The sequence below is a fragment of the Streptomyces sp. NPDC058663 genome (assembly GCF_042716745.1).
Lineage (GTDB): Bacteria > Actinomycetota > Actinomycetes > Streptomycetales > Streptomycetaceae > Streptomyces.
Genome location: NZ_JBHXRV010000005.1, coordinates 1 through 114533, shown reverse-complemented (window position 1 = coordinate 114533; position 114533 = coordinate 1). Strand labels below are relative to the sequence as shown.

Sequence of the window (114533 nt, the reverse complement as noted above, 5' to 3'; positions counted from 1 at the left end):
GGTGGTCGGCAGGGCTTTCGGTGGGGCGCTCGGGCGGTCGGCAGGGCCTTCGGAGGGGCGGTCGGGCGGAGAGTTTTTCGCGGGGGCGGTCACACTTTCCGGGCGGCGCGAGTCATAGGGGTGACGGGCCCGGAAGGGGCCTGCCGGAGCGGGCCTCACCCGTTCCGGGACACGCCTGATGAGGAGTTCCGCCATGTCGACCAGCTATGTCGTCGTCACCGCTGTCGCCGCCGCCATGACCGCCTTCTCGGCCGGTTCGGCACTGCTGGGTGCCTCGTGGGCGGTCGAGCCGATGAGGGACTACGGCGTCCCCCAGGCCTGGACGCCGTGGCTCGGCACCGCGAAGGCGCTGGGGGCGCTGGGGCTGCTGGCCGGGCTGTTCCTGCCGGTGGTCGGGACCGTGGCGGCCGTCGCCCTGGTGCTGTACTTCACCGGCGCGGTGATCACCGTGGCGCGGGCCCGCTGGTACGCGCACCTCCCCTTCCCGCTGGTGTACGCGGCACCGGTGGCCGGGGCCCTGGTGCTCGGCCTCGCGGCTTGAGAGGGGCGCGACCGGTGGTGGTACGGGCCGGGGGTGCCGGGGCCGTACCACCGCTTCACAGGACCTCACTGGTCAGGACGTCAGCGCTGTCATCGCTGTCAGGACGTCATCGCTGTCAGGACGTCAGGACGTGAGCGCCTCGTCGTGGCCGTGGTGGCCGCCGGAGCCACTGTCGCCGCCGGTGGTCGGCTTCGAGACGACCGGCTTGGTCAGCGAGCTGAGGTCGTGCGCGTAGATGCCGACCGCGTTCGCGATGACGTCGACGTTGATGTCGAGCGCCTGCTTGTTGACGTTGGAGAGGTCGTCGCACTTCGCGTGGTAGCACTTGTCGTACGCGACGCCCGCCGTGCCGCCGAACTTCGCGGCCTGAGCCGGGGTCTTGATGCCCTCGGCACCGGTGAACGTACCGCCGGAGGGGACGCCCACCGCGATGAACGGGCCGTAGTCCGAGCGGCCGCTGAAGTCGGTGCCCTCGTGCGGGAGCCCGCGGCTGTCGAGGAAGTCGTTGATCCCCTTCTCCAGCTGGGCGGAGCCCTCGGGGCCTGCGCCCTCGCCGACGCCGTCGGAGTTGTCGCCGTCGTACACGAACTGCCCGAAGTTCGGCGAGGCGATCATGTCGAAGTTCAGGTAGAGCTTGATCTTCTTGAGCTGCTCGGGGGTGAGCTTGGCGACGTAGTCCTCGGCGCCGAGCAGGCCGACCTCCTCGGCCGACCACCAGGCGAAGCGGACCTTGTTGGCGGGCTGCTTGCCCTCCTTGGTCGCCTTCGCCAGCTTGAGCGCGACCTCGATCAGACCGGCCGAGCCCGACGCGTTGTCGTTGATGCCGGGCCCCTCGGCCACCGAGTCGAGGTGGGCGCCGAGCATGACCGTGTTGTCGGCGTTGCCGCCCTTGGTCTCCGCGATGACGTTGCGGGTGGTCTTCGTCTGCTGGAGCTGGCGGATGTCCAGGTTGATGGTCACCGGGCCCTTGGCCAGGTCGGCGGCCAGCGCCTCACCGTCGGCCTGGGAGACGCCGCCAGTGGGGATCTTGCCGTCCTCGGGGCTGCCGAGAGTGCCGTTGAGTGCGCCGGCCTCGTTGTTGTAGATCACCGCTCCGGTGGCCCCCGCGGCGGCGGCGGTCGCCTGCTTCTGGGCGAAGGAGCAGCCGCCGCGCTTGATCAGGGCGATCTTTCCGGCGAACCCGGCCGCGTAGTCGGTGGCCTCGCAGCCCGTGGTGGCGTCCACCGGGACGGCCGCCAGGGGTGCTTTCAGGCCACCGACGGGGGTGGATTTCGTGTAGGACATCGCGATGATGTTCACGTCGCGCGGGGCGGGCGAGACCACCGAGAGCTTCTCGGCCTCGGTCTTGATGGACATGAACTCGAACGTCTCGTAGTGGACGTCGTAGCCCGCCTTCTTCAGCAGGCTGAAGACGTACGCGCCGGACGCATCGTGGCCCAGCGAGCCCGCGGCGCGGTGGCCGCCGGCCGAGTCCGCTATCGCCTGGAACTGCTTCAGGTGCTGGTACGCGCCCTCCCCGGACGAGTCCTTCACCAGCTTCTTCGCCAGCTTGGCGGCCTCCTTCGCCGGGTCCGCGCCGGCCCGCTGGGCGGTGGCCGGAGAGGCCGCGGCGAGCAGGAGCGGGGTGGCGATGGCCAGGGACGCGACGGCGGCCATGGCTCTGCGACTGCGGGATGAAGCGTTCACAGGGATCCTCTCGGTGCGAACAAACGTGAGGGGAAGCTAGCGACTCGGGAGGCTTCTGGGAATGCCTGTGCCATAACTCACACGGTCGAGTGTGCGGAAGTCTGTGCGGGTGGGCGCTCCGTGGAGGCCGAATGGCGCTCTTGCGTCCCCCGACGGGGGTGTGCTGCGGATCCGGTGGCGGGCCGCTTGAGGCCGAAGGCTCCGACGACCGTCGCCAGCAGCACGGCCACCAGCGGCACCCACAGGGCCGCCCGGTACCCCTCCAGCAGCGCGGCCGGTGAAGTGCCGTGCGTGGCAGCCGTGTTGACCGCGCTCGCCGTCGAAAGGCCCAGGGCCGCGCCGAACTGGGAGCAGGTGTAGAGCAGTCCGCCGGCCAGCCCCTGCTCCTTGGCAGCGATGCCCTCCGTGGCGGTGATGGTCAGCGGCCCGTATGCCAGCGCGAAGGCGATCCCGACCAGCACCAGGCTCGGCAGCATCGCCAGGTACGCCCAGTCGGCGCCGACCGGCAGGAACAGCGCGTACGCGACAACCGCCGACAGCAGTCCGCCGAAGATCACCCGCGCATTGCCGAACCTGGCCACCAGGACGGGGGTCAGCGTCGGTGCCAGGAGTACGTCGAGTCCGGTGGCGAGCATGGCGAGGCTGGTGGCGAGGGTGGACCACTCGCGCATCTCCTGGAGATAGAGCACGACCAGGAACTGGAAGGCGAAGAACCCGCCCACGAACAGCATCGCGGCCACGTTCGCCCTGACCAGCGAGGCGGAGCGAAGGATTCCGAGCCGTACCAGAGGCATCGCCCCACGGCGCTCGGCGCGGCGTTCGATCACGGTGAAGGCGGCCAGCAGGGCGAGGGCGCCGCCGATCGTGGCCACCGTCGTCACGGCGCCCGCGTGCGGTGCCCGTTCGACGCCGAGCACCAGAGCCACGATCGCGGCGGTGAGCACGGCGCTGCCCGCGAAGTCCATCCGGTGCCCGCCGCGGTCGGGGCGTGCGGTCCTCGGTACGACGGTGAGCGCCGCGACCAGGATCACCGTGGCCAGCACGACCGGCGCGAAGAACACCCAGCGCCAGCCGAACGAGGTGAGCAGTCCGCCCGCCACCAGGCCGACCGTGAAGCCGGCGGCACCGGTGCCCGAGTAGAAGAGCAGCGCCCGGGTGCGCTGCGGGCCTTCGGGGAACCCCGTGGTGATGATCGACAGTCCCGCCGGGGTCATGAAGGCGGCGGAGACTCCGGTCACGAAGCGCGAGAGAAGCAGCATCCAGCTCTCGGTGGCGAACCCGCCGAGCCCGGAGAAGCCGATGAAGACGGTGAGCGCGAGCACGAACATCCGGCGCCGCCCCAGGAGGTCGGCGGCCCGCCCGCCGAGCAGCATGAAGCCGCCGTAGCCGAGCACGTACGCGCTCACCACCCATTGCAACTCGCCAATTTCCAAACCGAGTTCGTTGCGAATGGTGGGCAGGGCGACATTGAGCATGCCGATGTCGATGCCTTCGAGGAAGATCGCGCCGCACAGGACGAGGAGCACGCCCCACTGGCGTGCGGACATGCCGGACAGGGCGGGTACGGGGGGTGTGGAGGTCATGCCGCAACCCTCGGCCAGGGCACGGGGCGGAACAACGGCGAAGAACGCAACGTTAGTTCAGTCAGGCTTACCGATCCGGCCGGGCTAACCGGCCCGGCCGGGCCGACCGATCCGGCCGGGCTTACCGATCCGGCCGGGCCGACCTGGGCCGCCTTACCGGACCCGACGCCGCACCGGACCCTCCGCCACCGCCGTACCGGTCCCACCGCCGTACCAGTCCCACCGCCGTACCGGACCCGACGCATCCGAGGTGCACGCGCAATGGAACGCGACGAACTGGAATGCTTCCTGCTGCTCGCCGAGGAGCTGCACTTCGGCCGCACCGCCGACCGCATGCGGCTGTCCCGCGCCCGGGTCAGCCAGCTGGTGCAGCGCCTGGAGCGCCGGGTCGGCGCCCCGCTGTTCGTGCGGACGAGCCGCAGGGTCGCGCTCACCGCTCTCGGCAAGCAGCTCCGCACCGACCTGGAGCCGCACCACCGCGCCATCGACGCGGCGCTGGCCAGGGCCGTGGAGAGCGCGCGCGGTGTCGGCTCGACCCTTTTCGTCGGGTTCTCCAGCCCGCTCGGTGGGGAGATCGTCCTGAAAGCGGCGGATGTGCTGCGGGAACGTCATCCGGAAATGGTGGTGGAAATCTGCGAAATTCCGTTTTCGGATCCGTACGGTTCGCTGCGCAGCGGGCAATTCGACCTCCAGCTCACCGAATTCCCGGCCCGCGAAAGCGATTTGAGGACGAGCAGCGAGCCGCTCCTCACCGAGGAACGCGTCCTTGCCGTGTCGGCCGGGCACCCGTTCGCCGCTCGGGCCGCCCTGTCGGTGGAGGACCTGGCGGAGGTCGCGCTGATGCCGGGCCTGGGCGCGCTGCCCGACTACTGGCAGGAGTTCCTGGCGCCGACGCGTACCCCCGGCGGCCGGGAGATCCCGCGCGCTCCCGCGGTGACCCACATGCAGGAGGCGCTGGTGCTGGTGGCGGCCGGGAAGGGCGCGCTGCTCGCTCCCGCGCACGCGGCGACGTACTACCGCAGGCCGGGCATCGCCTATGTGCCCTTCGTGGACGCGGCGCCGGTCGGGCACGGTCTGGTGTGGCGGACGGGCGACGAGACGCAGGCGCTGCGCGCCTTCGCGCGCACGGCCGCCGAGGTCGCCCGGAGCCGGCCCGAGGGGCGGGTGGCGGCCTTCGTGGGGGCCGCGCAGTGAATTAGATCACAGAGGAATCGACTGCCCCGCGGGCAACTGCCCGCAATTGGTCCCCTTTGTTCCGAGGATGGTTCTGGCGCCGCTTCCTCCGGTGCCAATTCTTTCTTTTCCGTGGCGCGTTCCGGTCTTACGATCTCGGAGCAGTCGCCCGCGTGGGAGCAGGGCTCCGCGGCGGCTCGCCCTCTGTCTTTTGCTTCTTCTTTCGTTTCTCCCAGATAAGGGCTCGCGTGAAAATTCGCCGCATGCTCGCGACGGCCGTGGCCGCCGCCGTCACCACGCCCGTGCTGTTCCTCTCGGCCGGTACCGCCTTCGCGGCCGGCCCGGCCCCCGCCGCTCAGGCGCAGGACCAGAAGGCCAAGCCCACCCCGGCAGAGCTGGAGGCCCTCGAGAAGGCCGCCGCCGACGCGAAGAAGGCGTACGACGAGGCCGTGGCCGCCCAGGTGGCCGCCACCCAGGCGGTCGACGAGGTGATGTCGGACGACACGCCGGCCGCCGTGAAGGCCGCCGAGGCGCAGAAGACCGCGGACGCCGCGAGCGCCGCGAAGAAGGCCGCGGACAAGGCGCTCGCCGACGCGAACGCCGCCCTCCTGGCGCTGCCGGAAGGGGCGGACACGACCGCCGCCGAGAAGGCCGTCGCCGACGCGGAGAAGGACGTCGTCGCCAAGGGAGCGGCCAAGACCGAGGCCGACGAGGCGCTCAAGGCCGCCTACAAGGTGCGGGACGACGCCCGCGTCGATGCGCTCCGCAAGCTCGGTTCCGCGAACGCCGCGCTCGACAACGCCAAGGTGAGCAAGGACGCCGCCGACAAGGCGCTCAAGGCCGCCCAGGACGAGGCCGCCAAGCCCGACCCGACCAAGCCGCCCGTCGACCCGACCAAGCCCCCGATCGACCCCACCAAGCCCCCGGTGGACCCGACCGTGCCGCCGGTCGACCCGACCGTGCCGCCGGTCGACGACGAGTGCAGGATGGACGAGGCGCTCTCCACCACGCTGAACGGCCTGCCGTCCAAGGTCGTCGCGGGCACCACGGTCGACTTCACGCTGCGGGTCACCAACGGCACCGGCAAGGAGATCGACGAGGTCAAGCCGTTCGCCACCGTCTACGGCAACGCCTCATCCCACTACGACGACATCAGCAAGCTGCTCCGCCTCCAGTCCGCCCCGGCCGGCTCCAACGCCTTCAAGGACGTCAAGGAGGCCCAGTACGCGGGCACCGTCACCCACCTGAAGGCCGGCGCCTCCGCCGACCTGAAGATGCGGCTGATCGTCGACAAGAAGGCCCCGGCCGCCGAGGGCATCGCGTTCGTCGCCGGTGACTACTGGAACGACAACGGCTCCTGCGGCAGCAACGACCTCAAGGAGTACGGCTTCGAGATCCTCGCCGCGGGCAGCAAGCCCGGCAAGGTCGAGGACTCCACGCCCACCGAGGTGAAGGACGCGACCCGGGTCCCGGTACCGCAGGGCGGCGCGGGCACCACCCCCGTCGGCACCGGTACCGGCGGCAGCCTCGCGGCGACCGGTTCGTCCGGCACCCCGCAGCTCGGCCTCGCGGCCGGTGCGACGGTCCTCCTCGGCGCGGGCGCGGTGTTCGTCGCCCGCCGCCGCAAGGCGGGCGCACGGGGCTGATCCAGCCAACAGGAGGGGCCCGCAGCGGAGTTCATCCGGTGCGGGCCCCTCCTGCTTGGCCCGAACCGGAGTGCACCCGGTGCGGGCCCCTTCCGTGTGGGCGCCTGCGCTCGCGTACGGTGCGCCGGCGCGCGTGCGTTCACCGGCCCAGCAGCCCCCGCACCGCCGCGCGGTCCACCTGGGTCAGGGCGTGGACCAGCTTCGGGGTGAGGAAGACGAGGAGGAGTCCGACCAGCGACACCGCGGCGAGCTGGGTGGGCGTGGTGAGGTCGTAGACGTGGCGGATGCCGCCCGAGGTGTAGTCGTAGATCCGGTAGCCGGTCCAGCCGTCGACGTACCTGGCGAACACCCAGTTGTAGGCGGGCAGCAGGGCGACCGCCCAGCCCACGGTCAGGAACGTCACCGTGAGCACGAAGCTCAGCATCCGCCACGGCAGCATCAGCACCTGGAACAGCAGCGCCTTCCATCCGGCCGCGTCCTTGAGCCGCCGCGCCGTCGCCGCCCAGAACCCGGCCCGCCCGTCCCCGGCCACCGGCTCCGGCCCCGCCACGTCCAGCCCGAGGCCGTGCCGGGCCCGCCCGCGCTCGGCGGCCCCCAGACCGCGCGCCGCCACCAGGGTCGCGGCCAGCACCGGCAGCCCCAGGACGGTCACCACGAGCCCGGTGCCCAGCGTGAACATCGTCACCGCGAAGGCGAACCCGGCGACCGCCACCGGCAGGGAGGTGAGCGTGTACCCGATCTCCCGGTACGTCGCCGCGGCGAACGGCCCGCGCAGGAAGCCCACGGCCGGGACCGGGGGTACCGGGGCCGAAACCGGGGGTGCGGGTGCCGGTGCGGGGAAGGTTCCGGTGGTCATGGCGGTCATGGCGGGCCTCGAATCGTCGCGGTGGGGCCGTCTCGTCGCGGCGGGGTCGTCGCAAGGGAAACGATCCCGGAACCGGGGCCGGAAGAGGATGGTGCGAGCCTGCCGAACGGAGGGGTGGGAGCCTGCCGGACAAGAGGGGGGACAGCCCCCCTCCGGGCTGCCAAGCAGTGCTCCCGGTAAGCCACTTGACCCCCTCCTGTCTCGTCCTTTCGTAGGGTGCGGCGCACGCCGGGCGGTGGAAGGATGCCGGTACGAGGGATGACGGACCACACGGGGAGAGGCGATGGGGAGTCCGGTTCAGAACAGTTCCACCGCAGGCATCCAGGACAACCAGGACCACGGGAAATGCGGGGACTGCCGGGACCGCCGGGGCAGCAAGGACCGCCGGGGCTACAAGGACTGCGGGGGCCGTGAGGACGGCTGGGTCGCCGGGGGACGGCAGGGCCATGGGAGCTGCCGCTCCCGTCAGTCGTGACCGCGGTGTCGACGCCGGTGCCGGATCCGTCCTGCGGGAGGCCGGCCACGCCCCGGAGCCCGTCGTCGCCGAGACGCTGGAGCGGCTGCGCAGGACCCGTCCCTGCAGCTCGACCCGGCCGGTCGGAACATCCTTCGCTGGAGGGAGGCCCGGGTCATCTCCCCCGAGGAATGGAGCCGGTTCATCGACAGACTCCCGCCCCACCAGTCCCACTTGCTAGTGGAGGTAGCAAGGAAGAACGCCGCCTGTGGCGGGAGTTCGCCGAGCAGCTGCGGGTGAGACAGGGCCCGGTGGAGAGCCCGGCCCCGTCCGACTGAGGCCGCCGCCCGATGTCACCGCTCCGCCCGCCGGGTCAGGCACCGGCGGGCGGGCCAGGCACCGGCCACCGGGTCAGGCGTCGGCGGCGGGCCGGGGCGCGGCGAGTTCCGGGCGCCGGGGCAACGAGGCGGCGGGGTGGGCCGGTTAGAGCCCGGCCCGGCCGCTGGTTGAGGCCCGAAGCGGACCAGTCGAGGTCCAGCAGGCTGTCCGTCGGGAAGGTGACGAGCGACAGGACGTAAAAACCGCGGGCCACCGGTGTGCCGTACGGACCCTCGGCCGCCCGGTCCGGGTCCACCTGGATGTCCTGCCAGTCGCGGGTGACGTCGGCGAACGCGTGGACGTCCGGCTGGGCGATCTCGAACCAAATTTGCTGTAACCGCATTGCTGGTCGGCCCTTCCCAGATACCACTCTGCTTCACATTGTCCGAGGCCTGTCGAAGAAGTGTTTTGTCGAATCATTCCCGTGCTTACAGTCTTTGGCGCGGCCACGTTCTTTGTGGTGTGGTGACGAAGGCCGAGAGCGGGAAGAGAAGGGTGCACAATGAATTCAGGAACGAAAGCAGTGCTCGCCGGCGCAGTCACCTTCGTCATCGGAGTGGTGCTCTGGAGGTTCACCGGCACTATCGAAACGCCGGTCGTCACGCTGACCAAGCTCGGCGTCGTCCTCATGGTGCTGGGGGCGCTGGAGGTCGTCTACGGGCTGTACAAGTCCGTCGCCCGCAAGTAGCGAACCCCTCCGGCTCCCAGCCCTCAGAACGAGGTCCCGGGAGCCGGACCGGTGCTTTCCGGGGTCGTAATGAGGGTGCTGCGACCGGTTCAGGGGCTGTACGTGAGCAGGCCCCGCCCTGTTACGCGGCCGTACGCAGCAGGATGCGGCGGCCGGTGGCCCTTCGTACTTTTCTGATCCGGTTATTCCGGTGTGCTTAAGATTCATCACGGGGGACAAATCAGGATGCAGGGCCGATTCATCAGTCAGCCACCGGTCGTACGAGATAGCGATCACCGCCGACGAGCAGGACCGCGGAAAGAGCTCCTACGGCGGCGAGGCGGTCATCCGGCTGACTTCCTCTTCATGACCTACGACGCCCGGCGGGTCCAGCTGACCGCCGGCGCGTTCAACGTCCACACCCTGCCCGCGCTGATCCGGGCAGCTTTGTACCTGCCGGCGGCCCACTTCGACGCGACGCCGCGCACGACGGGGCTGCCAGCAGCGGGGAGGAGGGCGGATGGGAGCACGCGGGCCACACGCCTCGACGACGTCGGCCCCGCCAGCCGCACCGGCGAAATGCGCCTCGGCCAGCCGCTCCGGCGAAAGCGACCCGGCCACCCGCTCCGGCGAAAGCGACCCGGACGCACTCCTCGCGTCCCTGGCCGCCTGGCTCTCCGTGATGGCCGGTCCCGGCAGGACCGACCGCCTCTTCCCCGGCGACCCGGACCAGTACCTGAACAGGGCGGGGCCCGCGAGCCTGGCGGGCGCACGGCGCTGCGGGTGCCCTGTGGGCGCTCCAGCAGGCTTCGATGGAGTTACCTTCGGAGCAGGCGGCTGCGCGCCAATTCCGTTGGCCGGTTGTGATTTTATGAATTCATGGTGGGTCTGGGAGTCCTGCGGGACCGGAGCTTTCACCCCGACCGGAAGGACGTCCTGCCGGCCGTGGCCCTGTTCTTGCTGGGGGCCTTCCTCTACCTGGTCGGCTGGTATCCCTTCTTCCGGGACGTGCACACACTGGCGCTGTGGAACCTGTCGATCGCCTGGCGGCTGATCCCGCTCGCCTGCGCGTGCGTGGCCGTACTGGTGCGCAGACACCTGCCGCTGCCCGCGCTGGGGGCCGGCCTGGTCTGCTGTGTGGCCGACGTCCTGATGGGCTTCAGCATCTCGATGCTGCTGGTGGTCTCGGAACTGCTGTACAGCGCCACCCTGCACGGCTCCCGCCGCCAGAGCCGCACCCTCATCCGCGGTGTCATCGCCCTGGTCGTGGCGGTCACCACGGTCCTGCTGTGGACCGTGGGCGACTGGCAAGTGGCGGTGCTGCTCATCCTGTTGATGCTGACGATCGTCTTCGTGCCGGTCTGGTGGGCGATGACGGTACGCCAGGAACGCGAGGAGGCCGAGGCCGCCCGCACCCGTGCCAGGCAGCAGGCCAGGATCGCCGAACTCGACCGGCGGACGGCCGTGTCGGAGGAGCGGGCGCGGATGGCCAGGAACCTGCACGACGTGATCGCGGGGCACCTGTCCGCGATCGCCATCCAGTCGGACGCGGTGGGCACGATGGCGAGCGACGGCCAGGCTGTCAACGCGGTGCTGCGGTCCATCCGGAAGAACAGCGTCGAGGCGCTCACCGAGATGCGCGCGATGATCGAGCTGCTGCGCGGCCAGAACGCGGACGAGCAGCAGATGCCCCAGGCCTCCCCGCCCCGCCTCGCCGACCTGGACGTCCTCCTGGACTCGGCCCGCGCCACGGGCCTGGACGTGTCCCTGACCACGCCGGAGGCCACTCCGAAGACGCCTTGGGAGGCCACTCCGGATGCGCCTGGGGAGGCCAACGCTGAACCCGCCGCAGTGGCCGCTCCGGCCCTCCCCCCGGCCATCCCCACCACGGTGGACCTCGCCGCCTACCGCATCGTGCAGGAGGCACTCACCAACGCGGCCAAGCACGCCGCGGGGTCCCGGGCCTGGGTCGCGGTGCACGCGCGGGACGGTGACCTCCACGTGGAGGTCACCAGCAAGCTGACCGACGCCAAGGAACCCGCGCTCCCCGGCGCGGGCACCGGCCTGCTCAACATGCGCGAGCGGGCCGCGGCGATCGGCGGAACGGTCTCGGCAGCCCCCGCCGACGGCTGCTGGCGGGTCCACGCGGTACTCCCGCTGGGACCGGAAAGGGAACACGAACACTCATGAGCATCAAGGTCCTGGTGGCCGACGACCACGCCGCGGTACGGGCGGGTCTGGTCCTCGTACTGGAACAGGCCGGCGGCATCACGGTGGTCGGCGAAGCCGTCGACGGCACGAGCGCGGTGCGCCTCGCCCGCGAACTGCGCCCCGACATCGTCCTGATGGACGTACGGATGCCGGGCGGCGGCGGCATCGTGGCCACCCGCACGCTGGTCCAGGAGAACGTGTGCCAGGTGCTGGTCCTGACCACGTTCGACCTGGACGAATACGTCTACGCCGCCCTCCAGGCCGGCGCCGCGGGCTTCCTCATCAAATCGGTCGAGGCGCTGCGCCTGATCGAGGCGATCCACCTGGTCGCCCAGGGCGACGGCGTACTGGCCCCCCAGGTCACCCGCCGCGTGATGGCCCACTTCGCCGGCACGAGCAACACCCTCCAGTCCCACCCCGAGGGCCTCGACCAGCTCACCGACCGCGAACGCGACGTCCTGGACTGCCTGGGCGAAGGCCTCTCCAACCAGGAGATCGCCCACCGTCTGTACATCACCGAGGCCACGGTCAAGTCCCACGTCTCCCACATCCTCTCCAAACTCGGCCTCCGCTCCCGCGTCCAGGCCGCCATCCTGGTCCAGGACCACGGCAGAACGGAGCGGTGAGGTCTCGCCCGTTCACGGCGGCGCCCTGGAACACCTGGGCGGCGTGCCGGGAGCGGTGTGCCGGGGCGGCCGGCGGGGTACCCGGCCGGGGCCGCTCGCTCGGGGGGACTGCACCGTGTGGAGGACTCCGTCCGTCTGATCCTCGGGCTGCAGCGCCGGCCTTGTGTGCGCGGCCTCGCCTAGACCGGCATGACACCGTGGATGCGGGAGAGCGTGAAGACACGTTCGGCTTCGCGCAGGTGGCACCAGGCTTCGAGGTAGGGCGGGTCGAGTTCGAGGCGGCTGAGGGTGCGTACGGTGCGGCTGCCCGAGACGGCGACGTATTCGACCGTGATGTCCGTACCGGTGTCGAGGGCGTGGCCCAGTTGGCGGACGTCGGTGTAGGTCAGCTGCTTCGCGTACCCGGCGACGATCTCCTCGGTGTCCGTACCGAAGGGGCCTCCGCCGCCGAAGGGGTCGGGGTCCGGGACGGTCGGCGGGGCCGCCAGCAGTCGGGCAGCCACAGCGCGTGAGCCGATGCCCCCCGACACCTCCGCTGCTTTGCGTGCCGCGAGTCGTCCGCCGTTCTTCACGGACGGCTTTCGTGGGGTCGGAAGAGCGGCAGCCCGCCGGGGTGGGACCCTCTCGATGCGTACCGTCCCGTCCGGGGCCTCGGCCACGGGGGCATAGCCCTGGACCCGGAGCGCGGCAAGGGTCTGGTCAGGTGTGCCGGCGCTGACGAGCACCGTCGGGGCGAGCAGCCGCAGCCCGAGCGGGGCGAGTCCTCGGTGGGCGGCGATTTCGGTCAGGAGGGACGGTTCGTCGCCGTGTACGACGCAGGAGGCAGGGGCGACGCGCACACGGCCATGACGGCGTGCGGCATCGGCGATGAGGTGGGACAGGGGCTGCGGCAGAGCGGCGGCACGGACCCCCTCGGCGATGGCGGCCAGCTCGGCGGAGACCTTGTCCGCAGTGCGGCCGGCGTCCAGGGCGCGTCGGATGCTTTCGGCGCTGAACCGCCATACAGAGGCCGTGCCACTGGTCTCCCGGTCCGCGGTGGCGTCCAGGAGCTGGGCGAGGCTCGCCGTGGGCGTGCCGCTGACGACGGCCGTGAGGTCGCTGCCGAGCCGTGCCGTGCCGGTGGCCTCGGGCAGCAGTCGTCGGCACTGGGCGGCCAGTTCCTCCGCGTTGCCGGCCAGCAGACCCGCACCGAGCGGGGAGAGAGCGCCCCGGGCGATGACGCCCAACATCTCGGCCTCGCGGACAGCGGTGGCGAAGGGTGCCTCGTCCTGGAATGAGAGGTGGGCGAGCGGACGGTGCCAGGCCACGAGCGGGCCCAGGTCCGTGGTGACCTGTATGCCCATCCCCTCCGGGAGTCGTGCTGCAGCGGTGAGGAGCCCCTCGCGAGCCTGTAGGCAGCCGTCACAGGGAGATGTTCCGGCCAGGGCGGGGAGCACCTTGTCGTCCTCGTTACGGGCCTGGGACGGGGTGAGCGCCAAGTTCCACCATGCCTGAAGCAGTACGGCGAACTGCGCCGCGGGTTCCTGCGCCGCCCAGGCGTCGTACATCCTGGTGGGTGCGACGCGGTGGCCGTCCGTGGCCAGGAGCCCGACCGAGTACGCGGCCTCCGTGACGATGCGCACCACGGCGTCATCGGCCTGTGCGGCCTTGCCGATCCGTCCCAGTTCACGTGCGCCCACCCCACCGGACTTCAACTGGGCCGGGGGAGCCGACGAGCAGACCGACAGGACGGAGGCGGCGTGGGCCGCGAAGCGCGTAGCCGCTGCCGCGGCCTCCCGTTCCACCTCGGCAGCGCCGATGGACACCATCTCTGCGGCAGGCGGTGCAGGATCGAACGAGGCACGCCAGTCGGGGCCGCGGAGTGCGAGCGCCACTTCGACGGGCATGCGTGGCGGCCCGTACCCGCGACGGTCCCGGATCAGCAAGCCGCGGTCGAGGGCCCATCGCTCACCCGGCCGGCAATCGGGCTCGGGAGCCCCTGACACGAGGAACTCCGTGTGCCGCGGTGCGGACCTCGCTCGGTGCTCGAGCAGCTCGCGGGCGGAGGGGGGAGCCTTCGCGACCACGGAAGCGATGCGTTCCGGATCGCCATGGTGGTGCAGGACGGCGGCCGTGCGCAGCTGCCTGGTGCCGGGCGGCTTGATGCCCAGCGTGACGAGCATGCCGCGCAGTTCCTCGGAGGTCATTGCCTCCAGGAGCTCCTCCAACGGAGCGTCAAGGCCCAAGGGGAATTCCCAGGCTTGCCGCAATGGCGCGGCCATGCGAAGAAATTCGTCGCCATCAGGCCAGACCAGCGCGCGATCGGCCAGTGTCCCCAGTACGGCGTCGAGTTCCCGAGCGGCGGTGGGTGTCGTCGCTCCCAGGGCCTTCGCCAGAGCGCAGCGCGACATGGGCCTCGCCGAGGCGGCCAGGGCCTCGGCCACCTGGAGGCACGGCAGTGGGAGTTGTGGCAGGGCGAGCGCCACCGAGCCCGGCCGCAGAAGACGTTCCGCCAGTTCGTCCAGCGAGCGCGGCTCCGGCGGAGCCGAGGCGTCCTTCCGCAGGGCGAGCACACGCCCCAGTCGCGGGGCGTCGAGGCCGGCCAACCAGGCCGTCAGCGTGGACCGGGACGTCACAGGAACACCTCGCGAGGTCGGGATCGCACGGGCGGACCGGAAGTGGCCCGTGCACAGATAGAGCATGGTGCATCCGATGGCCGCCGCAGGTGGCGTTCGTGAGGTTTCACCCCCTGCGGTCCGGGGTGTTCGTTTCGCCTGTTCAGGCGGGTGCGGAGGATGCGAGATCCGAACTCGTGAGGGGGTTGTCCGCAATGCGCTTTCCACATGTTCGTACGCCCGTCCGGCGGGGGTCGTGCCTGCCCTGACCTGCTAGCGGCCGGGATCGGTCAGGCAGGTGAGGGATCCGCTCCTCGGAGTGCTCGCTCGGCGATGCCAGCGATGCGTTCTACTTGCTCACGCAGCCGGGTGAGCTCTGTGGCCCGCTGCTGGCTTGCCGCAGTCCTCCCGTACCTGAACTCCGCCCAGGCCGCAGACCCTCGCGTACGGGGAAAGCCTGAAGCGGCTTCGTGAGGTGGGCGTGCTGGTCGGGTCGCACGAACCACATGAGCCGAAGGCGGGCGGAGGTGTGGAGACCTACCGCCGGGAGGAAGCGCCTGACCTGCTCACGCCCAGGCTGGCCACGGGGGCCTGACCACTGCTGTCGGTCTTGGGATTTGTGGGATCGGGGCAGTTCGCGGGGGCGGTCACGGGCGTGCCGACCTGAGGCGGAGCCGACGATTTACAGGCTCGCCGAACTGGGGCGTACGTCTGCGGACGAGACCGGAACTGAGACCGGGCACGCGTTCATTTACCGGCCTCCGGGCCGTACCACTGCATGGCTTGGCCAGTGAGGGTGGCGATGCATTCGAAGTCGGGGTCGCGGTGCAGGAGGGTCAGTCCCTGGAGTTCCGCGGTGGCGGCGACGACGAGGTCAACAGCTCCCGCACCACGGTGCTGACCACGCTGGGTCAGCAGCTCCTGGACCTGCCAGGCGCGGTCGTACGCGCGGTCATCGACGGGCACCCAGCCGAACAGCAGCCGCATGTCCTCAATGCCGCGCGCACGGTCTGCAGCGGAGCGGGCGCTGTAGAAGAACTCCAGCTCGGTAACAGGGCAGGTTGCGATGAGCCCCGCGGCGGCGGCCTGATCCCAGCCGTACTGTTCGGCGTCGTGGCGGAAGAATCGGGCGAGCGCGCTGGTGTCGATCAGGAACTGTGCCGCGCTCACCGCCGGTAGTCCCTCTTGTTCTCGAAGACATCCAGATCGAGTCCACCCTCGCCCGCTGCAGCCCGCAGCCGAGTGAGAGCGAGAGCCCGTCGGCGGTTGTCGAGTACCTCGCGCAGAGCGGTGTTGACCGTCTCCTTCTTGGTGCCGGTCCCCAGCGCCTGAGCCACGTCGGCCAGCAGTTCGTCGTCGAGGTCGATCACTGTGCGACTCATCGAGCACCTCCGGTGATATCAGCTCGTACCGCAAGTACATCTCACTGGAGATATCCAGCATTCTCCCTGAACGCGATGCCGTCAGCCTGCGGACGGAGATCACAAAATGCCTCTTCTTTGCCGCAGACAGGAGGGCTTCGCGCGGTGAGTATGACGATGCGGGAGTCCGCACCAGCCGCCGGTGCGGCCATGCCGAACGTGACCGGTGAGGAGGGGCGCAGTGTGGTGGTTCACCGTTGTGGCCTGGGTCGTGGCTGTCGTGGTGTCCGTCAGGTGCTTGCTCGCTCAGGACCGGGCACTGCTCACCGGGCTCAGGGACGTGCTCTGCGTGTGGCAGGAAGTCCGAGTGCTTCTGGCGGAGTGGCGACCGGCGTCGGCGGTCCAGCACCGGCAGGTGGCGGGCGGCGTCCTCGTACGATGCTCTGCGCAGAGCCGGTCGGATGTGGCACAGGACGCCGAGGGGAAACGGACCGGAGTTCCCGGAGGACTCCGAGGAACCCTGCTGAGGCTGCTGGCGGGACAAAGCAGAAGGCTCGGACCGCCTGAGCAGTCCGAGCCTTGCAGCTGCGGAGGATACGAGATTCGAACTCGTGAGGGGTTGCCCCCAACACGCTTTCCAACTGTGGTGGTGGGGTGTTGGCGTGTGTGCGGGGGCGTTCACCTGCGTTCATGCTCGGCCGGACGCGGGAGCGGTCACCGCCTTCGGTCTCGTCTGAACGGCCGTGAACGGAGCTGAATGAGACGGAAACTGAGACGGGCCTCGCTGTGTTGACCTTGAGCGAGGCCAATGGCCTACAGACCGCGCAGCGCCTCGTATAGGTCGCCGTAAGCGCTCCAGCAGTCGACACTGCCATCGTCGTTCAGACTGCCCATGTACCAGTCCTCATCGCTGACCGGCTTCACCAGACATAGCCCGTGGAACCCCAAGATAATCTCAGGGTGGAGCAATTCGTCTTCACCCGGCCGGCCCACCCATGTCACGACGCGATCGGTGTCGAGAGCCACAGACTGCTGATCGCCGGAGACCCTTCGGATCTCCCCCAGAGTCCACCCTGTCGGTAGCTGCCCGTCTGCCATCCCACGATGATGACAGCCACCGCGACAGCCGAGTCGAGGCAAACTCTCAAGATCCTCAAACCTGGCCAGCGGTGGGAGCATCAAGGGCCGCACGAGCCACGACCTTGAAGGACAGCACGGACTGACTGACCTGGCGGTGCATAGTGTCGCTACTTGGGATATCGCTGCGAGGTGGGACGCCTCGGGCGGCGCGGAGCTCAGAGACGATGACGGACGCTTGCCAGTCAGCGATCGAGCGCATGACGGTGTCGGCTTGTGCGGCCACTTCAGCGGGCCCCTCCAACTCCACGAGGAACAGCGCCTTTTCGATACTACGGATCAGCCCTCGGAGTCTGTCAGCGGTTCCTTCGGGCAGGCTCTGGCCGAGCAAAGCCGACTCGCGGTAGGAACGTCTCAGCTCGTTGAACTGGGCAACAGAGTCCAGGAAGGCTGCGTAGGCGTCCCGGCGCACTTGGCGGCGCCAGTGGGCGTGCTGGGTTCTTGACTGGAAGCGACCGGTCAAGCGAGCGGCTACCACCGCCCCTCCGGCGCCAACGATTGACGCCACGATGCCCGCTACCGCCCCCACCAATGCGATCTCCCCTGCGTTCATGGCGGCATTATGCCCTCAAACCCGGCCGACCCCATGAAAGATCGCGACGGCAGTCTTCCCACCGTTCCGGCATCGTGATGGCGGTCCCATCGCGACAACCTCAGAGCCATCAGCTTGGGAATCACCGATGATCTAGCCCTGAACGGGCCGATGACGTGGGAAGTCCGTAGCGGGCACCCCTTGGTTGATATGGGGCCAGCCTCTGTTGGTGACCGCTGTTTACCGCACCCAATGCCACGGTTCTGCCACGTCGACCTTCTGACCCGTATGCCTAGCCGGATCAGCCACCGGAGTCGTGCCGCTGTGCCGTCTCTGTCGCTCTACGCAGGCACCTAATTTCAAGTTGAACTAGAATTCCGGAATCCGGTCGAGGCGGTGAAGGCGCACTTTGCGATAATTGTAAAAGGGGTCATTTTCCGGAATGTGCATATACCAACGATAGGCGAAACCTATGTAACCGACGGACAGTGTGCTTCCAAACGCCGTGAGGGCTGGCTGTGGGCGGCTTATCCGGCCCGTCATGGGGCCGATCCAGAGACCTAGAGGGTCGCCACTTTGGCCCGAAATTCTTTTCTGTGCCCGGTATATTTCAGGGTGCTTGAACATGTATACGTGAAAATTACTCCGCAGTTCTCCGCCGTCAAGGAAGTTGCCGAATCCCTGAGGTACGGCGAACCCGTCATTAGCGATCCTGCACCCAGCATGCTTGACGATGTATCGAGCAAGATGAAGGGACTCGCTCTGCCATTCCTCACCGTAGACCTTCTGCATGTCTATATGGCGCAAATTCCAGAGTGAGCCTCGCTTCAGCCACACATAATTACTGAATTTCTCGTATGCGTAGTCAAATTTCTGACTGCGCGCGTTGTTACAGTTCGAGCAAAGGTTTGGCGAGAATTTTACGCGATCCGATTTCCTGAGGGACCGAACGTTGGTGAACGTCTTGTCATCCCCCCAAACGAGAGGCTCTGAACTCCCAGCCGACATTTTCTTCAAATCGCTTAGCTTGAACTTGTGTTCGCGTGTATTTGCCTTGCCCCCGCACCACCAGCACGCCCCAGAATTCGGAAGACGAAGAGCGTTCAATTCGTCATCCGAGGCAAATTCTTCCATCACTGTCCCCAACCTCTCAACTTATTGACTACATCGTAGACATCTGTGGCGTTGTCCCGGGTGTGGTTTTCGACTGCGGGCCTGTTGATGGGGTGCGCAACGCCCGTCCCGGCCGCGCACTGCCCGTGCGGCACCGAGCAAGTCTGGTGCTTGGTCGAGGGCGGCCGGGATGAGGGCTGGAGTGAGGAGTGAGTCGAGGTGGTTCTCGCGTAGCGGGGTCCAGCTAGTTGCGGTGATGCCACCAGTAAAACGCCAGCACTCCTACTCCACTCAAAGTTGCCTTCACGCTCGCACGAACGAGTTCGTCCACGGCTGACCTCCAGTAGCGGCGCACGCGCGGCCGAATCGACCACTTTTCGGGGCAGTCACGTTCAACTGCCCGCGGGGACCAGTTGCGAGTGATCTTCGCGGGGTAGCCCCGTCGCGCCTGGCGCTTGCACCTTCGACTACTAGGGCTTGAGCAGCCTTGTGACTCGTTCTGGCTAGTTGTCACTTGAACCTCCAAACGCTGCGAACCCGCCGTGGGCCGCGTGGTTCGAGTAGGCCAGGTCGGCAACTTTTCCTCCCGAGCCAACCTCGCGGGGTTCTAAAATCGAGCCATGGTGAGACGTGGACCGAGTGACGCGGATGCAGAACTGTTGACCTACCTGCGGACCAAACGGCTGACCGTGAGCCTCGCCCAGTTGGAACGTTGGCGGCGCGCCGGCGTGCTCCCGCGTAACCACCGGACGCACCTAGGTAGAGGGAAGGGGTCGGTATCCACTGTCGCCCCAGCGGCTTTCAACCTTGCTGAAGCTATGGCGAGGGTCAGTCGTCGTGGCCGCTCCATCCATGAGGCGGTCTTGCGTATTTTCACGGTGAGTCCGTTGCACCAGGATCTGGCCGCCGAGGTATTGCCCATACCCGAATCGGTTATCCGTGAATCCCTAGTTTGGTTCATTTGGCACGGAGAGCAGACCTTGGACCGCAGGATAGAGAGGGCACTTCGGCGGTCGCAAGGTAGCACGGAGGAAATGATTGAGATCGTGGTTAAGATGTCGGGCCGCCAATCCCGCAGTGCATTCAGTAATCCGCCGCCCACTGCTGATATGCGTCCGTGGCCCAAGCTGGCCAAGCGAGATATAGAAGGAATGAACGCGCTGGCGGTAGCAAAGTTTCTCGGTTGGCAGGAAATTGGCTCCCGGGGTGTCGCAGAGCTGCTTTCGGGTGCTGCGCCATCAACTTCCACGACGGAGGGCATCGGGGATGACACGGACAGACTGGAAAGGCTGTTTCTCCGACGTGAGCTGGCTGGCCAGGGCCTAGTCAACTTCCCCCGGCACGTACCTATGGAGGAAGCGGAGGCGCTAATCAGGAGGGCGGGCAATGGGACGCTGTGGAGTGTGCGGAATAAGCTAGCCAGAATTGCGCAAGTTGGCCACCTCATGTTGCTGCTCAGGGACGAGCGGACAGACATATTCTTAGATTCAGTCTACTCGTCCCACACGAATGTCACGTTACTTTACGGGGCAATCCCAATCGCGGTTACTCTTGAAACGACTGCCTGGCACACTATGGCGGCACTTATGGTGGTGCTGCTTACGGATGAAAATGCCTGTGATTGGTTCGGGGCGCTCGACCAACTTGCAGACGCGACAAGGTCAGATCTGTTCAATTAGAGTATTTGGCTACGTGTGATGGGCAACTGCCCTCAACCCACTACTCGTCCCTGCTCGCATCCCGGAGTCTGAGCGCCCGCGCCGGAGGCATGTCTTGAAGCTGCGAATGTCTTCCTTACTTCCAGCCGCCGGTGGAAGCAACTCCTGGGGGACGCGGGCGTTCGTGACGGGCGCCTGCACGACGCGCGCCACACTGCCGGAACCGTCCTGCTGCTGCTCGGGGTTCCCGATGTGGTGGTGGACGCCATCATGGGATGGGAGCCCGGAGGGTCCGCACGGATGAGGGCTCGGTACATGCACGTCACCGGACCGATGTTGCAGAACGTCGCGCAGCAGGTCGGTGACGCACTCTGGGGCCCGACCCCGGAGGCGAGTGAAGAGGCCGGAGACAGCCCGGACGAGAGCCCCTCAGACCGCAAGTGAGACGGAAACTGAGACGGAGAACGATGAAGGCCCCGACCGGCGAACCGGTCGGGGCCTTCATCTGCCCTGGTAGGGCGGGTGCGGAGGATACGAGATTCGAACTCGTGAGGGGTTGCCCCCAACACGCTTTCCAAGCGTGCGCCCTAGGCCACTAGGCGAATCCTCCGCCGCAAACAATACAAGACGTTGAGGGGTGCTTGCGACCGCGTTCGGTGCGGGCGGGTGCGGGGGAGTGCCGAGGTGGGAGCGGGTCGTATTTGGGGTGGGGGATCGGCTAGGGTGGGGTTCAGCCCCTCACGTGGCGCTATCTGACTGAACTCCCCCAGGGCCGGAAGGCAGCAAGGGTAGGTTGGCTCTGGCGGGTGCGTGGGGGGTCTTTGCGTGCCCGGGGCGGGGTGACGCAGGGGGGCTCGGGTTGTCGGTGGGGTGGCCGGTGGCTCGGGGCGGGGCCGGTTGTCAGTGGGTCCCGATAACCTCGTAGGTGTGTCGTCCCTTGCGCTGTACCGCCGCTATCGCCCCGAGTCGTTCGCCGAGGTCATCGGGCAGGAGCATGTCACTGCCCCGCTGATGCAGGCCCTGCGGAACAACCGGGTCAACCACGCGTACCTGTTCAGCGGGCCGCGCGGTTGTGGAAAGACGACCAGTGCGCGGATCCTGGCGCGCTGTCTCAACTGTGAGCAGGGGCCGACGCCCACCCCCTGCGGGGTGTGCCAGTCCTGCCAGGACCTGGCGCGGAACGGGCGCGGTTCGATCGATGTGATCGAGATCGACGCCGCTTCGCACGGTGGTGTCGACGACGCGCGTGACCTGCGGGAGAAGGCCTTCTTCGGCCCTGCCGCCAGCCGGTACAAGATCTACATCATCGACGAGGCCCACATGGTCACCTCGGCGGGCTTCAATGCCCTGCTGAAGGTGGTCGAGGAGCCGCCGGAGCACCTCAAATTCATCTTCGCGACGACCGAGCCCGAGAAGGTCATCGGGACGATCCGGTCGAGGACCCACCACTACCCGTTCCGGCTGGTGCCGCCCGGGACGCTGCGCGACTACCTCGCGGAGGTGTGCGGCAAGGAGGAGAGCACCGTCGAGGACGGGGTGCTCCCGCTGGTGGTGCGGGCCGGCGCCGGGTCGGTGCGTGACTCGATGTCGGTGATGGACCAGCTGCTGGCCGGAGCCGCCGACGACGGTGTGACGTACGCCATGGCCACGGCCCTGCTCGGTTATACGGACGGGTCCCTGCTCGACTCCGTGGTCGACGCCTTCGCGGCCGGGGACGGGGCCGCGGCCTTCGAGGTCGTGGACCGGGTCATCGAAGGGGGCAACGACCCGCGTCGGTTCGTCGCCGACCTGCTGGAGCGGCTGCGCGACCTGGTGATCCTGGCCGCCGTGCCCGACGCCGGGGAGAAGGGGCTGATCGACGCCCCCGCCGACGTGGTCGAGCGGATGCAGGCGCAGGCGTCGGTGTTCGGGGCCGCCGAGCTGAGCCGGGCCGCCGACCTGGTGAACACCGGACTCACGGAAATGCGCGGGGCCACCTCGCCGCGGCTCCAGCTGGAGCTGATCTGCGCCCGGGTGCTGCTGCCGGCCGCCTTCGACGACGAGCGCTCCGTTCAGGCCCGGCTGGACCGCCTGGAGCGGAACGGTGCGGGCGGCGGCGGTGCGTTCGTCGCCGGCGGGCCCGTGGCGGGCATGCCGCCCATGGGGTACGTACCGGGGGCGCAGGGGCACGCCCATGCGCCGGGGGGTGCCGCTGGAGCTGTCCCCGGGGGCGGTCAGGTGGCTCAGGGGCAAGGGGCTCCGGCCCCCATGGCTCCCGGGGCGATGGCTCCGGGCGCGCCCGTATCCGCCGCTCACGCGCAGGCAGCTCCTGCTCCCGCTGCTCCCTCGCCCGGTCCTGGCGCGGCCCCGGCCGCCGAGGCGCCGGCCGCTCAGGCACCGGCTCCGGCCCCCGCGGCCGCACCTGCCTCCGCCCCGCCCACTGCCGCGCCCGCCCGGCGCCCGGGGGGCTGGCCCACTGCGTCCGCTCCGGGGCAGGGGCGCCCCGAACCCGTCGCCCCGCAGGCCCAGGCGCCGGCCCCGCAGGCTCAGGGCGGCCCGCCGGCCGGCGCCGCTCCCGCACAGGCGGGGCCCAGTGCGGCCGCCGCCCAAGGTGCCGCCCAGGTGCGGAACATGTGGCCCGGCATCCTGGAGGCCGTCAAGAACCGCCGCCGGTTCACCTGGATCCTGCTCAGTCAGAACGCGCAGGTCGTCGGCTTCGACGGGACCACCCTCCAGATCGGTTTCTCCGGCACCGGCGCCCGCGACAACTTCGCGAGCAGCGGCAGCGAGGACGTGCTCAAGCAGGTACTCGCCGAGTCCTTCCAGGTGCAGTGGCGGATCGAAGCCGTCATCGACGCCAGCGGCGGGGGTGGCGGCGGGGGCGGCCAGCCTCCGGCCGGACCTTCCGGCAGTTACGGAGGCGGTGGCGGCGGCTTCGGCGGAGGCAGTGGCGGCGGCGGTGCTGGCGGATACAACGGGGGCGGCGGTGGTGGCTACGGCAGCGCCCCGGCCCCGGCCCCGTCCGCGCCGGCCGCACCGTATCCGCCGCAGGCTTCGGGCCCGCAGGGCGGCGGACCGGTGAGTCAGGCTGCCGCGCAAGCACCTGCGGTGCACCCGGCGCAGGCGCAGCACCAGGCACAGCACCCCGCTCCGGCCCCCGAAGCGCCGAGGCCATCGCCCGCACAGGAGCGGCCGCCGGTTTCCGCCGAGGACGACGTACCCGAGGACGACGATCCGGACCTCGTCGACTCGGCCCTCTCCGGGCACGAGCTGATCGTGCGGGAGCTGGGGGCGACGGTGGTCGAGGAGTTCGTGAACGAGTAGCCCGAGGGGCCTGAGTGGGCTGTGTGGAACGAGTGGGCTGAGTTGCCCGAGTGGGGCGAGCAGCCGGGGCGGCCCTTCGTGGCGGGTCGTACTGTGGCGGGTCATGCCGTGCCACGGCCGGTCGCGCCGGGACTGGTCGTGCCGTCCCCGCGCCGCTGGAGATCACCCCGGCGTTCCCGCCCTCGGCTCGCAGATAGCCGTGCCCGGTACCCCTGGGCCCGCATCCCGGCGGTGTCGCCTCGGCACCCCCACGACGGTGCCGGGCCCCTTGGCGTGCACCCCAGGCGCTCCCGCCCCCGGCTCCCCGGACGGTGCCTGGCGTCCATGGTCTGTGCCCCGGCAGGTCCCCCTCACTTCCGCCCAGCGGGCCCGAGCCCCCGGAGTGCTCCTCGGCGGCGCCCGCCCCCAGCGGCGGAACTCAGGACGGCGAGTCCCCCGCCCAAGCTGCCCCTCGCACCCTCCTTCCAGCGGGCCCCGGAAAGCGCGGTGCCCGCGCACGACTAGGCTGCACCCCGTGAAGGTCCTCGTCATCGGCGGCGGCGCCCGCGAACACGCCCTGTGCCGCTCTCTGTCCCTCGACCCCGACGTCACCGCTCTCTACTGCGCCCCCGGCAACGCCGGCATCGCGGAAGTGGCGGAGCTGCGTCCGGTCGATGCCCTCGACGGGGCCGCCGTGGCGCGCCTCGCCACCGAACTCGGCGCCGGTCTCGTCGTCGTCGGCCCGGAGGCCCCGCTCGTCGCGGGTGTCGCCGACGCCGTACGCGACGCCGGGATTCCGGTCTTCGGACCGTCCAAGGAGGCCGCCGAACTGGAGGGCTCCAAGGCGTTCGCCAAGGACGTGATGGCCGCCGCCGGTGTCCCCACCGCGCGCAGTTACGTGTGTACGACGCCGGAGGAGATCGACTCCGCGCTGGCCTCCTTCGGTGCTCCGTACGTCGTCAAGGACGACGGCCTCGCGGCCGGCAAGGGCGTCGTGGTGACGGACGACGTCGACGAGGCCAGGGCGCACGCGCTGGCCTGCGAGCGGGTCGTCATCGAGGAGTTCCTCGACGGCCCCGAGGTGTCCCTCTTCGCGATCACCGACGGCGTGACCGTCCTCCCGCTGCAGCCCGCCCAGGACTTCAAGCGCGCCCTGAACGGTGACGAAGGCCCCAACACCGGTGGCATGGGCGCCTATTCGCCGCTGCCCTGGGCCGACCCCAAGCTCGTCGACGAGGTCCTGGAGTCCGTGCTCCAGCCGACCGTCGACGAGCTCAGGCGCCGCGGCACCCCGTTCTCCGGACTGCTGTACGCGGGCCTCGCCATGACGAGCCGCGGCGTGCGCGTCATCGAGTTCAACGCCCGTTTCGGCGACCCCGAGACCCAGGTCGTACTGGCGCGGCTCCGCACCCCCCTCGCGGGCGTGCTCCTCGGTGCCGCCAACGGCACCCTGGACGTCCAGCCGCCGCTGAACTGGAGCGACGAGACGGCCGTGACCGTCGTCATCGCCTCGCACAACTACCCCGGCACCCCGCGCACCGGCGACCCCATCGAGGGCCTCGCCGACGTGGCCGCCGAGGACGCGCCCGAGGCGTACGTCCTGCACGCGGGCACCAAGCGGGACGGCGACGCCGTGCTCAGTGCCGGCGGCCGCGTGCTGTCCGTGACCGCGACCGGCGACGACCTGACGCAGGCCCGCGAGCGTGCCTACCGCGCCGTGGCCCGCATCCGGCTCGACGGCTCGCAGCACCGGACGGACATCGCGGAGAAGGCGGCCCGGGACGCCCAGGGCGTCTAGGACGCCCGGAACGCCCAGCGCGCCCGGAACGCCCAGAGCGCCCAGGCCTGAGCCGGGCACGGGAGCAAGGACGGGCGGCCCGGGACGGACTCCCAGGGCCGCCCGCCCCGTTTGCTCGGGGTGACAGGACACCACCCCCGGGCCCCGGGCCCGTCTGCCCCGCGCGGGCGCCCGGGACCGCCCGCCCCTCTGCCTCGCGCGGACTCCCAGGGCCGCCCGCCCCTCTGCCTCGCGCGGACTCCCAGGGCCGGCCGCCCCGTTTCCCGTTGACCCCACCCCGTACGGCGCCCCCGCCCGCGCCCCGCCCCGCCGCCCTCGTGCGTCCGAACCCCCGGCCGGCCCCGCCGCAACCGCTGCGTACACCCGTGTGCGCCGCACGGCCCCCGCGCCGCCCCTCTCCGCCACCCCGCGGACACACCCTCTGCGCAGCCGGTTTCCGCCCCGCCCGGCCGGAATCCCGGGTCTGCCCCGGAAGCCAGCACCTTTACCCAAAGCCATTCCATCGAGTGACGGCTCGCCCATCCGGATGACTGGCGCCGAGCCCCCAACTAGGGTGCCGCGCAAGCGGTTCCGGCACTTGGCCCACCGACATTGCGATGTCAGTGGCGGGTGCCACAGTGGGGGAGTGAACAACCCGTCGCAGGGCAGAGGGGGTGAATCCGGTCGTGTCCGGTGTGTCTGATTCCGGTGCCAGTTCCACTGGCCCCGGTTCTCGTTCCGGGTCTGGTGGTTCCAGTGGTTCTGGTGGTTCCAGCAGTTCTGGTGGTTCCGATGGTGCTGGTCGTTCCGATGATGTGAGTTCGGGTGCGGGGACGCCGCGTACCCCGCAGGAGCTGGGCGCCGAGCAGGGCGCGCAGGCCGCGCGGGAGCGTGCGCTCGCCGTGCTGCGGGTACGCAGCCGGGCGCTGGCCGCTGCCCTGCTGCCCGCCGCCGTGGCGGTTGTGCTCCTGTTCGGCGGTGTGTCGGGTCGGCTCACGGGTCCGGGCTGGGACGTGGCGCGCTGGGCGGTCTCCGGCATCGCCCTGGTGGTGCTGCTGGCCGCTCTGGCGGTCGCCCTGGTGGTCGCGCGGGCACGCCCCGCCGTGACGCCCACCGTGGAGCTGAGCGAGGCCATCGCCCCCGACCTGTACCGCCTGGTCGGGGACCTGGCCGAGCGGCTCGACGTACCCGTGCCGTCCGCGATAGCCCTGACCCCCGACTGCGACAGCTGGCTGGAGGAGCGGGCGGACGGCAGGGACCGCCCGGCGAAGCCCCGCTCACGCCCCGTGCAGGGCCAGTCCTCGAAGGACCACTCCTCGAAGGACCGTCCGGCGAAGGACCGTTCCTCGGAGGACCGCCCCGGCAGGCCTGCCTCCGAGTCCATACGTACCGGGCCCACCGCCCCCGTCCTGGTCATCGGCTCGCCCTTCCTGTGGTGGATGCGCGTCGCCGAGCTGCGGGCCGTCCTCGCGCCCGTGGTCGCGGGCACCGGCCCCGCCGCGCACCCCGACATAGCCGCCGCCCGCCGCTTCGTGCGCGGCCTGGACGCGGCCGTCGCGGTCGCCGCCAGGCCGGGCCGGGGTGCGACGGGTCCGCTGCGCCGGCTCGCGCTGGCCCCCCTCGGCCGGATCTCCCGACTGCTGCTCGGCGCCTGCCGCGAGCACATCACCCAGCTGGAGCGCGGGGTCGCCGCCGCTGCCTCCGAGCGCGCCCAGGCAGTGGATTACGGGCTGCGGATCGCCGCCCAGGAACAGGTCGGCCTCGCCTACGCGGGCTGGGACCGGCTGCTGACCCGGGTCGCGCTGCCCGCCTGGCGGATGGGCCGCTGGCCCTCCCGCCTCGACGTCGGCGTAGTCTCCGCCCTCACCGAGCTCTCCCGGCGCGACCGTCTCGCCGACGGGTTCGCCTCGCGGCTCGGCGAGCGCCCCGCCTGCGACCTCCTCGAAGAGCCTGGCGCGGTGGACGAGGCCGTGTCCCTGCTGGCCGCCCGGCTCTTCCACGGCGGCCCGGCCACGCCCGGCCCCGACTGGTCCCCGGTCGACTGGCAGACGTACCCGGAAGAGGTCGTCGACCGCAAGTGGCGCACCGAGGCCGCCCGGCTGCACCGCGTCCTGGACACCCTGGGCGCCGGAACCAGCGACGGGAACGGCGCCGACAGCGCGGGCCGCGACCGCCGCAGTGGTACGAGCCCCACGCTGGCCCGCGTCATGGACCACCTCGCCGCCGAACCCCTCGCCCTCACCGGCGCGCCCGGCCCCGACGACGGACGCGGTGACGAGGAGCGCACCGACGCCCTGGCCGCAGGCATCACCGCCGAGGCCGCCCGCGAGGAGGCGCTGGCCCCACCGCCCGCACCGGTGCCGGCCGGCGACGGGCAGGACCTGTGGGACGGGGGTACCTGGGACGACGGCCCGCTGCCGGTCTTCCCCATCCAGCCCCCGCGCACCGGCCGTGATCTGCTCGCCGACCACGTCACCGCCATGGTCTGCTGTGCCGCGGTCGACACCGCAGGGGCCGCTCCCGGCCTGGACTGGCTGGACGGCCCGGCCCTGCTCGTCGAGGGCAAGCGCCGCTCCGACCTCACCGGGCCTGTGCTGAGCCTGGTCGAGGACGGCGACCCCGTTCCGCTGCGCGGCTGGCTCGCCTCCGTCGGCGTACGGCCGGAAAAGCCCGTACGGCTGGTATGAGCCGGGCAACCGTACGGGGGCGGGGTGCGAGTTCGTTGTCCGCCTGGGCGGGGCGCGAGTCCGGCCTCCGTACGGGCAGGACGCGAGCCCGGCCCCGCGAGCCCGAGCCCGCCCCCCGCACGGCACGGTCCGCGGACATGCCCGCCCCCGCACGGCACGGTCCGCCGACGTGCGCAGCCAGCCCCCGGGAAGCGGCCACGGCCCCGCGCGCCCCTGCACGGCACGGTCCACGGACGCGCGCAGCCGACCCGCGAGGAACGGCCACGGCCCCGCGCGCCTGCACGCCCCGCACGCCCCGCACGCCCCGCCCCTCCCGTACTCCCCAGCCGACCGTACGGCCCGCAGAACCGCCGAAGCGTCCCACGAACGGACTATCAAGTTCCGTTTCTCGCCAATTCGCGACGAAGGGTGACGGAGTGCGTGCGTTATGTGATGTGCTGGTGCCCTGTAGCTGACAGCGGACGCACCACTGTGCTTCCGGGGCCCGGTGTTGTCCCGGGTATTCGAGGGAGGGAAGTGACGTGGGGGCTGAACAGATTCGCTGGGAATCGGGTGCGCTCGCGCACGCCGTCTCGGACCCCTTCGGCCAGGGCCCGCTGCCCTGGCTGCGCGGCGGCGAGCAGTACCTCGAAGCCGACGGCACCGCCGTCGCCTGGTACGCCGACCTGGACCCGGCCACCGGCGCCAAGGTCCCCCGCCCCCGGCGGCACGAGGGCCCCCGTACGGCGGACGACGTGAACTGCCAGATCAAGGGCTTCACCTCGTCAGGATCGGTCGCCCCCGGCAGCTCCGTCGACTTCCACATCACGGTCAACCCGCCGCAGGAGTTCTCGGGTTACGTCTACCGGATCGGCCACTACAGCGGCGCCGGCGCCCTCCAGGTCGACACCAGCCCGCGCCTCTCCGGCATCGTCCAGCCCGCCCCGCTGACCGCCGACCGCACCGTCTCCTGCCACCACTGGTGGCAGTCCTGGCGGCTGCACATCCCCGAGTACTGGAGCCTCGGCGCGTACGTCGCCGTGCTGACCACCGCCGACGGCCACCGCAGCCACATCCCCTTCACGGTCCGCGACGACCGCCCCGCCGACTTCCTGCTGCTGATGCCGGACATCACCTGGCAGGCGTACAACCTCTTCCCCGAGGACGGCCGCACCGGCGCCAGCCTCTACCACGCCTGGGACGAGGAGGGCCGGCTCCTCGGCGAGGAGGACGCCGCCACCACGGTCTCCTTCGACCGGCCGTACGCGGGCCAGGGCCTGCCGTTGCACGTCGGGCACGCCTACGACTTCATCCGCTGGGCCGAGCGCTACGGCTACGACCTCGCCTACGCGGACGCCCGCGACCTGCACGCCGGCCGCATCGACACCTCCCGCTACCGCGGCCTGGTCTTCCCCGGCCACGACGAGTACTGGTCGGTGCCCATGCGCAAGGCCGCCGAGCGCGCCCGCGACGGCGGCACCTCCCTGGTGTTCCTCTCCGCCAACACCATGTACTGGCAGGTCGAGCTGAGCCCCGCGCCCTCCGGCGTACCCGACCGCTTACTGTCCTGCCGCAAGCGCCGCGGCCCGGGAAAGTCCGCCCTGTGGCGCGAAGCGGGCAAGCCGGAGCAGCAGCTGATGGGGATCCAGTACGCGGGAAGGGTCCCCGAGCCCAGCCCGCTGGTCGTGCGCAACGCGGAGCACTGGCTCTGGGAGGCCACCGGCGCGGGTGAGGGCGACGAGATCGAGGGCCTGGTCGCGGGAGAGGCCGACCGCTACTTCCCGCGTACCGCCCTGCCCGAGCACCGCGGCCGGATCCTGCTCGCGCACTCCCCCTACCGGGACGGCGACGGCGCCCTGCGCCACCAGGAGACCTCGCTCTACCGGGCCCCCAGCGGCGCCCTCGTCTTCGCGTCCGGCACCTTCGCCTGGTCCCCGGCGCTGGACCGCCCCGGCCACGTCGACCGGCGCATCCAGCGGGCCACCGCCAACCTCCTGGACCGCATCGCCAAAGGCACCTGAGAGCCCGCCGGGCGCCCCTCCCCGGCTCCCTCCCCGCGCGCCCGGCCACCCTGACCGGGGGCTTCACCCGCGCATACGGGAGAATCGGAACGATTGGCCATAACCACGGGGAGGAACCGTGTCCGGATTCGTAGTAAAGCCCGAGCCCCAGCAGGTGCCGGGCCTGGTACATCTGCACACCGGCAAGGTGCGCGACCTGTACCGGAACGAGGCGGGCGACCTCGTGATGGTCGCCAGCGACCGCACCAGCGCCTTCGACTGGGTGCTGCCCACCGAGATCCCCGACAAGGGCCGCGTCCTCACCCAGCTCTCGCTGTGGTGGTTCGACCAGCTCGCCGACCTGGTCCCGCACCACGTCCTGTCGACGGAGCTCCCCGCGGGCGCCCCCGCCGACTGGGCGGGCCGCACGCTCGTCTGCAAGTCGCTGCGGATGATCCCCGTGGAGTGCGTGGCCCGCGGCTATCTGACCGGCTCGGGGCTGGCCGAGTACCGCGAGACGCGCACGGTCTGCGGTCTCGCCCTGCCCGAGGGCCTGGTCGACGGCTCGGAGCTGCCCGCACCGATCTTCACCCCCGCCACCAAGGCGGCCGTCGGTGAGCACGACGAGAACGTGAGCTACGAGGAAGTGGCCCGCCAGGTCGGCGCGGAGACCGCCGCCCAGCTGCGGCAGACGACGCTCGCCGTGTACGGCAGGGCGCGGGACATCGCCCGCGAGCGCGGCATCGTCCTCGCGGACACCAAGTTCGAGTTCGGCTACGAGCCGGCCGCCTCGGGCGACGGCGAGCAGCTGGTCATCGCGGACGAGGTCCTCACCCCGGACTCCTCGCGCTTCTGGCCCGCCGACGACTGGGAGCCGGGCCGCACCCAGCGGTCCTTCGACAAGCAGTTCATCCGCGACTGGCTGACCTCGGACACCTCCGGCTGGGACCGCAGGTCCGACGGCCCGCCGCCGGCCCTCCCGCAGGAGGTCGTCGACGCGTCCCGCGCGAAGTACATCGAGGCGTACGAGCGCCTCACCGGCCAGTCCTGGTCGTGACACCGGACGGCCCCGGGGCACGCTCCGGGGCCGCCGTGTTCCGGGACGTGCCCGGGTCTCCGTGCCACGGGGCTGGACCTGTTCCCCGTGCCCGGGACCCCGTACCGGGTCCGGACACGACGAAGGCCCCGGTCGTGATGACCGGGGCCTTCGTCCTCTGAGCGGACGACCAGGTTCGAACTGGCGACCTCAACCTTGGCAAGGTTGCGCTCTACCAACTGAGCTACGTCCGCGTTGCGCCGTGGCGCGAGGACAACTATACCCAACCCCGCTCGCGGGCGAGACGCACGGCCGTGTGCCGGTTCTCCGCCCCCAGTTTGGACGCCGCCGACGACAGGTAGTTCCGTACGGTGCCCTGGCTCAGCGCGGCCCGCTCGGCGATCTCCGCGACGGGTGCGCCGTGCGCCGCCAGCTCCAGCACCTCGGTCTCCCGCACGGTCAGCGGGGAGTCCCCGGCCGCGATGGCGTCGGCCGCCAACTCCGGGTCCACATAACGGTTTCCGGCGTGCACGGTACGGATGATCGCCGCCAGCTGCTGGGCGCTCACGGTCTTCGGAACGAACCCCCGCACGCCCGCCTCCAACGCCCTCTTCAGATGCCCGGGCAGGCCGTGACTGGTCACGATCATGGTCCGGCAAGCAGGTAGCGCGGTCCGCAGGGATGTGGCCACCGCCACACCGTCGAGGCCCGGCATCTGGAGATCGAGCACCGCCACATCGGGCCGGTGCTGGAGCGCCATGGCGAGCGCCTCGGGCCCGGTCGCCGCCTCGGCCACCACTTCGAGGTCGTCCTCCAGGGCGAGCAGCGCGGCCAGCGCACCCCGGATCAGGTGCTCGTCATCCGCGAGCAGCACCCGCACGGCCGTCACGCGACACCTTCCACTGCGGCCGCGCCGCCCGTAACCCGTGCGGCCGCACCACCCGCAGCCCCGGCACCCGCACCACCGGTAACCCCGGCACCCGCACCGCCCGCAGCCCCGGCTGCCGCGTCACCGGTAACCCCGGCGGCCCCGGACCGTACCTCTGCCGTACTCATCCGCTCGACTTCCTCTTCCTCACGCGACTTCTCCACGCCGGGGCCCCCGCCCCGTACGCCCGCCCCCGGGCCGTGGTCCTCACGTACCCCAGCACCCCGTACCCCCGCCCCCGGACCGTCCGTCAGCGGCACCTCGGCCGTCACCCGGAACAGTCCGTCGCCGGCGCCTCCCGCGGACAGCGTGCCGCCCACCGCCGCCAGCCGTTCGCGCAGTCCTGCCAGGCCCGTCCCCGACGTTCCCGAGGGGTCCGCCGTGCCCGGCGCGGGCGCCCCGTCGTTCTCGACGACGAGCACCGCACGCCGTCCGTCCGAGGTCAGCCGCAGCGTGCAGCTCTTCGGGTTGCCGTGCCGCAGCACATTGGTGGCCGCCTCGCGGACGACCCAGCCGAGCGCCGACTGCACCCCGCCGGGCAGCTCCGTACCCGCGCCGTCCGCCACCAGGCAGCTGATCCCGGCGGCGGCGAGCACCCCGCGCGCCCCTTCGATCTCGGCCCGCAGGTCGGCCTGCCGGTAGCCGCGCACGACCTCGCGGACCTCGCGCTGCGACTCCTGCGCGATCCGCTGCACCTCTGCCATCTGCTCGGCCGCCTCGGGCCTGCCACGCCGCGCCAGCTGGACGGCCAGCTCGCTCTTGAGGGCGATGACGGCGAGGTTGCGGCCCATCACGTCGTGCAGGTCGCGCCCGAACCGCAGCCGCTCCTCGGCCACCGCGAGCCGGGCCTGGGTCTCCCGCGCCCGGTCGATCTCCCAGATCATCGACAGGAACCAGAGCGAGGAGCGATGGGTCATCAGACCGAACACGCCGAGCAGCAGGATCGCGACGGCACTGCCCACGGCCAGTGCCGGCCGCTGCGTGCCGAGGCCCGCGGCCGCCGCGACGAGGGCGGCGGCCGCGCAGGTGCCCAGGATCAGCCACCGCGCGGTCGACATGACGTAGACGGACATCATCGTGGGGACCAGTCCGTACCAGAGGAGCATGGTCATGGCGGAGCCGTTGGTGTTCCTGGCGTCGAGCCCGCCGGTGGCCTGCAGGACCACCACCAGCGCCACCACGGTCGCGCCCACGGCGAGGGAGGCCACCACCGGCCGCCAGGGCGCGGGAGCGCCGTGCAGCCGGTGGGCGAAGCCCAGGGAGAGGCAGTGCGTGGCGAGCACGCACTGCACCAGCACCAGCAGTACCAGGCCCTGGGCGAGTGCGACGGGCCCGTCCTCCCGCACCAGGTTGTCGGGGAGCGGGGCCATGACGCCGAGACTGATGATCCACAGGCAGCAGTAGAGCGTGCCCCGCAGATACAGGTCCATCTTCGCGGCCCGGCTGCGCTTCTTCCAGTAGCCCTTCATCCCCGTCCGATCCTCGGGTCTAGCGCCGCGGCTCCCAGCGGAACCACTTCTTGACCGCGAACACCGACACTACGATCCACGCGGCCGCGGTGGCCATCGCACCGAGTGCGCCGAGGCCGCTGAGATTGCCGGACCAGCCGCCCCTGATCAGTTCCACCACGGGGGAGAGCGGCAGCAGTTCACAGACGGAGGCGACGGTGTCGGGGAGGACTTCCAGCGGGAAGAAGAGACCGGAGCCGCCCATGGAGAGCAGGGTGATCGGCATGATCGTCAGCTGGGCACCCTCCACCGACTTGGTGAAGGCCGCCGTCGCCGCCGCGAGGAGTGCCGCCAGCACCAGCCCGACCAGTACGCCGGCCGCCACGAACAGCGCGTTGGACGGCATCTCCACGTCCAGCAGCACGGCCCCGGCCACCACCATCACCAGGCACTGGACCAGCCCGGCCACGAGCGCCGCGACGGACGTGCCGGCCAGGATCTCCACATCGCCGGGTTCGCCCGTCCGCAGCCGTTTGAGCACCAGCTCCTCGCGGCGGGTGACGAAGGTGGCGACCAGGGTGGTGTAGATCCCGAAGAGCAGGACGTACGCCACCGCCGTCGGGATCAGCATCGTGCCGAGCGAGAGTCCGGCCTTCTCCAGGTCCATGCCCTTGGCGACCGACATGGAGGAGAAGGTCAGCGCGATCGGCATCACCAGCAGCATCACCAGCCCCGCCCGGTGCCGCCCCAGCAGGATGAGCTCGCCCCGTGCCAGCGCCTTCATCCGGTTTCCGGCGGTGGCGCGCGGTGCGGTGCCGGCCGCCGGGTGTCCTGTCTGCGTCAGCGTGCCGCTCATCGTGCCGCCACCTCGTTCCTCGTCGTCGTGTGCGTCCGCGGCGCCGGGGCCGGCCGCGTCGAGTCCTTCGCCTCCCGTGCGATGTGCAGGAAGGCCTCCTCCAGCGAGGCCGACCGCACGTCGAGGCCGCGCAGTTCCAGTCCCGCGCCGTCCGCCCAGACCAGCAGCCCGGTGGCTGCCCGTTGCAGCGACGGCGTCGTCAACTGAACTGTCCTTCCGTTCAGTTGGTGCGAGGTGACGCCGAGCTGCCCCAGCGGCGGCAGGTCGCCCAGGTGGTATCCGGACGGCAGTTCGAAGCTGATCCGGGACGGGTGTGCGGCCACCACCTCGTCCACCCGCCCCTCGGCGGCGATCCGGCCCTCGTGCATGATCGCCAGGCGGTCGGCCAGCTCCTCGGCCTCTTCGAGGTAGTGCGTCGTCAGCAGTACGGTCGTGCCCTGCTCGCGCAGCTCCCGCACCAACTCCCAGGTCTCGCGCCGCCCTTCGGCGTCGAGCCCGGTCGTCGGCTCGTCCAGGAACAGGACCTCCGGGCGCCCGAGCACCGCCATGGCCAGGTCGAGCCGCCGCCGCTCACCGCCCGAGAGCTGCTTCACCCGTACGGCATGACGCCCGGCGAGGCCGACCAGCTCCAGCGCCTCCTCGACGGGGCGGGCGCCGCTCGTGCATCCCGCCCACATCCGCGCCGTCTCCAGCACCGTCAACTGCGGCTGGAATCCGCCCTCCTGGAGCATCACCCCGGTCCGCGGGCGCACCTTCGTCCGCTCCCGGTACGGGTCGTGGCCCAGCACCCGTACCGCCCCTCCGGTCGGCCGGGCCAGGCCCTCCAGCAGCTCCAGCGTGGAGGTCTTGCCGGCGCCGTTGGTCCCCAGGAGCGCGAAGAGTTCGCCGCGCGCCACGGAGAAGGACACGGAACGGACGGCCTCGAAGCCCCCGGCGTAGGTCCGCCGGAGCCCTTCGACGTCGATGACAAGCTCTGCGTTGGTGGTCATGCCTCAAGGCTCCCGGCGGCCCGGGGCCGGCGGCAGTGCGTGCTGTCATCACTCCCGATGACAAATGTCATGACGGAGCCGGGGAACGCCGAAGGCCCCAGTCGCGATGACTGGGGCCTTCGATCTCTGAGCGGACGACCAGGTTCGAACTGGCGACCTCAACCTTGGCAAGGTTGCGCTCTACCAACTGAGCTACGTCCGCAAGGTACTGCCGGGTGGTGCGGCATCACCCTACCCGAACCACCGGAGTGACCGGTAACCGGTTGAGCGATGCAGAGCGGGTGACAGGAATTGCACACTGCGCCTTCCCCCTGGAAGAGGGATGTTCTACTACTGAACTACACCCGCACGCTGCGTGGAGCCGGGCCTTTCGGCCTTGCCCTTCGGCGTGCTCCAGACTTTAGCCCAAGTACCGGGGTGTGATGCAAATCGGTTCCCGGCCGGTCTCCGCGGCTGCTCGCCGGCCCCCCGTGGAGGCCGTGCCGCCGGACCGGCCCGGGCACCCTTCGCTCCGTCAGGAAGCCTCCGCGAACGCCTCGTAGACCTTCTTGGGGATCCGTCCCCTGGCCGGCACGTCCATCCGGTGGGACCTGGCCCAGGCGCGGACCGCCGCCGGGTCGGGGGCCACCGCGGTGTGCCGGTACACATTGCCCGACTTCGAGTGCTTTCGGCCTGCGTCGACGTACGGCTTCAGCGCCGCGCGCAGTTTCTTTGCATTGGCGTGATTGAGGTCGATCTCGTACGACTTCCCGTCGAGGCCGAAGGTCACCGTTTCCGCCGCTTCTCCTCCGTCGATGTCGTCGGAGAGCATCACCACTACGCGTTGCGCCACGGATATCGGTCCTTCCCTGCGGGCGGGTGCCGGTGCGACTGTCGTGACCACCGCGCTGACGTGCGGTGATGTCGGTCGACCGGCTCTTTGGAAACACGTATGGGGCAATGTTGCTTTCTCTTGCATTCCTTTGTACAGGGGGAGTCATTGCATTGTGAAGCCCAGTCAATTCCGTCAGCGTGTCCGAGTGCAATGCGAGACACCTGTTTTTTCCCTGATTTTTCCCCGCGTTGCCGCCGCCGATACCGGAACGTGATCGGCCGCCAGCATATCTACCCGCGTAGAATTTCTGGACGGGTACGCTGATGGAACCGCCTTAAGCACCACACCACACCGGGAGTGCCAGTGGCACGCGTCGTAGTCGACGTCATGCTCAAGCCCGAGATTCTCGACCCGCAGGGACAGGCGGTGCAGCGTGCACTGCCCCGTCTCGGCTTCAAGGGAATCGCGGACGTCCGTCAGGGGAAGCGTTTCGAGCTGGAGGTGGAGGGGCCGGTCGACGAGGCCGCCCTCGCCCGCATCCACGAGATGGCCGAAACGTTCCTCGCCAACACCGTCATCGAGGACTTCACCGTGAAGGTGGAGGACGAGAAGTGACTTCCCGCATCGGAGTCGTCACCTTCCCCGGCACGCTCGACGACCAGGACGCGCTGCGCGCCGTCCGGATCGCGGGCGCCGAGCCGGTGCCCCTGTGGCACCGCGACAAGGACCTCCACCAGGTCGACGCGGTGGTCCTCGCCGGAGGGTTCTCCTACGGCGACTACCTGCGGGCCGGCGCCATCTCGCGCTTCTCGCCGGTGATGGACACGATCATCGGGCAGGCGAAGGACGGAATGCCGGTCCTCGGCATCTGCAACGGATTCCAGATCCTCACCGAGGCACATCTGCTGCCCGGCGCGATGCTCAGGAACAACCACCTGCACTTCATCTGCCGCGACCAGAAGCTGCGGGTGGAGAACGCGGAGACCGCCTGGACCGCCGATTACGAGGCCGGCCAGGAGATCTCCGTACCGCTGAAGAACATGGACGGGCGGTACGTCGCCGACGCGCGCACCCTCGACGAGCTGGAGGCGGAGGGCCGTGTCGCCTTCCGCTACCTGGACGGCAACCCCAACGGCTCGCTGCGGGACATCGCCGGCATCACCAACGCGGCGGGCAACGTCGTCGGCCTGATGCCGCACCCCGAGCACGCCGTCGAGCCGCTGGTCGGCACGGGCCGTACCGACGGGCTCGGATTCTTCACCTCGATCCTGAAGAAGTTGGTCGACGCATGATGACCGAGCACAGCGAGGGCACCATCAAGCACAGCCTGGACACCGTCAAGCACGCTGCCGGGACCCCCGAGGTCGAGCAGCCCTGGAAGGAGCTCGGCCTCAAGGAGGACGAGTACGCCCGGATCCGCACGATCCTCGGCCGCCGTCCCACCGGCGCCGAGCTCGCCATGTACTCGGTGATGTGGTCGGAGCACTGCTCGTACAAGAGCAGCAAGGTCCACCTCAGGCAGTTCGGCGAGAAGGTCCCCGCCAACGACGCCATGCTCGTCGGGATCGGCGAGAACGCCGGTGTCGTCGACGTCGGCCAGGGTTACGCGGTCACCTTCAAGGTCGAGTCGCACAACCACCCCTCGTACATCGAGCCCTACCAGGGCGCGGCCACCGGCATCGGCGGCATCGTCCGCGACATCCTCGCCATGGGCGCCCGCCCGGTCGCGGTCGTCGACCCGCTGCGCTTCGGCGCGGCCGACCACCCCGACACCCGGCGCGTGCTGCCGGGCGTGGTCGCCGGTATCGGCGGCTACGGAAACTGCCTGGGCCTGCCGAACATCGGCGGCGAGGTCGTCTTCGACGCCTGCTACCAGGGCAACCCGCTGGTCAACGCCGGCTGCATCGGCGTCATGAAGCACGAGGACATCCACCTCGCCAAGGCTTCCGGCGCGGGCAACAAGGTCATCCTGTACGGCGCCCGCACGGGTGGTGACGGCATCGGCGGCGTCTCGGTTCTCGCGAGTGAGACCTTCGACGACGCGAAGCCCACCAAGCGCCCCGCCGTCCAGGTCGGCGACCCGTTCCAGGAGAAGCTCCTCATCGAGTGCACCCTGGAAATCTTCGCTGAGAAGCTGGTCGACGGCATCCAGGACCTGGGCGGCGCCGGTCTCTCCTGCGCCACCAGCGAGCTGGCGTCGGCCGGTTCCGGCGGCATGCGCGTCGAGCTGGACACCGTGCCGCTGCGCGACTCTTCCCTCTCGCCCGAGGAAATCCTCATGAGCGAGTCGCAGGAGCGCATGTGCGCGATCGTTGAGCCGCAGCACGTCGACCGCTTCATGGAGATCTGCGAGAAGTGGGACGTCATCGCCACCGTCATCGGTGAGGTGACCGAGGGCTCCCAGCTGGAGATCTTCTGGCACGGCGAGCAGATCGTCGACGTACCGCCGCGCACCGTCGCCCACGAGGGCCCGGTGTACGAGCGCCCCTACGCCCGCCCTTCCTGGCAGGACGCGCTCCAGGCGGACGACGCCAACAAGCTGGCCCGCCCGGCAGGCGGCGACGAGCTGCGCGAGCAGGTCCTCAAGCTGGTCGCGTCGCCCAACCAGGCCTCCAAGGCGTGGATCACGGATCAGTACGACCGCTTCGTGCAGGGCAACACCGTCCTCGCGATGCCGGAGGACGCGGGCATGGTCCGCATCGACGCCGAGACCGGTCTGGGCGTCACCATGGCGACCGACGGCAACGGCCGGTACGCCAAGCTGGACCCGTATGCGGGCGCGCAGCTGGCGCTCGCCGAGTCGTACCGCAACGTCGCGACCACGGGTGCCAAGCCCCTCGCGATCTCCAACTGCCTCAACTTCGGCTCCCCCGAGGACCCGGACGTGATGTGGCAGTTCGCGGAGGCGACGCGCGGTCTCGCGGACGGCTGCCTGGAACTGGGAACTCCGGTCACCGGTGGCAACGTTTCTCTGTACAACCAGACCGGTGAGACCGCGATCCACCCGACGCCCGTCGTCGCGGTCCTCGGAGTCATCGACGACGTCGCCCGCCGTACGCCGATGGCCTTCGCCAAAGAGGGGCAGCTGCTGTACCTCCTCGGCGACACGCACGAGGAACTGGGCGGCTCCGCCTGGTCCGAGGTCGTGCACGGCCACCTCGGCGGCCTGCCGCCGAAGGTCGACCTTGGGCGCGAGAAGCTGCTCGGCGAGATCCTGATCTCCGCCTCCCGCGACGGCATGATCGACGCCGCCCACGACCTGAGCGATGGCGGTCTGATCCAGGCGGTCACCGAGTCCTGCCTCCGTGGCGGGAAGGGTGCGCGGCTGGTGGTGCCGGACGGCATCGACCCGTTCGTGTTCCTGTTCTCGGAGTCGGCCGGCCGCGCGGTCGTGTCGATCCCGCGCAGCGAGGAGCTCCGGTTCAACGACATGTGCGGGGCGCGCGGTCTGCCCGTGACTCGCATCGGTGTCGTGGACGGTACGGAGATCGAGGTCCAGGGTCAGTTCAGCATTGCCCTGAGCGAGCTGAAGGACGCGCACGAGGCGACGATTCCGGGCCTGCTGGCCTGAGGCCGGGCGTTGTGTGACGGCCCCGCCCCGGGGAGACCGGGGGCGGGGCCTTCGCGTTGTCCGGGACGCCGTCCTGCCGACCGCTGTCCCTGCCGGCCGCCGGCCTGCCAGCTTTATGTCATGGACATAATGCGCGGGTGAGCGAACAACCCACTTCCCCGGGGCCGGAGCCCGTTCCGCTGCCCGGCGGACGGATACCCGAAGGCACAGCGGCCTGGCGGACGGCGGATGTGCACCGCTGGCTGGCGGCCGTGCCCGCCCGGTGGGCGCACCCGCTGTGGACCGCGCTGGTGCTGGCGGGGGCGGTGGTGTGGGCGGTACTGGCGATGCCGGATCCGAAGCCGGGCGACTTCTCGATGTTCGGCACCTATGGGTCCCTGGAGTCCCCGGACCGCTCGTATGTGTCCGGGCGCGTGGAAGTGACCGCGCCGGGCACCACCGGGACCGCGTACGACACGGCCGCCCCGGCCGGGCAGCTCACCGTCTACGCCGTCTCCACGGCCTCGGGTGGTCTGACGTCGTGGTGGGGGTGGCCCACGGTGTTCCTGGGACTGCTGCTCCTGGAGCTGTACTGGATCTGGCGCCGCCCCGCGCTGGCGCTGGCGGTCCTGGTCCCGCTGGCCACCGGCGCGCTGATCTCCACCGACGCCCTGGGCCGGACGGCGCTGCCCGCGCTGGCCGGGGCCGCGGCCGCCGCGGTGCTGGCCGCCGCGACCCTGCTGCACCGGCGCGGCGTGCGGGTGCGCCAGTGGGAACGGGTGGCGGAGGCAGCGGGGCCCGCCCGCCACCCGCTGCCGGCCGTCCCCGGGGCTCCCGGGCGGCGCCCCCGCCGTCCGTACGTCCGGCTGACGGCCGCCGCGGTCCTGCTCACCGTGGCCGGGTACTGCGCCCTGCGGCCCACCGCGTACGAGGGGAAGTGGGCGCTGCTGATCACTGGCACGCTCGGCACCGCCCTGCTGATCGAGGGCCTCGCAGCGCTCCTGCGGTCCGCCGGACTGCGCCTGCGCCCGCAGCCCGCCCTGCGGGTCCTGGTCAGGGAGGGCGCGGACGGCAGGACCTGGGTGTACGCGGCCGACGACCTGGAGGGCAGGGAGCCGCTGCTCGGCTTCCGCTCGTGGGGCGCGTACGAGGGCGAGGCCGGGGACGGCCGGAGCGGCAGGCGCACGGGACCGCGGCCGCTGCGCGAGGCCGTGCTGTACGGGACCCCCGCCGTCGGTGCCGAACTGGCCTACGTCGCCGCCGAGGCACCCGGCGGACGCGTCGCGGTGGAACACGGCACGACCCCGGCCGCCCGGGCCCGCCGCGGCAGCCGACCGACGAACGATCCGAACGGACATCCCTTGAGCGACCCCAGCTCCTACGACGCGACCTCCCCCGACCCCAGTCCTCACGACGCGACCTCCCCCGACCCCAGTCCTCACGACGCGACCTCCCCCGACCCCGCTCCTCACGACGCGACCTCCCCCGACCCCGCTTCCCACGGGCGCGGGGTGGTACTGAGCTGGTCGGCCGGTCCGGTCAGCCGGACCATGGGATTCCTGTTCCTCCTGGCGGAGGCCGGCGTCGTCCTCTCGTTCCTGGACGGCGAACGCGGCTGGCGGGTGTGGTGCGGTCTGCTCCTGCTGCCGTTCTCGATCGGCTACATCGCCGCGGCACTCAACTGGCGGGTCACCGCCGACCGCGCGGGCGTGTGGGTGGCCGACGGCTGGCGGGTGAAGCGGCTGCTGTGGGCGGAGATCGGGAAGGTCGAGTACGACGACGACAGCATTTCCTTCCGTGGCGCGGACGGAGCGCGGACCGGCGTCCGCCCCACCGGCTGGGCCCGGCTGGACCGCCGCACCGCCAGGGGACACGTCGCGGGGGCGGCCGCGGAGCGCATCCGCGAGATGCTCGCCCGGCCGGAACTGCGCCCCACCGCCGACAGCACCCCGCGCGAACAGGGCATGCCACTGGGCCCGGTGATCGCACTCCTGCTGACGCTCGGCGCGGCGGCGGTACTGCTGCTCGGCTAGGCGCATTGTCAGTGGCGGGCTCTAATCTCGTCTCCATGGCTCCTACGTCAGCGAACTCCGCCGCCCGCGCCAAGAAGAAGCGCCCGCGCACCTACGACTCCGCGAAGATCCGTGCCGCCGTGCTCGCCCAGTTCGGGCACGTACGGGAGGTCGTCGAGGGGCTGTCCGACGAGCAGTTGGCGCGGCCCAGTGGGCTGGGGGACTGGAGCGTGCGGGAGTTGGCCGCGCATCTGTCGATGGGGCTCGGGTCCGTCGTGCGGTTCCTCCGCGAGCCCGCGCCCGCCAGGGCCGAAGTGGCGCTGGCGGACTGGCCGTTCACGACCGCGCCGCACGCCGGGCAGGTCGCGGAGGACACCCGGGCGCTCGCGGCGGGCGCACCGGTCGGGGAGCTGTTCGCCAAGGTGGCGGCGGACATCGCCGAGGTGCTGCCGGGGGCTGACGACGAGCGGATCGTCATGACCAGGGTGGGCCCGATGCGGTGCGCGGACTTCCTCGTCACCCGTACCGTCGAGCTGATCGTGCACAGCGACGACCTCGCGAGGGCCACCGGCGTGGAGGTGACGTTCGACCGGCAGGCGCTGGCCGCGTGCACCCGGCTGCTCGCGGACGCGCTCGCGGTGAAGGCCCCCGGGGCGTCCACCGAGGTACGCATCCCGCCGTACGCGGTCGTGCAGTGCGTCGAGGGCCCGCGGCACACCCGCGGAACGCCGCCTAACGTGGTGGAGACCGATCCGCTGACCTGGATCAGGCTTGCCACAGGACGTACACAATGGGCGGATGCTCTCGAAGATGCCCAGGTCAGGGCCAGTGGGGAGCGTGCGGATCTGGTGGGGGTGCTGCCGATCATGGGGTGATGCGCGGGCGCGCGCCGGAGCAAGTGGAACCGGTTGTCCCACCTGTTCCGTCACATCGGCATGCAGACGAAGCCGAAGCTCAAGACGCGGAAGACGAAGCAGGCGCTCAGTGTTTCCGTCACGGCCCTGGCACTCCTCGCACTGGGTGCTTGCGGTACGGAGACGGGTGCCGGAGCGGGCTCCGGGGCGGGCGGCGACAGAAAGGACGGCGGCGCGGTCCAGGCCGATCTGCCGCTGACCGGTGTGCGGTGGACTGCCGTGAGCTCGACGGTCGACGGGAAGAAGGCCGCGGCGCCGAAGGGCGTGTACGTCGAGATCGACGACAAGGGCGCCGTCAAGGGGAACTACGGCTGCAACACCTTCACCGGCAGGGCCACCGTCAAGGGTGACGCCGTCACTCTCGACAAGCTGATGTCGACCCAGATGGCTTGCGAGCAGCAGGACTTCGAGCTGTCGCTGCGCAAGGCCTTCAAGAGTCAGCTGAAGGCGAAGCTGGACGACGGCCGGCTGACCCTGACCACGGCCGCGGGCGACACGGTGGCGCTGACCTCGAAGCCGGTGGAGCCCGACGCGCCGCTCACCGGGACCAAGTGGACCGTGGACTCCTTCGTGGCGGGGGAGACCGCCAAGTCGGTGCCCGCGGGCACGGCGGGCAAGGCGTACCTGACCTTCGGCGAGGACGGTTCGGTACGCGGCCGTACCGGATGCAATTCCCTGACCGGGAAGGCGAAGCAGGGGGACGGCACGCTGGAGTTCGGGCGCATCGCGACCACTCGGATGATGTGCCAGGGGGAGGGGGCGGGGGTGGAGAAGCAGTTGCTGGAGGTGCTGAGCGGCAAGGTGGCCTTCCGGGTGGACGGCTCCACCCTGACCCTCACCACCTCCACCCAGAAATCCCTCACCGCCAAATCCCCCCACTGACCCACCCCCCCCAAGGCACCGAGTGCCACCCCACCGCCGTGGCCATGGGCCCCGCGCCCCCGCCTCCCGGGGCACAGGTGCCGTGCCGCTCCCCGTGGACATGGGTGCCACCCTCGCCTCCCGCGGGCACAGGTGCCGCGCCGCTCCTCGGGCTCGGGCGCCGTGCCGCTCCCCGTGGACATGGGTGCCACCCTCGCCTCCCGCGGGCACAGACGCCGCGCCGTCCCTCGTGGGCACAGGGGCCGCCCCCCTGGGGCGCCGGGGTTCCCCCCTGCTCCAGCGAAGCCGAGAGCTTGGGGGAGGGTGGGCACGGGGGGCGGCCCCCCGACCCCGCTCCACTGTCTGGGTCCCGGTCCACCCCGGTGAGCCGTAGTGGCACGCCCTCGCACAGGGGCAACGCGGTGCGGTGCCAGGGGTGCGAGTGGCCAGGGGTGCGGCTCCGCCGGGGGCCGCCCCCTTGCCCGCCCGTCCCGCCCCCGGGGGGCGGCCCCGCCGCCCAAGGGGGCTGGGGGGGTAGGGGTGGGGGCGGCTCCGTCGGCCAAGGGGACGGCGGTGGTCAGGGTGGCCCCGCCGCCCAGGAGGGCTGGGGAGGGGGTCGCGGGCGGCCCACCACCTGTGGGTGGACCAGAGAGCCCCGGGTGGACCCCCGCCCAAAGGGGGCCCGCCCCGTCCCGCCCCTGAGCAGGACCGTTTCGTCCCGTCCCCCCACCCCTCCCCATCCCCAATTCGGACCAGTGGTCGATCTCGCCTACACTCGGTGCCGTGCCTCGTGGTGATGGACTCCTCAACCACGACCTGCTCCCCGGTGAGAAAGGCCCCCAGGACGCTTGCGGCGTCTTCGGTGTCTGGGCTCCCGGCGAAGAGGTCGCCAAGCTCACCTATTTCGGACTGTATGCACTGCAGCACCGCGGACAGGAATCCGCGGGAATCGCAGTCAGCAACGGGTCCCAGATCCTCGTCTTCAAGGACATGGGGCTGGTCTCGCAAGTCTTCGACGAAACCTCTCTCGGCTCCCTCCAGGGCCATATCGCGGTCGGTCACGCCCGCTACTCCACCACCGGAGCCTCGGTGTGGGAGAACGCGCAGCCGACATTCCGTGCCACCGCGCACGGTTCGATCGCGCTGGGCCACAACGGAAACCTGGTCAACACGGCCCAGCTCGCCGAGCTGGTCGCCTCTCTCCCCAAGGAGAACGGCCGGGCCACCCAGGTGGCAGCCACCAACGACACCGACCTGGTCACGGCCCTGCTCGCGGGCCAGACCGATGACGACGGCAAGCCCCTGACCATCGAGGAGGCCGCCGCAAAGGTGCTCCCGCAGGTGATGGGCGCCTTCTCCCTCGTCTTCATGGACGAGGGCACGCTGTACGCGGCCCGCGACCCGCAGGGCATCCGCCCGCTGGTCCTCGGCCGCCTCGAGCGCGGCTGGGTGGTGGCCTCCGAGTCCGCCGCCCTCGACATCTGCGGTGCGGCATACGTCCGCGAGGTCGAGCCGGGCGAGATGCTCGCCATCGACGAGAACGGTCTCCGTACCTCTCGATTCGCAGAAGCGAAGCCCAAGGGCTGTGTCTTCGAGTACGTCTACCTCGCGCGCCCCGACACCGACATCGCGGGCCGCAACGTCTATCTCAGCCGGGTTGAGATGGGCCGGAAACTGGCCGCGGAAGCCCCTGCCGAGGCCGATCTCGTCATAGCGACGCCCGAATCCGGCACCCCCGCCGCGATCGGGTACGCCGAAGCCAGCGGGATCCCGTACGGCTCGGGACTCGTCAAGAACGCCTACGTCGGCCGGACCTTCATCCAGCCGTCCCAGACGATCCGCCAGCTCGGCATCCGTCTGAAGCTCAACCCGCTCAAGGAAGTCATCAAGGGCAAGCGCCTGGTCGTCGTCGACGACTCGATCGTCCGCGGCAACACCCAGCGCGCCCTGGTCAAGATGCTCCGTGAGGCGGGCGCGGCGGAGATCCACATCCGTATCTCCTCGCCGCCCGTGAAGTGGCCGTGCTTCTTCGGCATCGACTTCGCGACCCGCGCCGAGCTGATCGCCAACGGGATGTCGATCGAGGAGATCGGTACCTCGCTGGGCGCCGACTCGCTCGCCTACATCTCCATCGACGGCATGATCGAGTCCACGACGATCGACAAGCCGAAGCTCTGCCGCGCCTGCTTCGACGGCGAGTACCCGATGGATCTCCCCGACCCGGAGCTGCTCGGCAAGCAGCTCCTGGAGACCGAGCTCGCGGCCGGAGTGGCGAACACCGCCGCGGCCGAAGCGCTCCGTCGGCCGTAGCGCCCGTCACACCCTGCTGTTCGACACGAAAGTTCTCACCTCCCCATGTCTGAGAAGTCTGAGACCACCGGTGCCAGCTATGCGTCCGCGGGCGTCGACATCGAGGCGGGCGACCGCGCGGTGGAGCTGATGAAGGAGTGGGTGAAGAAGACGAAGCGCCCCGAGGTCCTGGGCGGCCTCGGCGGCTTCGCCGGCCTCTTCGACGCCTCCGCCCTCAAGCGCTACGAGCGCCCGCTGCTCGCCTCCGCGACCGACGGCGTCGGCACGAAGGTCGACCTCGCCCGTCAGATGGGCGTGTACGACACCATCGGCCACGACCTCGTCGGCATGGTCGTCGACGACCTGGTCGTCTGCGGCGCGGAACCGCTGTTCATGACCGACTACATCTGTGTCGGCAAGGTGCACCCCGAGCGTGTCGCCGCCATCGTCAAGGGCATCGCCGAAGGCTGTGTCCTGGCCGGCTGCGCGCTGGTCGGCGGCGAGACCGCCGAGCACCCGGGGCTGCTCGGCCCGGACGACTTCGACGTGGCGGGTGCCGGCACCGGTGTCGTGGAGTACGACCAGCTCCTCGGCGCGGACCGGATCCGCGAGGGTGACGCCGTGATCGCGATGGCGTCCTCCGGTCTTCACTCGAACGGGTACTCGCTGGTGCGGCACGTCGTCTTCGACCGCGCGGGCTGGACCCTGGACCGGGAGATCGAGGAGTTCGGCCGGACCCTCGGCGAGGAGCTGCTGGAGCCCACCAGGATCTACTCGCTGGACTGCCTGGCGCTCACCCGTACCGCCCAGGTGCACGCCTTCAGCCACGTCACAGGCGGCGGCCTGGCCAACAACCTGGCCCGGGTGATCCCCGAGCACCTGCACGCCACGGTCGACCGCTCGACCTGGACCCCCGGCGCCGTCTTCGACGTCGTCGGCCAGGCAGGACGGGTGGAGCGCCTGGAGCTGGAGAAGACCCTCAACATGGGCGTCGGCATGATCGCCGTCGTCCCGCAGGAGTCGGTCGACGTGGCCCTGGCCACGCTGGAGGACCGCGGCGTGGACTCCTGGGTGGCCGGAGAGATCCTGGCCCGCGGCGAGCACCGCGAGGGCGCGACCCTGACCGGCGACTACGCGAAGTAGTCCCGGCCGGGGGCGGCAGGACGCACAGAACCCGGTCCGGGGCGAAAGCCCAGGACCGGGTCCGGTGGGTACTGCTCACACCCTATGAAGATTTTTGAGGTGTACGAACGCCAGAACTGAACGCGCCAGAGCTGCGGCGTCAAGCGCCGCGGCGCTGCGACGAAGGACCGGACTCATCGTCCTCGTCCTCGTCGTTGTACTGCGACGCGTACTGTGCGTACGGGTCGTCTTCCTCGTCATCGTCCTCGAACGGCTCGCCATTCGGCGGCTGTTGCGAAGTCGAAGCGCCCAGCTCATTGGCCAGACGCGACAGGTCGGTCCCGCCGCTGCTGTACTTCAGCTGGCGGGCGACCTTCGTCTGCTTGGCCTTTGCCCGGCCGCGCCCCATGGCTCGACCCCCTCGGTGACGGGGCTCGACGGCCCCAGAGTCTTGACACGCGTTCATGGTTGGGAACGGTCCCTCCGTGGAGAGCCCGGTCCGCAGGACTTCAACGGTACCTGCTTCTTTGGCCATACGGTACGCCGCCCGCAGGAGACACCTCGAAGCACAACCGGCGGGACAATCCGTCCCCGCTGGTCAACCGCGATTTTAGCCCCTTCCTGACGGCCGACCCGCCGAGGGGGGTGAGTGATGTCTCCCCTGGGGCGGGCCGGCCCGCCCCGATCAGCGCGCCGCGCGCGCCTCGGCCATCCGCTGCTCGGCGATCCGGTCGGCTGCAGCAGCCGGAGGAACCCCATCGCTCTTTGCACGAGCGAAGATCTCCAGGGTGGTGTCGAAGATCTTGGCTGCCTTCTTCTTGCACCGGTCGAAGTCGAAGCCGTGCAGCTCGTCGGCGACCTGGATGACTCCGCCGGCGTTCACCACGTAGTCCGGTGCGTAGAGGATCCCGCGGTCCGCGAGGTCCTTCTCCACGCCCGGGTGGGCGAGCTGGTTGTTGGCCGCTCCGCAGACCACCGCGGCGGTGAGCACCGGGACCGTGTCGTCGTCCAGGGCGCCGCCCAGCGCGCACGGGGCGTAGACGTCCAGGCCCTCGACGCGGATCAGCGCGTCGGTGTCGGCGACCACGGTGACCTGGGGGTGCTTGTCGGTCACCCGGCGCACCGACTCCTCGCGCACATCCGTGATCACGACTTGGGCGCCGTCCTCCAGCAGGTGCTCGACCAGGTAGTGGCCGACCTTGCCGACCCCGGCCACGCCCACCTTGCGGCCGCGCAGGGTGGGGTCGCCCCACAGCTGCTGGGCGCAGGCGCGCATGCCCTGGAAGACGCCGAAGGCCGTCAGTACGGAGGAGTCGCCCGCGCCGCCGTTCTCCGGCGAGCGGCCCGTCGTCCAGCGGCACTCGCGGGCCACCACGTCCATGTCCGCGACGTACGTACCGACGTCGCAGGCGGTCACGTAGCGGCCGCCGAGCGAGGCCACGAAGCGGCCGTAGGCGAGGAGCAGCTCCTCCGTCTTGATCTGCTCCGGATCGCCGATGATCACGGCCTTGCCGCCGCCGTGGTCGAGTCCGGCCAGGGCGTTCTTGTAGCTCATTCCGCGCGAGAGGTTGAGGGCGTCGGCGACGGCCGCCTCCTCGCTCTCGTACGGGTAGAAGCGGGTGCCGCCCAGGCCGGGACCGAGGTCCGTGTTGTGCAGGGCGATGACGGCCTTGAGGCCGGAGGCGCGGTCCTGGCAGAGCACGACTTGCTCGTGACCCCCCTGCTCCGAGCGGAACAGGGTGTGCAGGACGCCGTCGGAAGATGCGGTCACTGTGGTGACTCCCAATTGCGAGGCGGGGAAGCCCTCCTGCGGGTGGGGAGGGCCGATGGGCATGAGGGTAGGGCCTGCGGGCCCCGCTCAGGGGCCGGTGCCCGGGATCACCCCCTTTCCGGGTACCCCCGTGGGACGATTCGGTTCCGGTCGGCCGCCCGGCCGGCCCGGCCACAGGTGAGGAGCTGGCGTGCCCCTGGCGTCATCGGTGATCGTCCCGTACGTGTCGTCCCTGCGGGTGTACGAACCGCTGGCCGCCTTCCCGGAGCCGGAGCGCACCCACTGGGCCCGCTACGCCCGCCGCCCCGAGCTGCCGTGCCCGCAGGACGAGCTCCGCTCCGCGCTCGCCGACCTGCTGCCCACCCCGCCCGTCGTGGTGCCGGTGCACGAGAGCGGGGACGCGTACCTGGCCGAGGTGGACGAGGTCCTGGTGGTCTGCCCCTGGCGGACCAGGCTGCGCGGCAGGCTGGCCCTGGCGGAGCTGGAGAGCCAGTACCCGGCCGTGCTGCTGGACGCCGTACTGCCGCCGCTGCTGCGCCGGCAGGTGGCCGCGGACCACGAGCGGTGGCGGGAGCAGAACCCGGACGCCCGGCCGTGGATCAAGACCTCGGTGTGGCACGTGCCGGTGCGCTGGTTCGTCCTGTTCGAGGACGAGGAGCGGGAGTACGTGAAGGGCTCGGCCGACGGAGCCCCGCTGCTGCGCTACCGCACGCCGATGGTGCAGGCGCGGCGCCGGGTGGCGCGGGGTCTGCGCACGCTGCGCACCCACATGGACGAGGGGCCGCTGGTGACCGGGCTGCTGGAGGTGGGGCGGTGGCTGGAGGAGTTCCACCCCAGGTCCCTCGTCGAACTGGACTACGGCGGGCTCGCACACGTACTGGGGGAGAAGGAGCTGGCGTCGGACCGGTCGGCGGCGGACGTGGCCGAGGGGCTGGGCGCGCTGCGGGCCGGCGATCCGGACGGGGCGGCCAGGGCGTACGCCAGGCTCGCGGAGCGCTGGCGGGCGGTCATGCAACGGCAGTTCGCCAACTGACCCGGTGCGGTCCGGCCGCGGTGAGTGAACCGACTGGATGCGGTCCGGCCGCGGTGAGTGAACCGACTGGATGCGGTCCGGCCGCGGGCAGCCCGCTGTCCGGGTGCGGTGCGGCTGCGGGCCGCCCGCCGATCGGGTGTGGTTCGCCCCCTGATCGGGTGCGGTTCGCGTACCTGTCCGGTGCAGATCCGCCGCGGTTTTCCGCTTCCCGGGCACCGAATACCGCATACCGAATGCGATTTGAGCAAAACCTGAGCTTCCGCTGAACCAGACCGTGATGTGGTGCGTGTGACAGGTGGGACGAAAACCCTCGGGACCTACGTCCCGATCCGGGCTTTTGTGGCAAGCGTGACGGACAGCACTTAATCGCCCCTTGCGCTCATCCCCCGCCCTCGTGTCAAAATAGGACAAGGAGTCCGGGGAGGGCTCCTTCCGTCCAACTAAGGGCGGATTGCTCGGCATTGCACTCTATGGGGGGTCTGATGACTCCTGATCGCTCTGTGACTGATCGTCACTGTGGCGTGACTGTCCGCTATGGCATGGTCCATCGGCTTCCGTCGCGGATGAACACCTCAGAGGGCAATTCCGTCGGTTTGGCCCACGCGGCTGGACGGATGGTGTAGTTGTAGTGCCGAGGACAAGCCGTTCGTCCTATAACCGACTCGGCCCGCGTCCGCCATTTCGGGCAACGCGGGTCAAGGTGCAGAATTTAGAGGAAAGAACCGTGAAGGTTCGGTTCTCCCGAGGAGGCCGCTCATGACCGCTCGCACCCCTGACGCCGAGCCGCTGCTGACCCCGGCTGAGGTCGCCACGATGTTCCGCGTGGACCCGAAGACGGTGACCCGCTGGGCCAAGGCAGGCAAGCTCACGTCCATCCGCACGCTGGGTGGGCACAGGCGTTACCGCGAGGCCGAGGTCCGCGCACTGCTTGCGGGTATTCCGCAGCAGCGCAGCGAGGCCTGAGGCATCGCATTACCTCGTATTACCGCTTCACATCTTTACCCGTAGTAACGGCTAGGCCTTGCAACACCCCCGCACAACTGGGCATTTCGGGCACGGGTCCCCCAACTCGTCCCGCACCGCTCACCCCATGGCTCCAACTGACCGGCACCCGCCCCAACGGGGGCCGCGTCATTGATCGCGCTGGACTCCGCCGGGTCCAGCGCGATTTTTTTATGCCCGTCGCGCCTCTGTGGGCCGGCCCGGGCGGGGCCGGCCGACCCCGCTCGGGCTCGTGCCGGGCTCGTGCCGGACCCGCCCGGGCTCGTGCCGGGACGTCCTGCGGGAAAGTGCAATTGCACATATTAAATTGGGCCGTTGTAGGGAGGGTGTAAGTTCCCCCGCCCCGCAAACTCTTTCGGTGACACCCGTCACAGCTCGCGGCTCTTGCCAAATCCGAGCCTGCCACCGAAAGGAGCGTGCCGCGCGAGTCGATGGTCATGAGACCGGAGGACTTTCGTCCTGAGCCGCCGCCGGGGCTCCGCCCCCGGGATCGGCGTGGCCGCCCGTGGAGGCTGCGGCAGGGGCTTGAGGGGGGCCGCTCCCGGTCTTCGGTGCCGCCACCGCTCCACGGGCCCTGGGGGCCGCCCCGGGCTCGTCCTCGGGCTCCATGGCGAGCAGCAGCAGCCGGCGGCAGATCGGACAGTGCGCGGTCCGGTGCCGGTAGTTCATTGCGGCCGCCAGATGGGCGCGCAGCAGCGCGCGCGTTTCGTGCCGCGATGTGGATGCCGCCACGCGTCACCTCCGGGTCCCTGCTCTCCGGGGTACCGGTGGCAGATGACGGAGTCAAGACGCGGGAGAGGCCCGATCGGGCAAAGACAACGAAATGAGGCCCGCATCCGTGAAGATGCGAGCCTCAAACTACTGCGGTCCTGACGGGATTTGAACCCGCGGCCTCCACCTTGACAGGGTGGCGAGCACTCCAAACTGCTCCACAGGACCTTGATTCGCAGCTTTTCGCCTGGTGTGTGCGTGTTGCTGCGAGTCAGACTGTACAGCAGGTCAGAGGGTGCAGTCGAACTCGATCCGCGGAGGGCTCCCGGCTACGGCGCCGCCGCGTCGATCGCCTTCACGATGCGCTTGTCGGACACCGGGTACGCGGTGCCCAGCGCGTGCGCGAAGTAGCTGACCCGCAGTTCCTCGATCATCCAGCGGATCTCCCGCACCTCCGGCGGCACCGGCCTGCCCTGCGGCAGCTGCTCCAGCAGCCAGGCGTACTCGTCCTGCATCTCGTGGACCTTCTCCATGCGCGCGGTGTCGCGCTGGGCGCCGGTCGGCATCTGTTGCAGGCGCCTGTCGGCGGCCACCAGATAGCGCATGAGGTGCGGCAGCCGCTTCAGCCCGGTCCTCGTGACGAACCCGGCCGGCATCAGCGCGTCGATCTGCTTGCGTACGTCGGTGAGGTTGGCCAGCAGCACCGGGCTGCTGGTCGACTTCAGGCGCCGCTCGCAGGCCTGCCAGGCGGCCAGCACCTGCTGGACCTGGCCCACCGTCCGCACCGTCGCGTCCACGAGGTCCGCGCGCACCTTGTCGTACAGCTTGCGGAACGACTCCTCGTCCCAGGCCGGGCCGCCGTGGTCGGCGATCAGCTTGTCCGTGGCGGCCATGGCGCAGTCGTCGAAGAGCGCCTGGATGGAGCCGTGCGGATTGCTGGAGAGGGCCAGCTTCTGCTGGTTGGTGAGTTTGTCGGAGGCGAACTTCGCCGGGTTCACCGGGATGTTGAGCAGGATCAGGCGCCGGGTGCCCGCCCACATCGCCTGCCGCTGCTCGGCCTCGGAGTCGAAGAGCTGCACGGAGACCGAGGCGCCCTTGTCGACGAGCGCCGGGTACGCCTTCACCGGCTGGCCCGCACGCTTCGTCTCGAAGACCTTCGTCAGCGAGCCGATGGTCCAGTCCGTGAGGCCGGTGCGCTCGATGGTCTCGCCGCCCGAGCGCTCCGCCGTCGCCGCCGCGGCCTGCGAGAGGGCCTGGCGGGCCTTCGGGCGCAGCTTCAGCCGCAGCGCCTCCAGGTCCTTGTCCTCGGCGAGCTTCTTGCGCCGCTCGTCGACGATCCGGAACGTGATGCGCAGGTGGTCGGGGATGCGGCCCAGGTCGAAGTCGGCGGGGGAGACGGGCACTCCGACCATCTTCTGCAGCTCGCGGGCGAGCGTGAAGTGGATCGGCTCCTGCAGCGGAACCGCCCGGTCCAGGAACTTCTGCGCGTAGTCGGGCGCGGGCACGTAGTGCCGGCGGACCGGCTTCGGCAGCGACCGGATCAGCTCCGTCACGACCTCCTCGCGCAGGCCCGGGATCTGCCAGTCGAAGCCCTCGTCGGTGACCTGGTTGAGCACCTGGAGCGGAATGTGGACGGTCACGCCGTCCGCGTCCGCACCCGGCTCGAACTGGTAGGTGACCTTGAACTTCAGGGCTCCCTGGCGCCAGCTGTCCGGGTAGTCGTCCTTGGTGACGCCTGCGGCCTTCTCGTTGATGAGCATCTCGCGTTCGAAGTCGAGGAGTTCGGGCTCCTCGCGCTTCTTGTGCTTCCACCACGAGTCGAAGTGGGCTCCGGAGACGACGTGTTCGGGGATCCGCCCGTCGTAGAAGTCGAAGAGCGTCTCGTCGTCCACCAGGATGTCGCGGCGCCGCGCCCGGTGCTCCAGCTCCTCGACCTCGGTGAGCAGCTTGCGGTTGTCGGCGAAGAACTTGTGGTGGGTGCGCCAGTCGCCCTCCACGAGCGCGTTGCGGATGAACAGGTCGCGGGAGACCTCGGCGTCGATCCGCCCGTAGTTCACCTTGCGCTGCGCGACGATCGGCACGCCGTACAGAGTCACCCGCTCGTACGCCATCACCGCGGCCTGGTCCTTCTCCCAGTGCGGCTCGCTGTAGGTGCGCTTGACCAGGTGCTGGGCGAGCGGCTCGATCCACTCCGGCTCGACCTTGGCGTTGACCCTGGCCCACAGCCGGGAGGTCTCCACCAGCTCGGCGGACATGATGAAGCGGGGCTGCTTCTTGAACAGGGCGGAGCCGGGGAAGATCGCGAACTTGGCGTTGCGGGCGCCCAGGTACTCGTTCTTGTCGGTGTCCTTGAGGCCGATGTGGGACAGGAGGCCGGCGAGGAGCGAGGTGTGCACGGAGGTCTCCGGCGCGTCCTCCTCGTTGAGGTGGATGCCCAGCTGCTTCGCCACCGACCGCAGCTGCGCGTAGATGTCCTGCCACTCGCGGATCCGCAGGAAGTTCAGGTACTCCTGCTTGCACATCCGGCGGAAGCTGGAGGAGCCGCGCTCCTTCTGCTGCTCGCGGATGTAGCGCCACATGTTCAGGAACGACAGGAAGTCGCTCGTCTCGTCCTTGAACCGGGCGTGGTTCTGGTCCGCCTGCTGCTGCTTCTCCACCGGCCGCTCGCGCGGGTCCTGGATGGAGAGCGCGGAGGCGATCACCATCACTTCCCGAACGCAACCGTTCTTGTCGGCCTCAAGGACCATCCGGGCGAGGCGCGGGTCGACCGGCAGCTGGGCCAGCTTGCGGCCCTGCGGGGTGAGCCGCTTCTTCGGGTCCTTCTCGTTCGGGTCGAGCGCGCCGAGCTCCTGGAGGAGCTGTACGCCGTCCCGGATGTTGCGGTGGTCCGGCGGGTCGATGAACGGGAACTTCTCGATCTCGCCGAGCCCGGCCGCGGTCATCTGCAGGATGACGGAGGCGAGGTTGGTGCGCAGGATCTCGGCGTCGGTGAACTCCGGGCGGGTGAGGAAGTCGTCCTCGGAGTAGAGCCGGATGCAGATGCCGTCGGAGGTACGGCCGCAACGGCCCTTGCGCTGGTTGGCGCTGGCCTGGCTGATCCGCTCGATGGGCAGCCGCTGGACCTTGGTGCGGTGGCTGTAGCGGGAGATGCGGGCGGTGCCCGGGTCGATCACGTACTTGATGCCGGGGACGGTCAGCGAGGTCTCCGCGACGTTCGTCGCCAGGACGATGCGGCGGCCGGTGTGGCGCTGGAAGACCCGGTTCTGCTCGGCGTGGCTCAGCCGCGCGTAGAGGGGGAGCACCTCGGTGTGCCGCAGCTGGCGCTTGTTGAGGGCGTCGGCGGTGTCGCGGATCTCCCGCTCGCCGGAGAGGAAGACCAGGACGTCGCCGGGGCCCTCGGACTGGAGTTCGTCGACGGCGTCCGTGATGGCGGTGATCTGGTCGCGGTCGGAGTCGTCGCCCTCCTCTTCGAGGAGCGGGCGGTAGCGGACCTCGACGGGGTACGTCCGGCCGCTGACCTCCACGATCGGGGCGTTGCCGAAGTGCCGGGAGAAACGTTCCGGGTCGATGGTCGCCGAGGTGATGACGACCTTGAGGTCCGGGCGCTTGGGGAGCAGCTGGGCGAGGTAGCCGAGCAGGAAGTCGATGTTGAGGGACCGCTCGTGGGCCTCGTCGATGATGATCGTGTCGTACGCGCGCAGCTCGCGGTCCGTCTGGATCTCGGCGAGCAGGATGCCGTCCGTCATCAGCTTCACGAAGGTGGATTCCTGGTTCACCTGGTCGGTGAAGCGGACCTTCCAGCCGACGGTCTCGCCGAGCGGGGTGTCCAGCTCCTCGGCGATGCGGTCGGCGACGGTGCGGGCGGCGATCCGGCGGGGCTGGGTGTGCCCGATCATGCCGCGCACGCCGCGCCCGAGCTCCATGCAGATCTTCGGGATCTGCGTCGTCTTGCCGGAGCCGGTCTCGCCCGCGACGATCACGACCTGGTGGTCGCGTATCGCGTCGGCGATGTCGTCCTTCTTCTGGCTGACGGGGAGGTTCTCGGGGTACGTGATCGTGGGCATGCGGGCGGCCCGGGCGGCCACCTTGCCGGCGGACTTCTCCGCCTCTGCGGCGATCTCGTCCAGAACGGCCTGCCGGGCCTCCGGCTTGCGGATACGACGGGCGCCTTCGAGGCGGCGGCCGAGGCGATGAGCGTCACGGAGCGAGCTCTGGGCGAGGAGGGCCTGGAGGTCGGCGAGGGAAGTAGACATACCTGGCCCAGGATCTCACCCGCAGCGGCCGACTGGCCAACCATTTGGACGGGGGCGGGAGGCAGCGGCCGGAGCGCGGAGCCGTGGGCGGGCCGTGGGCCGGGCTCGCGCGGTGCCGTGGGCGGGCGCGGGCCGGGCTCGCGCCGCACCGTCGACGGGCGGCGGGCCGGGCTCGTGCCGCGTCGTGGGTGGGCCGTGGGCCGGGCTTGCGCCGCACCGTCGACGGGCGGCGGGCCGGGCTCGTGCCGCGTCGTGGGTGGGCCAGGGGCCGGGCCGCGTACCCTTTCGGGGCAGAGAAGAACCCGAGCCCGAGAGGCCCCCGTGCCCCGTACGACACGACTCACCCCCTGGTGCGCCTTCGCCGCACTGGTGGCCGTCGTGTTCGGCCTGCTCTGCACCCCGGCCACGGCCGCCCCCGCCGATTTCCCGGGCGGCGGTCCCGCGTACGTCAAGGTCGTGGACACGCCAGGATGCGACCGCGCCCCCGTCCACCAGGACGGCACGCACCCCGCGACCCCGCCCCGCGGCAGTACGGCGTACGACCTGCTGCCGGTGCTCTGCACGGCCGCGAGGCCCGCGGCCGTGCACCGGTCTGCCGCGGCGGACCTGTCGTCCAGGCCCCGGCGCGGGCCGCCGGTGTCCGTCCCGGCCACACCCGTGGAGCTCTCCGTCCTGTTGCGCGTGTAACGAGGCGCCGCTTCGGCATGCCCTCGTTCACCGCCCGACCTCAGAGACGCCCAGGAGCTCCCCCATGTCCACGCCCCCCAGCAGCACCAAGAACACCAGCACCACCAAGAGCACCAAGAGCACCAAGAACGCCAAGCGCAAGAACATCCTCATCGGTGCCGGAGTGGCCGTCGCCGCCCTCGCCCTCGGCGCGGTCTCGTACTCCGCGACCAAGCCCGCCGACAACACCCTCGGCATGACCGAGGAGCCCGCCGCCTCCGTCTCCGCCGACCCGCAGAACGGCGTCTACCCCGAGCTGGAGAAGCTGGCCCGCCGCGCGGACGGCGACAAGCTGGCGCTGGGCCGGGCCGACGCCCCCGTGGTGATGGTCGAGTACGCCGACTTCAAGTGCGGCTTCTGCGGCAAGTTCGCCCGTGACACCGAGCCGGAGCTGATCAAGAAGTACGTCGACAACGGCACCCTGCGCATCGAGTGGCGCAACTTCCCGATCTTCGGCGCGGAGTCCGAGGCCGCCGCGCGCGCCTCCTGGGCGGCGGGGCAGCAGGGCCGCTTCTGGGAGTTCCACCGGGCCGCCTACGCCAAGGGCGCCAAGGAGAAGGGCTTCGGCGACGCGCGGCTGACGGAGCTCGCCAAGGAGGCCGGGGTCGATGACCTGGCCCGGTTCACCTCCGACGTGGCGGGCAAGCAGGCCAAGGACGCCGTGCAGAAGGACCAGCAGGAGGCGTACGGGCTCGGCGCCAGCGCCACCCCGGCCTTCCTGATCAACGGCCGCCCGATCGCCGGCGCGCAGCCCGACGAGGTCTTCCAGCAGGCCATCGAGCAGGCCGCCAGGACGGCGAAGCCGGCGGGGAAGACCCCCGGGGGCGGCCCGGGTAAGACCCCCGGGGCCGGCGCCGGGGACACCTCCGACGCCGGCGCCGAGGGGCAGCGGAAGTGACCGCGAACATCGGCTACTTCGCCGCCTTCCTCGGCGGCCTGCTCGCCCTCGTCAGCCCGTGCAGCGCCCTGCTGCTGCCCGCCTTCTTCGCGTACTCCATCGACTCCAGGTCCCGGCTGCTGGCCCGTACCGGCATCTTCTACGCCGGGCTGGCGACGACCCTGGTGCCGCTGGGGGCGGCGGGGTCGTACGCCGGACGGTTCTTCTACGGCAACCGCGACCTGCTGGTCACCGTGGCCGGCACCGTGATCATCGCCCTGGGGATCGCCCAGATCCTCGGCATGGGCTTCGCCTCGAAGAAGATGGCCGAGCTCTCCGGCCGCATCAGACCCACCACCGCCCTCTCCGTCTACGCACTCGGCGCGGTCTACGGCCTGGCCGGGTTCTGCGCGGGCCCCATCCTCGGCAGCGTCCTCACCGTCGCGGCGATGGGCGGCAACCCGGTCTACGGCGGCCTCCTCCTGGCGGTCTACGCACTCGGCATGGCCGTCCCCCTCTTCCTGCTCGCGCTCCTCTGGGAACGTTTCGAACTGGGCAGGCGCCGCTGGCTGCGCGGCTGCACGCTCACCCTGGGCCGCTTCGAGCTGCACACCACCTCCCTCCTCTCCGGGCTCTTCTTCATCGCCCTGGGAGCCGTCTTCCTGCTCTTCGACGGCACGACCGCCCTGCCCGGCCTGCTCGACGTGGACGACTCCTTCGCCCTGGAACAGTGGGCGAGCGGCCTCGGCGACGCGGTCCCGGACTGGGCTCTGCTGGCGGCAGTGGTGGCCGTGGTGGGCCTGTTGCTGGTGATACGGGGGATGCGTGGACGGGACAATGATCATGACCCGCACGGCCTACCCGAGGAACGACTTCCCCGATGACCACCCCTCCGCCCGCCCGGCCGCCCCAGGACCCGAACGGCGCCGGCCCCTACGGCTACCCGCAGGGCGGCGACTCCTACGGCCACCCGGGCCCGTCGCCGTACGGCACCTCCGGCCCGTACGGCGCCCCCTACGCATCGCCCGACCCCTACGCAACGCCCGGCCCGTACGGCGCACCGGGCCCGTACGGCACCCCGGGCTACGGCATGCCGGGCACACCGCCCATGAACACCTCGTCCGCGATGTGGGCGCACCTGGGCACGCTCCTCGCGCTCACCATCGGCTCCGGCGTCACCTGCGGTCTCTCCGGGCTCGGCGCCTGGGTGGTCGGACTCTCGATCCGTTCCGGCGCCCGCGACCCGTTCACCCGGCAGCACGCGACGGCCGCACTGAACCTCGCGCTGACCTCGCTGATCTACAGCGCGGGCCTGGTCGCCGTGTCCCTGCTGCTGTCGCTCCTGCCGGGGATGGTGGCGGCGCTCCAGGTGGTGCCGATGGTGCTGCTCCTCGCGTACGGCATCACGGCACTCGTCTTCATGATCCTCGCGACGGTCGCCGCCAACAAAGGCCGCCCGTACCGCTACCCGTCGTTCCTGGCGTTCCCGATGGCCAAGGCCTGATCCGGGAGCAGCAGCCGGACACGAGGGCCTGGTGTTCCCGCGACGTCCGCGGTGGCACCAGGCCCTCGTCTGCGCCTGAGCGCGTCGTCCACCGAACCCTTCACACGAAGTCCGCGCAGCTCAGGAGGGGTGGCTCGGCGTCCCCGAATCGGGGCGTGGCAGTTCGTCCAGGTCGAGGGTGTAGGTCCGCCCGTCGGACAGCTCGATGGGGAGTTTGCCTGTGCCGTACTTGTGGGTGTGCATCGCGACATAGCCGCTGCCGGTGGGCTGAGTATGGACGACGACCTCGGCGGCGTACGGGTCCACGATCACGTAGACCGGGATGCCGTAACGGCCGTACTTGGCGGTGCAGTCGTCGTAGTCCTTGCGGGCCGAGGAGGTCGAGACGACCTCGGAGATCAGCAGCACGTCCTCGAAGCTGTAGCGCTTGCCCTGCTTCTGCGCGTCCTCGCGCAGGATCGCCAGATCCGGAGCGGAGTTCTCGTCGGCCGGGAAATCGAGATACACGTCAGAGGTGACCTTGGCATGACGCCCCAGCGCGAGGGAGTCGATCTGCATCGAGCGGATCGTGCTGGAGTGCTCCTCGCTCTGCGGAGTCATGATCACCTTCCCGTCGACACCGAAGAAGACCGCGTATCCCTCGGGGAACTCGGTCTGCACGATCGCGTCAACACTCATCAACGGCTCCTTCCCGGATGAAAGCAGGATACGGCGGCCGGTTCCCAGGCATCTGACTTCCCGGTTGCAGGATCACACTCCGAGAGTTCGGCTGCTCGTCGAACCGGCCTCTGCTGACGCGGGACCTGCGTCTCCCGTCGGGCCGGTGTCGTACGCAGCCTTCGACGGTCGGCTGCCGACAGGGTGGGCCGCCTGCCCGGGAATGCAACGAGAACGTCCCGGACAGCATGCTGTCCGGGACGTTCTCAAAGTGGTGGCTGGGGCCGGGATCGAACCGGCGACCTATCGCTTTTCAGGCGATCGCTCGTACCAACTGAGCTACCCAGCCACTGCGGCCGAAGCCACAAGCGGTCCTGACGGGATTTGAACCCGCGGCCTCCACCTTGACAGGGTGGCGAGCACTCCAAACTGCTCCACAGGACCAAGCAATGTGCGAGACGAGCTGACGCAAGTTTCGCACACGTGTTGCGTGCCCCCAACGGGATTCGAACCCGTGCTACCGCCTTGAAAGGGCGGCGTCCTGGGCCACTAGACGATGAGGGCTAATTGGCCCGCCTTTGCGCTTCGCAGCGCGTCGGGGACGTCAGAAGCATATGGGATGCCGGGGGGGTTCGCCAAAACGGTTTAGCGGGCGGCGGGGGCGGGGGTCTTCGAGGGCGTGTCGGCGGGGTGGTCGCCGGGGGTGTTCTCCTCCGGGAGACGACGGCTGACCTCCGCCGTCGACAGGCCCAGACCGCCCAGGGTGATCTCGTCCCAGGCCTGCAGGCGGCGGGTTTCGCGGTCCAGGTAGAGCAGGGAGACGCGGATCTTCTGCGGGTCGTCGCCCTCGACGGCGCGCAGTCCGCCGCCGCCCGTGGAGCCCTCGACCATCAGACGGGTGCCGCCCTTCATGACCTCGGTCCTGCGTTCGTGGGTGTGCCCGGCGAGGGCGAGCGGAACCTCGCCGTCGGTCTGGGCGGCGGCGACCGGGTTGTGTGCGACCGCGATGTCGACGGGGGTGCGGGCGGCTTTTTGGTCGCGCAGGGCGGCGGCGAGCTGGACCCCGGCGACGCGTTCGCTGTCGTCACCCCCGGCCTCGACCGAGCGGTCCGGGGTGAACTGCGGGTCTCCCATGCCCGCGACGCGCAGCCCGCCCGCGACGGTGACCGCCCCGCCGTGGTCCAGGACGTGCACGTTCTTCAGCCGTGACATGTACGCCTGGGTCTGCGCGGAGTCGTGGTTTCCGCGGACCCAGAGGTAGGGGGCGCCCAGGTCGGGGATCGGGTCCAGGAAGGCGTTCTCGGCGGCGCTGCCGTGGTCCATGGTGTCGCCCGAGTCGATGATCGCGTCGATGTCGTACTGCTCGACCAGTGAGCCGATGATGTGCCAGGACGCCGGGTTGAGGTGGATGTCCGAGACGTGCAGGACGCGCATCGTGCTGGGGGAGGGCTGGTAGGCGGGGAGGGAGGAGGTGGCGTTGTAGAGCTTGGTGACGTTGGTGACCAGGCGGGCCAGTTCCTGCTGGTAGACGTTGAATTCGGCCACGATGTTGCGCGCGTCGCCGACCACCGAGGGCGCCGAGGAGAGCAGTCCGGAGAACTTCGGCTCCAGCACGGACTTGGGGTTCCAGGTGGCGTACGCGGTGACGCCCGAGGCCGTCAGGAGGGCGAGCGCCAGCCCGCCGGCGGCCAGGGCGCGGCGGGGGCGGCGGTAGACCACGAGCCCGAGGGCCGTGGCGCCGGCGAGGACCGCGACGGAGGACCGCAGAGCCAGGTCCAGTGTTCCGGCGCCCACGTCCCCGGTGATCTCCTCCTGTAGCCCCGAGATCCGTTCCGGGTGGCTGACCAGGGCGGACGCCCGTTCCGGGTCGAGCTGGTCGACGTCCACATCGAGGCGGACGGGGCCGAGGTGGGAGTCGAGCTCCAGGGCGCCCAGGGGAGACACGTTGATCTTGGTGCCGCCGGCGAGGGAGGGGCGCAGGGTCATCGTGGTGTCCACGGGGCCCACGGGGGTGCGGACGGCGCCGACGACGAGCAGTCCCAGCCAGGCCCCGACGAGCACGACCGCCACCAGACCGAGCGCGCGGGCCCACGGGTGGGGCGTGTGGAGCAGCGTGCTGGTGGGGGCCGGGTCGTGCGAGCGGTACTGGCGGACCAGGCGCGCTGCGGTGGCGCGAATGCGGTGGGCTCGGGCCATTGGGCCCGTATGCCCAGGAGCGCGGGCGGCCATGCCGGGTGGTGGATGAGAATGGGCGCGTGCTGGAGATGACGCGTGAGGAGTTCGAGGAACTGGTCGCCGAGGCCCTGGACCGGATACCGCCGGAGTTGACGCGGTTGATGGACAACGTCGCGGTGTTCGTCGAGGACGAGCCCGCGAAGGACGATCCGGAGCTGCTCGGCCTGTACGAGGGGACGCCGCTGACCGATCGCGGGGAGTGGTACGCGGGGGTGCTGCCGGACCGCATCACGATCTACCGGGGGCCGACCCTGCGGATGTGCGAGGACCGGGCGGACGTGGTCGCGGAGACCGAAATCACCGTGGTTCATGAAATCGCCCACCATTTCGGGATCGACGACGAACGGTTGCACGCGCTGGGGTACGGGTGAGCGGCCCGTCGGGCTCCGGGGGCTCCGCGGCGGGCTCCGGGCGCTCCACCGGCTCTGCGGGCTCCACAGGCTTCACGGGCTCCGCGAGCCCCACGGCGGCGAGCACGGGTCTCCTCGGGAGCGGGCCCGTGCTCGCCGCCGTCGCGGCGGGCGGTGCGCTCGGTGCCGCCGCGCGCTACGGGGCGCTGCTGCTGTGGCCCGCGCCCGCCGGGAGCTTTCCCTGGGCGGTGTGCGCGGTCAACGTGCTGGGCTCCGCGCTCATCGGGGTGCTGATGGCGCTGGTCGCCGAGGGCGGGCGTACCGCGCATCCGCTGGTGCGGCCGTTCCTGGGGGTGGGGCTGCTCGGGGGCTTCACCTCGTTCTCCACGTACGCGATGGACGTCAGCGCCCTGCTCGGGCGGGGGGAGCTGCTCACGGCGATGGCGTACGCGCTCGGAACGGCGGGCGGAGCGCTGGGCGCGGTGTGGTCGGCGGCGTGGGTGACGCGGCGCGCGGTCGGCGGGGACGGCAGCGCGGCGGGCGGCACGCCGGGTGGGCTTGACGGACGGTTCGCGGGCCACGGGGGCGGCCGGTGAACTGGCTGCTGGTGGTCGTGGGCGGGGCGATCGGCGCGCCCCTGCGGTATCTGACGGACCGTGCGGTGCGGGCACGGCAGGGGGCCGGGTTTCCCTGGGGCACGTTGACGGTGAACGCGGCAGGGAGCCTGGTGCTCGGCGTGGTGACCGGGGCGGTCGCGGCCGGCGCGGCCTCCAACTCCGTACAGCTCTTCGTCGGAACGGGCCTGTGCGGGGCGCTCACCACGTACTCGACCTTCTCGTACGAGACCCTGCGGCTGGCGGAGGGCGGGCAGCGGTTCCTCGCGGGGGCGAACGTGGCGGTGTCGGTGCTGGCCGGGCTGGGCGCGGTGGGGCTCGGGACGGCACTGGGGCGGGGGTTGGGCGGGTAGCGCGGGCGTGGTGGTGGCGTGGGGGCGCGGTCCGGTGGGGTGCCGGTCAGGTCCGGGAGCGGAGCCGCAGTGGATCCCGGCGCGGTGCCCGGCGGGGTCCGCGCGGGGCGGTCGTGCGGTGCCGGTCGGGGGTGGGCGCGTGTCCCCGGCGGGGCAAAGGGAGTTGAGGGGGCAGACCCCAACCCGCCTTACGGCTCCCCGGCCGCCGCAGCGCATCCCCGTGTGTCTGCCCGGCCTTCCCGGGGCCGTCCTCCCGGAGGTGCGCCCGTGCGCCAGCTGCCCACCCCTGTCCGACTCGCCGCCGCGGCGCTCGCGGTGGCGGCTTCCGCAGGCTGCATGAGCGTGAGCGACGAAGGGGGCAAGCCGCTGCCCGCCCGCCCCGCGGCCAAGCAGGAACAGGCGGGGCCCGACGGCGGCGGCGCCGCGGTGGGCGGCGAGGGGCGGGGACGTACCGAAGGGAAGCCGGTGTCCCGGAGCGAGGGCGCGCCCGGGGCCGGGGAGAGCGGGGCCGCCGTGACGCCGGGGCCCAGCGCGTCGCCCGGCCCCGAGGCCACCCCGTCGAAGGGCGCACCGGGCGCCAGGCCGTCCCCGGGGGCCACCCGGCCCCCGCAGACCCCGGGGGCGCCGAAGCCCTCGGCGCCCCGGCCGACCAAGAACCCCACGACACCCCGGCCACCGGTGAGCAGCCCGCCGGAGCCGACGCCGACACAGCCGCCGGAGCCGAGCGTGCCGCCCACGCCCTCGGAGACTCCGCCCGCCGAGAACCGGGCGGCGGGGATGCCGGAACCCGTCGAGTACGACCGGGCCGGCTTCCACGGGACGCGCCCGGGGCCGGCGGTATATCCGCAGGTGAAAGCGGTGTAGGACGCTGGATTTGCCAGGTGCGGGGGAGGGTGCGTATGGTTATAGATCGTTTGATCCCATTGCCCGGCGCCGAAAAAGAAGAGCGCCGTGTGGCGCGTACTCTCCCTTGCCGTGACTGACCGCATCGAGGCGGTTTCACTTGCGATTCACGGAGTTTGGGCGCGTGCCGAGACTCCGAGAGGTTTCGCATCCGCATGTCTGTTTCCAGTTCTGACCGCACCGCCATGCCCACTGAGGCCGCCGAGCAGCAGCTCGACGCCGCCACGGTCGAGGTTGTCGAGACGGTCACCGTCGACGTCGAGAGCGTCGACCCCACCGAGGTCGTCGAGGCCGCCACCGAGATCGTCGCGTCGGCCGAGGCCGCCGCCGGCGAGCCGGCTGCCCGTGAGACCGCCGGCGAGCCGGTCGCCGAGACCCTCGCCGAAGAGGTCGCAGCCGAGATCGTCGAGATCGTCGAGGCCGCCGCGACCGAGGCCGAGGTGGTGGCCGGCGAGGCCGCCGCCGAGTCCATCGAGGACGACGCCGAGCCCGTCCACACCGGCCCCACCTTCAGCGACCTGGGCCTGCCCGAGGGCATCGTCCGCAAGCTCGCCCAGAACGGCGTCACCGCACCCTTCCCGATCCAGGCCGCGACCATCCCGGACGCCCTGGCCGGCAAGGACATCCTGGGCCGTGGCCGTACCGGCTCCGGCAAGACCCTCTCCTTCGGTCTGCCGACCCTGGCCTCGCTGGCCGGCGGCACCACGGAGAAGAAGAAGCCCCGCGCGATCATCCTCACGCCGACCCGTGAGCTCGCGATGCAGGTGGCCGACGCCCTCCAGCCGTACGGCGACGTGCTCGGCCTGAAGATGAAGGTCGTCTGCGGCGGTACGTCCATGGGCAACCAGATCTACGCCCTGGAGCGCGGTGTCGACGTCCTCGTCGCCACCCCGGGCCGCCTGCGCGACCTGCTGAACCGTGGCGCCGCGTCCCTGGAGAACGTCCAGATCGCCGTACTCGACGAGGCCGACCAGATGTCGGACCTGGGCTTCCTGCCCGAGGTCACCGAGCTGCTCGACCAGATCCCCGGCGGCGGCCAGCGGATGCTCTTCTCCGCGACGATGGAGAACGAGATCTCCACCCTGGTCAAGCGCTACCTGACGAACCCCGTCACGCACGAGGTCGACAGCGCGCAGGGCAACGTCTCTACCATGACCCACCACGTCCTCGTCGTGAAGCCGAAGGACAAGGCGCCGGTCACGGCCGCGATCGCCGCCCGCAAGGGCCGCACGATCATCTTCGTCCGCACCCAGCTGGGCGCGGACCGCATCGCCGAGCAGCTCCAGGACTCGGGCGTCAAGGCCGACGCCCTGCACGGCGGCATGACGCAGGGCGCCCGTACCCGCGTCCTCGAGGACTTCAAGAAGGGCTACGTCAACGCCCTGGTCGCCACCGACGTCGCCGCCCGCGGCATCCACGTCGACGGCATCGACCTGGTGCTGAACGTGGACCCGGCCGGCGACCACAAGGACTACCTGCACCGCTCGGGCCGTACCGCCCGTGCCGGCAAGTCCGGTGTCGTCGTCTCCCTGTCGCTGCCGCACCAGCGCCGCCAGATCTTCAAGCTGATGGAGGACGCGGGCGTCGACGCCTCGCGTCACATGGTCGGCGGTTCGGGCGCGTTCGACCCGGAGGTCGCCGAGATCACCGGCGCCCGTTCGCTGACCGAGGTCCAGGCCGACTCCGCGACCAACGCGGCCAAGCAGGCCGAGCGCGAGGCCAAGGACCTGGTCAAGGAGCTGGAGCGCGTCCAGCGCCGGGCGACCGAGCTGCGCGAGGAGGCCGACCGTCTGGTCGCCCGCGCCGCCCGTGAGCGTGGCGAGGACCCGGAGGCAGCAGTGGCCGAGGCCGCAGCCGCCGCCGAGGCCGAGGCCGCCGAAGAGGCGCAGGCCGCTGCCGCCGCTGCCGCGAAGGCGGCCGAGGAGGCGCGCCAGCGCCGTGACGACCGCGGCAACTTCGAGCGCCGTGACGACCGCGGCGGTTACCGCGGCAACAATGACCGCGGTGGCGACCGTGGCGGGTTCCGTGGCGGCGACCGTCGTGACGACCGGGGCGGTGACCGCGGCGGCTACCGTGGCGGCGACCGCAACGACCGTCCGTCCGGCGGCTACCGCGGTGGCGACCGCAACGACCGTCCGGCGTCCGGTGGCTTCCGCCGCGACGACCGCGGTGACCGTCCCACCGGTGGTGGCTTCCGCGGCAACGACCGTCGGGACGACCGCGGTGGCGACCGTGGCGGTTTCCGTGGCGGCGACCGTCCGTCCGGTGGCTTCCGCGGCGGCGAGCGCAGCGGCAGCGACCGCCCGGCGGCCACCGGCTACCGCGGCAACGACCGCAGCGACCGTCCGGCGTCCGGTGGCTTCCGCCGCGACGACCGCACCGACCGCCCGGCGTCCGGCGGCTTCCGCCGCGACGACCGCGGCGACCGTCCCACCGGTGGCGGCTTCCGCTCCGGCGGCAGCGACCGTCCGTTCAACCGCGACCGTCGTGACGAGCGTCCCTCGGGCGGCTACCGTGGCGGCGACCGTCCGTCCACCGGCGGCGGCTTCCGCGGTGGCGACCACCGTGGCAGCTCCACCGGCACCGGCACCGGCTCCTTCGGCCGCCGCGACGAGAAGCCGCGCTGGAAGCGCAACGGCTGAGTCGCCGTGACGCCGCGGTAACCCCGCAGTAACCCCCTGAAAAGGGCCCGCTCTTCACGAGCGGGCCCTTTTCTTCTGCCGTATCCGTCACCTGCGGGGATGCGGCAGTCCTCCGGCGCCGACGCGGCCCCTGGGGTCCCTGGCCGAGGCCCGGCGCCACGGGCCCCGGGGGGCCGTGGCCCGAGGCCCGGCGGGAGCCGACGCGCGGCCCCGGGGGGCCGTGGCCGAGGCGTTCCTGCCCACGCTCACGCCCGGGGAGCACCGAGATGTGATCAAGGTTTGACCCCCCGGTGCGCGATACCCGATCGGCCACCGCGACCCGGGCAGCTATGCTCTTGGGAGTCCTGCCGGGGGCCATTAGCTCAATTGGCAGAGCAGCGGACTTTTAATCCGTTGGTTGTCGGTTCGAGTCCGACATGGCCTACAGGACGCGGGTTGACGGTATGCCCGTCTGACCTGCGCTTTAGCGCCCCGTCCGGTTTCCCCGGGCGGGGCGCTTTGCTGTGTCCGCCCCCTTGATTCTTGCCGTGTGAGCCCGAGGTGAGCCCGGCGGTACGGGAAGCCTGGCGCGGTACGAGCCGCGCGGCATCCTCGGCGGCCTTTCGCGCGACCTCGGGAAGAACGCTCGTGTACGTGTCCGAGGTGATCGTGATCGAGGAGTGCCCGAGCATCTCCTGCACCACCTTCATGTCAGCGCCGGCCGCGAGGGCGAGCGTTGCCGCACCGTGGCGCAGGTCGTGCAGCCGGATCGGGGGCAGCCCGGCCTCGGCAGCCAGTCGCTGGAACTGGTCGGTCACCCATGCCGGGTGGAGCCACTCGCCGTTCTCCTGTGTGAAGATCCGGCAGGTCTCGACGTATGCCTCGCCCCACTGGAGACGCTCGGTCATCTGCCGCTTGCGGTGCGCCTTCAGGACTTTCACGGTCTCGGAGTCGAGGGCGACCACACGCTCGCCGCTGTCCGTCTTGGGCGCCGACTCCTCGACCTTCCAACCGCGCTGTACGAGCTGTGTGGCGACCGTGAGCAGCCCGGCGGAGAGATCGGTGTCGGCCCACTGCTGGCCGCATCCCTCGCCCCGACGCAGGCCCCGGAAAGTGATCAGGTGGTACAGCGCGTAAAGGCGGTGCTTCGCCGCCCGGTCGAGGAACTGGCCCGTCTGCTCAGGCGTCCAGACCATGACCGGCGACGGCTTCCGGAGGCGTGCACTACTGGTTTCGTGCTCCGGCCGGTACGACATGGCGCCCGCTTGCGGGTGCGCTTGGCTGGCAGCTCGACGTGCGCGCCGGTTCCTCGTACGCCGTGGCGCCCGGCACGGTCACCCGCTCCGGTACGTACACAGCGCTCGGCGAGTGCCGCACGGTCGCCGAACTGCCGGTGTGGCTCGCGCGCGACCTCGACCGCACCGGGCACCGCGTACGGCCCGAGCGTCCCCATGTCGTGCTGCCCTGGCGTACCCGCAGCATGGGCGGCGGGTACGTGTCCGCCGCTGTCGAGGGCGAGCTGCGGACGGTCGCCGAGGCGCAGGCCGGCACTCGTAACGAGACGCTCAACCGCGCTGCCTTCAACCTCGGCACCCTGTGCGCTGCCGGTCGACTCGACCGCGCACAGCTCGCCGACGTACTCCGTGACGCTGCCCACCATGCTGGGCTGCCCGAGCGCGAGGCTCAGACCGCGATCCGCTCCGGTCTGGCCGCAGGCGAGCGGCAGCCGCGCACCCTTGCCGGGGCCGCCGCGTGACCCACACCCCGACCTTCAACCCGACCACCGCGGCTCGCTCCGTCGTCCCCTTCCCCGCCGCACGGCGGGAAACGGGCGCTGAGCAGGAGCGCGCCCCAAAGGAGGAACGGCAGCCACCGCAGGCCGAGGTGCTGCGCGTGATCGGACAGAACCGCTTCCGGTATCTGCACCACAACGGCGCCCCGTACGCGGTTCCGTATGACGGTCCGCCCATTGCTGTACCGCTGCGGGCCACCGCGCACAGTGGTACCGGCAGCCTGCGGCAGCACCTCACCTATGCGTACGTGACCGAGTACGACCGCACCCCCTCGCAGAGCGCGCTCGCCGACACTCTCGCCGCTCTCGACGCGCTCGCCATGCGAGCCCCCGATACCGAGCTGCCCCTGCGCGTCGCCCACGATTCCGACGATGACGCGGTGACATGGCTCGACCTCGGCCGTCCCGATGGGGAGTCGGTACGCATCGCCCCGGACGGTTGGTCGCTGGCTTCCCCGGACCCCGAGACCGGGCCGGTGTGGCGGCGCAGCAAGCTCGTTCGCCCCTTGCCACGTCCGGACCGGACGCCGGGTGGCTGGCGTCGGGGCATGGAGGAGTTCGCCGCCCTGCTGCCGTTCACGCCCGAGACGCTGCCGCTCGCCGTCGGGTGGTTGCTGGCTGCGCTGCGTCCCGGGATGCCGCGCCCCATCGCCTATCTCACCGGCGAGCAGGGGACGGGCAAGAGCACGTCGGGGCAGATGCTCGCCGGGGTCATCGAGGGCGCCCGCGCGCCGTTGCGGCAGGCTCCCGAGAACCTGCGCGACCTCGGGCCGACCACCGCCGCCGGGTGGGTGCTCGCGCTCGACAACCTCTCGGTTCTGCCCGGTTGGCTGTCCGACGCCCTGTGCCGCATCGTCACGGGCGACGCGCAGGTGACCCGCGCTCTCTACACCGACGACGACGTGAACGTGATCACCGACCAACGCCCCGTTCTACTCACCGGAATTGATCTCGGCGCGCTCCGTAATGACCTCGCCGAACGCATGATGCCGCTCGAACTCGCACCCATCCCACGGAACATGCGGCGCACTGCGGGCTCGCTGTGGTCCGCCTACGAACAAGCACCCCCCCGCATCCTCGGCGCGCTGCTCGACCTCGCCGCCGCCGTGTGGGCCGACCTTCCGCACGCCGCTGCCGACTTGACCGAGCGGCCCCGGCTCGCCGACTTCGCCGAGCTGCTGCATGCACTCGACCGGGTCACCGGCTGGCACAGCCTCGCCACCTTCAACGGCGCGCAAGACGCGCTGAACGATGCGGTCCTCGACGGTCACCCGGCGGCCGGCGCCCTGCGCGAGTGGACCACCTCGCATAACTTCCCGCACGGTGGCTGGCAGGGCACCATGGGCGAGCTGCACCGACTGCTCGGCAGCAACGGCCACGGCTTCGCCGACAGTTGGCCCAAGACGCCTGGCGTACTCAGCGCCCGTATCAAACAGGTAGCCCCCGCGCTTCGTGCCCGAGGTATCCGCGTAAAACGAGCTTCGGGCAGCAACAAGAACGGCAAGGTCTACGCCGTCACCTGTGAACCAGCCTCATGACCCCGGCACCCCCATGCGCCCCGGTACGGCAGCCGCCGCCCGGGGCGCACTCATATCCAGGGGGACGCGCAGGGGACGCCAGAGGGACGCAGGGGACGCACCCCGACCGCGAGGCGTCCCCATCAGCACCCATGAGAACGGGCGCCTCACGCGATACGGGGGACGCGGGGGACGTATCGGCACCCCTTCCCCTCTGTCCCAGTGAGAAAGGGAAGAGGGAAGGAGAGGGGAACCCAGCAACTGCGTCCCCCACGTCCCCACAGTCCTCTGCCAGGGCCCCAAGTGTCCGCGCCGCGACCGGTCGTGTCTTGCGCGCGCGGGCGCGCGTGAGTACTGCACACCACTGACAACAGACAGCGCCAACCCTCCCCGGCATAGCGGCACCTGCGCGCAGCATCCGGTTCCGCCCCCTCTCGCGCGCAAGAGCGTCAGCCCTCCCTCGGGCCAGTACGCGCGCGCCGCGACCGGTCGCAGCACTCTCCGCGCGCGGGAGCGTCAGCCTCTCGTCGCGCGCTCGGGCCACAGAGCGCGCACCGGCACGCCCTTGCCCTCGGCGTAGGCGACCACGTCCGCCGTACCCGCGCGCCGGTTGTCCGGTCCCAGACTGTGAGCGCTTCGCCAGCATGCGTAACGTCTCAGGGGCAGTTGACCCCATGCAGCCCGTCCATGACCCCATTTACCCCGTCACCGCTGACCGACAGCACGCCGCCGTCCTGGTGCCAGCGCATCTCGTAGGTGCCCTCGGCAATGGGGCGGTAGCCGTCATCCGCAGTCCAGGAGCCTGACAGCGACGGCCACCAAGCCACACCGGACGCGCCTACTGCGTACACCTCGCCGTAGCCGAGAAAGAGGACCGAGTACTCCCGCACAACAGCGGTGCAACCGTGGGGGCCCTCGGGGCGAAGCACGTAGTACTCCGAGCCCAGGTCCGGCACCGCGCCGAGCACGGACCCCAGGCCGGCAGTGGCTGCCAGCAATCCTCGTACGACGCGTGGCCCCCTTGCGCGAGGTGCGGGCGCCGTGCCATCCGTCGACCGGTGCCGCACGGCTATGACTCGCATCAGGACCAGCGCCACGGAGAGCAGGACGGCACCCACTGTCCAGCCAAGGATCACGTGCCCAAGGACGACGAGAAGCACGTCGCTCCAGCTCGCAACAACGGCGAGGACCAGGAGCACCGTTGCGGCGGCCGTGTACAGGGCGGACTGTTCTATTCGGCCGACAGGACGTTGATCCGTTGTCATCAGCGCACCCTATGGCTTCGCTCTCGCGGGCACGGGGCGGGGAGGTTCATAGAGCCCCGCTAGGTCTCGGAGCGCACCGTCAAGGGGCTTCGGGTACTGCCCTCGGTACGGGGGCGCTCGGGCGTACCGTGGAAGGGAGGGAAGGGGACACCATGGCAAGTGCGCTCGCTCAGAACGTCCGCAAGTACCGTCGCGCCGTTGGCTTTAGCCAGGAACGGCTAGCCGAAGAGTCCGATCTCTCCATCGGCACCATTCGGAAGATCGAGCAGGGCGGGGACGTACGCACGGACACGCTGCACACCCTCGCTCGGGCGCTCGGGGTGCAGACGAGTGCGCTGTTTGCAACGGATGCACCGGAGCCTGTCGTAGGTGATGAGGGAACTCGGCGCTCCCTGGTGGAACTGCGCAAGGCCCTGATGCCCCCGGTCGGGCTGGATGCCCCCGTTGCGCTGCTCGGGCAACCTACGGACTTGGACGAGCTGCACCACCGGATCAGCGACTGCCACACCCTTTACTGGGCGGACCGATACGACTCGGTGGCACGGGAGTTGCCCGCGCTGTTGCGTGAATCCGAGGTCACAGCGGCGAACGCCGAAGGGGAAGAGGACCGACGTTCCGCCACGACCGCCCGGACGCATTCGCTGTTGCTGGCGGGCAAGTACCTGACCCAAGTTAGGCAGTACGACTTGGCCTATCACTCCCTCTCCGAAGCGATCCGGCTCGCCCGGGAAACAGGCCAGACCCTCACGGCCGGCACGGGCATTGTCGGCTTGTGCTGGCTGTTGCTGCGGCAGGACCGCTTCGACGAGAGCGAGGCTCTGGCCGTTCAAACGGCGGAAGCCATGGAGCCCCGCATGTCGTCTGCCACATCCGGACAGCTCGCGGTGTGGGGCGAGTTGTGGTTGCGCGTCGCGTCCAGCGCCGTACGCAACAACCGCCCCGACGTAGGTGTTGAAGCCCGCCGGATGGCAGGTACGGCCGCTAGCGCATTGGGCAGAGAACACAACAGCTTCCCGAATCACTGGGGCGGTTTCGGGCCCGTCACTACGGCCATGAAGGCGACCGAGGATCTGGCGTTGGTCGGGGATGCTCGCGGAGTGCTTCGCGCTGCGGACGACGGAGTGTTGAGCGGTAAGGCTCTGAAGTCCCTCGGGAAGCCGACCGCACCGAACTGGGGTCGGCATCGGCTGGACGTGGCCCAAGCCCACATGCGGCTCGGCTCGCACGGGGACGCCATGGCCGAACTTGTCGGGCTCCGCGGCACATCCGGCGCGTGGCTTCGGCACCAGCCGCTCGCCCGGTACGTCATGTCGGACGTTCTGAAGTCCCGTAAGCGCACCCTGACGACGGAGATGCGCGACATGGCTTCCTTCCTGGGCGTTTACGAGTAACTACTACGGGGCGTAGCACATACGCCGCGCGCCTGCTCGAACTACCACGAACAGCACGTTGCCTGACGGTTCGTCACAGTCCTACGGTCGACTCATGAGCAGCGAAGCGCGGGCAAGACTCGCGGCCCTCATGGCGGACCACGGTTCGGATGGCGTGCTGTACATCGAATCCGTGCCGGTCGAGGGCGTCACCGCCGAGGACGCCGACCAGGACCCGCCGGCGAGCGTGCTGGACGAGTTGGGCGAACGCGTCTCCGCGTACAACGCGCGTCGCCGGGCGTTCGGGGGTCTCGGATGAGCACCCGCAGCGTCATGCGGTACGTGACGTACAAGCTCCACCAGGACGAGAGCGCGGAGCCTGAATACGAATCCGTGTGCGTGACGGGCGAGGACTCCGACTGTGGCGCCACGTCGCGCCGCTGTGCCGGTCTCGACGACCTAGGTGCGTGGCAGGTCGACCACGCCAAACAGACCGGTCACACCCGCTTCCGCAATGCGTTGGCGCAGTACGTCGTACTCGCCCCGGTCGACGGTTCGGCGTGCACGGTCGTCCCAACGAGATCGGGGGCCGGATCATGATGCACCCCCGCTTACCCGTACGGTCCGGCTGCATCCTGTGCGCGGTCACCGCGCACGGCTCGGCGGACAGCAAGCCCGTGGAAGTCCAGTTGGGACAGCACCGGGCGCACTCGCCGGCTCTCGCCTGCCAGTGGCTCCGAGACCGTGCACGCTGGATCGCGGACCGGTTGGACCCCGAGCCCGAGCACGCCCCCGTACCCGCTGCTGCACTCTATGAAGTGCCCTGTGGCGTACCAGACGCTCCCACGGCCTTACGGGACTGGTGCTCGGACGTCATCCGGCAGTCCGGCGCGGTGTCGGGTCTCGACCGCGGGCAGCGCATCCGGTTCATGGCGCGCGACGACACGACGATGTACGAGCTGTCCGCGGTGCCGGTGGCCGTGCCCTCGCCCTGGGTGCGGCAGGTGCACTGTGACCACTGAGGGGAACGCGAGCGTCGTCCTCATCTGCGGGGCGGAATCCATGCTGTCCGATGTGCTCGTTACCGCTGCACTGGAAATCTCGGGAACGGCGGACCGCAAGCACACCCACCCCAAGATGCGCTGCGATCTCGAACGGCGCCACCAGGGCGAACACCTTGGGATCGTCTGTGAAATCGACGGTCCCGATACGGGCGCGGTGTGGACCCGGTGGACGGACACCCACCCGCCCTACGTCGTTCTCGTACTGCGGGACTGTCCCGCAGCCCAAGACGACCAGGGCGCCCCGTGTGGGCTGTTCGTCGACCACCCAGGGGCGCACTCGTGGGCGCTATCCGATCCCGAGAGCGAAGCAGTCGACGAGCTGTTCAAGCTGTTCCGCCCGCAGCTCGCCGCGCGGTTGTTGCTGGTGGCCCCGGCCACACCGGAACCCCTGCCCGAGCGCACCAGGGCCGATCCCTAGAGCTTCCGCCCCGGTCTGAGTCCACCGCTCGGACTCACCCGGTGACCGGACGGGCCCAAGTCGAATGCCACAAGACGAGAGGGTGACCATGGAAGCTTCGGAACGGGCACGACTAGAGACCTTTTGGCGCAAGATCGCCGAACTGTTCACCCCGGCGGAACGCCCGTCCTCGCTCCTGGTGACTCACCTGTTGCCCGAGCGCCCCGCGTTCGTACGTGCGGTCGGCACGGTCTCGGAACTTCGGGCCGTGCTCCCCAAGCCCAAGTCCATCACCGCTGTCGCCCGACGGGAAGTCGAATCCAGCTTCACCGTGGACGAGTTGACCCGTGAGCTGTTCGCCGACCCTGATCAGGCCGTGGCGTACCTCGAATCCCGGGCAGCCGGCGAATCGCTCGTCCTGCTGGACGTTGGCGGGTACTTCGCCCCCGTGCTGGACGCGCTCTGTGAACGGTTCTCGGGAACCGTCCTCGGGGTGGTCGAGGACACCGAGAACGGGCACCGACGCTACGCCGAGCGGGACAAACTGCCGTGCCCCGTGGTCTCCGTCGCGCGGAGCCCACTCAAAGATCCGGAAGACTTCCTGGTCGGTCAGAGCGTGGTGTTCTCCACCGAAGCCCTGTTGCGAGGGCGAGGGGACATCCTGCACGGGCGTCCGGCCCTGGTGATCGGCTTCGGCAAGCTCGGGTCCAGCATCGCGCGTCTGCTGCACGCCAAGGGTGTGCACGTCACGGTGTACGACATCGACCCCGTACGGCGCGCACAAGCCCTCTCGCAAGGGTACGCCGTAGCGAGAAACCGCGAAGCGTCGTTGAGCACGGCGGGACTGGTGCTCTGCGCAACAGGCTCCATGGCGCTGCGGGGCGAGGACTTCCCGCAACTCAAGAACGGGGCGTACGTCGCCACCGTGACCAGCTCGGAAGACGAGTTGGAGCTAGCCGGCCTGCCGGACGGTTACACCCGGAACAGCGCGCAAGAGCACGTGACCCGGTTCGAGACGACCGGGCACTACTTCTACTTGCTCAACGGAGGTGAGGCGGTCAACTTCATCCACGGCGCAAGCGTCGGGCCCTTCATCTTCCTTGTCCAAGCCGAGATCCTCGCGGGCGTCCGTGCGCTCGCTCGCGGAGACCTCACCCCCGCCGTACACGAGATCTCGGCGGACGAGCGAAGCACCATCGCCCTTACCTGGCTCAACTACTTCAACAGGTGATCACCCCATGGCCATCACGCCCGAGCACATCCGAGAGACGTTCACGGAGTACGCCGACGCGCACCCCGACGAGAAAGCCGCGCTGTCCCTGGTGCTCGAATCGTTGGACAAGGACGCCGACTTGACCAGCCGCAAGACCGAGCCCGTACACGTCACGGCGGGGGCCGTGCTCGTCGACGACAACGGCGAAGTGCTGTTCATCCACCACAAGGGATTGAACAAGTACCTCACCCCCGGCGGACACCTGGAGCCCGAGGACCCGAACCTACTGGGCGCCGCGCTCCGCGAACTCAGCGAAGAGACCGGCATCCGGTCCAGCATCGCCCCCCTTCTGCCGGGGCCGGTACACATCGACGTGCACGAGATCCCGGCGAGCAAGAGCAAGGGCGAGCCGGCACACCAGCACGCGGACGTGCGGTACCTCTTCCGCGCGACCGGGCCCGTGGAAGTCGAGTTGCAGGAAGAGGAAGTAAGCGGCTTCGTATGGCGGAGCCCCGACACCCTCACCGACGAGCGGTTGCGGAGCCGAGTCCTCGCCGCACTCCGCTAACCCACCGCCGGCCCCGGCTGCCTCTCACCCCCGAGGGAGGTGGCCGGGGCTTTCCCTTTCCCGTCCGCCATTTCTCTGCCGTGGTGGAGTCGACTGGAGACCGTCTAGTAGTCGCCTCTGGCGTTACGAATCTGGCGTGCAGCATCTTCGAGCTGTCCTGGTAAGTCTTCTAGGCCCCGTAAACTGTTAGCGGCGCGACTCAGGCGGCCAGCGTTATCTTCGAGCCCTCGTAAGTCGTCAGCGGCATCTCGGAGAGTTCGTGCGTTGTCTTCCAACCCCCTCAGGTCATGGGCGGCGGTTTGAAGAGCCCATGCTGCGTCCGGGTCCACACCGAACCCGTGGACACGCGGGTCGGATAGTTCATCCACAAGTACCCGGAGGGTGCTAGCTGCCTCCGGGGCGATCTTGGCCAACTCCGTTAGGGCGTCATTCGTCTCGTAGAAGAATGATTCGAATGACTCACTGACGAGTTCACGGAAGCGATCCTCAGTGAGCCCTCGGATTCCTTGGAGGGCATCTAGTCCATCGGACTCTCGGTCCTTTTTCCAGGTTTGCAGCATTTTGACCGTGTACTGGTCACTGTCTCGGCCGTCCACGCGTATGTGATGTGCCTTGCAGAGCAGCAGTAGATTTTTGAAGTCGTTCCTGTCGTTGAGAGTCATGTTCTGGTCGAAACGCTTTCCCCCTGAACTGACGGCGCGTATGTGTGCGATTTCCAGGTTGAGGATGTGTTCCCCATCCACCAACTTCGTGACTGGTTCATCGCAGGTTGGCCAGTAGCAGGTTCCCCGACACAGCGACATCAATGCTGCGTGCGTACCTGATGTGTACTTTCGGACTTCGCCCATTCGCGTACCCCCACTCTCCTTGAGAGTGGAGAGCTTAAGGGTCGCTTCGTGACAGCACATTCAGTACTGGCTCGCCAAGTAGGCATTGTCGGCCAACGTTTAGGCCGCTCCCCGCCCCTCGCTCACTGCCCCCCGGTGCTGGCCGCTTTCTCGATCTTGTCCTTGAGTGCGTCCGTCGCGGCTTTGTTGCCCTGGCTGATTCCTTCCATGTAGGCGTCCAGGTACTCAGCTTCGGTGAGTGGGGAGCAAGGCCCGGGGGTGGGCTCGAGGGGGACTTCCCCGCCTTCACCGCCGGGGATCTCCGCGACGGCGTCGGTGCATTGCTTGATCACAGCGGCTTTGTCGTGGGTTGGGGTGGCCGTGACGGTGACCGTCGGGGTGGACTTTGGCTCGGTTGTGCCGCTGCACGCGGTGAGCGCGGTGAGGAGTAACGCGACTGCGGGGATGGTATGGGTGCGCATGTAGATGTCCTTCGGGTCGTAGGTGGAGGGCATCGTCCCGCGCGTGGGGCTCGCGCAGAGGTGGTGTGATGGCCCCTGGACCGGCATGTGGGAGCTGTATTTCAGCCGGTGCACTGAGGACCCTTGGACTTGGGACGTTCCGTACATCAGGCCGCGCTCGACCGGTGCGTTTCATGCCGGGCTCTTCTACGTCGAAGGTCCCTCGCGGATCGAGCGGATTGATGAAGCTGCCATGGCGCAGCAAGCAGTCGCCATGGTGGTCGAGCGTCTGCCGGCCGGTTGCGGTCCTGCGTTCGTCGGGACCGCCCACGAACGGGCCGCGCGGAATGCTCAGGAGTGGTAGCCCCCACTCGTAATGGAAAGGGAGAGCAGTCGGGAGAAATGACGAAGGCGGCGGAGCGTAGATAGCCGTCACCGTCGTGACCTTTAGCGCACGAGTACACCAGGACACTGAGGGGTCAGGGCTAACCCAACATGTTCGTGGCCTCGCGTGTGAGGGCGAAGGCGGACGAAGCTCCGGAAAGTAGGGAGTTGATCCGGCCGAGGATGCGGTCGATACGGGGTTGGTCCTGGGCGGCGATGGCTTCCTCAAGGTCGTCGGCATTGTCCTCGGCCGAAGTCGCTTCGAGGCCTGCTGCTGTTGGAGCATCAGCGCGTAGTGCTTCCACAATGCGCTGATAGGACGCGTGCCTGGTGTGGGATGTGTTCGAGTGCCCTGCCTGGGCGGTAGAACCGTTGCTCTTGATGTTGATCCCGCCAACGAAACTGCCTTGGTCGGCCCAAATGTTGAACTGCTCGGCAGGGGTGCTCATGATCAGCCCTCCATAGACGTTCAGGCCGCGCTCTGTCGGCATGTAGACGTGGAAGTAGGGGCTCTGCCGAGTGATCAGTGAGGGGCTGATGGGTCGTAGGACGTCACGGATGTCCCGGTTGTTCCAGCCGCGGTCCTTGAAGTACCGCCCCATAGCTACCGGTGTCTTTGGATCACCCACACTGCAGATCACCTCGAAGACCTCACGCGTCAGCATGGGGATCTCCTCTGGGTGTACAGAGAGCGGTGGGAGCCGTCGCTCTTCATCGGCTGCGTTCCAACGCTGAAGTGACTGCGAGGCGGACATCGCTACGAGCGCCAAGACGATCATCAACAGCAGCCAACCGATGGCCTCCCACATAGCGCTCCTCGCTACGAGCCCAGCATCAGCAGAACGATACGAGACGCAGGCGCTTCGGGTGAGCAATGTGCCGAATGAGTAGGGGGTAACCCGATCCTCCCCGACGAGCCTTTCGATCAGCGCGGACTGCATCGGCCTCCACGCATGCTCGGCGAAGTGCCTCAACAGGTTGGGGAGCTATGGGATACCTCTTTGATGCGCGTCGAGGAGACGCTGTCGACCAACCCGCACCAGGACGAATGCCAAGGGGAGCGTGCGCGAGACGTGAGCCCGCTGTGAGCCCGGACGCTTTCGGACGGGGTGTCATAGGTCGATAGCCGGATGGCCGGGGCACCCGGTCTGACCAGCCGAAACGGCATGGGCAGGCACGGCGCCCCAGCCAACATCACTCGGGCTCCTCGACTTTTAATCCGTTGGTTGTCGGTTCGAGTCCGACATGGCCTACAGGACGAAGTGAGGGGCTCGCGCCCCTGACCTGCGAGGAGCGCCCCGTCCGAGAGACTTCGGTCGGGGCGCTCCGTCGTTGCGGGGTGGCAGGCCGCTAGAAGAGGCTGCGTCCCACGTCCGCGGGAACCTGTTCGCGTACCGGAACGCTGTCCGGGCCGGGGCGGCTCGTTCCCGGGACGTGGGTCGGGTGGACGCGGCGCAGCAGGACCGCTCCGTCCCCGCGCCACACCTCCTCGTGCCCGTGGGCCAGGAGGAGGGTGATGCGCTGCTGCTGCTCCTCCACGGAGGCGAAGGGGAAGGCCCGTTCCCTGTCGCGCAGCAGCACCCAGTCGGCTCCGCGCGGGGTCGCGTCGGCGAGGACGACCTGGGTACGTGCCGTCAGGCGGGGGGCGATGTTGTTGTCCGCCTCGACGGTCGCACCGTCCGGGATGAGTTCCGCCGCCCGGGCCAGGGCGCGCTGACCGGCCGTGGGGCGCCAGGAGTCCGGGTTGAGCAGGGGCCCCAGTCCGAGGAAGAGCGAGGCCGCGGTGCTCAGGGAGACGGCTGCCACCGTCAGTTGACGGGGGAGCCTGCGGCCGTACGCGGTGACGCGCGGTGCTTTCGAGCGGTGCAGCCGGGCCAGGGTCTCCAGTGCGGCGGTGAGCAGTACGGGCCACAGGAACGCGTCGTAGTGGTTGATGACGGGCCAGTGGTTGGGGTTGTCGGAGAGCACCCGCTCCGCCAGCAGCGGCGCCGCGAGGAGCAGCGTGGGCGACCCGAGGGGCAGCAGTGCCAGCGTGCCCAGCACCCACGCCAGCAGGGTCACCTTGATGAACGGGCTGAAGGCGACCTGCGCCACCACCCACGGCTCGGTGAACATCCGGGTCAGCGCGCTGCCCGGATCCGCCCCGAGGCGGTCGTACGACCAGTAGTAGCCGGGCTGTCCGCCCATCGCGGGCAGGAAGCACGTGATCAGGAGCGCCGACAGCAGCGGCCCCGCCACCAGCACCGTGACGCCGATGCTCCTGCCCCTGCGGTGGCCCGCCCGGTGGGCGCGTACCGCCAGCAGGAGCCCGAACGCCCCGGCCACCAGCCCCATGTCCTCCTTGACCGTGCACAGCAGGCCCGCCCAGAGAGCCGCAGCGGTGTAGCGGTGTGCCAGCCCCCGCTCCAGCATCAGGAGGGTGAAGGGCACCGCGAAGGCCACCTCGTGGAAGGTGGTGTGCGAGGCGCTCAGCAGCGGCCACCCCAGCGCGTACACCAGGCCGGCCCCGTCGGCCGCCCGCCGCACGACGGTGGGAGCCGTACCCGCGAAGCAGTGCCGGGCGATCCCGCGCACCACCGGTACCCCGGCGGCGAACAGGGCGGCCTGGGCGAGGATGAGCACGCGGGGGTCGTCCCACACCCAGTACAGCGGTGCCAGCAGGGCGAGCACCGGGGAGAAGTGGTCCCCCAGCAGGGAGAAGCCCGGCGGGAACTCGTGGTGCACGTTCTTGATCGGTGACCTGGGCAGCTCGAAGTGGGCGTACGCCCGTATCGCCTGGTCGAAGATCCCGAGGTCGAATCCCGTCGCACGCAGCGCCGTCCAGGACTGGAAGCCCAGCCCGCAGCAGAGAAGGAAGCACAGGAGGAAGGGCAGCAGCGCGGGCAGCGAACTCCCCCGCGTGATGCGGTCCGTCGCCGGGCGAAGTGCGCGGGGTGCGTGAGGCGCGTGAGCCGTCCCGGGCTGCCCGCCGGGTGCGCCGTCCGCGACCGCCACGCCTCCCTGGCCGCCCCGGTGCTGCGGCGGCAGGCGGGAGGCGTCCAGGCCTGGTGTCCGGCCCTGTGGGAGACTCATGCGGTGGACGTTACGGGGCGGCGATGATCTCCGCCCCGGCAACCCGGTGCACGAGTGGCGCATCGCACATTGTCCTCAGCTCCAGCTGGTGACCTGCCCGTGTTCCCGTTGGTGGGGGACGGGTTCGCCGGTGTGGGCGTCGAGGAGAACGCGGTCGCCCAGGGGGTTGCCGAGCCTGGCCGTCAGCTGCCGGAACTTGGCCTGCTTGGTGCACGGGCCCCCGGGGTGCCGGTCGGCGACGGAGGCCGACAGCACCACGCTGCCGGGTGTTTCCAGCACCTTTACGACGGGTCCTTCGTCGCAGGCCCCGTGGACGGCGGACACCGTCACCGCGCGCCCGTCCGCGGCGATCAGGACCACGCGTTCGAGTGCGTTTGTGGGAACGTCGCGAGCCGCCCCGATCGGGGACCGGGGGAGTGCGGACGGGAGGGCGGCGGCCCGCTTCAGGGGAGTTGTGTAACCGTCCAGGGTGAACAGCCAGGCCGGCACCACGGCCGGGCCACGGCTGGTGACCACCGTCATGACACCCGGCTTCGCCCCGGTCACCGTGAGGTGCGGTGCTCCCACGGCACGGGGGGAGGAGAGGGCCTTGAACGACTCGGCCGCCCCGCGCGAGGGCCGGGCGAGTTCCCCCTTCCCGGGCCACGTCACCCGGCTCTCCCCGGTCCAGGCGGCGGGCAGCGTGCCGCGCAGGACGAAGCTGCGGTCCCGGTACGCCTGCTGGTCGGCCCGGTTCCGCAGGCCGCCCCGCGGCAACTCGACCACGTCGCCCATGGGGTGGTAGCCGGCCCGCCACGCGGCGGCCGCGGGGGAGCCGTCCCAGGCCTCGGCGACCTGCCGCGCCCGGTGCGCCGACCTCTCCGCGTCGCCGGCGGTCCCCGTGCCTCCGCCGCCGCATCCGGAAGCGGCGCCCAGGGCGGCGGCGAGCAGCCACAGCACGGCGCGTCGCTGGGCGGTTCGTGCTCCCTGAGCAGGCATGTGAACTCCCGGCGTCCGGCGGCGAGGGGGTGGACTCGTACCTCTGACGCGGCAGGACATGAACGGGTTTCAGGACCCGCGCCATCGGCGCCCCCGGTCGCCCCCGCGTCGGCGGCAGCTCTCCGTGCCCCCCGGCCGCCCCGGCGTCGGCGGCAGCTCTCCGCGCCCCCGGCAGCCCCGGCGTCAGCGGCAGCTCTCCGCGCCCCCGGTCGCCCCCGCGTCGGCGGCAGCTCACCGCGCCCGCTGTACGCGCCGCTCGTCCCAGACCGGTTCGGAGGTCTCCCGTACGTTCCCGTCGCTCCCGAACACGAGGTACCGGTCGAAGGAGCGGGCGAACCAGCGGTCGTGGGTGACGCTGACCACGGTGCCCTCGTAGGTCTCCAGGGCCTCCTGGAGGGCCTCCGCGCTCTCCAGGTCCAGGTTGTCGGTCGGTTCGTCGAGCAACAGGGCCGTGGTGCCCGCGAGTTCGAGCAGGAGGATCTGGAAGCGGGCCTGCTGGCCCCCCGAGAGCCGCTCGAAGTTCTGCTCGCCCTGGCGCGTCAGTTCGTAGCGCCGCAGGGCGGACATGGCCGCGCCCCGGTCCTGGGCGTGGTCCTCCCACAGGATGTCCCGGAGCGCGCGGCCCTGCAGTTCGGGGTGGGCGTGGGTCTGGGCGAAGTGGCCGGGGACGACCCGCGCGCCGAGCTTCCACCGGCCGGTGTGCTGCACGTCCTCGCCGGCGAGCAGCCGCAGGAAGTGGGACTTGCCCGAGCCGTTGGACCCCAGGACCGCGACCCGTTCACCGTAGAAGACCTCCAGGTCGAAGGGCTGCATCAGGCCCACGAGTGCCAGCTTCTCGCAGGTGACCGTGCGCAGGCCGGTGCGCCCGCCCCGGAGCCGCATCCGGATGTCCTGCTCCTTCGGGGGCTCGGGGGGCGGGCCGGCCTCTTCGAACTTGCGGAGCCGGGTCTGCGCCGCGGCGTACCGCGAGGCCATGTCCGGGCTGATCGAGGCCGCCTGGCGGAGCGCGAGGACCAGTTTCTTCAGTTGCGCGTGCTTCTCGTCCCAGCGCCTGCGCAACTCCTCGAAGCGGGCGAAGCGCTCCTTGCGGGCCGCGTGGAAGGTGCTGAACCCGCCGCCGTGCACCCATACGTCGGCCCCGTCGGCGCCCGGCTCGACGCTGATGATCTTCTGTGCCGCGTTGGCGAGCAGTTCGCGGTCGTGGGAGACGAACAAGACGGTCTTCCTGGTCTCCTTGAGCTGCGTCTCCAGCCACCGCTTGCCCGGTACGTCGAGGTAGTTGTCCGGCTCGTCGAGCAGCAGCACCTCGTCCTGGCCCCGCAGCAGGGCCTCCAGCACCACCCGCTTCTGCTCGCCGCCGGAGAGGGTCCGTACCTGCCGCCACTGGGCCTGCTCGTACGGAAGGCCGAGGGCCGCCACCGTGCAGATGTCCCAGAGGGTCTCCGCCTCGTGGCCCTGTACCTCGGCCCAGTCGGAGAGGGCCTGCGCGTAGCGCATCTGCGAGGCCTCGTCGTCGACCGTCATGAGCGCGTGCTCCGCCTCGTCGACGGCCCTGGCGGCCTCCCGGATGCGCGGCCGCGCCACCGACACCAGGAGGTCCCGGACGGTCCGCTCGTCCTGGACGCTGCCGATGAACTGCGGCATGACCCCGAGGGAGCCACTGACCGAAACTGCCCCCTCGTGCGGATCGAGATCACCTGCTATCAACCGGAGAAGAGTGGTTTTGCCCGCTCCGTTCGGGCCGACCAGAGAGGCGGAATTTCCCTCTCCGATTCTGAAGGAGACGTCACCCAGCAGCGTGCGTCCGTCCGGCAGGAAGTACTGAACATGACCGACATCGATGTGACCCATGGCCTCAATATGCCCTATGCCGGGGTGGTTGAGTACCGGGCCGGAAGACATGCGGCAACGGGAGAAGATCAAAATAGAAATCGTGGAGAAGGCGGAGGAATTCTCATTCCGTCGCCACCGAACGGGGCGGCAGAAAAGCCGGAAGCAGCACGCTTCCCCGGTGAAGGGAACACTGAATGAAGAACGAGATCACGACCGCCACCCCGGCCATCCTGACCCCGAAGCCGGTTCAGGCCCAGGACCGTGTGAGCAAGCGCGAGAGCATCGAGCTGCGCATCACCGACCTGTCCAGCCCGGCCATGGTCGCCGGCCTCGCCCGCCGCTGCTGAAACCCGCGAAAGCGTGTTTCTCGGCACCGCCGCTGCTCCGATCCGACCGCCGTGTCCCTGATCAGGCCGACAGGGCTCTGATCAGGCCGACAGGGTCCCGATCGGACCGTCATGCCGCTGATCGGACGTCAGGTTCCTGAACACACCGCCAGGGTCCTGAACCGACGGCCGTGGCGGTCGATCGGGCCGGCCGGTGGGCCGAGGTGGTTCCACAGCCCCTCCGCGAGAGGCCCTGCCTCTCGCGGAGGGGGCCAACACCCTTCCCCGCAGGAGCCCACGATGACAGAAATTCCGATTACCCCTCTGCGCGTACTGGATGCCTCTTCGGTTTCCACCGTCGAAGACATTCAGGAGCCGGTGGTGATCCGTGGACTCCAGACCGGATGGCCCGCCCTCGAACTGTGGAACGCGGAATACTTCCGTCACCGCTACGGGGACCACACCGTGCAGGTCCGCGAGTACGAGAGCGGCGAAGAATACACCTACGAATACGCCCAGCTTCCCCTTGCCGACGTCCTGGAATTCTGGGAGAACAGCCCGGTCGACCCAGAATCCACCGGGCCGAGAAAATACCTGGCCGGATGGAACTTCGTCCGGGACTGCCCGGAACTGCTGGAGGACTTCCGGGTTCCCGGCATCTTCTCGCAGGACTGCATCGACCGGCTTCCCGAGCAGGTCCGCTTCGGGCGGATGTGGCTGTTCTTCGGCGAACCCGGCTGCTCCACCGGCATCCACACCGACACCTTCTCCACCAGCGCGTGGCTCGCGGTCCTCCAGGGCACCAAGAGCGTGCGGTTCGTGGGGCCCGAGGCGCACGCCGAGTGGCGGCCCACCGACAGCATGTGGTCCCAGGACACCTACGACGAGGTGATCAGGGACACGGGCCAACCGCTGTACGAGGTCACGCTCCGGCCCGGTGACACGCTCTACATCCCGGCCGACTGGTTCCACGAGGTCCGCAACCCCGAGCGCAACATCATGCTCACCGCCAACTTCGCCGAGGAGGGCAGACTCCTCTCCTTCCTCGACCAGTTCGAGACCCGGCTCATCGAGCCGATCTCCACCCTGCGCCGGACCCGCAACGCGCACGTGCGGAAGCTCGCGGAGCGCGGCGGAGCCGTCGAGCTCAGCGACCCCGCCTTCCGCGCACGCCAACTGGACTGGGTACGCGAGGCGATGACGGATCTGCGGACGTACGAGGACGCCCTGATCACCTGGGACGAGACCTCCGATGCCCGTTGAATCACACGCGTCCCTGGCCTTCGACTCCTTCCCCCCGACACTCGAACAACCGCTGTGGGCCGACCACAGCGGCCTCCAGGTGGCGACGCTGACCACCCGCCCCCTGCTGGCCGCACCCCTCGGCGGGACGCCCCTGCTGATCGGCGCCCGGGAGATGGACAGCTCCGCCGACGGACTGCGCCACGACTTCGCGCTGCGGCCCGGCGCGCACTGGGCCGACGGGTCACCGGTGTGCGCCGCCGACTACGCGGACGCCCTGCTCCGCGCCGCGGCCTCGCCCACCGCGACCGGCTACTGGCTCCGCCACGTCGACAAGGTGTCCTCACTGGGCGACCGGCTCCATGTGCGTCTGTCCGTACCCGACTTCGGCTTCCCCCACCTGACCACCCTGCCCGCGGCCGCCCCGCACCGGGAGGTCCGCGACGGCCCGGCCCGCCACGACGGTGCGGGAAGCTACCGCATCACTGCCTGTGGCCCCCGTACGATCTCCCTCGCCCGGCAGGCCCACGCCCCCGAAGGGCTGCCCGGCCGGCTCGTGCTGCGGCGCGTCAAGGACCCGGACCGCGGGCTCGACGCGTACGCCGCGGGCCGCGTCGACATGACCTCGGACACCGCGTTCCCGTACCGCAGGCTCGCGGACTTCGCCGACGACCCCGCGCTCGCGGTCCGCCAGCTCGGCATCGTCGTGACGCTCTGCTTCGAGGGCGCGCTCGCGGAGCCCGCCGCCCGCGACAGGCGCCTGGCGATCCAGCGCGCGACCGCGACGGACAGGCTCGCGGAACTGCTGCCAGCCCCGCTGCTGCCGCGCTCCGACTTCCTTCCCGAGCAGGACTTCCCACGCGGCTACGCGCAGGCGGCCCGGCGCGAGCAGGCACCGGTCCGCCGGGCGGTACGGCCCCGCCGGTCGGACGCCCTGCGGATCTCGTACGACACCTACTACCCCAACCGGGAGATCGCGGCGGCCGTCGCGCACCTCCTGCACGACGCGGGCATCCCCACCGTGCTCGTCCCCGACCGGTACGAGAACCGCACGGCCGGCACCGACCTGCGCGTCAACCTGTTCCGGGGGCTCCACCCGGACCGCCTCGGCATCTACCGCGGCCTGGCCTTCATGGCAGAACTCCGCTCCCACTCGACCCTGGACGGATACGTGAACACCTTGCGCCGATTCGACGCCGCGCCCGCGACCGCCCGGTCGACCGAGGAAGCGGCCCGCGACCTCACCGGGATACTCGCCCGCGACGCACTCTGCGTCCCCCTCGCCGAAGTCCCCGGAGTCTTCCTCTCCCGCCTCGCGAAACCCCTGGGGGAGTGGACATGAGCGACGACCTCTCGCAGGAGCTCCGGCAGAAGTTCCCGCACGGGCTCATGCTCCGTGCGAGCGTCGTCCTCGTGGAGGGGGAGAACGCGGAACTCGTCGTCCTGGGCGAGCGCGGCTTCCAGGTGGGCGGTGCCGACGACGCACTGCGCCACTGGGCGGGCCTGCTCGTCGCCGGCCTGCGCTGGGACCGGTTCGAGCCGACCGGCCTGCGGCTGGCCCTGCTCGCCGAGTTCGCGGCCCGCGACATGCTGGTCGGGCTGCCCCGGAGCGCGCGGACCGACCAGTACACCAAGCAGCGTCTCTGGCTCGCGCAGGCGGCCGACGAGCCGGATTCCGCCGCCGAGCGGATCTCCGGCCACCGGGCGGTCGTCGTCGGCTGCGGCGGAATCGGCTCCATCGTCGCGGTGCACCTCGCGGCCATGGGAGTGCGCGAGCTCCTCCTGATCGACCACGACGCGGTCGAAGTGACCAATTTCAACCGGCAGTTCACCTTCCGGCGCGCGGATCTCGGCCGCCCCAAGGTCGACGCCCTCGGTGACTTCCTGGCGGAGCGGTACCCGGACACCCGGATCGACAAGGTGCGGGTACTTGTCGGGGACGGAACCCTGCCCGCGGTCGCAGGGCCGCTGGCAGAGGGCGCCGGGCCGGGCGGCTGGACCCTGTTCTGCTGCGCCGACCGTCCGGTGGGCACGCTGTCCGCACTGGTCGCCGGATTCGCGAAGGACTACGGCGGTACGGTGGTCTTCGCCGCCGCCGGGCTCGAAGAGGCCGCCGTAGGACCGGTGTTGGGCGCTGCCGACGAGACCGGCCACCAGCTGTTCGCCGAGGAGATGGAACAGCTGGGAGCCATGGCCCGCACCACGCTCGGCGACCCGATCATGGCCGCCTCCATCGCACCGGTGAACACCATGGCCGCCACCTGGATGGTCAGTGAATGGCTGAACGGGGTGGTGCTGCGGCGCCGGACCCGGGCCCGCTCCAGCCGGTTTGTGATGAACCTGAAGGACACCCTCGTGCAGGAAGAAAGGTCATGGTGCTGAGCATGGGCATAGCGATTCAGGTCCGGCACGAGCGTGACCGGCTCGACCTGTCGGCGCGGGCCCGGGTACTGCGCGACCTCTTCGGCGCGGAGCCCAAGCGGGACACCGTCACCCTCGAACCCGTCACCGTCTCCCCGCACGGCATCACCCTGGTGACCGGCTTCAGCGGTACCGGCAAGTCCAGCCTGCTGCGCGAGCTGGCCCGCCACACGGAGGTCCGTACCGCCGAGGACCTGGCCCCGATCGGCCCCGAGGACCGGGTCATCGACCTCTTCGAGGGCGAGGTCGGCGAAGCGGTGTCCTGGCTGGGGCGGTTCGGCCTCGGCGAGCCCCGGCTGATGATGTCCCGGCCCGACCACCTCTCCGAGGGACAGCGGCACCGCCTGCTGCTGGCCAGACTGGCCGCCACCCGGGCCGAGCTGCTGGTGGTGGACGAGTTTTGCTCCACCCTCGACCGGACCACCGCGAAGGTCATCGCCCACAACTTCCAGCGGGCCTGCCGGTCGCTGGGCCTCAACGCCGTCGTGGCGACCGCCCACGACGACCTGGCCGGCTACGTCTGCCCGGACGAGCACATCACGATCGACTTCGACGGCTCCGTCACCAAGGTCACCGCCGGGCACGAGCCGGGCGCCAGGATCTCCGAGGCCTTCGTGGAGGCGGCCGGCGACCGGGCGGACTACGAGCAGCTCGGCAGCTACCACTACCGCTCCGACGAGGAGCGCTGGATCGACTGGGACAACCTGGTCACCGAGGTCCGCACGGTCCGGATGGGCCCGATGCTGGTGGCCGTGAAGGTGTTCTCCCGCCCGTTCCCCCGGGAGTTCGAGGCGCTGGGCACCCTTCGCGCGATCAACGAGAACGTGCTCTGCGAGGAGCGGGTGATCGTCCACCCCTCCTTCCGGGGGCTCTCCCTCAACGCACGGATGTGGCCGGTCTCGGACGAGCAGAAGGTGCTGTACTGCCAGTCGGCCCTGGGGCGCCTGCTGCCGTTCCAGCTGCGTGCCGGATACCGCAGGGTCCCGCACCCGTCGGAGTCCCCGTCCGCGGAACAGACCGCCCTGGACGCGCTGCTGCACCGGCACGACCCGGACCTCAACACCAACTCGACCGAAGCCGTCGCGGAGCTCCTGCGCACCCTTCCTGAGGACGCCCTCGCGGACGTGAGGGAGGCGGCGAAGGACGCGTTCGGGATCGCCACCCGTGGCCAGATCGTCTTCGTGGCCTCTCTCGCCGGGATCGAGGCGGACGCGGCGGACCTCGCCTACGTGGACCGGATCGCCGAGGCATCCGCGCGGTCGGCGGACGCGGAGGCGCTCGCCGTGCTGGTGGAGTCGGCCACTCCCTTCAAGATGGCCGGATTCACCCGGAGCTGGACCGCGGAACACGGATGGCAGGTGCCCAGACATGCGGGTGTCTGACCTGCCGCGCGCCCGCGTGGCCGCCGATGTGCTGCTGGAGATCGAGGATGCCCTGGGGGTGTCGGTCGAGTTCTTCCTGGAGCGGGTCCACAGCGTGGACTGCTTCCTGCTGGACGGGAACGCGCCGACCCGGGAGGAGTCCGTACAGGCCGGGTTCTCGGTGACCGTGCGCCACCGGGAGGCCACGGGTGAAGTGGCGGTCAACAGCCTTTCCCCGGACGCGCTGAGCCAGGGCCTGGCCGCCGCGGCGGACCGGGCCGGCGCCCCCGCCCTCCCACTGGACCGGCTGGCGGCGGCGGTCGCGGCGGCCCTGGGACCGTCCGCGGCGGCCCTCGGACGGTCCGAGGCGGCCTTGGGACGGTCCGAGGCGGCCTTGGGACGGTCCGGGGCGGGCGTGGGACGCGAGGACGGGGCACTCCTGGGCCAGGACTTCGCGGGCCGGGGACTCGCGGGTCGGGACCCATCAGCGGGCCTGGGTCTCGCGGGCCGCGAGACGCACACGCTGTGGACGGTCTACGACGCGGCCCGGCGCGAGGGTCCGCTCTCCTCCGTCGCCGTGTCCCACTCCGGTGAGCTCCGGGAGTTCCTGGTACTCGCCCCCGGCCGTACACACCGGGAGATCGCCGAACCCCGCTACCTGCTGTCCTGCCGCGCCATCTCCGAGCAGGACACGGTCGGATACCGGAAGATCGGGGTCCGCGACCTGGACGTCTGGGCGTCCGGACAGGCCGCCGCGGAGATCGGCGGGGACGCGGGCCGGTCCGCCCTGCGCAAGCGGGGCGCGGCCCCGGTACGCCAGGAGGACGCCGTCGTGGTCGTCGCGGCGGGCGCCAGCGGAGTGCTCGCCCACGAGCTCGTCGGCCATCCGCTCGAAGGCGACATCGCCGTCGGCGGTCTGGCCGGAGTGCGCTGGGCGCCCGGGGACCGCATCGGTCCCGCCCATCTGACCGTGGTCGACGACCCCGGACTGCCGGGGGCCTGGGGCAGCTTCCCGTACGACGACACGGGCGCCGCGGCAGACCGGTGCCCGCTCGTCGAGGGCGGGGTGGTCACCGGGTTCGTCGAAGGTACGGGGCGCCAGCGCCGGCAGTCCTTCCGGTGCCCGCCGCTGTCCCGGATGAGCAATGTGGTGATGGCACCGGGCCCGGACGACCCGGCGGCCCTCACCGGGTCCGTGCGCGACGGCTACCACGTCGCCCTGCTGGGCGGCGGCATGGTCGCGGAGAGCGGGGTGTTCACGGTGGGCGGGGTGAACATCCACCGCATACGCCGGGGCAGGCTGGCCGAACCGGTCGCCGACTCCGTCATCACCGGCCGGGTGTCCACCGCCCTGCGCCACATCAGGGCCATCGGTTCCGATTTCGCCCTGGGCGGTCCTGCCGCGTGCGGCAAGTACGGCCAAGGGGTTCCGGTCGGCGACGGCGGCCCCACCCTGCTCATGACCGGCCTGAACATCGAGCCTGCGCACAGCAGTTAAGGAGCTTTGATCCCCATGGCCACGGAACCCGACGTCTTGGGCCCCACCGGGCGGACATCCACCGAGGAGGTGCCTCCCCTCAAGGAGACCAGGCCGCTGGCGCTTCCCTTCTACGCCTACGCGATCCTCTCCAACTCGCTGTTCCAGCGCGGTGTTTTCGTCGTCTACCTGATCGAGCAGGGCTTCTCGGCCGCTGCCGTCGCCCTGCTGCAGATGCTGCTCTACCTGGTGAGCGCGGTGGCCGAGATCCCGACGGGATTCCTCGCCGACCGCATCGGGCGCCGTACCAGCATCGTGCTCGGGCAGTCGCTGATCGCGCTCTGCCTGATCGGCGAGATCACGGTCTCGGGCTACCCGTGGTTCGTCGCCATCTTCATCCTGTACGGCGTGGGGATGGCCTTCGTCTCCGGAGCCGAGACGGCACTGCTGTACGACCTGCTGCGGCGGCGCGGCCTTCAGACGCACTACGTCAAGGTGAAGTCCCGCTACATGGCACTCGGTTCCCTCACCATGGCGCTTGCCATCGCCGTCGGCGGCAGCCTTCAGCAGGTGTCCTGGGAGCTGGTGTACGGCGGAGCGGCCGTCGCCCTCGTCCTGGCCGCGGTGCTGCTGCTGACCCGGGTGCCCGAGATCAAGGGCAAGGACGTCGCCCACCTCGACGAGCCCGACGTACCCACTGAGCCCGCCGGGGGCGAAGGGGCAGGCGAGGACAGCACCGGCGCCGAAGACCCCGCCGGCGGCGAGGACAGCACCGGCAGCGCCGGAAGCGGCGCCGGCGGGGCTCCCCAGCTGGGCAAGATGGCCGTGGTGAGGGGGGTCACTCCCCGGCTGGCCTCACTGGTCCTGGTCTCCGGGCTGATGCACGCGACCATGACGCCGTACTTCATCTTCATCCAGGAGGCCCTCCACCATCAGGGCGTGGCCACCAGCCTCGTCAGTGTGGTGATGTCCGTCGCGTTCCTGATCGGCGGAGTGGCGCCCCTGCTGGCGGACCGGGCCAACAAGCGGCTCGGTGTACGTCTCATGGTTCCGCTCACGCTGGCCGTTCTGATGGCGTCCCTGGGTGCCAGCGGAATGGAGTGGGCCTGGCTCACCGTCGTGGTGTTCCTCCTGGTGGTGGGCGCCCCGGACATCACCGCGGTGGTGGTGGACGACGTCTTCAACCAGGGCGTGCCCTCGCGCTACCGCTCCAGCCTGCTGTCCATCATCACGTTCGTCGAGTCGCTGCTGATCGCCGGCGGCTACCTCCTGCTGGGGTGGCTCATCGACACCTTCGGCTCGGGAGCCGGCTTCGCCTGGTACGCGGTGGTCCCCGGCGTCGCCCTGGTGCTCAGCGTTCCCTCGATCGTCAAGGGCCGCTGGGTCAAGGCCGCCTGAGGGAGTCCGCGCACCACCGAAGCCGACGTCGGGGCCGCGCGCGTCCCCGCCGGACGCTCCCTTGTCCCTGCCCGCTCGGCCTTCCCGTGCCTGCTCGGTCCTCCCGTGGCCACGCCGTGTTCCCGTACCCGCTCGACCTTCCCTGCCTGCTCGACCTTCCCTGCCCGCTCGACTTCCCCTGCCCGCCCGACACCTCAGGAGTCCCCGACCATGTGCGGCCTCGCCGGTTTCGTCAATTCTCGTGGCCCGCTTCCGGGCAACGCCCCCGAGCTGGACCTCAAGACCATGGTCGAGACCCTGGCCACCCGTGGACCCGACGGGCAGGCGTCCTGGCTGCACGACGGCGCGGCCCTGGGGCACACCCGGCTCGCCGTGGTGGACCCGGTGGGCGGCAGGCAGCCCATGGTGCACGCGGCGGACGGCGAGCCTGTCGCCGCGCTGGTCTTCACCGGCGAGATCTACAACCACCGCGAGCTGCGCGCCGAACTGTCCGCCCGTGGCCACCGGTTCCGCACCTCCTCCGACACCGAGGTCGTGCTCGCCGCGTACCTCCGCTGGGGGCGGAGCTGCGTCACCAGGCTGGAGGGCATGTTCGCCTTCGCCGTCTGGGACGTGCGCACCCGCACCCTGCTGCTCGCCAGGGACCGCTTCGGTGTAAAGCCCCTCTACTACCGGCACGACGGGGACCTCGTCTGGTTCGGCTCCGAGCCCAAGGCGGTCCTGGCACACCCCCAGGTGCCCACCGCCCTGGCCCTCGACGGTCTGCGGGAACTCGTCCTCGCCGCCCACCCGATGATCAGCACACCGGGCCGCACCCCGTTCCACGGCCTCCAGGAGGTACGTCCCGGGCACACCGCGGAGTTCTCCCCCGGCCGCCACTCCACGGAGCGCTACTGGGCCCTCACCCCCCAAGAGCACCACGACGACCTGCCCACCACGGTGAGCCGGATCCGGCAGCTGCTCGGCGACGCGGTGCACAGCCATTCGCAGGCCGACGTCCCCGTGTGCACCCTGCTCTCCGGCGGGCTGGACTCCAGCGCGCTCGCCGCCCTGGGGCGGGGGCGGAGTCCCCTGAGCACCGTGTCCGTCGACTTCGGTTCGGCGCGGTCCTCGCCCCAGGACGCGATGAGGCGGGGGTGGGACGCCCCCTACGTCGCGATGATGCGGGACCATCTGGGCTCCGAGCACCGGGAGGTGAACATCGCCCCCGCGGAGCTCGCTGCACCACGCCACCGACGGGACGTGATCGGTGCCCGGGACGCCCTGGGCCTCGGGGACTTCGACGCCTCGCTGATGCTGCTCTTCAGGGCGGCCCGCGAGCGGCACACCGTCGCACTGGCCGGAGACGGCTCCGACGAACTGTTCGGCGGCTACCGCTGGTCCGTCACCCCCACGAAGGCCCCCTTCCCCTGGGCCGACGCGGTCGGGCGGGGCGATCTGACCCGGCTGCTCGACGCCTCTCTCGCCGCCGACCTCGACCTCACCGCCCACCGGGAGGAGCTGGCCCGGGCGGCGTCCGCCGAGATCGCCCACCTGCCGGGCGCCGACGCGGAGGAACGCAGGCTGCGCACGGCCAGCCATCTGAGCCTCACCCGCTTCCTCCCGGTGCTCCTGGAGCGCGCCGACCGTCTCGGCATGAGCTGCGGCCTGGAGATACGGGTCCCGTTCCTGGACCGGCGGCTGGCCGAGTACGTCTTCAACGTCCCGTGGACCATGAAGACGTTCGACGGCAGGGAGAAGAGCCTGTTGCGCGCCGCCACCCGCGGTCTGCTGCCCGCTGCCGTCCTGGAGCGCACCAAGAGCCCGTATCCGGTGGTCCGCGACCCGGCCTACCGGGCGGCGCTGACGGCGCAGGTGCGCACTCTGCTCGACAGTGGCAGTCCCGCGCTGGGCCTGCTCGACCCGAAGGCCGTCCGCTCCCTCCTGATCGAGTCCGAGGGCAGCAGCCGGTTTCCCAGGGAGGGCCTGGAATTCGTCCTCGACCTGGGCGTCTGGCTGCACCACCACCGGCCGGAGCTGCGGCTGTGATCCGGGGGGTGGGCCTGTGGCCCCGGGGGTGGGCCTGTGGCCCCGGGGGTGCGCCTGTGACCCCGAGGGTGAGCCTGTGGGCCCGAGGGACCCTTCCGCCGGGTGGTCGGAGGCGCTCTCCGGATGGCGTAGGGTGGTGTTTACCGACGCGGGGTGGAGCAGCTCGGTAGCTCGCTGGGCTCATAACCCAGAGGTCGCAGGTTCAAATCCTGTCCCCGCTACTGAAGACCTGAGGCCCGGAACTCACCAGAGTTCCGGGCCTCAGGCGTTTCCGTGGGTGCCCGGGCGCGACTGCGTGCGCCAGCGGGCGCGCGCGGGCCCCGTCCCCCACATGGCGGATGCCGATTCGCTCTGCGGCGCGGCTCCGGCAAGCCTGGGTGGGGAGCGGTACCGTCCGCACCCGGTGCGGATCTGGGCAGGAGAGCAGAGGGTGGCGGGGTACGGGCGCGAGGGTGACGGGACCGAGGACAGCGGGACCGAGGGCTGGGTGGAGCCGGTGGAGCCGGGGGGCCGCAAGAGCCGGCGGTTCGTCCGGGTGCTGCCCGCCCTGATGATCGTCGGCGGGCTGGTCTACGACGAGCTGTCGCCGCCCAACTTCACCGCCGCCCCTCTGTTCACCGCGGCCCCACTGGTCGCTGCCCCCTTCTTCGGTCTCGTCGCCACCGTGGTGACGGCGGTGTTCTCCGTGCTGGCCGTGGTGGGGCTGCGCATCGGCGACGACTCGCTGTTGAAGGTGCTGTCGGTGACCGAGCTGGTGACGGTGCTGACGGTGGCCGCGCTGGCCGTCTTCATCAACCGGGTGGTGCGCCGCGGCGACCGCCGGCTGGCCTCGGCCCGGGTCATCGCGGCAGCCGCCCAGCGGGCCGTCGTGCCGACGCCACCGGAACGTATCGGCGGGCTGCAGATCGCGGCACGGTACGAGGCCGCGGAGGCGGACGCCTTCATCGGCGGCGACCTCTTCGCGGTGCAGGACACCCCGTACGGGGTCCGGCTGGTGGTGGGAGACGTACGGGGCAAGGGGCTTGAGGCCGTGGAGGCGGTCGCGGTGGTGGTGGGCGCGTTCCGGGAGGCAGCCGAGACGGAGAGCAGCCTGGAGGGTGTCGCGCGGCGGCTGGAGAGGGCGCTGGCCAGGGAGGGCAGGCGGCGCGACGGGCTGGACGTGATGGAGGGCTTCACCACGGCCGTGCTGGCCGAGATCCCGCGTGAGGGCGACGTCGTACGGCTGGTGAACCGGGGGCATCCCGAGCCGCTGCTGCTGTACGGGGACGGCGAACTGGACGTGCTGGCGCCGGAGGAGTTCGCACTGCCGCTGGGGATGGGGGACCTGGGGGAGTGGCCGGACCGGGCACGGGAGTTCGCGTTCCCGGGCGGGGCGACGCTGGTGTTCTACACGGACGGGCTTTCGGAGGCGCGGGACGCGGCGGGCGTCTTCTACGATCCGGCGGCCCGGCTGCGGCGTTCGCTCTTCCCCGGCCCCGAAGCCGTACTGGATGCCCTGACGAGCGACGTGCGGGTGCACACGGGCGGCAAGCAGACGGACGACATGGCACTGCTCGCGGTCGGGAGGCCGGGGGAGCGGCAGCCGGCCCGGCGGCGGACGGTGGAGATCGTGAAGCGGCCGTGACGGCGGACGCGGGGAGCGCCCGGCGGCGGGCGGTGGAGATCGTGAAGGGCGGACGTGGGGAGCGCCCAGCGGCCGTCACGGTGGACGCGGAGCGCGTGAAGCGGACGTGACGGCGTCGCAGGACGGTCGGCCGTCGCGGGGGCGGCCGTGCGGCGGCTACGGGTTGTCACGGGGCGTGCGCGAAGCAGCGCGGCGCGCATAACAATTGACGATCTATCAGTTGTGGAGAGTTTGCGCGCGCCGAAATCGGTGTGGCCGAGGAAGCGTCAAGGGGGCCATGGGTCGCCCGGATTGATGCGGTTTTGGGTGCGATGTCCAGGCCACGGATGTGTGCTCCGGGTTAACGATCAAGTGGAACGGCTTGGTATTCCACTTGTGTGTCTATTAACGTTCGATAACGCAGCGCGGTCGTCCCAGCCGTCGTCAGAGACGGCGCCGCGCGCGTGCGCCGAATTCCGTGAGGAAACCGGGGAACCACCAATTGGGGTGAATCGGGCCGCACCTGGCCCGTAGGAGACCTTCCTGCTCCGAACCCGTCAGCTAACCCGGTAGGCGAGAAGGAAGGAAAGGAGCGCGCCTCCGTGGCGTCCAACAGGCCTGCCCCCGAAGCCCCCACAGCCCCCGCTTTCTCGTACGGGGCGTACGGCGTCCCGAACGACACCGACGGGCCGGAGGACACCGGCTACGGCTACGGTGCCGGTCCCGCCACCCCGGCGTACGCCACCGCGGCGCCTGCCACCGCGACTTCCCCGGCCACGACGACCGCCACCGCCACCCTGCAGACCGTGCCGCAGCAGCGCGCCGGTCACGACGGCTTCGTGGCGTTCAACGGCCCCGCCGCTTCGGCCGAGGAGTGGAACCCCACGGCGGACTCCGTCGCTCCGGTCCGGGGCAAGCACCGGGTGGCCAAGCAGCGCGGCTCCCTGGCCCGCAGCTCCACCGTGCTGGGTGTCGGCGTGATCGCCGCCGTCGGCGCCGGTGGCATCGCCACCGCGCAGGACAAGCCCGCCGTCTCCATATCGCTGCCCGACCAGATCACCGAATCGCTCGGCTCGCTTGTTCCGGGCGCCGGCGACGGCGCGGACTCCGGGGACGGGTCCGCCGCCGGTACCGGCGAGGAACTGATGACGGCCGCGGCGCCCGTGGCCGCCGCCGACGGCCGGGCGGACGCTCCCGCCGCACAGCAGGCGGGAGCGGGCGACAGCCTGCGCGCCCGCATCCTCCAGCAGGCTGAGCAGCAGCGCTCCGCCGCCGACGAGGCCGTCCAGGAAGCCGCCCGGGCGAAGGCCGTCGCGGACGCCGCCGCCGAGGCGAAGAAGCAGCGCGACGAGGCTCTCGCCAAGGTGGAGAAGGCGGCCAGGGACAAGGCCGAGTCCGAGGAGCGGGCCAGGGTCGCCGCCGAGAAGCGCGCGGAGGCCGAGCGGCTCGCCAAGCTGGCCGCCAGCTACTCGATGCCGGTCTCCTCGTACACCCTGACCGCCACCTACGGTCAGTCCGGGTCGATGTGGTCCTCCGGGCAGCACACCGGCCTCGACTTCGCGGGCCAGGCGGGCGCCCCGCTCAAGGCCGTGCACGGCGCGACCGTCAAGTCGGCCGGGTGGTCCGGCTCGTACGGCTACCGGATCGTCCTGGAACTCCCGGACGGTACCGAGGTCTGGTACTGCCACCTCTCGCAGATGAGCGTCTCCGTCGGCGAGAAGGTCTCCACCGGCCAGGTGATCGGCAACATGGGCGCCACCGGCAACGTCTCCGGCGTACACCTGCACCTCGAGGTGCACACCCCCGGCGGCGACGGCATCGACCCGGCGGCCTGGCTGCGCGGCAAGGGCCTCACCGTCTGACGCTCCGCCGGCCGGCCGACGCCGGTCAGCGCTGGTGGTCAGCACCGGTCACGGCGGTCAGCGCCGGTACGGGTTGTACGCCGCCGCGTACGCCGGGTGGTACGGCGGCGGCAGCATCCGTATGCGCCCGGTGACCTGGGCGGCGTACACCAGCGCCGGGCCGGCGATCCGCTTGCGCTGCCAGAGCTGGTGCAGCAACTCCCCCTCGCGGGCGGCGAAGTCGGCGGCCGCCGCGGGGGAGGCCACGCCCCGCCGCGCCCGGTACCGCAGAAACGCGAGCGCGGTGGCGAACCCCTCGTACTCGGCGACGGCGCGGGCGGCGGCCGGACCGTACGACCGGGCCGCGTACCCCTGGGCCAGTGAGCGGGCCCGCATCGAGGACAGCGCGAGCGGTTCGGCCGGATCCAGCCAGCCGGCGGCGGCGTACGAGGGCAGTTCGGCACCGAGCAGCCGCAGTTCGCGCTGCCGGGTCCATATCGACAGCCAGGTCAGGAACGCGAACACCGGCACCATGAACAGCCCGTACACCGCGTAGAAGCCGAGCGGGCCGAAGGCAGCCGACCCGTTCCACAGGGCGTGCATGCCCATCGCGAGGAGCAGCCCGAGCAGCGGCAGCGCGACCCTGCGCACCCGCGCCCAGGTGCGGGCGCGGCCCCGGCGGGCGGGTACGAGCGCCACCAGGCCGAAGCCGATGCCGGTCAGCACGGTGAACAGGGGGTGCGCGAACGGCGACATGATCACGCGGACGAAGAAGGTGCCCGCGGTCACCGCGCCGAGACCGGAGAAGCCGTACGCCTGGTCCTCGCCGAACGCGTTGCCCAGATAGAGGATGTTCTCGGTGAAGGCGAACCCGGTCGCGGTGAAGCCCGCGATCACGACGCCGTCGACGATTCCCGTGAAGTGCCGTCTGCGGAACAGGAAGATCAGCAGGATCGCCACGGCCTTCGCGGACTCCTCGACGACCGGTGCGACGAGGGTCGCGCCGAGCGTGTCCGCCCCCTCGGGGTCCGCGGTGGCCACGGCTATCCACCGCACGGCGAAGCTGTTGGCGGTGATCGCCACCAGGGCGGCGGCGCAGGAGCCCCAGGTGAAGGCGAAGACCAGATTGTGCCAGGGGGCTGGTTCGACCCGGTCGAGCCAGCGGAACGCCATCACCAGCAGGGGCACCGGGAAGACCGCGAGGCCCAGGCCCACCAGGAACCCCCGGGTGCCGGTCTGCTCCCGTACGAGAGCGAGCAGGACCAGCCCCGACAGGGCCAGTACCAGGATCAGTGCCGTGGCCCTGACCGCCTTGCTCCGCCACAGACGGCCTGCGCGCACCCGGTGGGCCAGGCGGCCGACGGCCGTGCGGTGCGGGAGGGGCCCCGGCCAGTGCGCGGGCGGCCAGTGCGACGGGTCCGGGACCGCGTCGAACCGCGGCCCGTCGTGCCCGGCGTCGTGCCCGGTCCCGTCGTACCCGGGCACGGGGTCGGGCACCGGCACTGCCGGGTGCGGGGGCGGCGGTTCGTACGTCTCGTACATCCAACGACCCTAACGAGTGCCACTGACAGCCGCGATGCCCTGTGGAAAACGGCTGTGGACAACCGTGGGGGCGGGCCGTTCGGCGCGCGGGGTCCGGGCCGGACGCGTGAGATCGCGTGCGCGGGCCGGGCAGAACGCGTCGTGCCGCGCGCGAACTCCGGGCCGGACGCGTCAGACCGCGAGCGGGGCCCGGCGGAACAGCAGGTCGTGCACCACGTGCCCCTTGTCCAGGCCCTGGCCCTCGAACCGGGTCAGCGGCCGGAAGGCGGGCCGCGGCGCGTATCCGCCGCCGTCCACCGTGTTCTCGAAGTCCGGGTGCGCGGTGAGCACGTCGAGCATCTGCTCGGCGTACTCCTCCCAGTCGGTCGCGCAGTGCAGCACGGCGCCGGGGGCGAGCCGGGTCGCGGCCAGCGTCAGGAACTCGGCCTGGATCAGGCGGCGCTTGTGGTGACGGGCCTTGGGCCACGGGTCGGGGAAGTACACGCGCAGCCCGGCCAGCGAGTGGGCGGGGAGCATCTCGCGCAGCAGGATGATCGCGTCGCCGTTCGCCACCCGGACGTTGGAGAGCTCGTTGCGCTCGGCGAGACCGAGCAGGTTGCCCTGGCCAGGGGTGTGCACGTCGACGGCGAGGATGCCGGTGGCCGGGTCGTCGGCGGCCATCTGCGCGGTCGCCTCGCCCATCCCGAAGCCGATCTCCAGGACGACGGGCAGCCCGCCGAACATCTCGTCCAGGTCCAGTACGCGCTGCCCGTCGATGTCGATGCCCCGGGTCGGCCACCAGCGCTTGAGCGCCTCGGCCTGCCCGGTGGTGACGCGGCTGCGGCGCGGCTGGAAACTGCGGATCCGCCGCTCGAAGTGCGAACCGGCGGGGTCGGGGGACGGGCCCGTCCCGTCGGGGAACATGCGCAGGGCCCGCGGATGCATCCGTTCGGCACGCTCGTGGGCAGCGGCCCGCGCGGCGGCGGCCGCCTGGGAGGGGCCGGGGGCGCTCTGCTGCTCGGCGGCGGTGGGCTGCTCGGGGCTCTGGGGCATCGTGGGGTTCTCGCTGTTCTGGGGCACGGGTCTCCGATTCTACGGAGGGACGCGCGTGCGGCGGGCCGCCGGTGCGGCCTGCTCCCGGGTGACGCCCGGCCCGCGGTGGCCCGGAGGGCCCCGGGCTGTGGGCCGCCGGTGCGCCCCCCCTGCCGGCGCCCCCGCCCCTCAGTGCTCCGCCACCCGCTCTCCCGCCAGCACCCCCAGCGCCCGCCGGGCCACCTCCCGCCCGATCGGCAGCGAGGCGGTCGCCGCCGGGGACGGGGCGTTCAGTACGTGCACCGTGCGCGGGGCCTCGCGTATCAGGAAGTCGTCGGCGAGCGTGCCGTCCCGCAGCACCGCCTGGGCCCGCACGCCGGCCGGGGAGGGCCGCAGGTCGTCCTCGGTCACGGCGGGCAGCAGCCGCCGTACCGCCCGGGTGAAGGCCCGCTTGGACAGCGACCGGTGCAGCTCCCCGGCCCCGTACCGCCAGTGTCTGCGCGCTATCCGCCAGGAGCCGGGCCAGGCGAGGGTCCCCGCCAGCTCGGCCGGGCGCACCGCGCCCCAGTCGTACCCCTCGCGGGCCAGGGCGGGCACCGCGTTGGGTCCCACGTGCACCCCGCCGCCCACGCCCCGCGTCAGATGCACGCCGAGGAAGGGGAACGCCGGGTCCGGCACCGGATACACCAGCCCGCGCACCAGCTCCGGCCGCGCCAGGTCGAAGTACTCGCCCCGGAACGGCACAATCCGCATACCCGGGTCGTCGCCCGCGAGCCGGGCCACCCGGTCGCAGTACAGCCCCGCGCAGTTGACCAGCGCCTTCGCCCGGATCACGGTCCCGTCGGCGGTCCGCACCGCGATCCCAGCCTCCCGGCGGGCGATGGCCCTGACCTCCGCCCCGTACCGCACGTCGGCGCCGGAGGAGCGCGCCAGCTGCTCGGTGACCCGGCCGTAGTCGCACACGCCGGTGGTGCCGACGTGGATCGCGGCGAGGCCGCGCACCTCGGGCTCGTACTCCTGGATCTGGGCAGGGCCCAGCTCGCGGACCGGGATGCCGTTGAGCCGGCCGCGCTGGACGAGGGCGTGCAGGCGCGGCAGCTCCGCACGCCCGGTGGCGACGATCAGCTTGCCCGTCACCTCGTACGGAATGTCGTGTTCCGCGCAGAACTTGATCATCTCGGTGGCGCCGCGCACCGCGTACCGCGCCTTGAGCGAACCCGGGCGGTAGTAGATCCCGCTGTGGATCACCCCGCTGTTGCGCCCCGTCTGGTGCCTGGCCGGGCCCGGCTCCTTCTCCAGCACCATGACCCGGGTCCCCGGCGCGGCGCGCGTGAGCGCATGCGCGGACGCCATCCCGACGATCCCGCCGCCGATCACCAGCACGTCGCAGTCATGCCTCATCGCTGCCACCTCCCACCCCGAATAGTGCACTGGCCCACTGACAATGCCCGTAAACCCGGAGCGGGAGACCTCTGGTCAGAGGTTTACCGGGCAGCCGCCTCCGGTTCGCCCGGACGACGCCCCGCCCGGCCGTCCCCGGAACCGTGGGGCGGCCGGAACCGTGCCCTACGCAGGCGCCACCAGCAGCGGCCTGGCCCGCTCCCGCAGCTCCGCCACCCGCGGCTCGTCCCCGTACGGCTCCAGCCGGTGCAGCAGGTCCCGTACGTACTCGGTGGTGCGCGCCGAGGAGATCCGGCCCGCCACCTCCACCGCGCGCGTGCCCGCGGCGCAGGCCGCGTCGAGGTTGCCAGACTCCAGCTCGGCGACCGCGCTCACCACCAGGCGCAGCCCGTGCGACCGTACGAACTCCTCGGTCGGCCTCGACAGGGCCTGCTCGGTGAACCGGCGCACCTGGCGCGGCAGTTTGAGGTCGCGGTAGCACTCCGCGGCGTCGGCGGCCAGCCTGTCGTACGAGTAGAAACCCAGCCAGGTGGGGTCCGGGTCGCCCTCCCTGGCCCGTTCCAGCCATCCCTCCGCCGCCTTCAGTGCTGTCCCCGCCGCCACCGGGTCGCCCGCCTTCGCGTGCGCGCGCGCCTCGACCAGCCGGAAGAAGCTCATGGTGCGGGCGGTGGCCAGACCGCGGTTGCGCTCCAGGGCGGCCTGGGCGAGGTCGACGCCCTCGTCGGCGAAGCCGCGGTAGGTGGCCTGGAGGGACATCGACGCCAGTACGTACCCGCCCAGGGGCACATCGGCGGCCGCGCGGGCGAGCCGCAGGGCCTGGATGTAGTACCGCTGGGCGGCCTCCTGCTGACCGGTGTCGAAGGCCATCCAGCCCGCCAGCCGGGTCAGTTCGGCGGTCGCGCCGAAGAGCGAGCGCCCGACGTCGTCGCTGTACGAGCCGAGCAGCAGCGGGGCCGCGTCGACCCGCAGACACTCCGGGACCATGGAAGAACGCCAGTCCCCGCCGCCGTACTTGGAGTCCCAGCGGCGCGCGTCCTCCGCCGCCTCGCGCAGCTTGGCCACATCGCTGTGGCCCACCCGTAAGGGAGTGACGTCGGCGGCGGACTCGGCGGCGCCGGCGTCGCGCGCCACGGAGGAGTCCGCAGGGGTTATCAGCCACCGCGAGGCAGGGGTCGCGTACGCGCTGACCGCGAAGGAACCGGCCAGGGACTGCCATATTCCGCCGCTGCCGGCGCGGCGTCCCGCCAGGTCGAGGCGGTAGAGCTCGGTCGCGTGCCGCACCGCGACCGACACGTCGCGCGGGAAGGCGAGCCCGACCTCGGGGGCCGGGTCGGCGTCCGCGAGACCGATCTCGTGCAGCGGTACGGGGCGGCCGAGTTTGGCCCCTATCGCCGCGGCGATCAGATGGGGCGCGGCGCCCTGCGGCACCATGCCCTTGGACACCCACCGCGCCACCGACGTCTTGTCGTACCGCAGTGTCATGCCACGTTGCGCGCCGAGGTCGTTGACCCGGCGCGCCAGCCCGGCGTTGCTGATTCCCGCGAGGGCGAGAACCGTGCCGAGCTTGTCGTTCGGCCCGCGTTGCTCCCTGGACATTGCGCCACCCCTCACGCAGACGGCCGCCGCGGGCCCGGCATAGGCACGCGGCATTCGTAAACCCAGCGTAGTTCGCCGCCTCCCAAGCGTTAAGGGGAAGTGTCCCGTATGGCGAGATTCTTGCTCGTAAGGGAAGTGAGGGAGGAACGTTCCGTCCGATTCGTGCTCCTGTCGTGTGGCCGTGCGCCCGCCCGTGCGCTCTTCTCGGGGGCCGGCGGCGGCGCTTCGATGGATCGTGCGTGGGTCGGCCCGCTGCACTGGATCCAGTGGGCTGGGGGACGCCGCCGCCTTCATCCCCGCGGGCGGCGGAACGGTCCGGGGGGCGAACAGCGCCTCCCGGACTACGCGTGCGCCCAAGTTGGCCGAATGCCGACCCCCGTTTTCTCCGGATCCGGGGGTGTCCGGCCGGCCTTCCGTGCCCGCCGCGCGCCACTCCCCGCCCCAATTGCCCCCCAACTCCCCTTTTCGGCCCGCGCATTGCGGCCCCGCACCCCCCACCCGCGCGCCGTTGTCGTGGCAGCATGGTCCCCACGCGCGGCAAGCGCGTCACGGTGCGCGCACCGAGGGCAACGAGCACCCGCCCGGCCGGCCTCCGGCCCGGACCACGAGTCCTCCCTCCGCGAGCACCGGCGGCAGGGCGAGCGAAGTTGTCCACAGCCTGTGGAGGCGGCGATGCGTTGGTTGGTGGGATGGAGCAGCGTCGCCGCGAGCTTCGGCACGGTCGGAGCCGTCGGTGCCCCCGGCACCGAGCACGAGGGCGACACCGTCCAGCCCGTCGGCGCCCAGCTCCTGTGGGGCGACCCCGACCCGCTGTGGGCGGTCGGCGACTGGCGCCCCGACGAGGTCCGCACCGTCAGTGTCGACGCCTTCACCCGCCTCGCGGTCCTCGGCTGCTGCGGCGCCACGGACGAGGAGCTCCGCGTCGGCCTCTTCGCGGCGCGCGGCGGCGCACTGAGGCACCTGACCGCCTGGTCCGGCAGCTACACGGCCGTCGTCCAGACCGGCAGACGCGTCACCATCGCCGGTGACCTGGCCGGGGCCCGCCCCGTCTTCTACACGCCCTGGGCCAACGGCACCGCGTACGCCACCGCCGCGCTCCCCCTCGCCGACCTCATCGAGGCACAGCTCGACATCGGCCACCTCGCCGCCCTGCTCGCCTGTCCCGACGTCCCCGAGGCCCTGCGCGACGGCACGCCGTACGCGGGGGTCAGGCGCATCCCGCCGGGCCACGCCCTGGTCCTGCGCGAGGGCTCACGCGAGATCACCGGCTACGAACAGGTCGCCTCGCTCGCCGTCGCAGCCCCCCAGGCCGACGCGGAACGGGCCGTGGAGGGCGTGCGGGACGCCCTGATCGAAGCGGTACGCGCACGCCTCACGGCGCCCCGGCACGCACCGGAGACCCCGCTCCCCGACCCGGGCCCCGTGCCCGGCATGGGCCCCGCCGAACGACGCGCCCGGCGCCGGGGCGCGCCGGTTCCAGGCATCGGCTCCGACCTCTCCGGCGGCAGCGCGTCCGCCACCCTCGCCCTGCTCGCCGCGGGCCTCCCCGGCCTTCCGGGTACGGTCCTGGGCCACGGCGCCGGCGCCGGCGAGCGCCTCCTGGCCGTCACCTTCAACGACCTGGCCGCCTCCGCGCAGACCCGCGAGAGCGAACTCGCCGCCGAACTGGAGCGCGCGGGCGCGATCGCAGCCAACCCCCGGCTGCACCACGTCGTCGTCGCCGGAGCCGAAGAGGCGCTGCCCTACGCCGACCTGGCGTCAGGGCCGCTCACCGACGAACCCGGCCCCTCCCTCGTCATCGCCGAACGCGCCCGCCTGCGCCTCCAGTCCGGCAGCGCCGACCACCTCGTCGGCAACGGCGCCCGCCAGGTCCTGGACGCCCACCCCGCCCGCCTCGCCGACCTCCTCATCGACCGACGGCGCCGCCACATCCTGCGCCCGGCAACGGCGTTGGCCAAGGCCGAGGGCGCGTCCCCGCACTCCTTCCTCGTCCCGCTCACCGTCTACCGGGCTGCCCGGCGCCTCGCCCGTACCTCCTACCGCACCGGCATCGAGGAGGCGGCGGGGCGGCTCACCAGCCGGGGCGTGGTCGATGCCAGCGGCCCCGCGGGAGCCCTGGACGCGTCGCTGGAGGCGCTCGCCTGGTCCCGGCCGGGACCGGCCGCCCGCTGGCTGACCGGCGAGGCGCTCGCCGAAGTATCGGTTCGCCTGCAGGAGGCGGCGCTGCGACCGGCCTCCGTGCAACGGCCCGGCGAGGCCCGCGCCCGTGCCGCGCTCGCCCGGCACGCGTACGACCACCGCGTCTTCGAACAGGCGGCGGAGGTACGCAGCCAGCGCCTGCACGCCCCCTTCCTCGACAACCAGGTCGTCCGCGCCTGCCGGGCCCTCCCGGAAACCCTGCGCGTCCAGCCGGGCGCCCGGGCCGCCGTACTCCGGGCGGTCCTGAGCGGGGCGGGCGTCCACGACCTGCCGCCCGGCTGGGGCGCGGCCACCCCGCACACCACGGCGGCGGCCACCGCCAGGGCAGGCATCCGGGCCGCCCAGGACGACCTGCTGGCCCTGTTCGACGCCCCGCTCCTGGCGGACGCGGGACTGATCGAGGCCCGTGTGGTCCGCAAGGCGGTCAGGGCGGCGGCCTCCGGCGAGCCCGTACCGCTGGACGGCCTCGCCGACCTGGTCTCCACCGAACTCTGGCTGCGCCGCCTCCTCGCCCGCCGGGGCACCTGCTGGACGGGTTCCGCCGCCCCCCGCCAACGAGCCGTCGCGGGCGGAGTCCCCCACCGCCGCAGCCTCTGACCGGAGGTCAGGCCCGCCCGAAGCAGACGGACGCGCCCGCTCACCGCGACGCGCCCCCGGCAGCCGTACGCGATGCACGCGCGTTGCGGCGTACGCGGCCCAGGCCCGCTGAGGCGTGCGGGGCCCAAGTCCGCTGAGGTGTACGCGACCCGTGCCCGCTCAGCCGCAGGCGATGCGCGACCGTGCCCAGTCCGCGACGCCGGGCACATGGGCGGGCTCCGCCGACTCGGTGACCAGCCGCAGTGTCTTGCGGCCCGCGATCCGCACGTGCACGGGCACCGCGCGGTCGCCGCCCCGTACCACCGGCGAACGCCACAGCAGCGCACCGTCCCCGTACACGGAGAACCGGACGGCTCCCAGCCCCATCGTCATGTCGTCGACGCCGACCATCGCGTCGTACGTCGAACACTTCCGGTTCAGGTCGATCGTCACCGACGAGTTCTCGGTCACGGACACCCCGTGCGCGTACCTGACCCCGCCGATCGACATGTCCGACCGCTGCCACAGCGGACTGCTCCCGCCCACCCGCACCTCGGGCGCGGTCCGGTCGCCCATCAGCGCGTACTTCAACTCCGCCACGGGGTACGCCTTGGGCGGCGCGGGCCGCGCAGGCGGCGGCTTCGGGGCCGGGGGCTCCGGACGGGGCCCGGGAGGCGGCGGAGGCGGCTCCGGCGCAGGCGCGGGCGGCTCCACCACCGGCGGCTCCGGGGCCGGCTTCGCCTTCCGCGGCGGCGGGGGCGGTGAAGGCGTCGGTGTGGGCGTGGGCTCCGGCTTCGGCTTCGACGCGGCCCTGGCGGCCGGTGACGGCGGAGGCGGCGGGGGCTCCGCCGGATTGGCGGCCGGCGGTTTGGCATCCGCCTTCGGCGGGATCGGCGCGTCGTCGCCCACGAAGGCGAACACCAGCCCGGCCGCCACCGCGACCGCGACGGCCGCACCGATCCCCACCTTCACGGGAGCCCCGAGCCCCTCGGCGGCAGCCGCGCCTCCGGCGGACCCGCCCGCCCCGGCACCCGCCGCGCCTCCGCCCCCGGTCGCGGCGGCGGCCGCGCCCGCACCGGCGGCACCCGCCGCACCACCGGCCACGACGCCCGCGGCCTTCACCGAGTACCCGGCAGCCACCCACCCGATGACCGCCACCGGCAGCAGCGCCGGGATCCCGGCATTGACATCGCGCAGTTCACCGGCCGCCAGCCGGCACTTGGCGCACTCCTCCAGATGCTTGCGCAGCCCCCGCTCGGCCCGCATCCGCAGGCCGCCCCGCGCATACGCCCCCAGCCGGTCCGCGTACTGGGCGCAGTCCCCGCCCGCGGTGAGCGACGTACTGACATGGGCCTGCAGGTAGGCCTGCTTCAGCCCCTCGCGGGCCCGGGACGCCAGCACCGCCGTCGCGTTCGCGGTCAGCCCGAAGAGCGGGGCCACCGTGCTCGGCGACTCCTCCTCCACCGTGGTGTGCCAGAGAACGGCCTGCCACCGCTCGGGCAGCGACCGGAACGCCTGCATGGCGAGGGTCTGCTCCGCCTCGTGCATCGCGCGTACGTCCGCGCCCAGGTCCAGCGTGTCGTCGTCGGACACCTCGGAGGTACGGGCCGCCTGGGCGGCGAACACCGCGAAGTCCTCGACCAGTTGTTCGCGCCGGGTCGTCTTCGCCCAGGTCGCTGCCACCCGGCGGACGGTGGTCAGGAGGTAGGCGCGTACAGCGTGTTCGGGACCGGAGCCGCCGCGCACGGCCTGCAGTGTCCTGGCGAAGACCTCGGCCGTGAGGTCGTCGGCGGTGTGCGCGTCACGGCAGCAGGTGCCCGCATAGCGCCGCACCGCGGCCGAGTGCCGCCGGAACAGCTCCTCGTACGCGAGGTCGTCGCCGCCCTGCATCCGCTCGATCAAGTCCGCGTCGGAGAGCCCCGGTTCCCCGGCCGAGGTGCCGCCACCGCGCTGGGAGGGCATCCTCGTGGGGTCGGGCCCGGCATCGGCGAGGGGCGACGGAGTGACGCCCAGCGGTCCGCCCTGCTGGGGCACCTGCCGGGACGGAGGTCCCTCGTCGTCCCCGCTCCCTCCGAGCGACTCGTCCCGCTCCTCAACACCCATGGCGGAAGCCCCCGTACGCACCCTCTGACCGGAACACCGGCCAAGACTCCCACAGGGCGACGCGCCGAAAGCCGATCAAGCCCGCCAACCACCCGTCCGGGGTGTTTTCCCGAATTCGAGCGCTACTCCTCACCCTTACGGGTAAGCGTTGACGGGCTCACGGCACCAGCCGCCCGAAGACGCGTACGACTCCTGACGACGCGATCCATGAGGGACGGGATGGGTTGCAGCGCGGCGCGTGACGGCACGGCTCGGCGGGACGCGTGACGGCACGGTGGGTCAGGCGCGACTTCCCGCGAAGCGGTCCCCCTACGACGAGGGCCTGGACCTCAGCCCCTCCAGCAGGATGTCCAGCAGCCGGGCGGAAGCCGCCGCCTGCTGAGCCGCGTCCGGCAGCGCGGGTGCGGCAGTGGCGATCACCAGCAGCACGTCGGCCACGGTCACATCGCGCCGCAGCTCACCCGACTCCCGCGCCCGGTCCACCAGCCGGCCCACGACCTCCAGCAGCGTCGCCGCCCCGGCGTCGTCCAGGTCTCCGCCCACCGCACCGTCCGCACCGACCAGCCGCAGGTCAGGAGCCGAGTCCCCGGCCTGCCGCTGCTGCGGCACCCGGGCGGCATCGCGCACCCCGCCCGTCTCGTGCGCCCCGGAGTCCGCGTCCACGCCCACCCGCAGCACCTGCGGGGGCAACAGCCGACCCGCACCCGAGGCGACCGACGTCCGCAGGAACCGCGACAGCGCCGACCACGGCTCGTCCTCCTGGCCCAGGGCTGCCCTGGCCTGCTCGGTCAGCCGGGAGGTCTCCTCCTCGGCTATCCGCCGCACCAGTACGTCCTTGCTCGGGAAGCGCCGGTAGACGGTGCCGACCCCGACCCGGGCCCGGCGCGCCACGTCCTCCATCGGCGCCCCGTACCCCAGCTCGCCGAACACCTCGCGAGCGGCGCGCAGTACGTGTTCGAGATTGCGCTGTGCGTCCACGCGGAGCGGCGCCGAGCGCTCGGCCGGTGAACCGGCCGCCACCACCCGTCCGTTGCTCCCCGCCGGCCCGGAAACCGGTGCGGCCCCCGAAGTCGAAGTCGATGCCGCCGACGGTGCGACGGCAGCCTGCCACTGTGAATCCTGAATGTGCATCAGCGTTCCCCCGGTAATGATGTCTCCCCCCGGAGACACTCCCCGCCCTGACTGCCGGAGTTCACGGGTCCAACGACCGCATACTCCGCCACTCCGACGAGTTACGAACATAGTTGAGCGGGGGGCGATTCAGAAGGGGGTTGTTCCGCACGGTGTGCCCCCCAGCGCGAAGAGCGACGGGCGCCGTTCCGCGGCCACCCGCATCCAACTCCTCCTCCACCGGCCCTGACCTGCGCCGACAGCACCGGGATCGGCACGGAACACCAACTTCCGGCCACCCTGCCCGCCCCGACGGTCAGTCATACAATTTGTCGGCCCTGTGGACAAAACCCACGGCCCGTTGCCTCATGGGACGGTGACAAATCCAGTGCGCATTCTCGTGGTAGGCGGCGGATACGTCGGCATGTACACCGCACTGCACCTTCAGCGGAAGCTGAAACGGCAGCTCGCGGAAGGCGGCGCGGAGATCACCGTCGTCACGCCCGACCCCTACATGACGTACCAGCCGTTCCTCCCCGAAGCCGCCGCCGGATCCATCTCACCGCGCCACGTCGTCGTCCCGCTGCGCCGGGTGCTGCCCCGCTGCCGCATCGTCATCGGCGAGGTCGGCTCCCTCGACCACGCGAAGCGCAGCGCGACCGTCACCACCCTCGCCACCGCCGAGGAAGGCACAGGACCCCTCCAGCTGCCGTACGACGAAGTGGTGCTGGCCCCGGGCTCCGTCTCGCGCACCCTCCCCGTCCCCGGCCTCGCCGAGCACGGCATCGGCTTCAAGACCGTCGAGGAGGCCATCGGGCTGCGCAACCACGTCATCGAGCAGATGGACATCGCCTCCTCCACCCGCGACCCGGCCGTCCGCGACGCCGCCCTGACCTTCGTCTTCGTCGGCGGCGGGTACGCGGGCGTCGAGGCGCTCGGCGAGCTGGAGGACATGGCGCGCTACGCCTCCCGCTACTACCACAACATCAAGGCCGAGGACCTGAAGTGGATCCTCGTCGAGGCCAGCGACCGCATCCTCCCCGAAGTCGGCGAGGAGATGGGCAGGTACGCCGTCCGCGAGCTGCGCGGCCGCAACGTCGACGTCCGGCTGAACACCCGGCTGACCTCCGTGGAACAGCGCGTCGCCGCCCTCGACGACGGCGCCCGCTTCCCCACCCGCACGCTCGTCTGGACGGCCGGCGTCAAGCCGCACCCGGTACTCGCCGCCAGCGGCCTCCCGCTCAACGCCCGCGGCCGCCTCGACTGCACCGCCCAGCTCACCGTCACCGGCGCCACGCACGCGTGGGCGGCCGGGGACGCCGCCGCGGTGCCCGATCTGACGGCGAAGGAGAAGGGCAAGGAGTGCGCCCCCAACGCCCAGCACGCGGTCCGCCAGGCCAAGGTCCTCGCCGAGAACATCACCGCCTCCCTCGCCGGGCAGCCGCTCACCGACTACCGCCACAAGCACGTCGGTTCGGTCGCCTCCCTCGGCCTCCACAAGGGGGTCGCCCACGTCTACGGACGCAAACTCAAGGGCTTCCCCGCCTGGACGATGCACCGGGCCTACCACCTCAGCCGGGTCCCCACCTTCAACCGCAAGGCCAGGGTGCTCGCCGAGTGGACCCTGTCGGGCCTTTTCAAGCGCGAAATCGTCTCGCTCGGCTCGCTGGAACATCCGCGCGCCGAATTCGAACTCGCGGCGGGAGGCGAACCGCCGAAGCCCCGCTGACGTCCTCCGCAGTACCGACTGTCAGTGCGGTCCGTCACACTGGGCGTGTGACGATAGGTGGGCTCGCGCCTGCACAGAGTGACACGCCCCGCGACCGTGCCCGCCCCGCACGCGCAGCACCCCGGGAACCCACCCCGGGCCCCGCACCACCCCAGCCGACCTGCTCCACCACCCCGACCACGAGGCAAGTAGTTCAGTGAACTTCACCCGCTGGAGCGCCCGGCTCCCCGGAACGCAGCGCCGCGCCGCAGCGCGGTCCGACCGCGGGTCCGTGCCCGCCGCCCGTGGTGAGGCCGGGCAGCTGCCCGAACCCGCGACGGACCCCGACACCGCGGCGAGCAGCCCCGAGGACCCGCGCCCCCCGGCCCTCGAAGACCTCTCCCTGCGCGAGATCGTCCGCCAGCTCCCGGCCCTCGTCGCCCTGCTCTACGGACCCGAACACCGCATCGCGTACGTCAACGAGGCCTACACCACCACCTTCGGACCGCGCGCGGCCGGTGCACCGGCCGCCACCGAGCTGCCCGAGCTCGAAGAGCTGGGCCTGCTGCCGCTGATGGACCAGGTCCTGCGCAGCGGCACCCCCCGTACGGTCAAGTCGCGCCGCACCCCCAAGGGCGGTTCGTACACGATCACCTGCAGCCCGCTCGACACCCCCGACGGCGGGGGCGTGCTGGTCTTCGCCGCCGACGTCACCGACCACGCGGACGCAGCCGAGCGCCTGCGCGCGGCCGAGCGCCGCCAGCGGGAGACCGCGGTCACGCTCCAGCGCTCGCTCCTGCCGCAGGAGCTGGAGCAGCCCGACGACCTGCGGCTCGCCGCCACCTACCAGCCCGGCGGCAAGGACGCGGCGGTCGGCGGCGACTGGTACGACGTGATCACCCTCGGGGCGGGCCGCACCGCCCTCGTCATCGGCGACGTCATGGGCCGCGGGGTCCGCGCCGCAGCCGTCATGGGCCAGCTCCGCACGGCCGTGCGCGCGTACGCCCGCCTCGACCTGCCCCCGCACGAGGTCCTGCAGCTCCTCGACGGCCTCGCCGCCGAGATCGACGCCAGCCAGATCGCCACCTGCGTCTACGCCGTCCACGACCCCAACGAGGGCCGCCTCGTCTACGCCTCGGCCGGCCACCTGCCGATCCTCGTCCGGCACGAGGACGGCACGGTCGCCCGCGCCGAGGACCACACGGGACCGCCCCTGGGCACCGGCGGCTGGATGCACACCTCGGGCACCATCGCCCTGCCGCCGGGATCCACCGCCGTCCTCTACACGGACGGCCTGGTCGAGCGCCGCCGCGAGGACATCGACGAAGGCGTGCTGGCGCTGGAGCGGGCGCTCTCGGGTGCCACCGGCACCCCGCAGACGGTCTGCGACCGGCTGATGCGCGCGCTGGGCATCACCACCGACCACGACGACGACGTGGCCGTGCTGGTCGTCCAGCACCCCGCCCGCAAGGGCCACGACGCGGAGCTCTTCCACAACGCCGCCCTGGAACTCCTCGGCGGCGTGGAAGCGGCTCCCCGCGCGCGTGCCTTCGCCACCGGGGTGCTCGCCTCCTGGCGCTTCCCTGTCGAGCTCCGCGACCTCGGCGTCCTGGCGGCCAGCGAACTGGTCGCCAATTCCCTCCAGCACGGCACACCTCCGATGCGCCTGCGCCTGCGCCGCACCGACCGGCGGCTGATCATCGAGGTCACCGACGGCGACGACCACCTGCCGCGCCGCCGCCGGGCCGACCCCGCGGACGAAGCAGGACGAGGCATCTCGATCGTCGCGACGATCGCCTCGTCCTGGGGTTCGCGCCGCACACCGGGCGGCGGCAAAGCGGTCTGGTGCGAATTCGCACTCCCTGACTGAGCGGGCGGTACGACGCGCGCACCGCCCGACCGCCGCCTGCTTACGCGGCCGCCTTGACCTGCGCCTCGGCGGTCGCCTCGGGCACGTGCTGGGCCACCACGATCGACTTCACCGGAATCGGCAGGTCCTGGGCGGGGGTGAGCCGCTTGCCCATCCGCAGTGCGAGCACGCTGATGCCGGCCGAGAAGAGGATGAAGGTGACGATGTACGGCATGTGCAGCGAAGCCCCCATGGGCCCGCCCACGGCCGGACCGACCGCCAGCGCGAGCTGCTTGACCAGCGCGAATGCCGAGTTGTACGTACCCACCATGGACTCCGGCGCCAGGTCGGCCACCAGCGGCGCAACGGTCGGCGACAGCATCGCCTCACCGAGCCCGAAGAGGGCGTACGTGGAGATGAAGGCCGCGGTCGCCATGGTCTGGCTGCCGTGTCCGAGGCCCGCGTAACCGGCGAACATCCACGCCACGGTCCAGATCAGACCGACCAGCGCGATCATCCGCGACCTGCGCCGACGCTCGACGAACTTCAGCACCACGAACTGCGCGACGACGATCATCGCCGTGTTGGCGGCGAGCGCGATGCCGAGAGTGGCGGGGTCGATGCCCGCGGCCTCGGTGCCGTACGCGGCGAGGCCCGACTCGAACTGTCCGTAGCAGGCGAAGAAGATCACGAAGCCAAGACCGCACAGCTGCACCATTGCCTTGTGCTTCACCAGCATCCCGAGCCCGGCGAACATGCCGCCCTGGCCGGCCGGACGTGCCTCGCCCGAGGACTCGGGACGGGGCAGCTTCACCGTCACCGCGATCCCGGCGAGCACCAGGAACATCACCGCTTCGATGGAGAACAGCAGGGTGAAGGAGGCCGGGTCGTCCTTGTCGACGATCTGCCCGCCGATGAGACCGCCGATGCCGAGCCCGAGGTTCGCCAGGAAGAACTGCATGGCGAAGGCACGGGTACGGGTGGCAGCCGTGGAGCACCACACGATCATCGTGGCGAGCGCCGGCTGCATGACGGCCGTACCGATGCCGAGCAGCGCGGCGCTGCCCACCGCGGTCGCCAGACTCGACGACACGCCGAGTGCGAGGGCACCCACGGAGGCCATCAGCGCCGCCCCCACCAGCACGGGCAGCGGCCCGCGCCGGTCGATCAGCACGCCGACGAAGGGCAGCGCCACCAGCGCGGCCATGGCGAAGGCACCAAGGACGATGCCCGCCGAGGTCGGTCCCAGATCCCGTACCTGAGCCACGTACACGTACAGGTACGGCACGGTGAACCCGAGCCCGAACGCACTCAGCGCGTTACCGGCCTGGATCCGCCGCATCGCCGAGCTCATCGCCTTGGTCATACTCACCTCAACCCTGAAGACCTGAAGTCCGAAGACTTCAACACTAAAGTTAGAACCTCAACAGTACACACAGAAGGACTTCAACACCAACGCGCCCCATGCCATACTTCGCGGATGCCTGACACGCCAGAGTCGCCCGGCCCTCACGAGCCGAGCCTCGAAGAGCAGATCGCCGCATACCAACGCGAATTCCGCGACCTCGACCCCCAGGTGGAGAAGGTCGTCTCGGCCCTCGGCCGCCTGAACCGCCGGATGAACGTCGCGTACGGACGCCAGGTCGCCGCGCTCGGCATCAGCAACACGGAGTGGGAGGTCCTGAAGACCCTGGTGGTCTCGGGCGCCCCCTACCGGCTGGGCCCGGGGGAACTTGCCAAGCGCCTGGGCCTCACTCCCGCCGCGATGACCCACCGCATCGACCGCATGGCCGGCGACGGCCTGGTCACCCGGGACCGCGACGAGAACAACCGGGTCCGCGTCATCGTCGAGCTGACGGACGAGGGCCGGGCGAAGTGGCTCGAAGCGATGCGCATGGCGGCCTCCTTCGAGGAGGACCTCCTTCAGGACCTCGCCCCCGAGGAGCGGGGCGTTCTGGGAGACGTACTGATCCGTCTCCTGCGCCGTGTCGAGGACACCCAGCCGGACGCCGGCGGACGCCTCACCGACCTGGAGTAACACCTCTCTCTGAGGCCTCTCCGACACCCGTTCGAGGGGCCCGGTGGGGGGTTGACACCCCCTCCCGCGATCCGTAAGGTTCTCCGAGTTGCCACACAGCCGTAACGGTTCTGCGGTGGACACTCCCGCCGCGAAAGCGGCAACTCAAACTCCGCACGATCTCCCGCCAGGGGCGATTTCGCTATGCCGAAATCTGTCACTGGGAGCCGATTTCGGTTCACCGGGGAAATCCACTAGGGTTTGAGGCGTCGGAACGGCCCAACAGCCGCAAAGACAACCCAAGTTCGACTGGGAATCAGGCCCGAGAGGATCTGATAGAGTCGGAACCGCCGGAAAGGGAAAACGCGAAAGCGGGAAACCTGGAAAGCGCCGAGGAAAATCGGCACTGGAAACAGTCTGATAGAGTCGGAAACGCAACAACACAAAGAAACACAGAAACACCGAACGAAAACGTCCGGAGGAAAGCCCGAGAGGGTGAGTACAAAGGAAGCGTCCGTTCCTTGAGAACTCAACAGCGTGCCAAAAGTCAACGCCAAATATGTTGATACCCCGGCCACTTCGGTGGTTGGTGGTTCCTTTGAAA

90 protein-coding genes, 10 tRNA genes, 1 other RNA gene, 3 pseudogenes and 1 riboswitch are annotated in these 114533 nt (G+C 70.9%); of the genes and pseudogenes, 62 read left to right on the top strand and 42 right to left on the bottom strand.

Annotated elements, in window-relative coordinates; translation table 11 throughout:
- The first annotated feature begins 193 nt into the window (after positions 1-193).
- Positions 194-541, top strand: coding sequence for a DoxX family protein (locus ACFWVV_RS05345; RefSeq protein WP_384343357.1), 348 nt, complete (start codon positions 194-196; stop codon positions 539-541).
- Positions 542-664: 123 nt separating this feature from the next.
- Here the strand turns inward: ACFWVV_RS05345 and ACFWVV_RS05340 are convergent, their stop codons facing one another.
- Together ACFWVV_RS05340 and ACFWVV_RS05335 are read right to left on the bottom strand one after the other, a co-directional pair.
- Complete coding sequence (locus ACFWVV_RS05340; protein ID WP_384343609.1) at positions 665-2197, bottom strand: M28 family metallopeptidase; 1533 nt, start codon at positions 2195-2197, stop codon at positions 665-667.
- 107 nt (positions 2198-2304) lie between these two features.
- On the bottom strand, positions 2305-3774 hold the full coding sequence (locus tag ACFWVV_RS05335; protein WP_384343612.1) for an MFS transporter: 1470 nt from the start codon (positions 3772-3774) through the stop codon (positions 2305-2307).
- A gap of 297 nt (positions 3775-4071) precedes the next feature.
- On the opposite strand from ACFWVV_RS05335, the gene ACFWVV_RS05330 reads away from it, so the two are divergent.
- Both ACFWVV_RS05330 and ACFWVV_RS05325 read left to right on the top strand, forming a co-directional pair.
- Positions 4072-5004, top strand: a complete 933-nt coding sequence (locus ACFWVV_RS05330; RefSeq protein ID WP_384343360.1) for a LysR family transcriptional regulator — start codon at positions 4072-4074, stop codon at positions 5002-5004.
- Positions 5005-5246: 242 nt separating this feature from the next.
- On the top strand, positions 5247-6629 hold the full coding sequence (locus ACFWVV_RS05325) for an LPXTG cell wall anchor domain-containing protein (protein ID WP_384343363.1): 1383 nt from the start codon (positions 5247-5249) through the stop codon (positions 6627-6629).
- Positions 6630-6768: 139 nt separating this feature from the next.
- Here ACFWVV_RS05325 and ACFWVV_RS05320 read toward each other — a convergent pair whose 3' ends face one another.
- The gene (locus ACFWVV_RS05320) at positions 6769-7485 is read right to left on the bottom strand and encodes a sensor domain-containing protein (RefSeq protein WP_384343366.1); all 717 of its coding nucleotides are present in this window, start codon (positions 7483-7485) and stop codon (positions 6769-6771) included.
- Between the two features lie 836 nt (positions 7486-8321).
- Positions 8322-8669 carry a MaoC/PaaZ C-terminal domain-containing protein gene (locus tag ACFWVV_RS05315; protein WP_384343369.1) on the bottom strand — a complete coding sequence of 116 codons (348 nt, stop codon included), beginning with the start codon at positions 8667-8669 and terminating at the stop codon, positions 8322-8324.
- Positions 8670-8828: 159 nt separating this feature from the next.
- Between ACFWVV_RS05315 and ACFWVV_RS05310 the strand changes: the two genes are divergently transcribed.
- From ACFWVV_RS05310 to ACFWVV_RS05300, 3 genes are all read left to right on the top strand, one after another.
- The gene (locus ACFWVV_RS05310) at positions 8829-9014 is read left to right on the top strand and encodes a DUF5708 family protein (protein ID WP_384343372.1); all 186 of its coding nucleotides are present in this window, start codon (positions 8829-8831) and stop codon (positions 9012-9014) included.
- Between the two features lie 858 nt (positions 9015-9872).
- The gene (locus ACFWVV_RS05305; RefSeq protein WP_384343375.1) at positions 9873-11183 is read left to right on the top strand and encodes a sensor histidine kinase; all 1311 of its coding nucleotides are present in this window, start codon (positions 9873-9875) and stop codon (positions 11181-11183) included.
- The gene (locus tag ACFWVV_RS05300; protein WP_384343378.1) at positions 11180-11830 is read left to right on the top strand and encodes a response regulator; all 651 of its coding nucleotides are present in this window, start codon (positions 11180-11182) and stop codon (positions 11828-11830) included. Before ACFWVV_RS05305 ends, ACFWVV_RS05300 begins: the two co-directional genes overlap by 4 nt.
- Positions 11831-12009: 179 nt before the next feature.
- Here ACFWVV_RS05300 and ACFWVV_RS05295 read toward each other — a convergent pair whose 3' ends face one another.
- The gene (locus tag ACFWVV_RS05295; RefSeq protein ID WP_384343381.1) at positions 12010-14445 is read right to left on the bottom strand and encodes a helicase-associated domain-containing protein; all 2436 of its coding nucleotides are present in this window, start codon (positions 14443-14445) and stop codon (positions 12010-12012) included.
- A gap of 378 nt (positions 14446-14823) precedes the next feature.
- Between ACFWVV_RS05295 and ACFWVV_RS05290 the strand changes: the two are divergent.
- Positions 14824-15019, top strand: a pseudogene (locus tag ACFWVV_RS05290) (flavoprotein); the annotation flags it as partial.
- Positions 15020-15171: 152 nt separating this feature from the next.
- On the opposite strand, the gene ACFWVV_RS05285 reads toward ACFWVV_RS05290, so the two are convergent.
- The 3 genes from ACFWVV_RS05285 to ACFWVV_RS05275 form a co-directional block, all read right to left on the bottom strand.
- Positions 15172-15594, bottom strand: coding sequence for a PIN domain nuclease (locus ACFWVV_RS05285; protein WP_384343383.1), 423 nt, complete (start codon positions 15592-15594; stop codon positions 15172-15174).
- A complete protein-coding gene (locus ACFWVV_RS05280) occupies positions 15591-15806 on the bottom strand; it encodes a type II toxin-antitoxin system VapB family antitoxin (protein WP_384343386.1) in 216 nt (71 codons plus the stop codon). The genes ACFWVV_RS05285 and ACFWVV_RS05280 overlap by 4 nt, the downstream gene beginning before the upstream one ends.
- Before the next feature lie 1132 nt (positions 15807-16938).
- A complete protein-coding gene (locus tag ACFWVV_RS05275) occupies positions 16939-17475 on the bottom strand; it encodes a hypothetical protein (RefSeq protein ID WP_384343389.1) in 537 nt (178 codons plus the stop codon).
- A gap of 612 nt (positions 17476-18087) precedes the next feature.
- Between ACFWVV_RS05275 and ACFWVV_RS05270 the strand changes: the two genes are divergently transcribed.
- The 3 genes and pseudogenes from ACFWVV_RS05270 to ACFWVV_RS05260 form a co-directional block, all read left to right on the top strand.
- Positions 18088-18273, top strand: coding sequence for a hypothetical protein (locus tag ACFWVV_RS05270; protein ID WP_384422611.1), 186 nt, complete (start codon positions 18088-18090; stop codon positions 18271-18273).
- 1328 nt (positions 18274-19601) lie between these two features.
- A complete protein-coding gene (locus ACFWVV_RS05265) occupies positions 19602-20246 on the top strand; it encodes a hypothetical protein (RefSeq protein ID WP_384343395.1) in 645 nt (214 codons plus the stop codon).
- 117 nt (positions 20247-20363) lie between these two features.
- Positions 20364-20669, top strand: a pseudogene (locus ACFWVV_RS05260) (site-specific integrase); the annotation flags it as partial.
- 81 nt (positions 20670-20750) lie between these two features.
- Here the strand turns inward: ACFWVV_RS05260 and ACFWVV_RS05255 are convergent.
- Positions 20751-20835 (bottom strand) — tRNA-Ser (locus ACFWVV_RS05255).
- Positions 20836-20954: 119 nt separating this feature from the next.
- On the opposite strand from ACFWVV_RS05255, the gene ffs reads away from it, so the two are divergent.
- From ffs to ACFWVV_RS05225, 6 genes are all read left to right on the top strand, one after another.
- Positions 20955-21051, top strand: an RNA gene (gene ffs, locus ACFWVV_RS05250) — signal recognition particle sRNA small type.
- A 101-nt stretch (positions 21052-21152) separates the two neighbouring features.
- A complete protein-coding gene (locus ACFWVV_RS05245; RefSeq protein WP_384343398.1) occupies positions 21153-23528 on the top strand; it encodes a DNA polymerase III subunit gamma and tau in 2376 nt (791 codons plus the stop codon).
- A 514-nt stretch (positions 23529-24042) separates the two neighbouring features.
- On the top strand, positions 24043-25305 hold the full coding sequence (gene purD, locus ACFWVV_RS05240; RefSeq protein ID WP_384343401.1) for a phosphoribosylamine--glycine ligase: 1263 nt from the start codon (positions 24043-24045) through the stop codon (positions 25303-25305).
- Positions 25306-26138: 833 nt separating this feature from the next.
- Complete coding sequence (locus tag ACFWVV_RS05235) at positions 26139-27971, top strand: hypothetical protein (protein ID WP_384343615.1); 1833 nt, start codon at positions 26139-26141, stop codon at positions 27969-27971.
- Between the two features lie 521 nt (positions 27972-28492).
- Positions 28493-29971, top strand: a complete 1479-nt coding sequence (locus ACFWVV_RS05230) for a N,N-dimethylformamidase beta subunit family domain-containing protein (protein WP_384343403.1) — start codon at positions 28493-28495, stop codon at positions 29969-29971.
- Between the two features lie 118 nt (positions 29972-30089).
- Entirely contained in the window at positions 30090-31007 is a 918-nt protein-coding gene (locus ACFWVV_RS05225) for a phosphoribosylaminoimidazolesuccinocarboxamide synthase (protein ID WP_384343406.1), read from the top strand.
- Between the two features lie 160 nt (positions 31008-31167).
- Here the strand turns inward: ACFWVV_RS05225 and ACFWVV_RS05220 are convergent.
- The 8 genes from ACFWVV_RS05220 to ACFWVV_RS05185 all read right to left on the bottom strand — a co-directional run bounded on the left by ACFWVV_RS05220 (position 31168) and on the right by ACFWVV_RS05185 (position 36039).
- Positions 31168-31240, bottom strand: a tRNA-Gly gene (locus tag ACFWVV_RS05220).
- A 23-nt stretch (positions 31241-31263) separates the two neighbouring features.
- Positions 31264-31875 carry a response regulator gene (locus ACFWVV_RS05215; protein WP_384343410.1) on the bottom strand — a complete coding sequence of 204 codons (612 nt, stop codon included), beginning with the start codon at positions 31873-31875 and terminating at the stop codon, positions 31264-31266.
- Positions 31872-33383: a sensor histidine kinase gene (locus ACFWVV_RS05210; protein WP_384343413.1), complete on the bottom strand. Its 1512-nt coding sequence runs from the start codon at positions 33381-33383 to the stop codon at positions 31872-31874. Before ACFWVV_RS05210 ends, ACFWVV_RS05215 begins: the two co-directional genes overlap by 4 nt.
- Positions 33384-33402: 19 nt before the next feature.
- Positions 33403-34218 carry an ABC transporter permease gene (locus ACFWVV_RS05205; RefSeq protein ID WP_384343416.1) on the bottom strand — a complete coding sequence of 272 codons (816 nt, stop codon included), beginning with the start codon at positions 34216-34218 and terminating at the stop codon, positions 33403-33405.
- Complete coding sequence (locus tag ACFWVV_RS05200) at positions 34215-35207, bottom strand: ABC transporter ATP-binding protein (RefSeq protein WP_384343419.1); 993 nt, start codon at positions 35205-35207, stop codon at positions 34215-34217. Before ACFWVV_RS05200 ends, ACFWVV_RS05205 begins: the two co-directional genes overlap by 4 nt.
- A 129-nt stretch (positions 35208-35336) precedes the next feature.
- Positions 35337-35409: transfer RNA gene (locus ACFWVV_RS05195), tRNA-Gly, on the bottom strand.
- 74 nt (positions 35410-35483) lie between these two features.
- Positions 35484-35555: transfer RNA gene (locus tag ACFWVV_RS05190), tRNA-Gly, on the bottom strand.
- Positions 35556-35721: 166 nt separating this feature from the next.
- Positions 35722-36039, bottom strand: a complete 318-nt coding sequence (locus ACFWVV_RS05185; protein WP_384343422.1) for an Lsr2 family protein — start codon at positions 36037-36039, stop codon at positions 35722-35724.
- A 345-nt stretch (positions 36040-36384) separates the two neighbouring features.
- On the opposite strand from ACFWVV_RS05185, the gene purS reads away from it, so the two are divergent.
- The 8 genes from purS to purM all read left to right on the top strand — a co-directional run bounded on the left by purS (position 36385) and on the right by purM (position 46790).
- Complete coding sequence (gene purS / locus ACFWVV_RS05180; protein ID WP_384343425.1) at positions 36385-36636, top strand: phosphoribosylformylglycinamidine synthase subunit PurS; 252 nt, start codon at positions 36385-36387, stop codon at positions 36634-36636.
- Complete coding sequence (gene purQ / locus ACFWVV_RS05175; protein ID WP_384343428.1) at positions 36633-37313, top strand: phosphoribosylformylglycinamidine synthase subunit PurQ; 681 nt, start codon at positions 36633-36635, stop codon at positions 37311-37313. The genes purS and purQ overlap by 4 nt, the downstream gene beginning before the upstream one ends.
- Positions 37313-39592, top strand: a complete 2280-nt coding sequence (gene purL / locus ACFWVV_RS05170) for a phosphoribosylformylglycinamidine synthase subunit PurL (RefSeq protein ID WP_384343618.1) — start codon at positions 37313-37315, stop codon at positions 39590-39592. The genes purQ and purL overlap by 1 nt, the downstream gene beginning before the upstream one ends.
- A gap of 137 nt (positions 39593-39729) precedes the next feature.
- Positions 39730-41604, top strand: a complete 1875-nt coding sequence (locus ACFWVV_RS05165; RefSeq protein ID WP_384343430.1) for a hypothetical protein — start codon at positions 39730-39732, stop codon at positions 41602-41604.
- A 35-nt stretch (positions 41605-41639) separates the two neighbouring features.
- On the top strand, positions 41640-42458 hold the full coding sequence (locus ACFWVV_RS05160; protein ID WP_384343432.1) for a sterol carrier family protein: 819 nt from the start codon (positions 41640-41642) through the stop codon (positions 42456-42458).
- 33 nt (positions 42459-42491) lie between these two features.
- Positions 42492-43379, top strand: a complete 888-nt coding sequence (locus ACFWVV_RS05155) for an META domain-containing protein (RefSeq protein ID WP_384343435.1) — start codon at positions 42492-42494, stop codon at positions 43377-43379.
- 762 nt (positions 43380-44141) lie between these two features.
- Entirely contained in the window at positions 44142-45668 is a 1527-nt protein-coding gene (purF, locus tag ACFWVV_RS05150) for an amidophosphoribosyltransferase (protein WP_384343437.1), read from the top strand.
- Between the two features lie 45 nt (positions 45669-45713).
- Complete coding sequence (purM, locus tag ACFWVV_RS05145; protein ID WP_384343440.1) at positions 45714-46790, top strand: phosphoribosylformylglycinamidine cyclo-ligase; 1077 nt, start codon at positions 45714-45716, stop codon at positions 46788-46790.
- Between the two features lie 139 nt (positions 46791-46929).
- Here purM and ACFWVV_RS05140 read toward each other — a convergent pair whose 3' ends face one another.
- Together ACFWVV_RS05140 and ACFWVV_RS05135 are read right to left on the bottom strand one after the other, a co-directional pair.
- The gene (locus tag ACFWVV_RS05140) at positions 46930-47178 is read right to left on the bottom strand and encodes a DUF3073 domain-containing protein (protein ID WP_384343443.1); all 249 of its coding nucleotides are present in this window, start codon (positions 47176-47178) and stop codon (positions 46930-46932) included.
- A 276-nt stretch (positions 47179-47454) separates the two neighbouring features.
- Positions 47455-48540: a Leu/Phe/Val dehydrogenase gene (locus ACFWVV_RS05135; RefSeq protein WP_384343446.1), complete on the bottom strand. Its 1086-nt coding sequence runs from the start codon at positions 48538-48540 to the stop codon at positions 47455-47457.
- A 190-nt stretch (positions 48541-48730) separates the two neighbouring features.
- Between ACFWVV_RS05135 and ACFWVV_RS05130 the strand changes: the two genes are divergently transcribed.
- Together ACFWVV_RS05130 and bldC are read left to right on the top strand one after the other, a co-directional pair.
- On the top strand, positions 48731-49573 hold the full coding sequence (locus ACFWVV_RS05130; RefSeq protein WP_384343449.1) for a hypothetical protein: 843 nt from the start codon (positions 48731-48733) through the stop codon (positions 49571-49573).
- A 756-nt stretch (positions 49574-50329) separates the two neighbouring features.
- On the top strand, positions 50330-50536 hold the full coding sequence (bldC, locus tag ACFWVV_RS05125; protein WP_003949541.1) for a developmental transcriptional regulator BldC: 207 nt from the start codon (positions 50330-50332) through the stop codon (positions 50534-50536).
- 474 nt (positions 50537-51010) lie between these two features.
- On the opposite strand, the gene ACFWVV_RS05120 is transcribed toward bldC, so the two are convergent.
- The 3 genes from ACFWVV_RS05120 to hrpA form a co-directional block, all read right to left on the bottom strand.
- A complete protein-coding gene (locus ACFWVV_RS05120) occupies positions 51011-51244 on the bottom strand; it encodes a DUF6274 family protein (protein WP_384343621.1) in 234 nt (77 codons plus the stop codon).
- A 195-nt stretch (positions 51245-51439) separates the two neighbouring features.
- Positions 51440-51514 (bottom strand) — tRNA-Asp (locus ACFWVV_RS05115).
- Between the two features lie 101 nt (positions 51515-51615).
- Positions 51616-55539: an ATP-dependent RNA helicase HrpA gene (gene hrpA / locus ACFWVV_RS05110; RefSeq protein ID WP_384343452.1), complete on the bottom strand. Its 3924-nt coding sequence runs from the start codon at positions 55537-55539 to the stop codon at positions 51616-51618.
- A gap of 321 nt (positions 55540-55860) precedes the next feature.
- Here hrpA and ACFWVV_RS05105 point away from each other — a divergent pair, with 321 nt between their 5' ends.
- The 4 genes from ACFWVV_RS05105 (at position 55861) to ACFWVV_RS05090 (ending at position 58646) form a co-directional block, all read left to right on the top strand.
- Positions 55861-56226 carry a hypothetical protein gene (locus tag ACFWVV_RS05105; protein WP_384343455.1) on the top strand — a complete coding sequence of 122 codons (366 nt, stop codon included), beginning with the start codon at positions 55861-55863 and terminating at the stop codon, positions 56224-56226.
- A gap of 64 nt (positions 56227-56290) precedes the next feature.
- Positions 56291-57163, top strand: coding sequence for a DsbA family protein (locus ACFWVV_RS05100; protein WP_384343458.1), 873 nt, complete (start codon positions 56291-56293; stop codon positions 57161-57163).
- The gene (locus ACFWVV_RS05095; RefSeq protein WP_384343460.1) at positions 57160-58026 is read left to right on the top strand and encodes a cytochrome c biogenesis CcdA family protein; all 867 of its coding nucleotides are present in this window, start codon (positions 57160-57162) and stop codon (positions 58024-58026) included. The genes ACFWVV_RS05100 and ACFWVV_RS05095 overlap by 4 nt, the downstream gene beginning before the upstream one ends.
- Positions 58023-58646 (top strand): DUF4870 domain-containing protein, encoded by a 624-nt coding sequence (locus ACFWVV_RS05090; protein WP_384343463.1) that lies wholly within the window; start codon positions 58023-58025, stop codon positions 58644-58646. Before ACFWVV_RS05095 ends, ACFWVV_RS05090 begins: the two co-directional genes overlap by 4 nt.
- 120 nt (positions 58647-58766) lie before the next feature.
- Here ACFWVV_RS05090 and ACFWVV_RS05085 read toward each other — a convergent pair whose 3' ends face one another.
- The 5 genes from ACFWVV_RS05085 to ACFWVV_RS05065 all read right to left on the bottom strand — a co-directional run bounded on the left by ACFWVV_RS05085 (position 58767) and on the right by ACFWVV_RS05065 (position 61499).
- Positions 58767-59324 carry a Uma2 family endonuclease gene (locus ACFWVV_RS05085; RefSeq protein ID WP_384343466.1) on the bottom strand — a complete coding sequence of 186 codons (558 nt, stop codon included), beginning with the start codon at positions 59322-59324 and terminating at the stop codon, positions 58767-58769.
- Between the two features lie 251 nt (positions 59325-59575).
- Positions 59576-59652: transfer RNA gene (locus ACFWVV_RS05080), tRNA-Phe, on the bottom strand.
- A 20-nt stretch (positions 59653-59672) separates the two neighbouring features.
- Positions 59673-59747, bottom strand: a tRNA-Asp gene (locus ACFWVV_RS05075).
- A gap of 47 nt (positions 59748-59794) precedes the next feature.
- Positions 59795-59867, bottom strand: a tRNA-Glu gene (locus ACFWVV_RS05070).
- Positions 59868-59948: 81 nt separating this feature from the next.
- Positions 59949-61499 (bottom strand): metallophosphoesterase, encoded by a 1551-nt coding sequence (locus ACFWVV_RS05065; protein WP_384343468.1) that lies wholly within the window; start codon positions 61497-61499, stop codon positions 59949-59951.
- A 59-nt stretch (positions 61500-61558) separates the two neighbouring features.
- Here ACFWVV_RS05065 and ACFWVV_RS05060 point away from each other — a divergent pair, with 59 nt between their 5' ends.
- From ACFWVV_RS05060 to ACFWVV_RS05035, 6 genes are all read left to right on the top strand, one after another.
- On the top strand, positions 61559-61909 hold the full coding sequence (locus tag ACFWVV_RS05060; protein WP_384343471.1) for a metallopeptidase family protein: 351 nt from the start codon (positions 61559-61561) through the stop codon (positions 61907-61909).
- Positions 61906-62484, top strand: coding sequence for a fluoride efflux transporter FluC (locus ACFWVV_RS05055; RefSeq protein ID WP_384343474.1), 579 nt, complete (start codon positions 61906-61908; stop codon positions 62482-62484). The genes ACFWVV_RS05060 and ACFWVV_RS05055 overlap by 4 nt, the downstream gene beginning before the upstream one ends.
- Positions 62481-62855 carry a fluoride efflux transporter CrcB gene (gene crcB, locus ACFWVV_RS05050; protein ID WP_384343477.1) on the top strand — a complete coding sequence of 125 codons (375 nt, stop codon included), beginning with the start codon at positions 62481-62483 and terminating at the stop codon, positions 62853-62855. The genes ACFWVV_RS05055 and crcB overlap by 4 nt, the downstream gene beginning before the upstream one ends.
- 267 nt (positions 62856-63122) lie before the next feature.
- Positions 63123-63719, top strand: coding sequence for a hypothetical protein (locus ACFWVV_RS05045; protein WP_384343480.1), 597 nt, complete (start codon positions 63123-63125; stop codon positions 63717-63719).
- Positions 63720-63913: 194 nt separating this feature from the next.
- A complete protein-coding gene (locus ACFWVV_RS05040; RefSeq protein WP_384343483.1) occupies positions 63914-66400 on the top strand; it encodes a DEAD/DEAH box helicase in 2487 nt (828 codons plus the stop codon).
- Positions 66401-66751: 351 nt separating this feature from the next.
- Positions 66752-66824 (top strand) — tRNA-Lys (locus ACFWVV_RS05035).
- 141 nt (positions 66825-66965) lie between these two features.
- Here ACFWVV_RS05035 and ACFWVV_RS05030 read toward each other — a convergent pair.
- A pseudogene (locus tag ACFWVV_RS05030) lies at positions 66966-67590 on the bottom strand (site-specific integrase); the annotation flags it as partial.
- Positions 67591-67598: 8 nt separating this feature from the next.
- On the opposite strand from ACFWVV_RS05030, the gene ACFWVV_RS05025 reads away from it, so the two are divergent.
- Both ACFWVV_RS05025 and ACFWVV_RS05020 read left to right on the top strand, forming a co-directional pair.
- Positions 67599-68135 carry a bifunctional DNA primase/polymerase gene (locus ACFWVV_RS05025; protein ID WP_384343486.1) on the top strand — a complete coding sequence of 179 codons (537 nt, stop codon included), beginning with the start codon at positions 67599-67601 and terminating at the stop codon, positions 68133-68135.
- Positions 68132-69709: a hypothetical protein gene (locus ACFWVV_RS05020; RefSeq protein WP_384343489.1), complete on the top strand. Its 1578-nt coding sequence runs from the start codon at positions 68132-68134 to the stop codon at positions 69707-69709. Before ACFWVV_RS05025 ends, ACFWVV_RS05020 begins: the two co-directional genes overlap by 4 nt.
- A 635-nt stretch (positions 69710-70344) precedes the next feature.
- Here the strand turns inward: ACFWVV_RS05020 and ACFWVV_RS05015 are convergent.
- Positions 70345-70953: a hypothetical protein gene (locus ACFWVV_RS05015; RefSeq protein WP_384343491.1), complete on the bottom strand. Its 609-nt coding sequence runs from the start codon at positions 70951-70953 to the stop codon at positions 70345-70347.
- Positions 70954-71105: 152 nt separating this feature from the next.
- On the opposite strand from ACFWVV_RS05015, the gene ACFWVV_RS05010 reads away from it, so the two are divergent.
- The 7 genes from ACFWVV_RS05010 to ACFWVV_RS04980 all read left to right on the top strand — a co-directional run bounded on the left by ACFWVV_RS05010 (position 71106) and on the right by ACFWVV_RS04980 (position 75565).
- Positions 71106-72344: a helix-turn-helix domain-containing protein gene (locus tag ACFWVV_RS05010; RefSeq protein ID WP_384343494.1), complete on the top strand. Its 1239-nt coding sequence runs from the start codon at positions 71106-71108 to the stop codon at positions 72342-72344.
- Between the two features lie 94 nt (positions 72345-72438).
- Positions 72439-72642 carry a hypothetical protein gene (locus ACFWVV_RS05005; RefSeq protein WP_384343496.1) on the top strand — a complete coding sequence of 68 codons (204 nt, stop codon included), beginning with the start codon at positions 72439-72441 and terminating at the stop codon, positions 72640-72642.
- The gene (locus tag ACFWVV_RS05000; RefSeq protein WP_384343499.1) at positions 72639-72923 is read left to right on the top strand and encodes a hypothetical protein; all 285 of its coding nucleotides are present in this window, start codon (positions 72639-72641) and stop codon (positions 72921-72923) included. Before ACFWVV_RS05005 ends, ACFWVV_RS05000 begins: the two co-directional genes overlap by 4 nt.
- Before the next feature lie 293 nt (positions 72924-73216).
- Entirely contained in the window at positions 73217-73345 is a 129-nt protein-coding gene (locus ACFWVV_RS04995; RefSeq protein ID WP_384343502.1) for a hypothetical protein, read from the top strand.
- The gene (locus tag ACFWVV_RS04990) at positions 73335-73805 is read left to right on the top strand and encodes a hypothetical protein (RefSeq protein WP_384343505.1); all 471 of its coding nucleotides are present in this window, start codon (positions 73335-73337) and stop codon (positions 73803-73805) included. Before ACFWVV_RS04995 ends, ACFWVV_RS04990 begins: the two co-directional genes overlap by 11 nt.
- 88 nt (positions 73806-73893) lie before the next feature.
- Positions 73894-75015, top strand: coding sequence for an adenosylhomocysteinase (locus ACFWVV_RS04985; protein WP_384343508.1), 1122 nt, complete (start codon positions 73894-73896; stop codon positions 75013-75015).
- A 7-nt stretch (positions 75016-75022) separates the two neighbouring features.
- Positions 75023-75565 carry an NUDIX hydrolase gene (locus ACFWVV_RS04980; protein ID WP_384343510.1) on the top strand — a complete coding sequence of 181 codons (543 nt, stop codon included), beginning with the start codon at positions 75023-75025 and terminating at the stop codon, positions 75563-75565.
- Positions 75566-75669: 104 nt separating this feature from the next.
- Here ACFWVV_RS04980 and ACFWVV_RS04975 read toward each other — a convergent pair whose 3' ends face one another.
- Together ACFWVV_RS04975 and ACFWVV_RS04970 are read right to left on the bottom strand one after the other, a co-directional pair.
- Positions 75670-76413, bottom strand: coding sequence for an HNH endonuclease signature motif containing protein (locus tag ACFWVV_RS04975; protein ID WP_384343513.1), 744 nt, complete (start codon positions 76411-76413; stop codon positions 75670-75672).
- Positions 76414-76535: 122 nt separating this feature from the next.
- The gene (locus ACFWVV_RS04970; RefSeq protein ID WP_384343516.1) at positions 76536-76907 is read right to left on the bottom strand and encodes a hypothetical protein; all 372 of its coding nucleotides are present in this window, start codon (positions 76905-76907) and stop codon (positions 76536-76538) included.
- 52 nt (positions 76908-76959) lie between these two features.
- Here ACFWVV_RS04970 and ACFWVV_RS04965 point away from each other — a divergent pair, with 52 nt between their 5' ends.
- The gene (locus ACFWVV_RS04965; RefSeq protein ID WP_384343624.1) at positions 76960-77217 is read left to right on the top strand and encodes a DUF6193 family natural product biosynthesis protein; all 258 of its coding nucleotides are present in this window, start codon (positions 76960-76962) and stop codon (positions 77215-77217) included.
- Between the two features lie 121 nt (positions 77218-77338).
- Here the strand turns inward: ACFWVV_RS04965 and ACFWVV_RS04960 are convergent, their stop codons facing one another.
- From ACFWVV_RS04960 to ACFWVV_RS04945, 4 genes are all read right to left on the bottom strand, one after another.
- Positions 77339-77902: a hypothetical protein gene (locus tag ACFWVV_RS04960; protein WP_384343519.1), complete on the bottom strand. Its 564-nt coding sequence runs from the start codon at positions 77900-77902 to the stop codon at positions 77339-77341.
- A 685-nt stretch (positions 77903-78587) separates the two neighbouring features.
- Entirely contained in the window at positions 78588-80309 is a 1722-nt protein-coding gene (locus tag ACFWVV_RS04955; RefSeq protein ID WP_384343522.1) for a DUF2079 domain-containing protein, read from the bottom strand.
- A gap of 75 nt (positions 80310-80384) precedes the next feature.
- Complete coding sequence (locus ACFWVV_RS04950; protein WP_384343525.1) at positions 80385-81287, bottom strand: hypothetical protein; 903 nt, start codon at positions 81285-81287, stop codon at positions 80385-80387.
- A gap of 231 nt (positions 81288-81518) precedes the next feature.
- Complete coding sequence (locus tag ACFWVV_RS04945; RefSeq protein ID WP_384422621.1) at positions 81519-83081, bottom strand: ABC-F family ATP-binding cassette domain-containing protein; 1563 nt, start codon at positions 83079-83081, stop codon at positions 81519-81521.
- Between ACFWVV_RS04945 and ACFWVV_RS04940 the strand changes: the two genes are divergently transcribed.
- The 12 genes from ACFWVV_RS04940 (at position 82968) to ACFWVV_RS04885 (ending at position 96838) form a co-directional block, all read left to right on the top strand.
- Positions 82968-83318, top strand: coding sequence for a hypothetical protein (locus tag ACFWVV_RS04940; protein WP_384343632.1), 351 nt, complete (start codon positions 82968-82970; stop codon positions 83316-83318). The two genes, ACFWVV_RS04945 and ACFWVV_RS04940, sit on opposite strands and share 114 nt — an antisense overlap.
- Positions 83315-83467 carry a hypothetical protein gene (locus ACFWVV_RS04935; protein WP_384343528.1) on the top strand — a complete coding sequence of 51 codons (153 nt, stop codon included), beginning with the start codon at positions 83315-83317 and terminating at the stop codon, positions 83465-83467. The genes ACFWVV_RS04940 and ACFWVV_RS04935 overlap by 4 nt, the downstream gene beginning before the upstream one ends.
- A gap of 279 nt (positions 83468-83746) precedes the next feature.
- Positions 83747-84709: a cupin-like domain-containing protein gene (locus ACFWVV_RS04930; RefSeq protein ID WP_384343531.1), complete on the top strand. Its 963-nt coding sequence runs from the start codon at positions 83747-83749 to the stop codon at positions 84707-84709.
- Complete coding sequence (locus tag ACFWVV_RS04925) at positions 84699-86030, top strand: ABC transporter substrate-binding protein (RefSeq protein WP_384343532.1); 1332 nt, start codon at positions 84699-84701, stop codon at positions 86028-86030. The genes ACFWVV_RS04930 and ACFWVV_RS04925 overlap by 11 nt, the downstream gene beginning before the upstream one ends.
- Complete coding sequence (locus tag ACFWVV_RS04920) at positions 86027-87070, top strand: ThiF family adenylyltransferase (protein ID WP_384343535.1); 1044 nt, start codon at positions 86027-86029, stop codon at positions 87068-87070. The genes ACFWVV_RS04925 and ACFWVV_RS04920 overlap by 4 nt, the downstream gene beginning before the upstream one ends.
- A gap of 2 nt (positions 87071-87072) precedes the next feature.
- A complete protein-coding gene (locus tag ACFWVV_RS04915; protein WP_384343539.1) occupies positions 87073-88491 on the top strand; it encodes a hypothetical protein in 1419 nt (472 codons plus the stop codon).
- The gene (locus ACFWVV_RS04910) at positions 88478-89968 is read left to right on the top strand and encodes a TldD/PmbA family protein (protein ID WP_384343542.1); all 1491 of its coding nucleotides are present in this window, start codon (positions 88478-88480) and stop codon (positions 89966-89968) included. The genes ACFWVV_RS04915 and ACFWVV_RS04910 overlap by 14 nt, the downstream gene beginning before the upstream one ends.
- A 15-nt stretch (positions 89969-89983) precedes the next feature.
- Positions 89984-91345 carry an MFS transporter gene (locus ACFWVV_RS04905; protein WP_384343544.1) on the top strand — a complete coding sequence of 454 codons (1362 nt, stop codon included), beginning with the start codon at positions 89984-89986 and terminating at the stop codon, positions 91343-91345.
- A gap of 210 nt (positions 91346-91555) precedes the next feature.
- On the top strand, positions 91556-93373 hold the full coding sequence (asnB, locus tag ACFWVV_RS04900) for an asparagine synthase (glutamine-hydrolyzing) (protein ID WP_384343547.1): 1818 nt from the start codon (positions 91556-91558) through the stop codon (positions 93371-93373).
- 147 nt (positions 93374-93520) lie between these two features.
- Positions 93521-93594 (top strand) — tRNA-Met (locus ACFWVV_RS04895).
- A 110-nt stretch (positions 93595-93704) separates the two neighbouring features.
- Complete coding sequence (locus tag ACFWVV_RS04890; RefSeq protein WP_384343550.1) at positions 93705-94997, top strand: PP2C family protein-serine/threonine phosphatase; 1293 nt, start codon at positions 93705-93707, stop codon at positions 94995-94997.
- A gap of 436 nt (positions 94998-95433) precedes the next feature.
- Positions 95434-95567: riboswitch (cyclic di-AMP (ydaO/yuaA leader) on the top strand.
- An 11-nt stretch (positions 95568-95578) separates the two neighbouring features.
- Complete coding sequence (locus ACFWVV_RS04885) at positions 95579-96838, top strand: M23 family metallopeptidase (RefSeq protein WP_384343552.1); 1260 nt, start codon at positions 95579-95581, stop codon at positions 96836-96838.
- A gap of 57 nt (positions 96839-96895) precedes the next feature.
- Here the strand turns inward: ACFWVV_RS04885 and ACFWVV_RS04880 are convergent, their stop codons facing one another.
- The 4 genes from ACFWVV_RS04880 to ACFWVV_RS04865 form a co-directional block, all read right to left on the bottom strand.
- A complete protein-coding gene (locus tag ACFWVV_RS04880) occupies positions 96896-98359 on the bottom strand; it encodes a PrsW family intramembrane metalloprotease (protein ID WP_384343555.1) in 1464 nt (487 codons plus the stop codon).
- A gap of 171 nt (positions 98360-98530) precedes the next feature.
- The gene (gene trmB, locus ACFWVV_RS04875) at positions 98531-99283 is read right to left on the bottom strand and encodes a tRNA (guanosine(46)-N7)-methyltransferase TrmB (protein ID WP_384343630.1); all 753 of its coding nucleotides are present in this window, start codon (positions 99281-99283) and stop codon (positions 98531-98533) included.
- A 276-nt stretch (positions 99284-99559) separates the two neighbouring features.
- Positions 99560-100771, bottom strand: a complete 1212-nt coding sequence (gene lhgO, locus ACFWVV_RS04870; RefSeq protein ID WP_384343557.1) for an L-2-hydroxyglutarate oxidase — start codon at positions 100769-100771, stop codon at positions 99560-99562.
- A 165-nt stretch (positions 100772-100936) separates the two neighbouring features.
- Positions 100937-102367: an MFS transporter gene (locus tag ACFWVV_RS04865; RefSeq protein ID WP_384343560.1), complete on the bottom strand. Its 1431-nt coding sequence runs from the start codon at positions 102365-102367 to the stop codon at positions 100937-100939.
- A 672-nt stretch (positions 102368-103039) separates the two neighbouring features.
- Here ACFWVV_RS04865 and ACFWVV_RS04860 point away from each other — a divergent pair.
- Positions 103040-105163: an asparagine synthase-related protein gene (locus tag ACFWVV_RS04860; RefSeq protein WP_384343563.1), complete on the top strand. Its 2124-nt coding sequence runs from the start codon at positions 103040-103042 to the stop codon at positions 105161-105163.
- Between the two features lie 159 nt (positions 105164-105322).
- Here ACFWVV_RS04860 and ACFWVV_RS04855 read toward each other — a convergent pair whose 3' ends face one another.
- Together ACFWVV_RS04855 and ACFWVV_RS04850 are read right to left on the bottom strand one after the other, a co-directional pair.
- On the bottom strand, positions 105323-107245 hold the full coding sequence (locus ACFWVV_RS04855) for a sigma-70 family RNA polymerase sigma factor (protein ID WP_384343565.1): 1923 nt from the start codon (positions 107243-107245) through the stop codon (positions 105323-105325).
- Between the two features lie 309 nt (positions 107246-107554).
- Positions 107555-108376, bottom strand: coding sequence for a TetR/AcrR family transcriptional regulator (locus ACFWVV_RS04850; RefSeq protein ID WP_384343568.1), 822 nt, complete (start codon positions 108374-108376; stop codon positions 107555-107557).
- A 355-nt stretch (positions 108377-108731) separates the two neighbouring features.
- On the opposite strand from ACFWVV_RS04850, the gene ACFWVV_RS04845 reads away from it, so the two are divergent.
- Together ACFWVV_RS04845 and ACFWVV_RS04840 are read left to right on the top strand one after the other, a co-directional pair.
- The gene (locus tag ACFWVV_RS04845) at positions 108732-110084 is read left to right on the top strand and encodes an NAD(P)/FAD-dependent oxidoreductase (RefSeq protein WP_384343571.1); all 1353 of its coding nucleotides are present in this window, start codon (positions 108732-108734) and stop codon (positions 110082-110084) included.
- A 196-nt stretch (positions 110085-110280) separates the two neighbouring features.
- Positions 110281-111933 (top strand): SpoIIE family protein phosphatase, encoded by a 1653-nt coding sequence (locus ACFWVV_RS04840; protein ID WP_384343574.1) that lies wholly within the window; start codon positions 110281-110283, stop codon positions 111931-111933.
- A 40-nt stretch (positions 111934-111973) separates the two neighbouring features.
- Here the strand turns inward: ACFWVV_RS04840 and ACFWVV_RS04835 are convergent, their stop codons facing one another.
- On the bottom strand, positions 111974-113278 hold the full coding sequence (locus ACFWVV_RS04835) for an MFS transporter (RefSeq protein WP_384343577.1): 1305 nt from the start codon (positions 113276-113278) through the stop codon (positions 111974-111976).
- A gap of 114 nt (positions 113279-113392) precedes the next feature.
- Between ACFWVV_RS04835 and ACFWVV_RS04830 the strand changes: the two genes are divergently transcribed.
- On the top strand, positions 113393-113950 hold the full coding sequence (locus ACFWVV_RS04830; RefSeq protein ID WP_384343580.1) for a MarR family winged helix-turn-helix transcriptional regulator: 558 nt from the start codon (positions 113393-113395) through the stop codon (positions 113948-113950).
- Positions 113951-114533: the final 583 nt, after the last annotated feature.

What these genes read in the sequence shown, in the direction of transcription:
- ACFWVV_RS05345 (WP_384343357.1), top strand. Translation starts at nt 194, where the DNA reads ATGTCGACCAGCTATGTCGTCGTCACCGCTGTCGCCGCCGCCATGACC.
- ACFWVV_RS05340 (WP_384343609.1), bottom strand. Translation starts at nt 2,197, where the DNA reads ATGGCCGCCGTCGCGTCCCTGGCCATCGCCACCCCGCTCCTGCTCGCC.
- ACFWVV_RS05335 (WP_384343612.1), bottom strand. Translation starts at nt 3,774, where the DNA reads ATGTCCGCACGCCAGTGGGGCGTGCTCCTCGTCCTGTGCGGCGCGATC.
- ACFWVV_RS05330 (WP_384343360.1), top strand. Translation starts at nt 4,072, where the DNA reads ATGGAACGCGACGAACTGGAATGCTTCCTGCTGCTCGCCGAGGAGCTG.
- ACFWVV_RS05325 (WP_384343363.1), top strand. Translation starts at nt 5,247, where the DNA reads ATGCTCGCGACGGCCGTGGCCGCCGCCGTCACCACGCCCGTGCTGTTC.
- ACFWVV_RS05320 (WP_384343366.1), bottom strand. Translation starts at nt 7,485, where the DNA reads ATGACCACCGGAACCTTCCCCGCACCGGCACCCGCACCCCCGGTTTCG.
- ACFWVV_RS05315 (WP_384343369.1), bottom strand. Translation starts at nt 8,669, where the DNA reads ATGCGGTTACAGCAAATTTGGTTCGAGATCGCCCAGCCGGACGTCCAC.
- ACFWVV_RS05310 (WP_384343372.1), top strand. Translation starts at nt 8,829, where the DNA reads ATGAATTCAGGAACGAAAGCAGTGCTCGCCGGCGCAGTCACCTTCGTC.
- ACFWVV_RS05305 (WP_384343375.1), top strand. Translation starts at nt 9,873, where the DNA reads ATGGTGGGTCTGGGAGTCCTGCGGGACCGGAGCTTTCACCCCGACCGG.
- ACFWVV_RS05300 (WP_384343378.1), top strand. Translation starts at nt 11,180, where the DNA reads ATGAGCATCAAGGTCCTGGTGGCCGACGACCACGCCGCGGTACGGGCG.
- ACFWVV_RS05280 (WP_384343386.1), bottom strand. Translation starts at nt 15,806, where the DNA reads ATGAGTCGCACAGTGATCGACCTCGACGACGAACTGCTGGCCGACGTG.
- ACFWVV_RS05275 (WP_384343389.1), bottom strand. Translation starts at nt 17,475, where the DNA reads ATGAACGCAGGGGAGATCGCATTGGTGGGGGCGGTAGCGGGCATCGTG.
- ACFWVV_RS05265 (WP_384343395.1), top strand. Translation starts at nt 19,602, where the DNA reads ATGATTGAGATCGTGGTTAAGATGTCGGGCCGCCAATCCCGCAGTGCA.
- ACFWVV_RS05210 (WP_384343413.1), bottom strand. Translation starts at nt 33,383, where the DNA reads ATGAAGGGCTACTGGAAGAAGCGCAGCCGGGCCGCGAAGATGGACCTG.
- ACFWVV_RS05205 (WP_384343416.1), bottom strand. Translation starts at nt 34,218, where the DNA reads ATGAGCGGCACGCTGACGCAGACAGGACACCCGGCGGCCGGCACCGCA.
- ACFWVV_RS05200 (WP_384343419.1), bottom strand. Translation starts at nt 35,207, where the DNA reads ATGACCACCAACGCAGAGCTTGTCATCGACGTCGAAGGGCTCCGGCGG.
- purL (WP_384343618.1), top strand. Translation starts at nt 37,313, where the DNA reads ATGACCGAGCACAGCGAGGGCACCATCAAGCACAGCCTGGACACCGTC.
- ACFWVV_RS05160 (WP_384343432.1), top strand. Translation starts at nt 41,640, where the DNA reads ATGGCTCCTACGTCAGCGAACTCCGCCGCCCGCGCCAAGAAGAAGCGC.
- purM (WP_384343440.1), top strand. Translation starts at nt 45,714, where the DNA reads ATGTCTGAGAAGTCTGAGACCACCGGTGCCAGCTATGCGTCCGCGGGC.
- ACFWVV_RS05140 (WP_384343443.1), bottom strand. Translation starts at nt 47,178, where the DNA reads ATGGGGCGCGGCCGGGCAAAGGCCAAGCAGACGAAGGTCGCCCGCCAG.
- bldC (WP_003949541.1), top strand. Translation starts at nt 50,330, where the DNA reads ATGACCGCTCGCACCCCTGACGCCGAGCCGCTGCTGACCCCGGCTGAG.
- ACFWVV_RS05120 (WP_384343621.1), bottom strand. Translation starts at nt 51,244, where the DNA reads ATGAACTACCGGCACCGGACCGCGCACTGTCCGATCTGCCGCCGGCTG.
- hrpA (WP_384343452.1), bottom strand. Translation starts at nt 55,539, where the DNA reads ATGTCTACTTCCCTCGCCGACCTCCAGGCCCTCCTCGCCCAGAGCTCG.
- ACFWVV_RS05100 (WP_384343458.1), top strand. Translation starts at nt 56,291, where the DNA reads ATGTCCACGCCCCCCAGCAGCACCAAGAACACCAGCACCACCAAGAGC.
- ACFWVV_RS05090 (WP_384343463.1), top strand. Translation starts at nt 58,023, where the DNA reads ATGACCACCCCTCCGCCCGCCCGGCCGCCCCAGGACCCGAACGGCGCC.
- ACFWVV_RS05085 (WP_384343466.1), bottom strand. Translation starts at nt 59,324, where the DNA reads ATGAGTGTTGACGCGATCGTGCAGACCGAGTTCCCCGAGGGATACGCG.
- ACFWVV_RS05065 (WP_384343468.1), bottom strand. Translation starts at nt 61,499, where the DNA reads ATGGCCCGAGCCCACCGCATTCGCGCCACCGCAGCGCGCCTGGTCCGC.
- ACFWVV_RS05040 (WP_384343483.1), top strand. Translation starts at nt 63,914, where the DNA reads ATGTCTGTTTCCAGTTCTGACCGCACCGCCATGCCCACTGAGGCCGCC.
- ACFWVV_RS05015 (WP_384343491.1), bottom strand. Translation starts at nt 70,953, where the DNA reads ATGACAACGGATCAACGTCCTGTCGGCCGAATAGAACAGTCCGCCCTG.
- ACFWVV_RS05010 (WP_384343494.1), top strand. Translation starts at nt 71,106, where the DNA reads ATGGCAAGTGCGCTCGCTCAGAACGTCCGCAAGTACCGTCGCGCCGTT.
- ACFWVV_RS05005 (WP_384343496.1), top strand. Translation starts at nt 72,439, where the DNA reads ATGAGCAGCGAAGCGCGGGCAAGACTCGCGGCCCTCATGGCGGACCAC.
- ACFWVV_RS05000 (WP_384343499.1), top strand. Translation starts at nt 72,639, where the DNA reads ATGAGCACCCGCAGCGTCATGCGGTACGTGACGTACAAGCTCCACCAG.
- ACFWVV_RS04985 (WP_384343508.1), top strand. Translation starts at nt 73,894, where the DNA reads ATGGAAGCTTCGGAACGGGCACGACTAGAGACCTTTTGGCGCAAGATC.
- ACFWVV_RS04980 (WP_384343510.1), top strand. Translation starts at nt 75,023, where the DNA reads ATGGCCATCACGCCCGAGCACATCCGAGAGACGTTCACGGAGTACGCC.
- ACFWVV_RS04975 (WP_384343513.1), bottom strand. Translation starts at nt 76,413, where the DNA reads ATGGGCGAAGTCCGAAAGTACACATCAGGTACGCACGCAGCATTGATG.
- ACFWVV_RS04970 (WP_384343516.1), bottom strand. Translation starts at nt 76,907, where the DNA reads ATGCCCTCCACCTACGACCCGAAGGACATCTACATGCGCACCCATACC.
- ACFWVV_RS04965 (WP_384343624.1), top strand. Translation starts at nt 76,960, where the DNA reads ATGTGGGAGCTGTATTTCAGCCGGTGCACTGAGGACCCTTGGACTTGG.
- ACFWVV_RS04960 (WP_384343519.1), bottom strand. Translation starts at nt 77,902, where the DNA reads ATGCTGACGCGTGAGGTCTTCGAGGTGATCTGCAGTGTGGGTGATCCA.
- ACFWVV_RS04955 (WP_384343522.1), bottom strand. Translation starts at nt 80,309, where the DNA reads ATGAGTCTCCCACAGGGCCGGACACCAGGCCTGGACGCCTCCCGCCTG.
- ACFWVV_RS04950 (WP_384343525.1), bottom strand. Translation starts at nt 81,287, where the DNA reads ATGCCTGCTCAGGGAGCACGAACCGCCCAGCGACGCGCCGTGCTGTGG.
- ACFWVV_RS04935 (WP_384343528.1), top strand. Translation starts at nt 83,315, where the DNA reads ATGAAGAACGAGATCACGACCGCCACCCCGGCCATCCTGACCCCGAAG.
- ACFWVV_RS04930 (WP_384343531.1), top strand. Translation starts at nt 83,747, where the DNA reads ATGACAGAAATTCCGATTACCCCTCTGCGCGTACTGGATGCCTCTTCG.
- ACFWVV_RS04925 (WP_384343532.1), top strand. Translation starts at nt 84,699, where the DNA reads ATGCCCGTTGAATCACACGCGTCCCTGGCCTTCGACTCCTTCCCCCCG.
- ACFWVV_RS04920 (WP_384343535.1), top strand. Translation starts at nt 86,027, where the DNA reads ATGAGCGACGACCTCTCGCAGGAGCTCCGGCAGAAGTTCCCGCACGGG.
- ACFWVV_RS04915 (WP_384343539.1), top strand. Translation starts at nt 87,073, where the DNA reads ATGGGCATAGCGATTCAGGTCCGGCACGAGCGTGACCGGCTCGACCTG.
- ACFWVV_RS04910 (WP_384343542.1), top strand. Translation starts at nt 88,478, where the DNA reads ATGCGGGTGTCTGACCTGCCGCGCGCCCGCGTGGCCGCCGATGTGCTG.
- ACFWVV_RS04905 (WP_384343544.1), top strand. Translation starts at nt 89,984, where the DNA reads ATGGCCACGGAACCCGACGTCTTGGGCCCCACCGGGCGGACATCCACC.
- asnB (WP_384343547.1), top strand. Translation starts at nt 91,556, where the DNA reads ATGTGCGGCCTCGCCGGTTTCGTCAATTCTCGTGGCCCGCTTCCGGGC.
- ACFWVV_RS04890 (WP_384343550.1), top strand. Translation starts at nt 93,705, where the DNA reads ATGGCGGATGCCGATTCGCTCTGCGGCGCGGCTCCGGCAAGCCTGGGT.
- ACFWVV_RS04880 (WP_384343555.1), bottom strand. Translation starts at nt 98,359, where the DNA reads ATGTACGAGACGTACGAACCGCCGCCCCCGCACCCGGCAGTGCCGGTG.
- trmB (WP_384343630.1), bottom strand. Translation starts at nt 99,283, where the DNA reads ATGCATCCGCGGGCCCTGCGCATGTTCCCCGACGGGACGGGCCCGTCC.
- lhgO (WP_384343557.1), bottom strand. Translation starts at nt 100,771, where the DNA reads ATGAGGCATGACTGCGACGTGCTGGTGATCGGCGGCGGGATCGTCGGG.
- ACFWVV_RS04865 (WP_384343560.1), bottom strand. Translation starts at nt 102,367, where the DNA reads ATGTCCAGGGAGCAACGCGGGCCGAACGACAAGCTCGGCACGGTTCTC.
- ACFWVV_RS04860 (WP_384343563.1), top strand. Translation starts at nt 103,040, where the DNA reads ATGCGTTGGTTGGTGGGATGGAGCAGCGTCGCCGCGAGCTTCGGCACG.
- ACFWVV_RS04855 (WP_384343565.1), bottom strand. Translation starts at nt 107,245, where the DNA reads ATGGGTGTTGAGGAGCGGGACGAGTCGCTCGGAGGGAGCGGGGACGAC.
- ACFWVV_RS04850 (WP_384343568.1), bottom strand. Translation starts at nt 108,376, where the DNA reads ATGCACATTCAGGATTCACAGTGGCAGGCTGCCGTCGCACCGTCGGCG.
- ACFWVV_RS04835 (WP_384343577.1), bottom strand. Translation starts at nt 113,278, where the DNA reads ATGACCAAGGCGATGAGCTCGGCGATGCGGCGGATCCAGGCCGGTAAC.
- ACFWVV_RS04830 (WP_384343580.1), top strand. Translation starts at nt 113,393, where the DNA reads ATGCCTGACACGCCAGAGTCGCCCGGCCCTCACGAGCCGAGCCTCGAA.